The 115343-nt window shown below is 57.1% G+C and carries 102 protein-coding genes and 1 tRNA gene (1 of these 103 running past the window's edge); 24 read left to right on the top strand and 79 right to left on the bottom strand.

All coding sequences use genetic code 11. The annotated features are described in order from the left end of the window. On the top strand, nucleotides 1-2053 hold the 3' portion of the coding sequence (gene rcsD / locus OXR04_RS00515) for a phosphotransferase RcsD (RefSeq protein WP_009089070.1). It extends 605 nt beyond the left edge of the window; the window shows 2053 of its 2658 coding nt (coding positions 606-2658); the start codon falls outside the window, past its left edge; the stop codon is at nucleotides 2051-2053. Nucleotide 2054: 1 nt separating this feature from the next. After that, nucleotides 2055-2705 (top strand): response regulator transcription factor RcsB, encoded by a 651-nt coding sequence (gene rcsB / locus OXR04_RS00510; protein ID WP_009089068.1) that lies wholly within the window; start codon nucleotides 2055-2057, stop codon nucleotides 2703-2705. A gap of 43 nt (nucleotides 2706-2748) precedes the next feature. Here rcsB and rcsC read toward each other — a convergent pair whose 3' ends face one another. Both rcsC and gyrA read right to left on the bottom strand, forming a co-directional pair. Then, a complete protein-coding gene (gene rcsC, locus OXR04_RS00505) occupies nucleotides 2749-5601 on the bottom strand; it encodes a two-component system sensor histidine kinase RcsC (RefSeq protein ID WP_154927595.1) in 2853 nt (950 codons plus the stop codon). A gap of 926 nt (nucleotides 5602-6527) precedes the next feature. Beyond that, on the bottom strand, nucleotides 6528-9194 hold the full coding sequence (gene gyrA, locus OXR04_RS00500) for a DNA topoisomerase (ATP-hydrolyzing) subunit A (protein WP_111207499.1): 2667 nt from the start codon (nucleotides 9192-9194) through the stop codon (nucleotides 6528-6530). Between the two features lie 177 nt (nucleotides 9195-9371). On the opposite strand from gyrA, the gene ubiG reads away from it, so the two are divergent. The 4 genes from ubiG to yfaE all read left to right on the top strand — a co-directional run bounded on the left by ubiG (nucleotide 9372) and on the right by yfaE (nucleotide 14346). Further along, nucleotides 9372-10097, top strand: coding sequence for a bifunctional 2-polyprenyl-6-hydroxyphenol methylase/3-demethylubiquinol 3-O-methyltransferase UbiG (gene ubiG, locus OXR04_RS00495; RefSeq protein ID WP_009089062.1), 726 nt, complete (start codon nucleotides 9372-9374; stop codon nucleotides 10095-10097). 494 nt (nucleotides 10098-10591) lie between these two features. Continuing rightward, nucleotides 10592-12877 carry a class 1a ribonucleoside-diphosphate reductase subunit alpha gene (gene nrdA / locus OXR04_RS00490; protein WP_009089060.1) on the top strand — a complete coding sequence of 762 codons (2286 nt, stop codon included), beginning with the start codon at nucleotides 10592-10594 and terminating at the stop codon, nucleotides 12875-12877. A 75-nt stretch (nucleotides 12878-12952) separates the two neighbouring features. Continuing rightward, the gene (nrdB, locus tag OXR04_RS00485) at nucleotides 12953-14083 is read left to right on the top strand and encodes a class Ia ribonucleoside-diphosphate reductase subunit beta (protein ID WP_009089058.1); all 1131 of its coding nucleotides are present in this window, start codon (nucleotides 12953-12955) and stop codon (nucleotides 14081-14083) included. A gap of 2 nt (nucleotides 14084-14085) precedes the next feature. Beyond that, nucleotides 14086-14346: a class I ribonucleotide reductase maintenance protein YfaE gene (gene yfaE, locus OXR04_RS00480; RefSeq protein WP_009089055.1), complete on the top strand. Its 261-nt coding sequence runs from the start codon at nucleotides 14086-14088 to the stop codon at nucleotides 14344-14346. A 272-nt stretch (nucleotides 14347-14618) separates the two neighbouring features. Here the strand turns inward: yfaE and OXR04_RS00475 are convergent, their stop codons facing one another. Together OXR04_RS00475 and elaB are read right to left on the bottom strand one after the other, a co-directional pair. Then, nucleotides 14619-15815 (bottom strand): nicotinamide mononucleotide deamidase-related protein YfaY, encoded by a 1197-nt coding sequence (locus OXR04_RS00475; protein ID WP_267371813.1) that lies wholly within the window; start codon nucleotides 15813-15815, stop codon nucleotides 14619-14621. A 197-nt stretch (nucleotides 15816-16012) separates the two neighbouring features. Beyond that, nucleotides 16013-16324, bottom strand: a complete 312-nt coding sequence (gene elaB, locus OXR04_RS00470; protein ID WP_009089050.1) for a stress response protein ElaB — start codon at nucleotides 16322-16324, stop codon at nucleotides 16013-16015. A 334-nt stretch (nucleotides 16325-16658) separates the two neighbouring features. On the opposite strand from elaB, the gene OXR04_RS00465 reads away from it, so the two are divergent. Further along, entirely contained in the window at nucleotides 16659-18317 is a 1659-nt protein-coding gene (locus OXR04_RS00465; RefSeq protein WP_033736167.1) for a glucan biosynthesis protein, read from the top strand. Nucleotides 18318-18349: 32 nt separating this feature from the next. Here the strand turns inward: OXR04_RS00465 and OXR04_RS00460 are convergent, their stop codons facing one another. The 15 genes from OXR04_RS00460 to lrhA form a co-directional block, all read right to left on the bottom strand. After that, complete coding sequence (locus OXR04_RS00460) at nucleotides 18350-18808, bottom strand: GNAT family N-acetyltransferase (RefSeq protein ID WP_267371817.1); 459 nt, start codon at nucleotides 18806-18808, stop codon at nucleotides 18350-18352. A 127-nt stretch (nucleotides 18809-18935) separates the two neighbouring features. Continuing rightward, nucleotides 18936-20393 carry an NADH-quinone oxidoreductase subunit NuoN gene (gene nuoN, locus OXR04_RS00455; protein ID WP_046102270.1) on the bottom strand — a complete coding sequence of 486 codons (1458 nt, stop codon included), beginning with the start codon at nucleotides 20391-20393 and terminating at the stop codon, nucleotides 18936-18938. A 6-nt stretch (nucleotides 20394-20399) separates the two neighbouring features. Next, on the bottom strand, nucleotides 20400-21920 hold the full coding sequence (gene nuoM, locus OXR04_RS00450; protein ID WP_009089040.1) for an NADH-quinone oxidoreductase subunit M: 1521 nt from the start codon (nucleotides 21918-21920) through the stop codon (nucleotides 20400-20402). 207 nt (nucleotides 21921-22127) lie between these two features. Next, a complete protein-coding gene (nuoL, locus tag OXR04_RS00445) occupies nucleotides 22128-23963 on the bottom strand; it encodes an NADH-quinone oxidoreductase subunit L (RefSeq protein ID WP_009089038.1) in 1836 nt (611 codons plus the stop codon). Then, nucleotides 23960-24262: an NADH-quinone oxidoreductase subunit NuoK gene (nuoK, locus tag OXR04_RS00440; RefSeq protein ID WP_003854236.1), complete on the bottom strand. Its 303-nt coding sequence runs from the start codon at nucleotides 24260-24262 to the stop codon at nucleotides 23960-23962. The genes nuoL and nuoK overlap by 4 nt, the downstream gene beginning before the upstream one ends. Beyond that, on the bottom strand, nucleotides 24259-24810 hold the full coding sequence (gene nuoJ, locus OXR04_RS00435; RefSeq protein WP_267371832.1) for an NADH-quinone oxidoreductase subunit J: 552 nt from the start codon (nucleotides 24808-24810) through the stop codon (nucleotides 24259-24261). The genes nuoK and nuoJ overlap by 4 nt, the downstream gene beginning before the upstream one ends. Before the next feature lie 10 nt (nucleotides 24811-24820). Continuing rightward, nucleotides 24821-25363, bottom strand: coding sequence for an NADH-quinone oxidoreductase subunit NuoI (gene nuoI, locus OXR04_RS00430; RefSeq protein ID WP_009089021.1), 543 nt, complete (start codon nucleotides 25361-25363; stop codon nucleotides 24821-24823). An 11-nt stretch (nucleotides 25364-25374) separates the two neighbouring features. Further along, nucleotides 25375-26352 carry an NADH-quinone oxidoreductase subunit NuoH gene (nuoH, locus tag OXR04_RS00425; RefSeq protein WP_009089020.1) on the bottom strand — a complete coding sequence of 326 codons (978 nt, stop codon included), beginning with the start codon at nucleotides 26350-26352 and terminating at the stop codon, nucleotides 25375-25377. Next, the gene (nuoG, locus tag OXR04_RS00420; protein WP_167428753.1) at nucleotides 26349-29072 is read right to left on the bottom strand and encodes an NADH-quinone oxidoreductase subunit NuoG; all 2724 of its coding nucleotides are present in this window, start codon (nucleotides 29070-29072) and stop codon (nucleotides 26349-26351) included. The genes nuoH and nuoG overlap by 4 nt, the downstream gene beginning before the upstream one ends. Nucleotides 29073-29184: 112 nt before the next feature. Further along, nucleotides 29185-30525, bottom strand: coding sequence for an NADH-quinone oxidoreductase subunit NuoF (gene nuoF / locus OXR04_RS00415; RefSeq protein WP_181161926.1), 1341 nt, complete (start codon nucleotides 30523-30525; stop codon nucleotides 29185-29187). Nucleotides 30526-30527: 2 nt separating this feature from the next. Beyond that, nucleotides 30528-31043: an NADH-quinone oxidoreductase subunit NuoE gene (gene nuoE / locus OXR04_RS00410; protein WP_267371839.1), complete on the bottom strand. Its 516-nt coding sequence runs from the start codon at nucleotides 31041-31043 to the stop codon at nucleotides 30528-30530. Between the two features lie 2 nt (nucleotides 31044-31045). Continuing rightward, a complete protein-coding gene (gene nuoC / locus OXR04_RS00405) occupies nucleotides 31046-32845 on the bottom strand; it encodes an NADH-quinone oxidoreductase subunit C/D (protein ID WP_267371841.1) in 1800 nt (599 codons plus the stop codon). Nucleotides 32846-32958: 113 nt separating this feature from the next. Continuing rightward, a complete protein-coding gene (locus OXR04_RS00400; protein WP_009089012.1) occupies nucleotides 32959-33636 on the bottom strand; it encodes an NADH-quinone oxidoreductase subunit B in 678 nt (225 codons plus the stop codon). Nucleotides 33637-33651: 15 nt separating this feature from the next. Beyond that, nucleotides 33652-34095, bottom strand: a complete 444-nt coding sequence (locus OXR04_RS00395) for an NADH-quinone oxidoreductase subunit A (RefSeq protein WP_071987796.1) — start codon at nucleotides 34093-34095, stop codon at nucleotides 33652-33654. A 640-nt stretch (nucleotides 34096-34735) separates the two neighbouring features. Then, entirely contained in the window at nucleotides 34736-35659 is a 924-nt protein-coding gene (gene lrhA / locus OXR04_RS00390) for a transcriptional regulator LrhA (RefSeq protein ID WP_003854247.1), read from the bottom strand. A gap of 961 nt (nucleotides 35660-36620) precedes the next feature. On the opposite strand from lrhA, the gene OXR04_RS00385 reads away from it, so the two are divergent. Both OXR04_RS00385 and yfbR read left to right on the top strand, forming a co-directional pair. Beyond that, the gene (locus OXR04_RS00385; RefSeq protein ID WP_009089010.1) at nucleotides 36621-37838 is read left to right on the top strand and encodes a pyridoxal phosphate-dependent aminotransferase; all 1218 of its coding nucleotides are present in this window, start codon (nucleotides 36621-36623) and stop codon (nucleotides 37836-37838) included. Nucleotides 37839-37907: 69 nt separating this feature from the next. Beyond that, nucleotides 37908-38507 carry a 5'-deoxynucleotidase gene (yfbR, locus tag OXR04_RS00380; RefSeq protein WP_009089008.1) on the top strand — a complete coding sequence of 200 codons (600 nt, stop codon included), beginning with the start codon at nucleotides 37908-37910 and terminating at the stop codon, nucleotides 38505-38507. 29 nt (nucleotides 38508-38536) lie between these two features. Here yfbR and OXR04_RS00375 read toward each other — a convergent pair whose 3' ends face one another. The 3 genes from OXR04_RS00375 to yfbV form a co-directional block, all read right to left on the bottom strand. Continuing rightward, on the bottom strand, nucleotides 38537-39196 hold the full coding sequence (locus OXR04_RS00375) for a sugar phosphatase (protein ID WP_267371850.1): 660 nt from the start codon (nucleotides 39194-39196) through the stop codon (nucleotides 38537-38539). A 13-nt stretch (nucleotides 39197-39209) separates the two neighbouring features. Next, nucleotides 39210-39704 carry a YfbU family protein gene (locus OXR04_RS00370; RefSeq protein ID WP_111207512.1) on the bottom strand — a complete coding sequence of 165 codons (495 nt, stop codon included), beginning with the start codon at nucleotides 39702-39704 and terminating at the stop codon, nucleotides 39210-39212. 145 nt (nucleotides 39705-39849) lie between these two features. Beyond that, a complete protein-coding gene (gene yfbV, locus OXR04_RS00365) occupies nucleotides 39850-40302 on the bottom strand; it encodes a terminus macrodomain insulation protein YfbV (RefSeq protein WP_009089002.1) in 453 nt (150 codons plus the stop codon). Nucleotides 40303-40637: 335 nt separating this feature from the next. Here yfbV and ackA point away from each other — a divergent pair, with 335 nt between their 5' ends. Further along, a complete protein-coding gene (ackA, locus tag OXR04_RS00360; protein WP_046102274.1) occupies nucleotides 40638-41840 on the top strand; it encodes an acetate kinase in 1203 nt (400 codons plus the stop codon). An 85-nt stretch (nucleotides 41841-41925) separates the two neighbouring features. Then, nucleotides 41926-44055 carry a phosphate acetyltransferase gene (gene pta, locus OXR04_RS00355; RefSeq protein ID WP_033736164.1) on the top strand — a complete coding sequence of 710 codons (2130 nt, stop codon included), beginning with the start codon at nucleotides 41926-41928 and terminating at the stop codon, nucleotides 44053-44055. Between the two features lie 104 nt (nucleotides 44056-44159). On the opposite strand, the gene yfcD is transcribed toward pta, so the two are convergent. After that, complete coding sequence (yfcD, locus tag OXR04_RS00350) at nucleotides 44160-44684, bottom strand: NUDIX hydrolase YfcD (protein ID WP_009088996.1); 525 nt, start codon at nucleotides 44682-44684, stop codon at nucleotides 44160-44162. Between the two features lie 107 nt (nucleotides 44685-44791). After that, nucleotides 44792-45433, bottom strand: coding sequence for a glutathione transferase (yfcF, locus tag OXR04_RS00345; protein ID WP_111207513.1), 642 nt, complete (start codon nucleotides 45431-45433; stop codon nucleotides 44792-44794). A gap of 182 nt (nucleotides 45434-45615) precedes the next feature. Between yfcF and OXR04_RS00340 the strand changes: the two genes are divergently transcribed. Continuing rightward, the gene (locus tag OXR04_RS00340) at nucleotides 45616-46512 is read left to right on the top strand and encodes a TIGR01777 family oxidoreductase (protein WP_140029078.1); all 897 of its coding nucleotides are present in this window, start codon (nucleotides 45616-45618) and stop codon (nucleotides 46510-46512) included. Nucleotides 46513-46545: 33 nt separating this feature from the next. Here the strand turns inward: OXR04_RS00340 and OXR04_RS00335 are convergent, their stop codons facing one another. From OXR04_RS00335 to dalD, 3 genes are read right to left on the bottom strand one after another with little or no spacing between them, the layout of a single operon-like run. Further along, on the bottom strand, nucleotides 46546-47826 hold the full coding sequence (locus tag OXR04_RS00335) for an MFS transporter (RefSeq protein ID WP_267371857.1): 1281 nt from the start codon (nucleotides 47824-47826) through the stop codon (nucleotides 46546-46548). Between the two features lie 27 nt (nucleotides 47827-47853). Beyond that, nucleotides 47854-49323, bottom strand: coding sequence for a xylulokinase (xylB, locus tag OXR04_RS00330; protein ID WP_267371859.1), 1470 nt, complete (start codon nucleotides 49321-49323; stop codon nucleotides 47854-47856). Between the two features lie 2 nt (nucleotides 49324-49325). Next, entirely contained in the window at nucleotides 49326-50714 is a 1389-nt protein-coding gene (gene dalD, locus OXR04_RS00325) for a D-arabinitol 4-dehydrogenase (protein WP_267371861.1), read from the bottom strand. A gap of 194 nt (nucleotides 50715-50908) precedes the next feature. On the opposite strand from dalD, the gene OXR04_RS00320 reads away from it, so the two are divergent. After that, nucleotides 50909-51856, top strand: a complete 948-nt coding sequence (locus OXR04_RS00320) for a sugar-binding transcriptional regulator (protein ID WP_267371863.1) — start codon at nucleotides 50909-50911, stop codon at nucleotides 51854-51856. 73 nt (nucleotides 51857-51929) lie between these two features. Here OXR04_RS00320 and hisP read toward each other — a convergent pair whose 3' ends face one another. The 15 genes from hisP to OXR04_RS00245 form a co-directional block, all read right to left on the bottom strand. Next, nucleotides 51930-52703, bottom strand: coding sequence for a histidine ABC transporter ATP-binding protein HisP (gene hisP, locus OXR04_RS00315; RefSeq protein ID WP_009088986.1), 774 nt, complete (start codon nucleotides 52701-52703; stop codon nucleotides 51930-51932). An 8-nt stretch (nucleotides 52704-52711) separates the two neighbouring features. Beyond that, on the bottom strand, nucleotides 52712-53428 hold the full coding sequence (locus tag OXR04_RS00310; protein WP_009088985.1) for an ABC transporter permease: 717 nt from the start codon (nucleotides 53426-53428) through the stop codon (nucleotides 52712-52714). Beyond that, the gene (locus tag OXR04_RS00305; protein WP_009088984.1) at nucleotides 53421-54110 is read right to left on the bottom strand and encodes a histidine ABC transporter permease HisQ; all 690 of its coding nucleotides are present in this window, start codon (nucleotides 54108-54110) and stop codon (nucleotides 53421-53423) included. Before OXR04_RS00305 ends, OXR04_RS00310 begins: the two co-directional genes overlap by 8 nt. Nucleotides 54111-54277: 167 nt before the next feature. Further along, the gene (gene argT / locus OXR04_RS00300; RefSeq protein ID WP_009088983.1) at nucleotides 54278-55060 is read right to left on the bottom strand and encodes a lysine/arginine/ornithine ABC transporter substrate-binding protein ArgT; all 783 of its coding nucleotides are present in this window, start codon (nucleotides 55058-55060) and stop codon (nucleotides 54278-54280) included. A 260-nt stretch (nucleotides 55061-55320) separates the two neighbouring features. After that, nucleotides 55321-55890 (bottom strand): UbiX family flavin prenyltransferase, encoded by a 570-nt coding sequence (locus tag OXR04_RS00295; RefSeq protein WP_009088982.1) that lies wholly within the window; start codon nucleotides 55888-55890, stop codon nucleotides 55321-55323. 113 nt (nucleotides 55891-56003) lie between these two features. Next, entirely contained in the window at nucleotides 56004-57521 is a 1518-nt protein-coding gene (gene purF / locus OXR04_RS00290; RefSeq protein ID WP_009088981.1) for an amidophosphoribosyltransferase, read from the bottom strand. Between the two features lie 37 nt (nucleotides 57522-57558). Beyond that, nucleotides 57559-58044, bottom strand: a complete 486-nt coding sequence (gene cvpA / locus OXR04_RS00285) for a colicin V production protein (protein ID WP_009088980.1) — start codon at nucleotides 58042-58044, stop codon at nucleotides 57559-57561. 263 nt (nucleotides 58045-58307) lie between these two features. Continuing rightward, nucleotides 58308-59090: a cell division protein DedD gene (gene dedD / locus OXR04_RS00280; RefSeq protein ID WP_267371868.1), complete on the bottom strand. Its 783-nt coding sequence runs from the start codon at nucleotides 59088-59090 to the stop codon at nucleotides 58308-58310. Further along, nucleotides 59080-60348, bottom strand: coding sequence for a bifunctional tetrahydrofolate synthase/dihydrofolate synthase (gene folC / locus OXR04_RS00275; protein WP_267371869.1), 1269 nt, complete (start codon nucleotides 60346-60348; stop codon nucleotides 59080-59082). The genes dedD and folC overlap by 11 nt, the downstream gene beginning before the upstream one ends. Nucleotides 60349-60442: 94 nt before the next feature. Beyond that, on the bottom strand, nucleotides 60443-61357 hold the full coding sequence (gene accD, locus OXR04_RS00270; RefSeq protein ID WP_267371870.1) for an acetyl-CoA carboxylase, carboxyltransferase subunit beta: 915 nt from the start codon (nucleotides 61355-61357) through the stop codon (nucleotides 60443-60445). A 144-nt stretch (nucleotides 61358-61501) separates the two neighbouring features. Then, nucleotides 61502-62164 carry a DedA family protein gene (locus OXR04_RS00265; protein WP_009088975.1) on the bottom strand — a complete coding sequence of 221 codons (663 nt, stop codon included), beginning with the start codon at nucleotides 62162-62164 and terminating at the stop codon, nucleotides 61502-61504. A gap of 29 nt (nucleotides 62165-62193) precedes the next feature. After that, the gene (truA, locus tag OXR04_RS00260) at nucleotides 62194-62997 is read right to left on the bottom strand and encodes a tRNA pseudouridine(38-40) synthase TruA (protein ID WP_009088974.1); all 804 of its coding nucleotides are present in this window, start codon (nucleotides 62995-62997) and stop codon (nucleotides 62194-62196) included. Nucleotides 62998-62999: 2 nt separating this feature from the next. After that, nucleotides 63000-64007, bottom strand: a complete 1008-nt coding sequence (locus tag OXR04_RS00255; RefSeq protein ID WP_111207526.1) for an aspartate-semialdehyde dehydrogenase — start codon at nucleotides 64005-64007, stop codon at nucleotides 63000-63002. A gap of 131 nt (nucleotides 64008-64138) precedes the next feature. Further along, nucleotides 64139-65272: a 4-phosphoerythronate dehydrogenase PdxB gene (pdxB, locus tag OXR04_RS00250; protein WP_058956874.1), complete on the bottom strand. Its 1134-nt coding sequence runs from the start codon at nucleotides 65270-65272 to the stop codon at nucleotides 64139-64141. Nucleotides 65273-65327: 55 nt separating this feature from the next. Continuing rightward, the gene (locus OXR04_RS00245) at nucleotides 65328-66107 is read right to left on the bottom strand and encodes a helix-turn-helix transcriptional regulator (RefSeq protein WP_267371872.1); all 780 of its coding nucleotides are present in this window, start codon (nucleotides 66105-66107) and stop codon (nucleotides 65328-65330) included. Between the two features lie 96 nt (nucleotides 66108-66203). Here OXR04_RS00245 and OXR04_RS00240 point away from each other — a divergent pair, with 96 nt between their 5' ends. Continuing rightward, on the top strand, nucleotides 66204-67103 hold the full coding sequence (locus OXR04_RS00240; RefSeq protein ID WP_267371874.1) for a DMT family transporter: 900 nt from the start codon (nucleotides 66204-66206) through the stop codon (nucleotides 67101-67103). Here the strand turns inward: OXR04_RS00240 and OXR04_RS00235 are convergent. Both OXR04_RS00235 and tctD read right to left on the bottom strand, forming a co-directional pair. After that, nucleotides 67084-68472, bottom strand: coding sequence for a sensor histidine kinase (locus tag OXR04_RS00235; RefSeq protein WP_267371875.1), 1389 nt, complete (start codon nucleotides 68470-68472; stop codon nucleotides 67084-67086). The genes OXR04_RS00240 and OXR04_RS00235 overlap by 20 nt on opposite strands. Then, nucleotides 68463-69134, bottom strand: a complete 672-nt coding sequence (gene tctD / locus OXR04_RS00230; protein ID WP_046102287.1) for a transcriptional regulator TctD — start codon at nucleotides 69132-69134, stop codon at nucleotides 68463-68465. Before tctD ends, OXR04_RS00235 begins: the two co-directional genes overlap by 10 nt. A 120-nt stretch (nucleotides 69135-69254) precedes the next feature. On the opposite strand from tctD, the gene OXR04_RS00225 reads away from it, so the two are divergent. The 4 genes from OXR04_RS00225 to flk all read left to right on the top strand — a co-directional run bounded on the left by OXR04_RS00225 (nucleotide 69255) and on the right by flk (nucleotide 73357). After that, complete coding sequence (locus OXR04_RS00225) at nucleotides 69255-70235, top strand: tripartite tricarboxylate transporter substrate binding protein (protein ID WP_267371877.1); 981 nt, start codon at nucleotides 69255-69257, stop codon at nucleotides 70233-70235. A gap of 12 nt (nucleotides 70236-70247) precedes the next feature. Continuing rightward, entirely contained in the window at nucleotides 70248-70679 is a 432-nt protein-coding gene (locus OXR04_RS00220) for a tripartite tricarboxylate transporter TctB family protein (protein WP_267371916.1), read from the top strand. A 10-nt stretch (nucleotides 70680-70689) separates the two neighbouring features. After that, complete coding sequence (locus OXR04_RS00215; RefSeq protein WP_009088963.1) at nucleotides 70690-72195, top strand: tripartite tricarboxylate transporter permease; 1506 nt, start codon at nucleotides 70690-70692, stop codon at nucleotides 72193-72195. A gap of 112 nt (nucleotides 72196-72307) precedes the next feature. Beyond that, on the top strand, nucleotides 72308-73357 hold the full coding sequence (gene flk / locus OXR04_RS00210) for a flagella biosynthesis regulator Flk (protein WP_009088962.1): 1050 nt from the start codon (nucleotides 72308-72310) through the stop codon (nucleotides 73355-73357). A 1-nt stretch (nucleotide 73358) separates the two neighbouring features. Here flk and OXR04_RS00205 read toward each other — a convergent pair whose 3' ends face one another. Then, nucleotides 73359-73802: a rhodanese-like domain-containing protein gene (locus OXR04_RS00205; RefSeq protein WP_046102291.1), complete on the bottom strand. Its 444-nt coding sequence runs from the start codon at nucleotides 73800-73802 to the stop codon at nucleotides 73359-73361. Between the two features lie 87 nt (nucleotides 73803-73889). On the opposite strand from OXR04_RS00205, the gene OXR04_RS00200 reads away from it, so the two are divergent. Then, a complete protein-coding gene (locus tag OXR04_RS00200) occupies nucleotides 73890-75311 on the top strand; it encodes a PLP-dependent aminotransferase family protein (RefSeq protein WP_167431385.1) in 1422 nt (473 codons plus the stop codon). Between the two features lie 81 nt (nucleotides 75312-75392). Here OXR04_RS00200 and fabB read toward each other — a convergent pair whose 3' ends face one another. Then, nucleotides 75393-76613, bottom strand: coding sequence for a beta-ketoacyl-ACP synthase I (fabB, locus tag OXR04_RS00195; RefSeq protein WP_009088958.1), 1221 nt, complete (start codon nucleotides 76611-76613; stop codon nucleotides 75393-75395). Between the two features lie 154 nt (nucleotides 76614-76767). Here fabB and mnmC point away from each other — a divergent pair, with 154 nt between their 5' ends. Then, nucleotides 76768-78774 (top strand): bifunctional tRNA (5-methylaminomethyl-2-thiouridine)(34)-methyltransferase MnmD/FAD-dependent 5-carboxymethylaminomethyl-2-thiouridine(34) oxidoreductase MnmC, encoded by a 2007-nt coding sequence (mnmC, locus tag OXR04_RS00190; protein WP_267371881.1) that lies wholly within the window; start codon nucleotides 76768-76770, stop codon nucleotides 78772-78774. 37 nt (nucleotides 78775-78811) lie between these two features. Here mnmC and OXR04_RS00185 read toward each other — a convergent pair whose 3' ends face one another. From OXR04_RS00185 to prmB, 6 genes are read right to left on the bottom strand one after another with little or no spacing between them, the layout of a single operon-like run. Next, complete coding sequence (locus OXR04_RS00185; RefSeq protein ID WP_009088954.1) at nucleotides 78812-79096, bottom strand: YfcL family protein; 285 nt, start codon at nucleotides 79094-79096, stop codon at nucleotides 78812-78814. A gap of 32 nt (nucleotides 79097-79128) precedes the next feature. Continuing rightward, entirely contained in the window at nucleotides 79129-79674 is a 546-nt protein-coding gene (locus tag OXR04_RS00180; RefSeq protein ID WP_009088952.1) for an elongation factor P hydroxylase, read from the bottom strand. Between the two features lie 19 nt (nucleotides 79675-79693). After that, nucleotides 79694-80497 carry a sulfite exporter TauE/SafE family protein gene (locus OXR04_RS00175; RefSeq protein WP_009088951.1) on the bottom strand — a complete coding sequence of 268 codons (804 nt, stop codon included), beginning with the start codon at nucleotides 80495-80497 and terminating at the stop codon, nucleotides 79694-79696. An 8-nt stretch (nucleotides 80498-80505) separates the two neighbouring features. Beyond that, a complete protein-coding gene (gene mepA, locus OXR04_RS00170; protein WP_267371883.1) occupies nucleotides 80506-81330 on the bottom strand; it encodes a penicillin-insensitive murein endopeptidase in 825 nt (274 codons plus the stop codon). Between the two features lie 4 nt (nucleotides 81331-81334). Continuing rightward, entirely contained in the window at nucleotides 81335-82420 is a 1086-nt protein-coding gene (gene aroC / locus OXR04_RS00165) for a chorismate synthase (RefSeq protein ID WP_009088945.1), read from the bottom strand. A gap of 45 nt (nucleotides 82421-82465) precedes the next feature. Further along, nucleotides 82466-83398, bottom strand: a complete 933-nt coding sequence (gene prmB, locus OXR04_RS00160; RefSeq protein WP_009088944.1) for a 50S ribosomal protein L3 N(5)-glutamine methyltransferase — start codon at nucleotides 83396-83398, stop codon at nucleotides 82466-82468. Between the two features lie 159 nt (nucleotides 83399-83557). On the opposite strand from prmB, the gene smrB reads away from it, so the two are divergent. Further along, nucleotides 83558-84106 carry an endonuclease SmrB gene (gene smrB / locus OXR04_RS00155; RefSeq protein WP_009088943.1) on the top strand — a complete coding sequence of 183 codons (549 nt, stop codon included), beginning with the start codon at nucleotides 83558-83560 and terminating at the stop codon, nucleotides 84104-84106. A 28-nt stretch (nucleotides 84107-84134) separates the two neighbouring features. On the opposite strand, the gene sixA is transcribed toward smrB, so the two are convergent. From sixA to OXR04_RS00135, 4 genes are all read right to left on the bottom strand, one after another. After that, entirely contained in the window at nucleotides 84135-84617 is a 483-nt protein-coding gene (sixA, locus tag OXR04_RS00150) for a phosphohistidine phosphatase SixA (RefSeq protein WP_009088942.1), read from the bottom strand. A 200-nt stretch (nucleotides 84618-84817) separates the two neighbouring features. Continuing rightward, on the bottom strand, nucleotides 84818-86938 hold the full coding sequence (gene fadJ, locus OXR04_RS00145; protein ID WP_267371884.1) for a fatty acid oxidation complex subunit alpha FadJ: 2121 nt from the start codon (nucleotides 86936-86938) through the stop codon (nucleotides 84818-84820). Beyond that, a complete protein-coding gene (fadI, locus tag OXR04_RS00140) occupies nucleotides 86938-88248 on the bottom strand; it encodes an acetyl-CoA C-acyltransferase FadI (RefSeq protein WP_267371886.1) in 1311 nt (436 codons plus the stop codon). Before fadI ends, fadJ begins: the two co-directional genes overlap by 1 nt. A gap of 158 nt (nucleotides 88249-88406) precedes the next feature. Next, a complete protein-coding gene (locus OXR04_RS00135; RefSeq protein ID WP_009088938.1) occupies nucleotides 88407-88703 on the bottom strand; it encodes a YfcZ/YiiS family protein in 297 nt (98 codons plus the stop codon). A 358-nt stretch (nucleotides 88704-89061) separates the two neighbouring features. Between OXR04_RS00135 and fadL the strand changes: the two genes are divergently transcribed. After that, entirely contained in the window at nucleotides 89062-90345 is a 1284-nt protein-coding gene (gene fadL / locus OXR04_RS00130; RefSeq protein ID WP_009088934.1) for a long-chain fatty acid transporter FadL, read from the top strand. A 116-nt stretch (nucleotides 90346-90461) separates the two neighbouring features. On the opposite strand, the gene OXR04_RS00125 is transcribed toward fadL, so the two are convergent. The 12 genes from OXR04_RS00125 to ccmA all read right to left on the bottom strand — a co-directional run bounded on the left by OXR04_RS00125 (nucleotide 90462) and on the right by ccmA (nucleotide 100360). Further along, nucleotides 90462-90728, bottom strand: coding sequence for a hypothetical protein (locus tag OXR04_RS00125; protein ID WP_267371888.1), 267 nt, complete (start codon nucleotides 90726-90728; stop codon nucleotides 90462-90464). Further along, a complete protein-coding gene (locus OXR04_RS00120; protein ID WP_267371890.1) occupies nucleotides 90725-91675 on the bottom strand; it encodes a hypothetical protein in 951 nt (316 codons plus the stop codon). Before OXR04_RS00120 ends, OXR04_RS00125 begins: the two co-directional genes overlap by 4 nt. Nucleotides 91676-92497: 822 nt before the next feature. Beyond that, nucleotides 92498-93262 carry a phospholipid-binding lipoprotein MlaA gene (mlaA, locus tag OXR04_RS00115; protein ID WP_140923029.1) on the bottom strand — a complete coding sequence of 255 codons (765 nt, stop codon included), beginning with the start codon at nucleotides 93260-93262 and terminating at the stop codon, nucleotides 92498-92500. Nucleotides 93263-93411: 149 nt separating this feature from the next. After that, on the bottom strand, nucleotides 93412-94623 hold the full coding sequence (gene ccmI / locus OXR04_RS00110) for a c-type cytochrome biogenesis protein CcmI (protein WP_058956860.1): 1212 nt from the start codon (nucleotides 94621-94623) through the stop codon (nucleotides 93412-93414). After that, a complete protein-coding gene (locus tag OXR04_RS00105) occupies nucleotides 94620-95075 on the bottom strand; it encodes a cytochrome c-type biogenesis protein (protein WP_181405338.1) in 456 nt (151 codons plus the stop codon). The genes ccmI and OXR04_RS00105 overlap by 4 nt, the downstream gene beginning before the upstream one ends. Continuing rightward, on the bottom strand, nucleotides 95072-95629 hold the full coding sequence (locus OXR04_RS00100; RefSeq protein ID WP_009088927.1) for a DsbE family thiol:disulfide interchange protein: 558 nt from the start codon (nucleotides 95627-95629) through the stop codon (nucleotides 95072-95074). The genes OXR04_RS00105 and OXR04_RS00100 overlap by 4 nt, the downstream gene beginning before the upstream one ends. Next, nucleotides 95626-97584 carry a heme lyase CcmF/NrfE family subunit gene (locus OXR04_RS00095; RefSeq protein WP_267371892.1) on the bottom strand — a complete coding sequence of 653 codons (1959 nt, stop codon included), beginning with the start codon at nucleotides 97582-97584 and terminating at the stop codon, nucleotides 95626-95628. Before OXR04_RS00095 ends, OXR04_RS00100 begins: the two co-directional genes overlap by 4 nt. After that, the gene (gene ccmE, locus OXR04_RS00090; protein ID WP_009088922.1) at nucleotides 97581-98066 is read right to left on the bottom strand and encodes a cytochrome c maturation protein CcmE; all 486 of its coding nucleotides are present in this window, start codon (nucleotides 98064-98066) and stop codon (nucleotides 97581-97583) included. The genes OXR04_RS00095 and ccmE overlap by 4 nt, the downstream gene beginning before the upstream one ends. Beyond that, on the bottom strand, nucleotides 98063-98296 hold the full coding sequence (gene ccmD / locus OXR04_RS00085) for a heme exporter protein CcmD (protein ID WP_267371893.1): 234 nt from the start codon (nucleotides 98294-98296) through the stop codon (nucleotides 98063-98065). Before ccmD ends, ccmE begins: the two co-directional genes overlap by 4 nt. Further along, a complete protein-coding gene (locus OXR04_RS00080; protein WP_267371895.1) occupies nucleotides 98293-99033 on the bottom strand; it encodes a heme ABC transporter permease in 741 nt (246 codons plus the stop codon). Before OXR04_RS00080 ends, ccmD begins: the two co-directional genes overlap by 4 nt. Nucleotides 99034-99083: 50 nt before the next feature. Beyond that, complete coding sequence (ccmB, locus tag OXR04_RS00075) at nucleotides 99084-99743, bottom strand: heme exporter protein CcmB (RefSeq protein ID WP_009088919.1); 660 nt, start codon at nucleotides 99741-99743, stop codon at nucleotides 99084-99086. Further along, nucleotides 99743-100360, bottom strand: a complete 618-nt coding sequence (gene ccmA / locus OXR04_RS00070) for a cytochrome c biogenesis heme-transporting ATPase CcmA (RefSeq protein ID WP_009088917.1) — start codon at nucleotides 100358-100360, stop codon at nucleotides 99743-99745. Before ccmA ends, ccmB begins: the two co-directional genes overlap by 1 nt. 242 nt (nucleotides 100361-100602) lie before the next feature. Between ccmA and OXR04_RS00065 the strand changes: the two genes are divergently transcribed. Continuing rightward, the gene (locus tag OXR04_RS00065; protein ID WP_009088915.1) at nucleotides 100603-101550 is read left to right on the top strand and encodes a formate/nitrite transporter family protein; all 948 of its coding nucleotides are present in this window, start codon (nucleotides 100603-100605) and stop codon (nucleotides 101548-101550) included. 177 nt (nucleotides 101551-101727) lie between these two features. Beyond that, nucleotides 101728-101799: transfer RNA gene (locus OXR04_RS00060), tRNA-Arg, on the top strand. Between the two features lie 257 nt (nucleotides 101800-102056). Here the strand turns inward: OXR04_RS00060 and OXR04_RS00055 are convergent. The 11 genes from OXR04_RS00055 to OXR04_RS00005 all read right to left on the bottom strand — a co-directional run. Next, nucleotides 102057-103442, bottom strand: coding sequence for a VasL domain-containing protein (locus OXR04_RS00055; RefSeq protein ID WP_267371896.1), 1386 nt, complete (start codon nucleotides 103440-103442; stop codon nucleotides 102057-102059). A 116-nt stretch (nucleotides 103443-103558) separates the two neighbouring features. After that, complete coding sequence (locus OXR04_RS00050; RefSeq protein WP_346274701.1) at nucleotides 103559-103903, bottom strand: hypothetical protein; 345 nt, start codon at nucleotides 103901-103903, stop codon at nucleotides 103559-103561. A 140-nt stretch (nucleotides 103904-104043) separates the two neighbouring features. After that, the gene (gene tssE, locus OXR04_RS00045) at nucleotides 104044-104499 is read right to left on the bottom strand and encodes a type VI secretion system baseplate subunit TssE (RefSeq protein WP_267371899.1); all 456 of its coding nucleotides are present in this window, start codon (nucleotides 104497-104499) and stop codon (nucleotides 104044-104046) included. Then, the gene (gene tssJ / locus OXR04_RS00040; protein ID WP_267371901.1) at nucleotides 104499-105044 is read right to left on the bottom strand and encodes a type VI secretion system lipoprotein TssJ; all 546 of its coding nucleotides are present in this window, start codon (nucleotides 105042-105044) and stop codon (nucleotides 104499-104501) included. Before tssJ ends, tssE begins: the two co-directional genes overlap by 1 nt. Next, complete coding sequence (gene tssG / locus OXR04_RS00035; protein ID WP_140029104.1) at nucleotides 105022-106107, bottom strand: type VI secretion system baseplate subunit TssG; 1086 nt, start codon at nucleotides 106105-106107, stop codon at nucleotides 105022-105024. Before tssG ends, tssJ begins: the two co-directional genes overlap by 23 nt. Beyond that, nucleotides 106071-107825 carry a type VI secretion system baseplate subunit TssF gene (gene tssF / locus OXR04_RS00030; protein WP_267371902.1) on the bottom strand — a complete coding sequence of 585 codons (1755 nt, stop codon included), beginning with the start codon at nucleotides 107823-107825 and terminating at the stop codon, nucleotides 106071-106073. The genes tssG and tssF overlap by 37 nt, the downstream gene beginning before the upstream one ends. A gap of 42 nt (nucleotides 107826-107867) precedes the next feature. Further along, nucleotides 107868-109463, bottom strand: coding sequence for a type VI secretion system protein TssA (tssA, locus tag OXR04_RS00025; protein ID WP_267371904.1), 1596 nt, complete (start codon nucleotides 109461-109463; stop codon nucleotides 107868-107870). After that, on the bottom strand, nucleotides 109463-112927 hold the full coding sequence (locus tag OXR04_RS00020; protein WP_267371906.1) for an ImcF-related family protein: 3465 nt from the start codon (nucleotides 112925-112927) through the stop codon (nucleotides 109463-109465). The genes tssA and OXR04_RS00020 overlap by 1 nt, the downstream gene beginning before the upstream one ends. Further along, the gene (locus OXR04_RS00015) at nucleotides 112924-114045 is read right to left on the bottom strand and encodes a hypothetical protein (RefSeq protein WP_267371907.1); all 1122 of its coding nucleotides are present in this window, start codon (nucleotides 114043-114045) and stop codon (nucleotides 112924-112926) included. Before OXR04_RS00015 ends, OXR04_RS00020 begins: the two co-directional genes overlap by 4 nt. Nucleotides 114046-114049: 4 nt before the next feature. Beyond that, complete coding sequence (locus tag OXR04_RS00010; RefSeq protein ID WP_072052743.1) at nucleotides 114050-114310, bottom strand: PAAR domain-containing protein; 261 nt, start codon at nucleotides 114308-114310, stop codon at nucleotides 114050-114052. Between the two features lie 183 nt (nucleotides 114311-114493). Beyond that, on the bottom strand, nucleotides 114494-115343 hold an 850-nt coding region (locus OXR04_RS00005; RefSeq protein WP_267371908.1), incomplete at its 5' end, for a T6SS immunity protein Tli4 family protein.

The following is a 115343-nucleotide window of genomic DNA, read 5'->3' as shown; positions in this document are numbered from 1 at the left end:
GAACGATCACTACTTCACGCTGCGCACCACCTTTAATCAGCCGGGCCACCTGGCCACCGTGGTCGCCTTTGATCTGCCGGTGAACGATCTGGTGCCGCAGAATATGCCGCTGGAGAATTTCCAGCTGCGTCAGGACAGCTCACTGCCCTCTGCCAGCAGTGAACAGCAGGAGGTGGAAAATACACACATCTCGCTGGTTAATCCGAACGTCGAGATTGCCGCCACGCTGCCCAGCACCCCGCTGCAGCTGGTCTATCAGGTGCCGATTACCCGCCTGATCGTCGACACCCTGCATAACCTGCTCTGGCCGCTGCTGATCAACCTGCTGCTGTTCCTGCTGTCGCTGGGCGGTGTGATGCTGCTGCGTCAGCAGTCCCTGCGCCCCAGTGAGAACCAGAGCGCCGAACTCGACTCGCTTCGGGTGCTGAATGAGGAGATTGTGGGCAGCCTGCCGGTGGGCCTGCTGGTCTATGACTTTGCCAGCAACCGCACCCTGCTGAGCAACAAAATTGCAGAGCATCTTCTGCCGCACCTCAATCTGCAGAAGATTATTAATATGTCCGACCAGCATCAGGGCGTTCTGCAGGCTACCATCAATAACGAAGTGTATGAGATCCGCCACGCCCGTAGCGTGCTCTCACCCCATACCCAGCTGTTTATGATGCGTGACCAGGATCGCGAACTGCTGGTGAACAAGAAGCTGCAGAAAGCGCAGCAGGTGCTGGATCGCAACCATCAGATGCGGCAGCAGCTGCTGCACAATCTCGGTCATGCGCTGAATCAGCCGCTGGAGAAGATCGTGGCGCAGCTGGTGCAGCTCAGCCAGCGGGATGCCGATGAATCCGTGCTCGACCTGCTTGATGAAAGCCAGGGGCTGGCGCGGCTGGTGGATGATATTGTGCTGCTGAACCGGCTGGAGGCGCACGACTGGTCACCGGATGCCACCATCTTCAACCTGCAGGAACTGCTGGATGAGATCGCACTGGAAAGCCTGCCGCTGATGCGTCGCAAAGGGTTGTCACTGGTGGTGAATAACCATCTGGCCAATGATGAGATGCGCTTTGGCGACCGTCGCGCCCTGCGTAAGGTGCTGACCACCCTGATGCACTATGCGCTGACCACCACCCGCTGGGGAAAAATTACCCTGGAAGTTAAGGTTGCGAATAAACAGGCCGATAGACTCATCATCGAACTGGTTGATACCGGCGCGGGCCTGACCGTGGATGAGCTGGCGAATGTCGATTTCCCGTTCCTGGGCGACACCAGCCAGGATCGATATGGTCAGGCGTCAGGCATGGCCTTCTTCCTCTGCAAACAGCTCTGCAAGCAGATGGGGGGCAGTCTGGATATCGTCGCGAAAGCGGATATCGGCACCCGCTATAATATGCAGCTGCCGATGGCACTGGAGCAGAAGCAGGAAGAAGAAGAGGAAAAAATTCTGGATGGGGTCACCGCCCTGGTGGAGATCACCGTGGAGGACGTCCATAAAATCGTCTGCCGCCATCTGGAAAACTGGGGAGCGCGCTGTCTCACCCCGGACGAGCGTATTTCCGGACAGGATCACGACGTGCTGGTAACCGACGATCCGTCGAAGCTGAGCGGCTGGGCACTGCTGCTGGCGGAAGATGAGCTCGGTCATCATGCACTGAACGACCAGCAGTATCGGGTCAATTTCAATCTCAGTAATGCGCTGCTGGATGCATTGCTGGCCCTGATTGAGAAGCAACTGTCGCATGATGTGATGGATAATGACAGGGAAGACGACACAGCCACGCCATTGATGAGCGGCGGCTATTTCCAGCTGTTTACCGAGACAGTACCGGTTGATGTGAAGAGACTGTATACTGAGTCAGCAGAAAAGGACTACGACTCGCTTGCTCAGACAGCGCATCGCCTGAAGGGCGTGTTTGCCATGCTCAACCTGTCTCCCGGCAAACAGCTTTGTGAAGAGTTAGAACACCACATTAAAGCGTGTGACGATTCAAACATTACAAATACCACCAGTGATATTGACGCTTACGTCAATCAACTGCTGCAGCAAGGTAACCAATAAGATGAATAACTTAAATGTAATTATTGCCGATGACCATCCAATTGTCCTTTTCGGTATCCGAAAGTCTCTGGAACAAATTGAATGGGTCAACGTTGTAGGTGAGTTCGAAGACTCAACAGCACTGATCAACAATCTGTCCAAGCTGGATGCTAACGTCCTGATCACCGACCTCTCTATGCCTGGTGAGAAGTATGGCGACGGCATCACGCTGATTAAATACATCAAACGCCACTATCCGGATCTCTCCATTATTGTTCTGACGATGAACAATAACCCGGCGATCCTGAGCTCTGTGCTTGATCTCGACATCGAAGGCATCGTGCTGAAACAGGGCGCACCAACCGACCTGCCGAAAGCGCTGGCAGCCCTGCAGAAAGGCAAGAAATATACGCCGGAAAGCGTGGCAAAACTGCTGGAGAAAATCAGCGCGGGCGGTTACGGCGACAAGCGCCTGTCACCGAAAGAGAGCGAAGTGCTGCGTCTGTTCGCAGAAGGTTTCCTGGTGACAGAAATTGCCAAGAAACTGAACCGCAGTATTAAAACCATCAGCAGCCAGAAGAAATCAGCGATGATGAAACTGGGCGTGGATAACGATATTGCCCTGCTGAACTACCTCTCCTCTGTCAGCCAGACCCAGGTCGAAAGAGACTAATCGATCGCTGAGGCGGTGCAGCCTGCACCGCCTCCCCTCTGCCCTACTTCATGCGCGTTTTACGCACCCGCTCAGCATAGATTGCCAGCGTGCTTTTCAGCACATCTAACGTCACCGGTTTCGACAGGCAGTTATCCATGCCCGCGTCCATACAACGCTGCTTCTCTTCGGCCAGCGCATTTGCCGTGACGCCAATGACCGGGAAGAGATGCCCCAGCTGACGCAACCGCTGCGTCAGGCGATACCCATCCATGTTCGGCATGTTCACATCGGTCAGTACGATGTCGATCTCATTGCGGCTCAGCACGTTAAGCGCATCGACGCCATCCTGGGCGGTTTTCACCTGATACCCCAGCGTGCCAAGCTGTTCTGAAAGCAGCATGCGGTTAATCGGATGGTCATCGACGATCAGAACCATGATGTCATCGTTGTGAATCTTCTCTTCCACCGGGCCAGCCAGCAGCAGCGCATCTGCCGCGTCGTGGCCGAGCGAGATGCGATAGATACGCGCCAGCAGCGCCGGTACCTCATGCAGTGTGGCGGTCGAGTGAACCCAGCGTCCAGGCTGACGTTCACGCGGCATATCCACATGCGATCCATCAAAGGTGACCAGCGCCCGCAGCGGTAGATCGATCTCCAGCTCGTAATCGGTCATCACCACATCGTCGGGGCCCGGTTTGCCGTTATAATCCGCAACCTGAATCCCCTGCTGCTGCATCTGACGCGTGATAAACGCCGCCAGATAATCATTGCGCATCGCCAGCCAGATTTTCTTCTCCTGCAAATCCTCCAGCAGCATCAGCGACGGCTTCTGCCCTTTGTAGACGGGAATACGAACAATGAACTGACTGCCCATGCCCGGCTCTGAGTCGACCTCAATGTCGCCGTCCATCATATTGATCAGCTTTTCACAGATCGCCAGTCCCAGCCCGGTGCCCTGGAAATTGCGCTGCACGCCATTCCCGACCTGGAAGAAGGGATCGAACAGGCGCGGCAGCTCTTTCGCCGGAATTCCGACCCCGGTATCGCGCACCCGGAAGGCCAGATAGCCCTGCGAGACATAGGCGTGCAGGATAATACAGCCGGTGTGGGTGAACTTAATGGCGTTGTTCAGCAGGTTGGAGATCACCTGTTGCAGACGCAGCGGATCGCCATCCAGCACCTGCGGAACGTCATGTTCGATAAAGCAGTAGAGCGTCAGTCGCTTCTTCACCACCAGCGACAGATAGTTGCCGACGATGTGGGTCACGATTTCACGCGGTGCAAACGGACGCGGTTCGATCTTCAGCTGCTCTGACTCGATTTTAGAGAAGTCGAGGATATCGCTGATGATTTTCAGCAGCAGGCTGGAGGAGTTGTTCATCGCCGTCACCAGCGAGTCGATCCCGCTGGGCAGTTGCCGGGTCTGCAGCAGATCGAGGTTACCGATAATCCCATAGAGCGGCGTGCGCAGCTCATGGCTGACGGTGGCAAGGAACATCGACTTCGACTGGCTCGCCTGCTCTGCCGCATGGGCCATCTCCTGCAGCGACTGCTCCATGCGGACACGGGCCGACACGTCCACCAGTACACAAATCGCCACGTTTTCATTGCGATAGCGCGAATGGACAAAGCTGATCTGCAGGTTGGTGTTGCTGCCGGTGAGCACATCGACAAAGTTAACCTGCTGGCCGCCGATAATCTCATTCAGCCGCAGGCGATCTTCCTGGGTCAGCAGGGTCAGGTAATTGTGCGCCAGCTCGTTACTCAGAATATTGGTGCCGTCGCTGGTGCGTAAAATACAGATCCCCACCGGCGCCGAGGCCACAATCTTACGGTTGAACTGTTCATGCTCTTCCAGCCGGTGCGCATTCTCCTCGGCGGGCAGGAACATCCGGCGCTCAAACAGCCAGGCGAGCGTAAACAGAATGATGGCGCTGAACACATTGAGCAGCAGCGCATTAATGATCATCAGCTTCAGCTGATCCATCATCACGTCGGTGGGTATCGACCACACCACGTTGAGATCGGAAGGCGGCAGCGGCTTTTTCAGCACCAGCTGACGGTAACCATTCAGATAACCGAACCAGGTTTTGTCATCGGGCAGACTGTCGAGCGAGAAGCCCAATCCGCCCCGGCGCGAATTGAGCAGTGGACGATAATTTTCGTCGGTAATCGAGGCGATGATCGGCAGACTGCCCGGCTGAATAAACTCATCAAGGCGGATATTCTGTTCGACGCCCAGCAGCGCCTGCAACTTGTTGGCCACGTAGACCGGCACCACCATATAGAAGGTGCCGACACCCGGCTGAGCACTGCTGTTGATCCAGTACATCGGGTTGCGGCGCTCTTCTTCGTTGCTGTTACGGTAGCGCAGCACATTCTCACGCAGCGATTTCAGGCTGCGCTCCCGATCGGCGGTGCTGCTGCCAATCGTAAAGTCAGCCAGACACTGGCTTTCCCCTCCGATAAAGAACACCCGGTTCAGCTCATACGAGGAGGCGAAGTTGCTTTTCCAGTAGTTGATGTAATAACTGAGGGAGTCGAGCGAGTTGCGCCAGGTGTTGCTCATGGCGGTGCAGTCGCCATCGGAAAACAGCGGCGTAAACTGCGGCTGGGTCGTTTTACCCGGGATCATGCCGGTCAGCGCATCCATGCCGTTGCTGGCATTCGTCAGCCGGTTCTCCGTAATATATTTCAGCTCCCGCATCATGTCGGCGGAGTGCCGCACATACCACTGTATCGTGCCGTAGTTGCTGGCAAACTCCTGACGAACCTGCGTCTCTTTATTGTGCAGCACGCTGATGATGTAAAACGCGGTAAGAACAGCGCCCAGCGTCCAGATTAGCAGCGCCAGCGCGCGGAAAAGATAGCGCGAGATGCGAAGCGTAGTGCGGAAAGAGACAGGATATTTCAAAGGAAACTCGCAGTTGGCAAGGTTAGTCGCATCATCAATTTTTATTGCCCATACACTAGCTTCATCGGGCAAAAAAAGCCAGCCAGCGGAAGGCCCGGCAGGCAGTTTGGGACGCTTTTCGGACAGCTTTTGCCGCCACGCCTGACGTCCCCCATCCCCCGCCTGAAGCGAAACCGTTTTCCAGCCAGAAAGAGCTGAAGCAACACCCTATCCCGGCGAGAAAGGCCTTTCGATCGCAGCGGCCTCACCGCCACACCCACAAGAATCCGCATCCTCCAGTCCGCGCACTCACCCGCCTGAAGCGACACCTTATCCCGGCGAGAAAGGCCTGCCATGCCCGAAGAGCAAAGCGTCCACGCCAGGGATGGCGTGGCCGATCCGCTGGGATGCGGGAATCCTTTGCGATCGGGCATGGCGGGCCTTTCGATCGCAACGGCCTGAAGCGACACCATACCCCGCCGAGAAAAGCCTTTCGATCGCAGCGGCCTCACCGCCACACCCACAAGAATCCGCATCCTCCCGCCCGCGCACTCACCCGCCTGAAGCGACACCCTATCCGGCGAGAAAGGCCTGCCATGCCCGAAGAGCAAAGCGTCCACGCCAGGGATGGCGTGGCCGATCCGCAGGGATGCGGGAATCCTTTGCGATCGGGCATGGCGGGCCTTTCGATCGCAGCGGCCTGAAGCGACACCACATCCCGCCGAGAAAGGTCTGCCATGCCCGAAGAGCAAAGCGTCCACGGCAGGGATAGCGTGGCCGATCCGCTGGGATGCGGGAATCCTTTGCGATCGGGCATGGCGGGTCTTTCGATCGCAGCGGCCTCACCGCCGCCACAGGCTACCTTGCACACCGCATAAAAAAAACGGCAGGCCGGGTTTCCCCTGACCTGCCGTTTCTGCAACGAACCTCAGCTTATGCCAGACAACTTACTCGTCGTCTTCAGCCGCGTCGTCTTCGTCTTCCGCTTCCGGTGCAATCTCTTCATCGTCAGAATCCGCTTCAGGCGCGATATCATCCTCGCCTTCCGCCACGCTGCCGTCGATTGAATCCAGCTCTTCCTCTTCAACCGGCTCGGCGACACGCTGCAATCCGACCACATTCTCATCCTCTGCGGTGCGGATCAGAATCACACCCTGGGTATTACGACCCACGACGCTGACTTCTGAAACGCGGGTACGCACCAGCGTACCGGCATCGGTGATCATCATAATCTGATCGCTATCCACCACCTGAACAGCGCCAATCACCGGACCGTTACGATCGGTCACTTTGATTGAAATCACACCCTGCGTCGCACGCGACTTGGTCGGGTATTCGCTGTTGGCGGTACGCTTGCCGTAACCATTCTGCGTCACGGTAAGAATCGCACCCTCTTCACGCGGCACAATCAGAGAAACCACGCGATCGCCTTCGGCCAGCTTGATACCGCGAACACCTGACGCGGTTCGGCCCATGGCACGCACAGCGCTCTCGGCGAAGCGCACCACTTTACCGGCGGCGGAGAACAGCATCGCTTCGTCATTACCGTTGGTCAGCGCCACACCGATCAGCTCATCGTCGTCACGCAGATTCACGGCAATAATGCCGGCGCTGCGCGGACGGCTGAACTCTTTCAGCGCGGTCTTCTTCACGGTGCCCAGCGCGGTCGCCATAAAGATATTGAAGCCTTCGGTATACTCGCGAACCGGCAGAATCGCCGTAATACGCTCGTTCGCTTCCAGCGGCAGCAGGTTGACGATTGGACGTCCACGCGCTCCACGGCTCGCTTCCGGCAGCTGATAAACCTTCATCCAGTAGAGACGGCCACGGCTGGAGAAGCAGAGAATCGTATCGTGAGTATTAGCCACCAGCAGACGATCAATGAAGTCCTCTTCCTTGATGCGTGCCGCTGACTTGCCTTTACCACCACGACGCTGCGCTTCGTAGTCACTCAGCGGCTGATACTTCACATAGCCCTGATGCGACAACGTCACCACCACGTCTTCCTGATTGATCAGGTCTTCGATGTTGATGTCCGCGCTGTTCGCGGTAATCTCGGTGCGACGATCGTCACCAAACTGATCGCGCATCAGCTCCAGCTCTTCGCGGATCACTTCCATCAGACGCTCAGCGCTCGACAGAATCAGCAGCAACCCGGCGATCTGATCCAGCAGCGCTTTATACTCATCCAGCAGCTTCTCATGCTCAAGGCCGGTCAGTTTCTGCAGACGCAGATCCAGAATCGCCTGAGCCTGCTGCTCGGTCAGGTAGTACTGACCGTCGCGGATGCCAAACTGCGGCTCCAGCCACTCCGGACGGGCGGCGTCATCACCGGCACGCTCCAGCATCGCTGACACGTTACCGAGATCCCACGCCTGCGAAATCAGACCCGCTTTTGCTTCTGCCGGGGTTGGCGCACGGCGGATCAGCTCGATAATCGGATCGATATTCGCCAGCGCAATCGCCAGACCTTCAAGGATATGCGCACGGTCACGGGCTTTACGCAGTTCAAAAATGGTACGGCGCGTCACCACTTCACGACGATGGCGAACAAAGGCTTCCAGAATCTCCTTCAGCGCCATAATCTTCGGCTGACCCTGATGCAGGGCAACCATGTTGATACCAAACGAAGTCTGCAGCTGAGTCAGTGAATAGAGATTATTCAGCACCACTTCGCCGACCGCATCACGCTTAATCTCGATCACGATGCGCATGCCGTCTTTGTCAGACTCATCGCGCAGCGCGCTGATGCCCTCGACACGCTTCTCTTTCACCAGCTCTGCAATCTTCTCGATCAGGCGGGCTTTGTTGACCTGATAAGGCAGCTCGTGAATGACGATGGTCTCGCGGCCCGTTTTGGCATCCGCTTCCACTTCGCCACGCGCACGAATATAAATCTTACCGCGTCCGGTGCGGTACGCTTCTTCAATGCCACGGCGGCCATTGATGATGGCGGCGGTCGGGAAGTCAGGTCCCGGAATGTGCTCCATCAGCCCTTCAATGCTGATGTTCTCATCTTCAATGTAGGCCAGGCAGCCGTTAATCACTTCGCGCAGGTTATGCGGCGGAATATTGGTTGCCATCCCCACGGCGATACCGGAGGAACCGTTAACCAGCAGGTTAGGGATTTTGGTCGGCAGAACTTCAGGGATCTGCTCTGTGCCGTCATAGTTCGGCACAAAATCGACGGTCTCTTTTTCCAGGTCAGCTAACAGATCGTGGGCGATTTTTGACATGCGGACTTCGGTATAACGCATCGCCGCGGCGGAGTCGCCATCGATGGAGCCGAAGTTGCCTTGTCCGTCCACCAGCATGTAACGCAGGGAGAAAGGCTGGGCCATACGTACAATGGTGTCGTAAACGGCGGAATCACCATGCGGGTGATATTTACCGATAACGTCACCGACGACGCGGGCAGATTTTTTATAGGGTTTGTTCCAGTCGTTACCCAGTTCGCTCATCGCAAAGAGTACGCGACGATGCACCGGCTTCAGGCCGTCACGCACATCGGGTAAAGCTCGGCCAACGATGACCGACATGGCGTAATCGAGGTAAGAAGTCTTTAATTCTTCTTCGATATTGACCGGTGTAATTTCTCTCGCAAGGTCGCTCATGGAGCCGCTATCCCTCTACTTAATCCCGGATTTTAAAGGTGCGAAAGTATATCACACTGCAATGCTCTGGTGAACGTTAACCACCGATTTCACCCGCTTTTCCTTGTGCCTGAAAGGTGTGCCATCGGCGGTTAAGCGTTTATACTGTGGGGACATTTTGTCAGGAGTTACGATTCAATGAATGCACAACCGCAGAATCATCAGCAGAACGTCGATGCACAGGAAATTGCCAAGTTTGAGGCCGTTGCCTCGCGCTGGTGGGATCTGGAGGGTGAATTTAAACCGTTGCACCGCATTAACCCGCTGCGACTGGGCTATATCGCGGAGCACAGCAACGGTTTGTTTGGTAAAACCGTGCTCGACGTCGGCTGCGGCGGCGGCATTTTAGCCGAGAGCATGGCGCGCGAAGGTGCGGTAGTGACCGGGCTGGACATGGGAGCGGAACCTCTGGCGGTCGCACGTCTGCATGCCCTTGAGAGCGGCGTCACGCTGGACTACGTGCAGCAGACCGTAGAAGCGCATGCGGAAGAGAACGCCGGAAAATATGATGTGGTGACCTGCATGGAGATGCTGGAGCACGTTCCGGACCCGCGCTCGGTGGTGCACGCCTGTGCGCAGCTGGTTAAGCCGGGCGGCGAGGTCTTCTTCTCCACGCTGAATCGCAATCCCAAAGCCTGGCTGCTGGCGGTGTTTGGCGCAGAATATGTGCTGCGCATGGTGCCACGCGGCACCCATGACGTGAAAAAGTTTATCCGTCCCTCTGAGCTGCTCGGCTGGGTCGATGAAACCACTCTGCGTGAACGTCACATCATTGGCCTGCACTACAACCCGGTGACCAACCGCTTCAAACTGGCACCCGGCACCGACGTCAATTATATGGTGCACACCCACCGCGCCCGCTAAGTCTCCGGCCCGCCTCTTTCTCCGGCGGGCCTTCTCCCCGCTCAGACCGCCACGCCATTCTGATATCTGCCAGTCACTTAGCTCAGGCTGGCCCTGACAGATTTCACCTGCCCGCCCGCCTTTTCTGCCAGAGCCGCAGAGCGCTAGCGGCTTTTGCGCAATTTTCATCCCTTTTTCTGCGCACATCTGAGGATTGAATAAGAAATACGCGTCCGATCAAATTAACAAAAAAAAGTGTGATCGGGTTGACAGGGTGTCAGGCCTTATAAGGCGTGGGCTAAGAATTTTCGCCAGAATTACAACCCCTCCCGTCATCATTTTTTGCTCTTGTTAACCCGCCGCAAAATACTAAAATATGCCTCCATGTAGTTGCAGGTTTTCCCATCACCCCCTAGATGTTGTGTTTATCCACATATTATTCACAATGAATATGCTGTGTATAAACCGGGATTTCTTTTAATTTTTGGATACTCACGCAAAGGTAAAAACGCGACATGAACCAGAGTCTGCTCGTTACTAAACGCGATGGCCGCCAGGAGCGCATTGATCTCGACAAAATTCACCGTGTGCTGGACTGGGCAGCTGAAGGGCTGAACAACGTCTCAGTGTCACAGGTGGAGCTGCGTTCCCATATTCAGTTCTATGATGGCATCAGGACCTCTGACATTCATGAGACCATCATCAAGGCCGCAGCAGACCTCATCTCTCGCGATGCCCCTGACTATCAGTACCTGGCTGCCCGCCTGGCAATCTTCCACCTGCGCAAAAAGGCGTATGGTCAGTTTGAGCCACCAAAGCTCTATGACCAGGTCGTCAAAATGGTGGACCTCGGCAAATATGACCGCCACCTGCTGGAAGATTACAGCCCGGAAGAGTTTGCGCAGATGGACGAGTTCCTCGACCACTGGCGCGACATGAACTTCTCCTATGCTGCCGTAAAGCAGCTCGAAGGCAAATATCTGGTGCAGAACCGCGTCTCCGGTGAAATCTACGAGAGCGCGCAGTTCCTCTACATCCTGGTCGCCGCCTGCCTCTTCTCTGGCTATCCGCGCGACACCCGCATGGATTACATCAGACGTTTCTATGATGCGGTTTCGACCTTTAAGATCTCCCTGCCGACACCCATCATGTCGGGCGTGCGTACCCCGACGCGTCAGTTCAGCTCCTGTGTCCTGATCGAGTGCGGCGACAGCCTGGACTCAATCAACGCCACCTCCAGCGCGATCGTGAAATATGTCTCTCAGCGTGCCGGTATCGGCATCAACGCCGGTCGCATCCGTGCGCTGGGCAGCCCGATCCGCGGCGGTGAAGCGTTCCACACCGGCTGTATCCCGTTCTACAAACATTTCCAGACTGCGGTGAAGTCCTGTTCTCAGGGCGGCGTTCGCGGCGGTGCCGCCACGCTGTTCTACCCGATGTGGCACCTGGAAATCGAAAGTCTGCTGGTGCTGAAAAACAACCGTGGTGTTGAAGGCAACCGCGTGCGCCACATGGACTATGGCGTGCAGCTCAACAAACTGATGTACCAGCGCCTGCTGAAAGGGGAAGAGATTACCCTGTTCAGCCCGTCTGATGTCCCGGGTCTGTATGACGCCTTCTTCGCCGATCAGGATGAGTTTGAGCGCCTTTACACCAAATATGAGCAGGATCAGAGCATCCGCAAACAGCGTGTCAAAGCGGTCGATCTCTTCTCTCTGATGATGCAGGAACGCGCCTCAACCGGCCGTATCTACATTCAGAACGTCGACCACTGCAACACGCACAGCCCGTTTGACGCCAGCATCGCGCCGGTTCGCCAGTCTAACCTCTGCCTGGAGATCGCGCTGCCGACCAAGCCGCTGGAAGATGTGAACGACGAGAACGGTGAGATCGCCCTGTGTACGCTCTCTGCGTTCAACCTGGGTGCCATTGACAGCCTCGACGATCTGGAAGAGCTCGCGACCCTGGCGGTGCGTGCGCTTGACGCCCTGCTCGACTATCAGGATTACCCCATCCCGGCAGCGAAGCGTGGCGCGATGGGTCGTCGTACCCTGGGTATCGGCGTGATCAACTACGCTTACTACCTGGCGAAGCACGGTGTGCGCTACTCCGACGGCAGCGCCAATGGCCTGACGCACAAGACCTTTGAAGCCATTCAGTATTACCTGCTGAAAGCCTCAAACGCGCTGGCGAAAGAGCAAGGTGCCTGCCCGTGGTTCAACGAAACCACCTATGCGCAGGGCATCCTGCCTATCGACACCTACAAGAAAGATCTGGACGCGATCAGCAACGAACCGCTGCATCTCGACTGGGAAAGCCTGCGTGAAGAGATCAAAACTCACGGCCTGCGCAACTCGACGCTGTCAGCGCTGATGCCGTCTGAGACATCGTCGCAGATCTCCAATGCCACCAACGGCATTGAGCCGCCACGCGGTCACATCAGCATCAAAGCGTCGAAAGATGGCATCCTGCGTCAGGTGGTGCCGGAGTATGAGCGCCTGAAAGATCAGTATGAGCTGCTGTGGGAAATGCCGAACAACGATGGCTATCTGCAGCTGGTGGGTCTGATGCAGAAATTCATCGACCAGGCGATTTCGTCTAACACCAACTACGATCCATCCCGCTTTGCCAACGGTAAAGTGCCGATGAAGCAACTGCTGAAAGATCTGCTGACGGCGTACAAGTTCGGCGTGAAAACGCTCTACTATCAGAACACCCGTGACGGTGCGGAAGATGCTCAGGATGACCTGGCACCTTCTATCCAGGATGATGGCTGCGAGAGCGGCGCCTGTAAAATCTAATGGCCAGGCGGGAGATTCTCCCGCCTCATTCATTTCACGAGGCCACTTCGCTTCCTCTTTTTTTGGACAACTTTTATGGCTTACTCCACCTTCTCACAGAACAAAAATGATCAGCTGAAAGAGCCGATGTTTTTCGGTCAGTCGGTCAACGTGGCGCGCTTCGACCAGCAGAAATATGACATCTTTGAAAAGCTGATCGAAAAGCAGCTCTCTTTCTTCTGGCGTCCCGAAGAGGTCGACGTGTCCCGCGACCGTATCGACTATCAGGCGCTGCCGGAACATGAAAAGCATATCTTCATCAGCAACCTGAAGTATCAGACGCTGCTGGATTCGATTCAGGGCCGCAGCCCGAACGTCGCGCTGCTGCCACTGATCTCGATCCCTGAGCTGGAAACCTGGATCGAAACCTGGGCCTTCTCCGAGACGATTCACTCCCGTTCTTACACCCACATTATCCGTAATATCGTGAACGATCCGGCGCTGGTGTTTGATGATATCGTCACCAACGAGCAGATTCTGGCGCGCGCTCAGGATATCTCACGCTATTACGACGACCTGATTGAGATGACCAACTACTGGCATCAGCTGGGCGAAGGCACGCATCAGGTCAACGGCAAAACGGTTGTCGTCAGCCTGCGCGCCCTGAAGAAGCAGCTTTATATCTGTCTGATGAGCGTCAATGCGCTGGAAGCCATCCGTTTCTATGTCAGCTTCGCCTGTTCATTCGCCTTCGCAGAGCGTGAACTGATGGAAGGCAACGCCAAAATCATCAAGCTAATCGCCCGCGATGAAGCGCTGCACCTGACCGGCACCCAGCATATGCTGAACCTGCTGCGCAGCGGTGAAGACGATCCGGAGATGAAAGAGATTGCGGCAGAGTGCCGTGATGAGTGCTTCGAGCTGTTTAAGAAGGCCGCCGAGCAGGAGAAAGAGTGGGCAGACTATCTGTTCAGCGGCGGCTCAATGATCGGCCTGAACAAAGATATTCTCTGCCAGTACATTGAGTACATCACCAATATCCGTATGCAGGCGGTAGGCCTTGATTTGCCGTTCCAGACGCGGTCAAACCCGATTCCGTGGATCAACTCCTGGCTGGTGTCTGACAACGTTCAGGTTGCGCCGCAGGAAGTAGAAGTGAGCTCCTATCTGGTGGGTCAGATTGATTCTGAAGTGGGCGCTAACGACTTCGACGACTTCCAGCTGTAATCATGAGCCGCGACGTTGTTATTCTGCGCAGCTCCGGCACCCGGCTGGAATGCACGGACGAGCACACGAATCTGCTGACGCTGCTGGAAGCCAACAATCTCTGCGTGGAGTTCCAGTGCCGCGAAGGTTACTGCGGTTCCTGCCGGATGCGGCTACTGAAGGGTGAAGTGCACTACCCGCAGAAGCCGCTGGCCTTTGTGCAGCAGGATGAGATCCTGCCCTGCTGCTGCAAAGCCAAAGGCGAGATTGAGCTTGAGTTGTAACTGAGGTAGCTATCTCTCTGACTGCGACTCTGCCTGAATGCGGGTGAAACTCACCGCAATGGCTAAGTAAAAGCGCAGGGAACCCGGTCAGAAAAGGAAAGCGTCCCGCGCCATGGACGGCGCGGGCCGAGCAGTCAGGGATGACGCTGTTTGCGTCTTTCCGATCTGACCGGGTTCCCTGCGCAGGCTCGATCTGGCAGCCATCAGGGCTAATCTGGCCAGCAGCCAGAATAAAACGGGCGCCTCAGGCGCCCGTTTTATTTTCCCTGTTCTCACTGTCTGATAGTTTCAACCACATCAATCCAGCCGTGACCGGTGCTGACTTCGCTGCCGTGCAACCAGCGGCGCAGCATGTTCATCGCCATCATTGCCACCACCTTCTGCCGCGTCTCCAGGTTGTGACGGCCGGTGCTGAATTTTACCCGCTGTCCGACACTGCCTTCCGGAGTATACAGGGCAATCGCTATCTCTTCCTGATCCAGACTGCCGACAGAAAGCGCCAGCGCCGCCTGCTGCTGCGTGGCGAGCTGGCCGGTGCGGGCAACCTGCTGCTCAAGCGTCTCAGGGCGGGAAGGCAGAATGTCTGCACCGCGCAACGGCACACTGGCGGCAGCCAGTTGCCAGTAGAGCAGTCCGGCGGTGTACTGCTCACTGATCGCCAGCGCTGCACCGCGCTGCGTCAGTTCACGGGCCAGCAGGGCTGGTAAACCTTCGGTGCCTTCAAAAATGGTGCATTCCGCCAGCAGCAGCCGAACCTGCTGCCACGCCTGCTCCATCGCCACACGCTGACTTGCCGGGCCGGTGAGTTTGATCTCGATAATCGGCATGGAGGAGCGATAACCCATCACCACACCCTCGGGCAGCGGCAGCGACTCCAGTTCGGCGGCGATATCACTTTCGCCGCGACCAAAGGTTGTCAGTCGCAGACAAACCGGCGGCTCGGGCGGCGTAAACTTCGCCTTCAGGCGCGGAATGATCTGCTGCTCCACCATAACTTTAAACTCAGAGGGAACGCCGGGCGTGAAAAACATCCAGCAGCGATTGAGCTGCAGGGCAAAGCCACAGGCGGTGCCGACCGGATTATCAATCAGTTCTGCATTGGCCGGGATCTCGGCCTGCTTGCAATTACTCGCCGCCATCACCCGTCCCCGGCTGGCAAACCAGGCTTCCATCTGCTCCAGCCACCCCTGCTGCATCTCCAGTTCCACGCCACAGGCCTGAGCCGCGGCCAGCGCACTGAGATCGTCACTGGTCGGCCCCAGCCCGCCATTCACGATCAGCACATCCGCCTCGTGACTGCGCGCCTGCAGCGTCGCGATCAGCGAATCGAGAGAATCCCCGACCGTGGTGCGGCTGGTCATCGGCAGCCCGTGCTGAAATAGCACATCCGCCAGCCAGGCCGCGTTGGTATCGACGATTTGGCCGTGCAGCACCTCATCCCCGGTTGACAGCATCTCTACTCTGATCACGTCGCATTCTCCTTTTTAACGTTTGCTTTACTTTAGGAACTCCATCAGAGAAACACAATGCGCATTCCCCACTGAGAGCACAGGGCGCTTCAGGCCGGAAAGAGAAAAATGAGGGTTTGCGGAGGCGGGCCGTGCGTTCAGGAAAAACAAAAACGGCGGGTGAGACCCGCCGTTTGATGACTGTCAGGGCGTCGCGATTAACGACGCGCCAGCAGCAGCCCCAGGATCAGACCGGCGGTAGCGCCGATGCCAACACCCTGCCAGGGTTTTTCGTGCACGTAATCGTCGGCACGGTAAGCGGCCTGTTTTGCACGATAGTAGTAGCTATCGGACGCCTGGCTGACACGGGATTTCACATCGTGCAGCGCCTGTTCGGCTTTGCTTTTAAGCTCGATGTACTTCTGGTCAGCCGGATCACCGGATGCCTTCAGTACTTCTTCCAGCGTTTCCGTCAGTAACGCAATATCGTCATCGAGGCCCGTTTCGAATTGATTTGTCTGGTTTACCATCGTTTCCTCCGTGTGAATTGCAAAGCAGTTCATTAACTATAGCCACAATCTGACGCTCTGCCGATTTCCTGCGCCAGGAATCACCTGATTTTTCATTTGTTAACCGGGGCAGCGTCAGGCAGCGCGCCCTTCCCCGTGCAAAGATGCGTAAGACGCAGCGGCAGAGACGCAATTTCGCTTCGCTTCTTTGATTAATCTGATAAATTTTAACGGAACTGAATTTTCCAGTTACCCTGCTGTCGTACCCCTCTGTTGCCTGTGATTATCGGGCCATGAAAGTGCATTTTGCACGACAGTCACGACACCCTCGAACAGCTAAGGAATGATCTCTGGCATGAATCGAAGAATGTTTATGAAAGCGTCAATGGCCTTCTCCGCCGTCAGCGGCATGACCGGCCTGTCAACGCTGTTTGCGCAATCCGCCTGGGCAGAAGATGGCATTGCTGACGGAACCGCAGTACGCTTCGATTTCGACGTATTGAAGAAAAAAGCGGCCGCGCTGGCGAAGCAACCCTGGGGCGGCGCACCAGGCGCACTGCCGGAGACACTGGCAACGCTGACGCCGCAGGCGTACAACGAAATTCAGTATGACGCGAATCACTCGCTCTGGAACAACCTGCCCGACCGTCAGCTGGACGTGCAGTTCTTCCACGTCGGCATGGGCTTCAAGCGCCGCATCCGCATGTTCTCGGTTGACAGTGCCAGCCGCGAGGCGCGCGAAATCCACTTCCGTCCTGAACTGTTTAACTATAACGATGCGAAGGTCGATACAAAGCAGCTGGAGGGTAAAACCGACCTGGGCTTTGCCGGTTTCCGCGCCTTTAAGAAACCGGAACTGGCTCGCCGGGATATCGTCTCCTTCCTCGGCGCAAGCTACTTCCGTGCGGTTGACGATACTTACCAGTACGGCCTCTCGGCACGTGGCGTCGCGATCAACACCTTCAGCAACGGTCAGGAAGAGTTCCCCGATTTCACGGCCTTCTGGTTTGAAACGCCAAAGGCGGAAGATACCACCTTTACCTGCTACGCCCTGCTGGATGGCGCGAGCGTCACCGGTGCCTACAAGTTCATCATCCATTGCGAAGAGAAACGCGTGGTGATGGAGGTGGAAAACCACCTGTTTGCCCGCAAAGAGATCCGCCAGATTGGCATCTCGCCCATGACCAGCATGTTCAGCTGCGGCACGAATGAACGCCGCATGTGCAACACCTACCATCCGCAAATCCATGACTCCGATCGCCTGGCGATGTGGACCGGTAAAGGGGAATGGATTGCCCGTCCGCTGAACAATCCGCAGCGACTGCAGTTCAACGCCTACGAAGATGAGAATCCGCGTGGCTTTGGCCTGCTCCAGCTTAATCACGACTTTAAAGATTATCAGGATGTGATTGGCTGGTATGACAAGCGTCCGAGCCTGTGGGTGGAGCCGGTCGGCAAATGGGGCAAAGGTGCGATTAACCTGATGGAGATCCCGACGACCGGCGAAACGCTGGATAACGTGGTCTGCTTCTGGCAACCCGCAGAACCGGTCAAAGCGGGCAGCGAGCTGAACTTCTCCTACAAGCTCTACTGGAGTGGTCTGCCGCCGGTGCGCAGCGGTCTGGCGCGCGTTGACGCCACCCGCACCGGTATCGGCGGTTTCCCGGAAGGCTGGGCGCCTGGCGAACACTTCCCGGAAACCTGGTGCCGTCGCTTCGCCATTGATTTCATCGGGGGTGATTTGCAGGCTGCCGCGCCGAAAGGCATCGAGCCGGTCATTACCGTGTCATCCGGTAGCGTGAAACAGGTCGAGATTCTGTATGTCGATCCGCTGAAGGGTTATCGCATTCTGTTTGACTGGTATCCGAACAGCGACTCGACCGCGCCGGTCGAAATGCGCCTCTTCCTGCGCACCAAAGAGGAGACGCTGAGCGAAACCTGGCTCTATCAATACTTCCCGCCTGCGCCGGATCAGCGGAAATATGTCGATGACCGCCAGATGACGGTCGGCTGATGTAAACAGGCGAGGCTCCGGCCTCGCCTTTTTTATGGCGCGACCTTCCGCATATCGACGTGGGGGATCCCATCTTCCAGATAGACCTCCCCTGTCGCCACAAAACCATGCTGCCCGTAGAAGTTCTCCAGATGGGCCTGCGCAGAGAGAAACAGGTCGCGGCCCGGCCAGTGCTGCTGACAACGGCTGACCGCCTGCTCCATCAGACGACGTCCCAGCTGCGCACCGCGCACCCGATCGGACACGATCACCCGACCGATTTTTACCGGGCCAGAGGCCTCCTCCGGAGACAGCAGGCGCGCATAGGCCACCAGCTGGTCACCGGCCATCCCCAGCAGATGGCGGTTTTCTGCCTGTAAATCTCTGCCATCCACATCCAGATAGGCGCACTGCTGCTCCACCACAAAGACCTGACTGCGTAGCGCCAGCAGCGCATAGAGTTCGGAGGGTGTGAGTTCACGATGGTGTTTATCGAGCCAGCAAATATCCATGATTTCTCCTGAGAAGGCCGGATGGGTTATAGCGACGAGGTCATAACGTCGCGGTTTACAGATGACAGGTCAATGGCAGACAAAAAAATCAGGCCCGGAGGCCTGATTCATCAGAGCGTCATTCCGCTTACATTAGCGGCTGAGCCATCATCACCAGTCTGATTAATGGCTGCGGGTAGACCCCTAACAGCAGCACCAGAATGGCGGAGATCAGCACGACCACACCACCGGCGGTAAACGCCCAGTTAGCTGGCGTATCACGGGTGTGCAGCTCCGGCGGGCTGAGGTAAAGACTGACCGTGACGCGCAGATAGTAGTAAAGACCAATCGCACTGCCCGCCACCACGGCACCGGTCAGCCACCACAGGTGGGCACTGACGCCGGAAGCGATGACGTAGAATTTACCGATAAAGCCCAGCGTCATCGGGATACCCGCCAGCGACAGCATCATCACCGTCATGACCGCAGAGAGAATCGGACGATGCCAGAACAGGCCACGGTAGGAGTAGAGCGAGTCCGCATCCGGGCCACGATACGGGCTGGACATCAGACTGACCACACCAAACGCGCCCAGGCTGCTGAACAGGTAACCGGCCAGATAAACCCCGGACGTTTCCATCGACAGCTCATGATCTTTCACCGCAATCAGCGCCACCAGCAGATAACCCAGGTGGGCGATGGAAGAGTAACCCAGCAGACGCTTGATGTTGCTCTGCGAAATCGCCATCAGGTTACCGAACAGGATCGATACGAAGGCGATCAGGCCCAGTACCGTGCGAACGGCCTCGCTGTCGGTCACCGGCGCATACATGAAGAGACGCATGATGACACCGAAGATGGCGATCTTGCTGGCGGTTGCCAGGAAGGTCGACACCGGCGCGGGCGCACCCTGATAGACATCAGGCGTCCAGAGGTGGAACGGAACCAGCGAAAGTTTGAAGCCCAGACCGATGATCATCATGCCCAGCCCAACCAGCAGCAGGGGCTCCTGAATCATGCTGTCGGTCAGACTCTGACCCAGCGCAACGAAGCTCAGGTTGCCGGAGTCGGCGTAGATCAGCGCGATACCAAACAGCAGGAACGAGGAGGCCGCCGCGGAAAGAATGGTGTATTTCAGCGCCGCTTCCAGCGAACGTTTCTGGCGGAACGCATAGCCGATCAGACCAAACAGCGGCAGCGACAGCAGCTCAATCCCGATGAACAGCGCCGCCAGATGGTTGGCACTGGCCAGCACGATGCCACCCAGGGCCGCAATCAGCACCAGCAGGTAGAACTCATCTTTGTTGTCCGGGAAACCGGCCAGCCACGGATAGGCAAAGGTGCAGGTCGCCAGGCTCGCCAGCATCACCAGCGCGGTGTAGAACATCGAATAGCCATCGACACGCAGCAGCGGCGTGACATCCATTGCGCCGACCTGACCGACAAAATAGAGCGACAGCAGCGCCAGGTTCAGGCCAACGACCGTTAGCGTGGCGTTAACGAAGTGGTTGCGTCGCCAGGCAATGGACAGCATCACAACCACCACCGTCAATCCGACGATTAACAGCGGCAGCAACGCAATCAATTGGTGAGGAGTTATTGTCATGGCGAATTACGGCCTTGTAGTTGAAATTGAAGCGGTAAACCACTGCTGAATATTGCTCATGGCAGCGTGCGAAGTATCCAGAATCGGCTGTGGATAGACGCCCAGCAGCACCAGCAGCACCACCAGAACCCCGATGGTCATGAACTCACGCGGTGACATGCCTGGCAGCGGATCTTTTGATTTCGCTTCGCCGTAGTAGGCGCGCTGCATCATGACCAGCGAGTAAACGGAGGCGAACACCAGACCAAAGGTGGAGATGATGATAATCGTCGGCACCACCTGGAAACTGCCCGTCAGGATCATGAATTCGCCGACGAAGTTACCGGTACCCGGCATCCCCAGGTTGGCGACAGCAAAGAACAGCGACAGGCCCGGAATCCATTTGATGCGTGACCAGAGTCCGCCCATCTGACGCATATCACGGGTATGCAGACGCTCATACAGCTGACCACACAGGATGAAGAGCGCGGCAGCCGAGAGACCATGTGCAATCATCTGGATCACCGCACCCTGCAGCGCCAGCTGGCTGCCGGTGTAGATAGCAATCAGCACAAAGCCCATGTGTGAAATCGAGGTATAGGCAATCAGACGCTTGATATCGGTCTGCGAAAACGCCATCCAGGCACCGTAGAAGATCCCGATGATGCCCAGCCACATAGCAACAGGCGCAAACTCTGCCGAGGCGTTCGGGAACAGCGGCAGGCTGAAACGCAGTAAGCCATACGCTGCGGTTTTCAGCAGGATGCCCGCCAGGTCAACAGAACCCGCCGTCGGCGCCTGACTGTGCGCGTCCGGCAGCCAGCCGTGCAGCGGCACCACCGGCATTTTCACCGCGAAAGCGATAAAGAAGCCCAGCATCAGCAGATATTCAACACCATGTGTCATCGGCGTCTGCAGCAGCTGCTCATAGTTGAACGTCCAGACGCCGGTTGCGTTGAAGTGGACAAACACCAGTCCCAGAATCGCAATCAGCATAACCAGACCTGACGCCTGGGTGTAGATGAAGAACTTGGTTGCAGCGGTAATACGGGTTTTGCCGTCGGAGGCTTTATGACCCCAGAGCGCGATGAGGAAGTACATCGGCACCAGCATCATTTCCCAGAAGAAGAAGAACAGGAACATATCGATGGAGAGGAACACACCGATGACGCCGCCCAGGATCCACATCAGGTTGAGGTGGAAGAAGCCCTGATACTTTTCAATCTCATTCCAGGAACAGAGCACCGCCATCAGACCGAGCAGACCGGTCAGCACCACCATCAGCAGCGACAGACCGTCGATAGCTAAATGGAAGCTGATGCCGAAGCGTGGGATCCACGGAACGGAGAAACTTGACTGCCACTGCGGAATGCCCGCTGCCTGCGTCAGTGAATAGCCTCCCTGCAACCAGAGTTGCAGTGAAAGCGCCAACGTCAGCCCCATGGTGATCAGCGCGATCCAGCGTGGCACCTTCGCGCCGAGGCGCTCGGTCAGCCAGCAGATCAGACCGCCGACGAAGGGTATGATAATTAGCCAAGGTAATAACACGGCACACTTCCCTTTTATGACCTTTTCTGAGCTATCTTACTTGCCATTTTCATTCCCGGCAGTGCTCGCAATCCTCACATACTTCAGTATGCTCCGGTTGCTGTGCGCTGGCGGTAATGAAACTGGCTGCGACGATAACGCTCATTACTCAGGTAATTTTTGACATTCTTAATTGGGGTGAGGTAACTCACCCCCGCTCATCAATCTTTACATCACCAGCAGCAGAGCCAGCACCAGCACGGCACCCACGCTCATTGACGCAACGTACCAGCGCAGGTAGCCATTCTCACTGACGACCAGGCCTTTGTTGGCAATACGTGACAGCAGTGCAGGCAGGTTCATCAGGCCATTCAGTGGGTCGCGCTTCAGCAGCCACGCAATACCCAGGTAAGGTTTGACGAACACTTTATCGTAGAGCCAGTCGAAGCCCCAGGCGGCAAACCACCAGGTGCCGAAGAAACGGCCAGGTGCACTGTTTGCAATCCGGGTGACCAGTTCACGTTTGCCCAGCCACAGCGCGGCAGCGATCAAAATGCCGACAATCGCGACAACGCCTGAGGTGATTTCCAGCCCCACTTTGCCCGCTTCGCCGAACTCACTGGCTGGCAGGACACCCGCCAGCGGTGGCGTGATCAGCGCACCAATAAAGGTGGAGAGCAGCAGCAGCACAATCAGCGGCAGATGATGGGTAATCCCCTTACCGGCATGCGCATGAATTTTCTCTTCGCCGTGGAACACGATAAAGATCATGCGGAAGGTATAGATTGAGGTCAGGAATGCCCCGACCAGTCCGGCCACCATCAGATTGATGTGACCGTTAGCCAGTGCGCCAAACAGGATCTCATCTTTACTGTAGAAGCCCGCGGTGACCAGCGGCAGGGCCGCCAGGGCCGCGCCACCCACCAGGAAGCAGGTGTAGACCAGCGGAATACTTTTACGCAGGCCGCCCATTTTGAAGATGTTCTGCTCATGATGGCAGGCCAGAATGACCGAACCAGAAGAGAGGAACAGTAACGCTTTAAAGAAGGCGTGCGTCATCAGATGGAAAATCGCCGCATCCCACGCCTGAACACCGAGTGCCAGGAACATGTAGCCAATCTGGCTCATGGTGGAGTAAGCGAGCACGCGTTTGATATCGGTCTGTACCAGCGCAGCAAAGCCCGCCAGTACCAGGGTAATCGCCCCGACAATCCCTACCAGATGCAGCACTTCCGGCGTCAGCAGGAACAGACCGTGGCTACGGGCAATCAGGTAGACGCCCGCGGTGACCATGGTCGCGGCGTGGATCAGTGCTGAAACCGGTGTCGGACCGGCCATGGCGTCTGCCAGCCAGGTCTGCAACGGCAGCTGAGCCGATTTACCGACCGCGCCACCCAGCAGCATCAGGGTTGCCCACTGCAGCATATGGTTGTCTGCGGCAAAGTGCGCCGGTGCCAGCGCCATCATCTCACGGAAGTTCAGCGTGCCCAGCTCGTTGTAGAGGATGAACAGGCCGAATGCCAGGAAGACGTCGCCCACGCGGGTGATGATGAACGCTTTCATCGCCGCTTTGCCATTTTCCGGATTGCTGTAGTAGAAACCGATCAGCAGATAGGAGCAGAGCCCTACCCCTTCCCAGCCCAGATACATCAGCATCAGGTTATCGGCCAGCACCAAAACCACCATGCTGGCGATAAACAGGTTGGTGTAGGCGAAGAAGCGGGAGTAGCCCTCTTCACCCCGCATGTACCAGGAGGCGAACATGTGAATGAAGAAACCCACACCGGTTACCACAGACAGCATCGTCAGCGACAGGCCATCCAGCGCCAGGTTCACCTTCATGTCGAAGTTGCCGACATGCATCCAGGTCCAGAGCGACTGGGTATAAGCCTGCTGACCGTTTGCGAAGAAGTCGAAACCGATCATCGCTGTGGTCAGGGCCGCCAGGCCTACCGATCCCATACCAATCGTGGCCGACAGGTTCTCTGACCAGCGACCGCGGGAAAACGCTAACAGCAGAAAGCCGATTAGCGGAAACAAGACAGTTAAATAGAGAAGATTCATCCGCGCATCTCGCTCACAGTATCAATGTTCAGCGTCTGACGACGACGATAGAGCTGAAGCAGCAGCGCCAGACCAATACTGGCTTCCGCTGCCGCCAGGCTGATGGCCAGGATATACATCACCTGTCCGTCGGCCTGACCCCAATAGCTCCCGGCAACCACCAGGGCTAACGCGGCGGCGTTGATCATGATTTCCAGGCCGATCAGCATAAACAGCAGATTGCGGCGGATAACCAGCGACGTGAGTCCAAGGACAAACAGCACGGCAGCCAGAATCAATCCATGTTGTAACGGGATCATGCGCTCTCCTTTTTCGCCGGTGCGGCGTCAGCAGGACGGTTGCTCAGGACTTCACCCTGGCGCTCTTCACGACCGATATGGAAGGCCACGACCAGACCGGCCAGCAGCAGCATCGACGCCAGCTCTACCGCGAGGACGTACGGACCAAACAGGCTGATACCGACCGCTTTAGCGTCGATAATCGTGCCGTCAATACCCTGGTCATTGGCGGTCAGGATGGCGTAGACCATCACCACCAGCAGCAGCAGCGACACCAGGCCCGGACCGATCCAGAGTGAGGGGCTGAGCCACTCGCGCTCCTGTTTCTGCGTCTGTTTGCCCAGGTTCAGCATCATCACGACGAAGACGAACAGCACCATGATCGCGCCGGCATAGACGATGATCTCCAGCGCACCCGCGAAATAGGCTCCCATTGAGAAGAAGACGCCGGCGATCGATAACAGCGAAACGATCAGGTACAGCAACGCATGTACCGGATTGGTGTGGGTAATGACGCGCAACGTCGTCAGCACCGCCACCAGTCCGCAAAGATAAAACGCAAATTCCATGCCTTGCTCCTTAAGGTAATAAGCCTTTGACGTCGATTGGCTTCGCTTCGTTTTCCGCTTCGCCCTTATCTTTACCGTCAATCGCCATACCTGCCATGCGGTAGAAGTTGTACTCCGGATATTTACCCGGTCCCGAAATCAGCAGATCGTCCTTCTCATACACCAGATCCTGACGCTTAAACTCGCCCAGTTCAAAATCGGGCGTCAGCTGAATCGCGGTGGTCGGACAGGCTTCTTCACACATGCCGCAGAAGATGCAGCGTGAGAAGTTGATGCGGAAGAACTCCGGATACCAGCGGCCATCTTTGGTTTCCGCTTTCTGCAGCGAAATACAGCCCACCGGACAGGCAACCGCACACAGGTTACAGGCCACGCAACGCTCTGCCCCATCCGGATCGCGCGTTAACACGATACGGCCGCGATAGCGAGGTGGCAGATAAACCGGCTCTTCCGGGTACATCTGCGTTTCACGTTTGGCAAAGGCGTGCAGCCCTATCAGCCAGATACTGCGAACTGTCGTGCCAAAACCGACGACAATATCTTTCAAAGTCATTTGTTAACCCCTTACGACGCTGTGTAGAGAATCACTGCGGCAGTCGCCAGCAGGTTCAGCAGCGTCAACGGCAGACACACTTTCCAGCCGAATGACAGCACCTGGTCGTAGCGTGGACGCGGAAGCGCGGCGCGGATCAGGATGAACATCATCATAAAGAACGCCGTTTTCAGGGCGAACCAGATGAACGGCGGCAGGAAGGGTCCATGCCAGCCACCAAAGAACAGCGTAACGATCAGGGCGGAGACCGTGGTAATCGCCACATATTCGCCGACGAAGAACAGGCCGAACTTCATCCCGGCGTATTCGATGTGATAACCGTCAGCCAGTTCCTGTTCCGCTTCTGGCTGGTCAAAGGGATGACGGTGACACACCGCGACACCTGCAATACAGAAGGTCACAAAACCGAAGAACTGCGGGATGATGTTCCAGAGATGCGTCTGGCTGTTAACGATGTCGTTCATATTGAACGAGCCCGCCTGCGCCACTACGCCCATCAGCGACAGCCCCAGAAAAACTTCATAGCTCAGGGTCTGCGCCGAGGCGCGCATCGCACCCAGCAGCGAGTATTTGTTGTTACTCGACCAGCCGGCAAACAGCACCGCATAGACCGCCAGACCTGCCATCATCAGGAAGAAGAGCAGACCGATGTTCAGGTCGGTCACCATCCAGGTCGGTGAAACCGGCACGATAGCAAAGGCCAGCAGCAACGAAACAAAGGCGATAACCGGTGCCAGAGTAAAGATAAAGCGGTCGGTAAACGGCGGGACCCAGTCCTCTTTAAAGAACATTTTGATCATGTCCGCCACCAGCTGCAATGACCCGCCCCAGCCTACACGGTTCGGTCCGTAACGGTTCTGAAACAGGCCGAGCAGACGACGCTCGGCGAAGCTCATGAACGCGCCGCAGGCCACGACCACCAGCAGAATGACGATGGCTTTAACAATGGCCAGCAGAATGTCGATAACGTCCGGTGTTAACCAGCTCATTGCGCCGCCTCCTGCAGAGTGTCGATTTTACCGTTCGCCAGGAACGGCGGAACGCCTGGCATGCCCAGCGGCAGACCAATCTGTCCCGCCTGCAGTGACGCCGAGAAACGTACCGGCAGACGCACGGTCTCACCGGCACAGCTGAACTCGACGGCTGCGCCATCGTTGACGCCCAGCTTCGCCGCATCGTCCGGGTTGATCACCAGAGCAGGCTGCGCCATACGCTGCTGGAAAACCGGGGAACGCTGCGACATCTCCTCACTACCAAACAGCTGGTAGCACGGCGCCACACGCCACTGCCCTTCACTGACAAAGGCCTGAGGGACACGGGTAAACCAGGGTAACTGACCGGCGCTGGCTTCAAACAGGCGCACGCCCGGATCGCCATGACGCAGTTTGCCGCCCACTTCGGCCTGGAATTTGTTCCACGCCTGAGGGGAGTTCCAGCCTGGTGCCCAGGCAAACGGGATCTGAGAACGCGGGGCCGACGGCTGGTTGTTCCCTTCCATCGAGAAGGCAAACATCGTGTCCTGATCCTGCGGCTGACGCGGTTCGTGGACGCTGATGTTGGCGCGTGCGGCGGTACGACCACTCGCACGGATCGGCGAACGTGACAGTTTCTGGCCCCGGATACGGAAGCTGGCGTCAGGCGCCGCCTCTTTAATGCCGGCCAGTTGCGGCAGACGGGTAACCACGGCATCGATAACGTGATCGAGCTGGGTCCAGTCCACGTGACGGCTTTCCAGGGTGCTGTGCAGCGAGTGCAGCCAGCGCCAGCTCTCCAGCATCACGACGCTGTTGTCGTAATAAGCGGGATCGTAAACCTGGAAGAAACGCTGCGCGCGGCCTTCATGGTTAACAGAGGTGCCATCGCTTTCGGCGAAGCTTGCGGTCGATAAGACCAGACCCGCCTTCTCCACGGTCGCGGTGCGCTGATGATCCACCACGATCACGTTCGTGGTCTGAGCCAGCGCAGCATCCACCAGCGCTTTGGGCGCATGGCGATAGAGATCGTTTTCCAGCACCACCAGCGCGTCGGCTTCACCGCCTGACAGCTGCTCCAGCGCGTGCTCCAGTGGATTGCCGCCGATCAGGCCAAGTCCGACACTGTTGGCGTGGCCGGCCAGCAAGGTAATGCCGACATCGGCGCCACGAGCCTTCAGGGCTTTGGCGACGTTTGCGGCGGCTTCAATCATGGCGCTGCTGCCGGAATGGGTACCGGAGATGATTAATGGCTTTTTCGCGCCCGCCAGTGCCTGAACCACCACATCCATTCTGGCGCTGAGTGCGCTGTCGAAATCGGTCACCGCAGGCGCGGATTCATCCAGCGCACTGGCGATGGCGAAACCGAGACGCGCCTGATCGTCAACCGGCGCACGATAGCTCCATGCGGCGATATCATCCAGACGGGTTTCATCAACGTGGGTGACAAACAGCGGATGTTTCGCATGCTGACCGATGTTCAGGATCGCGGCGATCTGCCAGTCTGCCACCTTCTGTGCCGCGGCCATATCACGCGCTTTGCCTTTCACCGCCTGACGGACGGAGAGCGCCACACGTGCGCCGACCTGGGTCAGATCTTCACCCAGCACCAGCACCGCATCATAGCTTTCAATCTCACGCAGCGAAGGGGTATAAATCCCCCCCTCACGCAGCACTTTCAGCATCAGTTCAAGCCGGGCCTGCTCAGCTGCCGGTATACCGGTTGAGAAGTTCTCCGCCCCGACCAGTTCACGCAGGGCAAAGTTACTTTCAACGCTGGCGCGCGGTGAGCCGATACCGATCACTTTCTTCGCCTGGCGCAGCAAATCAGCCCCGGCGTTGACCGCCTGCTCGGCGTTCAGCGTCACCCAGTCGTTGCCACGCAGCAGCATCGGCTGACGCGGACGATCTTTACGGTTCACATAGCCATAGCCAAAGCGGCCACGGTCACAGAGGAAGTAGTGGTTAACGGTGCCGTTGTAACGGTTTTCGATACGGCGCAACTCACCATAACGTTCACCCGGGCTGGTGTTACAGCCCACGCTGCACTGCTGGCAGATGCTCGGCGCGAACTGCATATCCCATTTACGGTTATAGCGTTCGGAGTGCGTTTTGTCGGTGAACACGCCGGTCGGGCAGATTTCGACCAGGTTACCGGAGAATTCGCTTTCCAGCGTGCCATCCTCCGGGCGACCGAAGTAGACGTTGTCATGTGCGCCGTAGACGCCCAGATCTTTGCCATCGGCATAATCTTTGTAGTAACGCACGCAGCGATAGCAGGCGATACAGCGGTTCATCTCGTGCGAGATGAAGGGGCCGAGATCCTGATTACGGTGGGTGCGCTTGGTAAAGCGATAGCGGCGGAAGCTGTGGCCGGTCATCACTGTCATATCCTGCAGGTGACAGTTACCGCCCTCTTCACACACCGGACAGTCGTGTGGGTGGTTGGTCATCAGCCACTCCACCACGCTTTCGCGGAACTCTTTCGCTTCGCCATCGTCGATGGAGATAAATGTGCCGTCAGAGGCCGGCGTCATGCAGGACATGACGAGACGACCACGGGTATCTTCGGCATTCTGGAATTGCTTTACCGCACACTGGCGGCAGGCCCCGACGCTTCCCAGCGCCGGATGCCAGCAAAAGTAAGGAATATCAAGGCCCAGAGAGAGACACGCCTGTAGCAGGTTGTCCGCTCCGTTCACATCATACTCTTTACCGTCTACATGAATTGTAGCCATAGTGACATGCTTCCGTAAGGCTCGTCAGAGACGAGCGTTAATCATATTCTTGCCCCGACGCACGACATTGTCGGGGCGGCGGCACCAGGCCTGTTCCGTGTGCGGCGGCGAATTACCAGCGCGCTTTCAGCAGGTTTGGCTGGATCCCGCCAATGGAGCGGGTATTGCCAAAGACCTGCGGCGCCATGCCGGCTTCAAACTCTTCACGGAAATATTTAATCGCACTCTGCAGCGGCTCGACCGCGCCCGGGGCATGCGCACAGAAGGTTTTACCCGGACCGAGCTGACGGCAGAGTTGCAGCAGGGTTTCGATATCCCCTGGCTGCCCCTGCTTCTGCTCCAGCGCGCGCAGAATTTTTACGCTCCACGGCAGACCGTCACGGCACGGCGTACACCAGCCGCACGACTCACGGGCAAAGAACTCTTCCAGGTTACGAACCAGCGAGACCATATTGATTTCGTGGTCGACGGCCATCGCCAGGGCGGTGCCCAGTCGGCTGCCTGCTTTACCGATGCTGGCAAATTCCATCGGCAGATCCAGATGCTGGTCTGTCAGGAAGTCGGTGCCTGCGCCACCGGGCTGCCAGGCTTTGAACTTCAGTCCGTCGCGCATGCCGCCCGCGTAATCTTCAAGGATTTCACGCGCGGTAATGCCAAATGGCAGTTCCCAGACGCCAGGATTTTTAACCCGCCCGGAGAAGCCCATCATTTTGGTACCGGCATCTTCACTTTTTGAGATGCTCTTGTACCACTCCACGCCGTTGGCCAGGATCGCCGGGACGTTAGAGAGGGTTTCCACGTTGTTCACGCAGGTCGGCTTGCCCCACGCACCGGCACTCGCCGGGAAGGGCGGTTTGGAACGCGGGTTAGCACGGCGGCCTTCCAGGGAGTTAATCAGCGCCGTCTCTTCGCCGCAGATATAACGTCCTGCGCCGGTGTGGACGATCAGCTCAAAGTCGAAGCCCGTGCCAAGAATATTTTTGCCGAGAAAGCCCGCTTCGGTCGCTTCGGCAATCGCGCGGCGCAGATGCACCGCCGCTTCAATATATTCACCACGCAGGAAGATATAGCCACGGTAAGCCTTGAGAGCGAAGGCGCTGATCAGCATCCCCTCGACCAGCTGGTGCGGCATCTGCTCCATCAGCAGGCGGTCTTTATAGGTGCCCGGCTCCATCTCATCGGCGTTACACAGCAGGTAACGGATGTTCATCGACTCATCTTTCGGCATCAGGCTCCACTTCAGCCCGGTCGAGAAGCCTGCACCGCCGCGCCCTTTCAGGCCGGAATCTTTGACTGCCGCGACGATCTCATCCTGCGACATGGTTTTCAGCGCTTTTTCCGCACCGGCATAGCCGTTTTTACTGCGGTATTCGTCCAGCCAGACCGGCTGCTTGTCGTCGCGCATCCGCCAGGTCAGCGGGTGAGTTTCAGCAGTACGAATGATCTGTTTGATTGTCATTGATACTGCTCCAGCAAAGAGGGAATGCCTTCCGGCGTCAGATGAACATGGGTATCTTCGTCCACCATCATGGTCGGCCCTTTATCGCAGTTCCCCAGGCAGCAGGTCGGCAGCAGCGTAAAGCGGCCATCAGCCGTGGTCTGGCCCGGTTTGATATTCAGCTGCTGCTCCAGTGCGGCCTGGATGCCCTGATAGCCAGTGATGTGACAGACCACGCTGTCGCAGTAACGGATCACATGACGCCCCACCGGCTGACGGAAGATCTGGCTGTAGAATGTCGCCACACCCTCAACATCACTCGCCGGAATCCCGAGGACGTCGGCGATCGCGTTGATGGCACCATCCGGTACCCAGCCACGCTGTTTCTGCACGATCTTCAGCGCTTCAATGGAGGCTGCACGCGCATCTTCATAGTGGTGTTTTTCGTGCTCAATGGCGTGCTGCTCTTCCGCGCTCAGCACGAAGACCTCATCAGGGTCGATCGTTTTAATGGCAATGTGTTGATCGTGCATAATTAGCGGTCCACGTCTGACATAACAAAATCGATACTGCCCAGGTAGACGATCAGGTCGGATACCAGGCTGCCACGGATTACCGAAGGAATCTGCTGCAGATGCGGGAAGCTCGGCGTACGCACACGGGTGCGGTAGCTCATGGTGCTGCCGTCGCTGGTCAGGTAGTAGCTGTTGATCCCTTTCGTCGCTTCAATCATCTGGAAAGATTCATTGGCTGGCATCACCGGCCCCCACGACACCTGCAGGAAGTGTGTGATCAGCGTTTCGATGTGCTGCAGCGTGCGCTCTTTCGGTGGCGGCGTGGTCAGCGGGTGATCCGCTTTGAACGGTCCCTCTGGCATGTTGTTGAGGCACTGCTCAAGGATGCGCAGCGACTGCCACATCTCTTCCATCTTCAGCTGGACACGGCTGTAAGCATCGCTGACGCCGGAGCCGACCGGGATCTCAAAATCGAAGTTTTCGTAGCCAGAGTAAGGACGCCATTTGCGCACATCAAAGTCGAGACCGGTGGCACGCAGACCGGCACCGGTGGTGCCCCATGCCAGCGCCTCTTCCATGTTGTAAGCGGCCACGCCTTTGGAACGGCCAACCAGCACGCTGTTGCGCAGTGCGGCTTTGTCATACTCCTTCAGGCGCTTCGGCATCCAGTCCAGGAAGTCACGCAGCAGACGTTCCCAGCCGCGCGGCAGATCGTGGGCAACCCCGCCGATGCGGAACCAGGCCGGGTGCATACGGAAGCCGGTAATGGCTTCAACCACGTCATAAATTTTCTGGCGATCGGTAAAGGCGAAGAACACCGGTGTCATTGCACCGACGTCCTGAATAAAGGTCGAGATATAGAGAAGATGACTGTTGATGCGGAACAGCTCAGAGAGCATCACGCGGATCACGTTTACGCGATCGGGCACCACGATCCCGGCCAGTTTCTCAACGGCCAGCACATACGGCATTTCATTGACGCAGCCGCCCAGGTATTCGATACGGTCAGTGTAGGGAATGTAGCTGTGCCACGACTGACGCTCGCCCATCTTTTCGGCACCACGATGGTGATAGCCGATGTCAGGTACGCAGTCGACAATCTCCTCGCCATCCAGCTGCAGGATGATGCGGAACGCACCGTGCGCTGACGGGTGGTTAGGCCCAAGGTTGAGGAACATAAAATCTTCGTTGGTGGTGCTGCGCTTCATGCCCCAGTCTTCAGGCTTAAAGGTCAGCGCCTCCATCTCTAAATCTTCTTTCTGCTTCGTCAGCGTGAAAGGATCGAACTCCGTGGCGCGCGCCGGATAATCTTTGCGCAGCGGATGGCCTTCCCACGTAGGTGGCATCATGATGCGCGTCAGATGCGGGTGCCCATCAAAGGTGACGCCAAACATCTCCCAGGTTTCACGCTCATACCAGTTGGCATTCGGGAAAAGCCGGGTAAGCGTCGGCAGATGCATATCGTTTTCAGATAAGGCCACCTTGAGCATGATGTCACGATTGCGTTCAATCGACAGCAGGTGGTAGAAAACGGAGAAATCCGCAGCAGGGAGGCCTGCACGGTGGGCACGTAAACGCTCATCCACACCATGCAGGTCATACAGCATGACGTAAGGCTTCGGCAATTTACGCAGGAACTCGGTAATTTCCAGTATCTGTTCACGCTTTACCCAGACAACCGGAATACCGGTACGGGTAGGCTGAACAGTGAAGGCGTCCGGCCCAAAACGGTTACGCAACTCGCCGATCACCGGATCGTCCAGGTGATCACGGGTTTGCCATAGCGGCTGAGCGAGATCTTGCGTGGTCAAATCTGTCATACGTTACTCACCATTCCGGCCTGATCTCAGGCACTCAAATGAAGGCGTCAGGATGGGGCCATGCATTAAATTGTGATGTTCTGCTGCAGGCGCGATTTTCCATCCGTACGGTTTTAGACTTCGTCCGGGCTGCGCAGGTTAGTGACGGCGATGCGCTCGCCGCGCTTTCTTTCCCGCTCGGATTGCATGTTGGCGCGATAAACGCCCTGATCGCCGACAACCCATGAGAGAGGACGGCGCTCTTTACCGATCGACTCCTGCAGCAGCAGCAGTGCCTGCATATAGGCTTCAGGACGAGGCGGGCAGCCAGGAATGTACACATCAACCGGCAGGAACTTATCCACGCCCTGCACAACGGAATAGATGTCATACATGCCGCCGGAGTTGGCACAGGCACCCATGGAAATGACCCATTTTGGCTCCAGCATCTGATCGTACAAACGCTGAATGACCGGGGCCATTTTGGTGAAGGGGGTGCCGGCAATGACCATAAAGTCAGCCTGACGTGGCGAGGCACGCATCACTTCCGCGCCGAAACGGGCCACATCGTGCACGGCCGTGAACGACGTTGTCATCTCTACATAACAGCAGGAGAGACCAAAGTTGTAGGGCCAGAGGGAGTTTTTACGTCCCCAGTTCACCATGTCATGCAGGGCATTTTCGAGTTTGCCCATGTAGACGCTGCGATGAACGTGCTGCTCCAGCGGATCGCTGACGATTTCCTGCTTTTGCAGAGGATAACGGTCGTTCTCACCACCGTTCGGGTCTATGCGGGTGAGCGTATAGTCCATCTTATTGCCTCTCTTTTACTGCTTGTGAGGTTTGGTGTGGCTGACCGTAGTGGTTTTCACCACTACGCGACGGCGGGCAGGCGCCCAGTCCAGCGCGCCGATGCGCACCAGATAGACCAGCCCCGCCAGGAGCACCAAAATGAAAATTGCGGCTTCCGCAAAGCCGATCCATCCGCTTTCACGGATTGAGGTCGCCCATGCGTATAAAAAGAGGGCTTCGACGTCGAAAATGACGAAAAACATCGCAACCAGATAAAATTTCGCCGAGAGGCGGATATGGGTATCACCAACGGATTCGATGCCCGATTCGAATGGCGTGTCTTTGTAGCGGGCGCGTGCTTTGCCGCCGAGCAGCCATCCTCCGGTCAGCATGAAAGCACACAGGCCAAAGGCAATAACGATAAATACGATAAACGCCCAGTGCTGAGCGATGATTTCGGTGGTAGTTGACATACTCATTGCTTACTCATCAAAAGTGGCGCTGGCATCCTGCACGCGTTTCCCGCAGCAAACTGACCACATCGATTCAAGGGAAGGGTAAAAACCTTTTAAACGTCGCTGTTATTTGTCAATAAGCAGCAATTTTATGGGGTTTTTTACTCCTTTCTATAACCTTTTGTCAACTTTGACAAAAGTATCCAAACATTATTTCACACCTGCATCATATTATTAACAAATGATGCCCCGCTTTCCAGCTAAATCGCTTCAGTCTGTAGGGTTAATTTTAGTGTAGCGGGTATTCACACGCATGGATCGTGCATTTAACAATCATATTTTGACAGGTCTCACGCTGTTTTCCTTCCCCTTACCAGGGGTATTTTCTTGATCAGGAACACAGTTTTGCCCTTTTTGCCGCAATTTTATCCACCTCAAATGAGACATCATGGAACAAAATAGCGGGTTTATGACTGGCAGGTTTCAGTAGAGAGCGGTGTGAGACCGAACAGGATGTGAATCAGCGGGACAGGACGTGTGCGGATGGGCGTCTGAAGTGCATCAGACAAAAAAAAGCCTCTCGTCCGGTTCGGAAATCGAGAGGCGATTTATAAGCGTCTATTAAGACAGTCACGCTGGTATGGAGTGCAATACGTAAGCGAAACTACTCTTCGTCATCCAGCAACAATGCACCATCGGGATTATTGCTCAGATTGTAGGGATCGTTGGTGGACTGCATGGCATTGAAGATCGCCAGTGCCAGTTCGTTATCGCTATCCGGATTGCGGCACAGCAGGTATTGCGTATCCGGCAGCACCGGCAGCCCTTCCGCCGCACCCATCACACGCAGTTCCGGACTCATCATCTCAACCGGACGGGCTGTCACACCCAGACCCGCTTTTACCGCGGCGCGTACGGCAGCCAGGGTTGAAGCGACATAGGAGATCCGCCACGGAATACCGGCTTCGTTAAGATGGTCGATGGCCATATCACGATAAGGACTTGGCTCATCCAGCAGCACCAGTGGAATGGCTTCACCCCGCTGGAAGATATAATCCGCAGCGCAGTACCATAAAGTCGGTGATGTCCGCAGCACCTGATAGGTGAAATTACCCGGGCTGGAGGTCGTCACAACCAGGTCCACTTCACCCTGGTTGAGCATTTCCATCATGAAAGGGTTACGTTTAACCCGCACATCGATAGCCAGCTTCGGATACACCGAGGTCACACGGTTCAGCAGGAATGGCAGGATCGTGTCTGAGGTGTCATCAGAGGCACCGATAGTCAGTACGCCCTGAATGTTGCTGTACATCAGTGAGGTGCAGGCTTCGTCATTAAAACGCAGAATTTTTCTGGCATAGCCCAGAAGCTGAATTCCATGCTCTGTTAACAGTTTGTTACGTCCATGTCTGGCAAACAGCTCTTTACCTACCAATTGTTCCAGACGTTGCATCTGCTGACTGACTGCTGACTGGGTTCTGCAGACCGCTGCAGCGGCGGCTGCAAAGGTATTCAAATCCGCAACGGCAACGAAAGTTCTCAGCAGATCGAGGTCGAGATTCAGTATCGGACGATTTGCATTAGTCATGTTTTTTTCTTCACTTATAAGATTTTACGAACTACTACCCTGGTGTTATTACAAGCTTATCAAAGTGATAAGCAGTAATGGTGCTTAATGACAGTCCTGTGTGAAGACTGGCACAAAAAATCTCTTGTGCGGATTCCGCACGGCTCACTCACCTGATAGGTCATACGCTGTCGTGAAAAAGACCACGTCTGAACCGAAAGCGCGGGGCGCGCGAATGCAGGAAGCTGCGTCATAATCGTGATCCTGCCGAAAAGAACCGGACAGGACGAAATTCACACTTTACGGGCTGGCGGGACAAAGCGGTAAAGTGCATTAAATAATAAATTATACTTAATCATTTTTGACTTCAAAATGGAAATGATTTTGTGAAAACCGCTGTAAATTTTGCGGCAAAGGCATTTCCAGACCCTTATGCCACATTATTGATCACTTTTTAAGCCTTCATCGCTCTGAAATTTAGTGAGAAACTGTTAACTGCTGCCCACAATAGTTCAATCTGATGCCTCTTTTACCCTCTGCTTTTGGACCTTTTCCGGCGATCACAACACCTTAAACCGGATACTCTTAAGCAGCGTTAAGGCGTAAGTATTAACGAGGCCGCAAAATCGTCCACAAAATGAGCATTCATAAAATATCCTTTAACTATTTCTCCTGGGGTATATTTCCGCGGCGGAAAAATGACCGCTTCAGATTATTTACGGTCCGCTTTGAGAAAACGCGCACCGCAGCCCTGCCCCTGCCACGCTATTCATCAGTTTAAAAACCTGACCTTATCCTTATTTATGGTTTTAATGACCAGCTAAAGCCGTGGTAAATAATTTTTACGCTATGCGCCGGGCAAAAAGGTGTTGAACCCGCCAAAACCGGACGGCACCCTTCTTTTGTTATCCTGAGGAGAGTACATTGTGCTGGTTTGATTTCTGTGGCAGCCAAAAGGATTCTGCCCATTAAGGCGGTAACAATGACTTTTCAAATTGATAAATCCGGTAAACTCGACAATGTCTGTTACGACATCCGTGGTCCGGTACTGAAAGAGGCAAAACGCCTCGAAGAAGAAGGCAACAAAGTTCTTAAGCTGAACATCGGCAACCCGGCGCCTTTCGGCTTTGAAGCGCCGGACGAGATTCTGGTCGATGTGATTCGTAATCTTCCCAGCGCCCAGGGCTATTGCGACTCTAAGGGCCTCTACTCTGCCCGCAAAGCGATCATGCAGCACTACCAGGCGCGCGACATGCGCGACGTCACGGTAGAAGATATCTACATTGGCAACGGTGTGTCAGAACTGATCGTGCAGGCGATGCAGGCGTTACTGAACAGCGGTGACGAAATGCTGGTCCCGGCTCCCGACTATCCGTTATGGACGGCGGCCGTCTCTCTCTCCAGCGGGAAAGCGGTGCACTATCTTTGTGATGAGTCCGCAGGCTGGTTCCCCGACCTGGATGACATCCGCAGCAAGATTACGCCCCGCACCCGCGGCATCGTCATTATCAACCCGAATAACCCGACCGGCGCGGTCTACAGCAAAGAGCTGCTGCTGGAAGTGGTTGAGATTGCCCGTCAGCATAACCTGATCATTTTTGCCGACGAGATCTACGACAAGATCCTCTATGATGAGGCACAGCATCACAGCATCGCCGCGCTGGCACCGGATCTGCTGACCGTGACCTTTAACGGCCTCTCCAAAACCTATCGCGTGGCCGGTTTCCGTCAGGGCTGGATGGTGCTTAACGGGCCGAAGAAACATGCTAAAGGCTACATCGAAGGGCTGGAGATGCTCGCGTCTATGCGTCTCTGTGCTAACGTGCCGGCCCAGCATGCGATTCAGACGGCACTGGGCGGTTACCAGAGCATCAGCGAATTTATCATGCCTGGCGGACGTCTCTACGAGCAGCGTCAGCGCGCCTGGGAACTGATTAACGATATTCCGGGCGTCAGCTGTGTGAAGCCACAGGGCGCGCTCTATATGTTTCCGAAAATCGATGCTAAAAAATTCAACATCTTCGACGATCAGAAGATGGTGCTGGATTTCCTGCTGCAGGAGAAAGTCCTGCTGGTTCAGGGCAGCGCATTTAACTGGCCCTCGCCCGATCACCTGCGCATCGTCACGCTGCCGCGCGTGGACGATCTGGAAATGGCCATCAATAAATTTGGCCGTTTCCTGCAAGGCTATCGTCAGTAATCCCGCCCGCGTATACTGAAGCTATTTGGGGAGAGCCTGTCTCTCCCCTGCCGGCTAACAGGAACGCGCATGACTCAAAGTCACTTCTTCGCCCATCTCTCCCGTCTCAAGCTGATCAATCGCTGGCCGCTGATGCGCAACGTGCGCACCGAAAACGTGTCTGAACACAGCCTGCAGGTTGCCATGGTGGCGCACGCCCTGGCCGTGATCAAAAACCTTAAGTTCGGCGGATCGCTGAATGCCGATCGCATCGCCATGCTGGCGCTCTATCACGATGCCAGCGAAGTGCTGACCGGCGACCTGCCCACACCGGTCAAGTATTACAACGCGCAGATCGCGCATGAATATAAAAAAATCGAGAAAATTGCGCAGCAGAAGCTGATTGAGATGTTGCCGGAAGAGTTTCAGGCGATCTATCGCCCGTTAATCGATGAGCATCTGCACAGTGAAGAGGAGCAGGCCGTCGTCAAGCAGGCCGATGCGCTCTGCGCCTATGTTAAGTGTCTTGAGGAACTCTCTGCCGGGAACAATGAGTTTTTACTGGCGAAAGCGCGACTGGAGACAACGCTGGCGCAACGGCGTTCGCCTGAGATGGATTATTTCGTTGAGGTCTTTATTCCGAGCTTCAGCCTGTCGCTGGATGAAATCTCGCAGGATACGCCACTCTGAGCCCGGCGGCGTGGCCGCCGGCCCCTTCCTTACGCCTGCTGGCTGAAGGTGAAACTGCCGTCAGCTTCCCGGATCACGTCCAGTGATGCCAGTGAGCTGAGGCGAAGCGCCACCTCATCCAGCCGGGGGGTGTCCGCCGGAGCATTAATGGCGATCACCGCGCAGCCTGCGTTTAGTCCGGATACGATGCCGGCGGGGGCATCCTCTGCCACCACACAGGCTGCGGCGTCTAAGCCCAGTTTCTCCGCCCCGAGCAGATAGGGATCGGGTTCCGGTTTACCTTTTGCCACCTGCTCCGCAGTAATAAACACCGCAGGTTTCGGCAAGCCTGCGGCTTTATGTCGGGCATGCGCAACCGGCACCGAACCGGAGGTGACAATGGCCCAGGGGATCTGCAGCGCGTTCAGCCTTTCCAGCAGCACTCTGGCACCCGGCAGCGCCTGCACGCCATCGGTGTCTGCCGCTTCCGCCTGCTCCAGCGCCACAAACTCCGCCTGAATCGCCTCTTCCGGCTGGCCTGCCATAAAATGACGCAGAGAAGTAATGGCCTGTTTGCCATGAATGAAATCGAGGATCTCATCGGCGGCAATACCATGACGCGCACCCCACTGGCTCCAGGCGCGTTCTACGGCGGGCAGCGAATCGACCAGCGTGCCGTCCAAATCAAAAAGAAAACCTCTGTAGGTCACGCGCTTCTCCTCATCATGCATTAATAACCTGTGCAATCTCGTTGGCACTCAAATGGTACTGGCGCGGACAAGTCTGCCATAAAGCCAGCATGCGTTGATACTTTTCCCACATCGGGGTCTGCGCGTTAAAGCCGTGGGTGCCGGAATCGAAGTGGGTGTAGCGCCCTTCCGTGTTGACCATGAAGCGCACATATCCCAGCAGGCGGGCTTCTGTCGCGGCATCAAAACCGAGAAAAGCGAGACGGCGCTCATCCGTCTGACTTTTCTCTTTAAGGTTTGACCAGGAGACGTGCAGCGCGTGATGCATTTCCATAATGTCGATCACCGTCCGGCAGGTTGCTTCGCTGAGTTCGCCGAACTCTTTATCCAGCTCCCGCATCTGCAGTGCATAACCGCGCTCAACGATGGTCTGGTAACGGCGAAAACGTTCAGCATTTTCCGGCTCCAGCATCGCCATGATTTTGTACTGGTTGGTAAGAATTAAACGCTGTGCATGGGTCATTTCCATCATTCGCTCCCGGTCGGCGACCGCTCAGTTAATCGACAAGGAGGAAATGATTGCATAGCGTTAGCGATACGGAAATCGCCGTATCGCCTTTCTTTGATTTGGTTGCGGGTTAGCGGTAATTAAATTACCGCCCGCCTGAAGAGGGTCAGAGATCGTCGAGGAACGTGCGGTCAAGCTGTTTAAACGCGCGTTTCAGCAGGTCGGCCAGCGCCTGATAGGTCGGTTTGCCTTCTACCGGCGCGATAGCCTGTCCCGCCTCTTCCAGGCGGGCGCGGACTTCATGAAACCAGCTCAGCAGCGTCGGCGGCAGCGGCGTGACAGAACGCTTACCGAGCCACCATAACCCCTGCATCGGCAGGCTGCAGGCAAACAGCGCCGTCGCCACGGCCGGGCCAAGCTGGCCACCCATCGCGATCTGCCAGGTCAGGGTAAAAATCGCCAGGGGAGGCATAAAGCGAATGGCAAAACGCGTCACGGATGAAACACGGTTTTCCGGAAACACGGGGGCCAGGCGCTTATCAGCAGGCCAGGTCTTCATGTAGTGCTGACCGCGCTGAAACATCTGAAACCAATTGGTACTGCCAGATTCATTCGCCATGGCTCACCTCAACTAATCCTGCAAACATTAAAAAAAAGTTATAACCACACAACTTTACGTGACATCCTTCAATTTTTTTTGTCTTTAAAGATGACTCCAGCTATTCTGACGCCGTTTCAACACCTTTCCGGGCGCGGGATGCCGTTGGGAAGAGGCTTGAGCCATGTTTCGACAAGGCGATCTTCAAATTTTTGCGTAAGATTACCGAAATTTTTTGCGGAAATGCAGATTTCTGTCTACCGCATGATGTTTGTCATTAATCTACCAGCTTTCATGGGCTACGCTGTTAGTCTGATTGCGTTTTATTTAGCCACTCTCAAAAAATAGGTACTTCCATGTCGAGTAAGTTAGTTCTGGTTCTGAACTGTGGCAGCTCTTCCCTTAAGTTTGCCATCCTCAACCCTGCCAGCGGCGAAGAGTTCCTGTCGGGCCTGGCAGAATGTTTCCACCTTCCAGAAGCACGTATTAAATGGAAACTGGACGGCGAAAAACAGGAAGCGCCTCTCGGTGCCGGTGCAGCGCATAGCGAAGCGCTGAACTTCATCGTTAAATCCATTCTGGCACAAAAACCAGAGCTTTCGGCACAAATTGCTGCAATCGGTCATCGTATTGTTCATGGCGGCGAAAAGCTGACTCAGTCCGTTATCATCTCTGAAGAGGTGATTCAGGGCATCAAAGACGCCTCCTCCTTTGCCCCGCTGCATAACCCGGCTCATCTGATCGGGATTGATGAAGCGATGAAAAACTTCCCGCACCTGTCAGATAAGAATGTCGCCGTATTCGACACCGCTTTCCATCAGACAATGCCGGAAGAGTCTTACCTCTACGCCCTGCCCTACAAATTGTATAAAGAGCACGGCGTGCGTCGCTACGGCGCGCATGGCACCAGCCACTTCTATGTGACACACGAAGCGGCCAGCATGCTCAATAAACCGCTTGAATCACTGAACATCATCACCTGCCATCTTGGTAACGGCGGTTCTGTCTCTGCCATCCGTAATGGCGAGTGCGTCGATACCTCCATGGGGCTGACCCCACTGGAAGGGCTGGTGATGGGCACCCGCAGTGGCGACATCGACCCGGCGATTGTTTTCTTCCTGCACGACACCCTGGGCATGAGCGTTGACGCCATCAATAAACTGCTGACCAAAGAGTCTGGCCTGTTAGGTCTGACCGAAGTCACCAGCGACTGCCGCTACGTGGAAGATAATTACGCGACGAAAGAAGATGCGAAACGTGCGATGGATGTGTTCTGCCACCGCCTGGCGAAATATATCGGCAGCTACACGGCGCTGATGGACGGTCGCCTTGATGCCGTGGTCTTTACCGGCGGCATCGGTGAGAACGCGGCGATGGTGCGTGAACTTTCACTGAAAAAACTGGCGCTGCTGGGCTTTGAGGTTGATCATGATCGCAACCTTGCAGCGCGCTTCGGTAAGTCTGGCTACATCAATAAAGAAGGCACCCGTCCGGCCCTGGTGATTCCGACCAACGAAGAGCTGGTCATCGCCCAGGACGCCGCGCGTCTGACTGCATAACCCCTTCTCTCCGTCAGCTCAGGCTGACGGAGTTGTTTTTGACACCCTGCCATTACTGAGAGGTTCAAACGTGTCACGTACAATTATGCTCATTCCGACCGGCACCAGCGTCGGCCTGACCAGCGTCAGCCTCGGCGTTATCCGCGCCATGGAGCGCAAAGGCGTCCGCCTCAGCGTCTTTAAGCCGATTGCGCAGCCGCGTGCCGGCGGCGATACCCCGGATCAAACCACCACCATCATTCGCAAGAACTCCTCGATTCCTGCCGCCGAACCGCTGCAGATGTCCCGTGTGGAATCACTGCTGGGATCGAACCAGCAGGATGTGCTGATGGAGGAGATCATCTCCCGCTATCACGCCAACACGCAGGATGCGGAAGTGGTGCTGGTTGAAGGTCTGGTGCCGACCCGTAAGCATCAGTTCGCCAACGCACTGAACTATGAAATTGCCAAAACGCTGAATGCCGAGATCGTCTTTGTGATGGCGCTGGGTAATGACTCACCGGCTCAGCTGAAAGAGCGCATTGAGCTGACCCAGAGCAGCTTCGGCGGTCAGAAGAATAAAAACATCACGGGCGTGATCATCAATAAACTGAACGCGCCGGTTGACGATCAGGGACGTACCCGCCCTGACCTGTCAGAGATCTTCGATGATTCGTCGAAAGCCAGCATCGCCAATATCGATCCTAAGCAGCTCTTCTCAGACAGCCCGCTGCCGGTTCTGGGCTGCGTGCCGTGGAGCTTTGATCTGATTGCGACCCGCGCGATCGACATGTGCCGCCACCTGGGTGCGCGCATCATCAACGAAGGTGAGATTCAGACCCGCCGGGTGAAATCGGTAACCTTCTGCGCCCGCAGTATCCCGCACATGCTGGAACATTTCCGCCCTGGCTCTCTGCTGGTCACCTCCGCAGACCGCCCGGATGTTCTGGTTGCCGCCTGTCTGGCCGCCATGAACGGCATCGAGATCGGCGCTATCCTGCTGACCGGAAACTACGAGATTGACGATCGCATCGCCCGTCTTTGCGACCGCGCCTTCCAGACCGGCCTGCCGGTGTTTATGGTGAAAACCAACACCTGGCAGACCTCCCTGAGCCTGCAGAGCTTCAACCTTGAAGTCCCGGCTGATGACACCCAGCGCATTGAGAAAGTGCAGGAGTATGTTGCCAGCTACATCAACGCTGACTGGATTGAGTCGCTGACCGCCACGTCAGAACGCAGCCGTCGCCTGTCGCCACCGGCCTTCCGCTATCAGCTGACCGAGCTGGCGCGTAAAGCGGGCAAACGCGTCGTTCTGCCAGAGGGCGATGAGCCGCGCACCGTTAAAGCGGCCGCTATCTGTGCTGAACGCGGTATCGCCACCTGCGTGCTGTTAGGCAACCCGGATGAGATCCAGCGTGTTGCGGCGGCTCAGGGGGTTGAGCTGGGCAAAGGGGTTGAGATCGTTGACCCGGAACAGGTTCGTGAAAACTATGTGCCGCGCCTGGTTGAGCTGCGCAAGAACAAAGGTATGACCGAAGTTGTCGCGCAGGAGCAGCTGGAAGATAACGTGGTGCTGGGCACCATGATGCTGGAGAGCGGTGAAGTGGATGGTCTGGTATCCGGTGCGGTTCATACCACCGCCAACACCATTCGTCCGCCACTGCAGCTGATCAAAACCGCGCCGAACAGCTCACTGGTTTCATCGGTGTTCTTTATGCTGCTGCCTGAGCAGGTGCTGGTTTACGGTGACTGCGCGATTAACCCGGACCCTACCGCTGAGCAGCTGGCCGAAATCGCGATTCAGTCCGCCGATTCTGCCAAAGCCTTTGGTATCGACCCGCGTGTGGCGATGATCTCCTACTCCACCGGCACCTCCGGTGCAGGTAGCGACGTGGAAAAAGTGCGTGAAGCCACACGGATTGCGCAGGAAAAACGTCCTGATCTGGTGATCGATGGTCCGCTGCAGTATGACGCCGCCATCATGGAAGATGTGGCAAAATCAAAAGCGCCCAACTCACAGGTTGCGGGTCGCGCCACCGTGTTTATCTTCCCGGATCTCAACACCGGTAACACCACCTACAAAGCGGTTCAGCGTTCCGCCGATCTGATCTCGATCGGGCCGATGCTGCAGGGGATGCGTAAGCCGGTCAATGACCTGTCGCGCGGCGCGCTGGTCGACGACATCGTCTACACCATCGCGCTGACCGCCATTCAGTCGCAGCAGGCTGAAGGCTAAGCGCCAGGTGAGAACAGAAAAGGCATGCCCCGGGGCATGCCTTTTTTTTAATCCGCAAACGTGCGATTCGGCGCTGCCCGTTGAGGCAAGGCGCCGGAAGCGTCTCAGTCGCGGCTATCGCCGTTACGACTCATCCACAGCGACAGCGCTTTCAGCGAATCGTCAGTAAACTCATCGCAGCGGGCGGTGATCTCGTCGGGCGTCATCCAGAAAATCTCATCGACTTCGGACTCCTGCATCGCGAAAGGCCCGTGGGACACGCAACTGAACAGGCCACCCCAGACGCGGCAGTGCTGATCTTCAAAGTAGAATTTGCCATGCTCAGCAAAAGGCACGGCGGCAATGCCCAGTTCCTCTTCAGCTTCACGACGCGCAGACTCCAGCATATCCTCACCGCTCTGTACCACGCCACCCGCCGTTGCGTCGAGTTTGCCCGGCATGAAATCTTTTGTTTCCGTGCGACGCTGAACCAGAATCTTGCCCATACCGTCATGAACCACGATATAGGTGGCGCGGTGACGCAGGCACTGAGCGCGCATCTGCGCACGTGTCGCCTGAGCAACGACTTCATTCTCTTCGCTTACAATATCGACCCACTCGATGCCGTCACCCGCAGTTTGATCCACCATCCGTAACCCTTTCCTGTTTGGCGTGCCCAGATGCACGCAGTTTGCCACTTGTTATTTTAATGTGGCGTAAGGTAATCACTTCCGTCAGCCTGAGCAAGCCCTGACAGTTATCGATTTTTACCACTTTCTGCTAACCACAGCTGGACTGAGGCTCGCTGCCATTGAAATTCAGCATAGTGCTGCAAACGTGTCGGTAAGGGATCGCCATGCAATACCAGCCGGTTGAGCATCACCGCCAGATCGGTATCCGCGATGGACCATTCGCCAAACAGGTTCTGCTGCCCTTCCGGCAGCAGACGCTCGACGGCTGCAATCAGTTTAGTGACCGCCTGCTGTGCTGACGCCGTCAGTGGCGCAAAACGTTCACCGGCAAACAGCACTTCCGTCGGGCGCTCCTGGCGGATCCACATAAAGTCACTGCGCAGCCAGGCCTGAATCTCTCTGGCGCGGGCGCGCTTCTCGCGGTCATGGGGATAGAGCCGCTCAAATTCAGGCGCCGGAAAACGCTCTTCCAGATATTCGCTGATGGCGGAAGACTCGCTCAGCAGAAAGCTGTCAATCTGCAGCGTTGGCACACGGCAGGTCAGTGACAGCGCCCGATAGGCCTCCGCATATTGCTGATTCTGCGATAAATCGACGCGTTTCAGCTGAAAAGGCACCCCTTTTTCGGTAAGAGCAACATAGGCAGACATGGCATAAGGACTGAAAAATGATGAATCTGACCACAGGACAATGGGCGGATAATTCATCGGTTACCTCGATTGGCTGTCAGGGTTGCATCATGTTTACCGACTTTTTTTTGTGAAGGCAACGCTGAGCTGCTCCGACCTCTCACGCCGGAATAACAAAGCGCGACGCGAGGCACTTCAGAGTGGCTCCGCTCTTCTATGCTGAAAGGAGCAGATAACAAAAACACAAAGGGAGCCGCAACATGCACATTCTTATTACCGGTGGCACGGGACTGATTGGGCGTCATCTGATTCCACGGCTGCAACAGCTGGGGCATCAGATCAGTGTCGTGACGCGGGATATCGTCAGCGCACGCGAAAAACTGGGCGAGAGCGTGGCGCTCTGGTCAGGTCTGGCGCAGCAGACAAACCTCAATAACATTGATGCCGTGATTAACCTGGCGGGCGAACCCATTGCCGATAAACGCTGGACAGAGCCCCATAAACAGCAGCTCTGCGAAAGCCGCTGGCAGATCACCGAGCAGATTGCCTCACTGATTAATGCCAGCGCAACGCCACCCGCCGTCCTGATTTCCGGTTCGGCAACCGGCTTCTATGGCAATACCGGCGATCTGGTGCTGACTGAAGAGGATGAGGGCCATGATGAGTTTACCCATCAGCTCTGCGCCCGCTGGGAGCAGCTGGCGCTCAGCGCCGCGAGTGAGCGTACCCGCGTCTGCCTGATACGCACCGGCGTGGTGCTGGCTCGTGAAGGCGGCGCACTCAGTAAAATGAAACTGCCGTTTAAGTTTGGCGCGGGCGGGCCGATCGGCAGTGGCAAACAGTATATGCCGTGGATCCATATCGATGACATGGTCAACGCGATTCTCTGGCTGCTGGATCATGAGGATCTGCACGGCCCGTTCAACATGGTGGCTCCTTACGCGGTGCGCAATGAGCAGTTTGCTGCCACGCTGGGGCGGGTGATGCATCGTCCGGCCTTTATGCGCACGCCCGCCAGCGCCATTAAGCTGATGATGGGGGAGTCGTCGGTGCTGGTGCTGGGCGGTCAGCATGTGCTGCCGAAGCGGCTGGAAGCCTCTGGTTTCGGCTTCCGTTGGTACGATTTGCAGGAAGCCTTGCAGGATGTCGCAGGATAACCCTGCAGCGGCCCAGGGCCGCCGCAGGGGTAATCAGCTTTGCTGTCCGGCGACCCGCGACTGCATCGCCTTCTCTTCCCGCGTGTGCCCTGGTTGTGGCACGCGGATAATGAAGGTCAGCACGCCAGCGAACACATACAGCGCGGTGTAGGCCCATACCACTCCGACGATGTCGAAGAATGGCAGCATGACAGAGGCGATAGCCGGTGCCACAAAGTTACTGAGTCCCGCGGAGAGATTGTAAATCGAGACCGCTGCCCCTTTGTGATGCGGCTCCAGCGTCGGAAAGACGGCGGTCATCGGCACAAACGCGGCGACAAAGATCCCCAGCATGACCGCAGGAATTAATGCCACCCAGAAATTATGTCCTGCATACAGCGGCAGGTAATAGAAGGTCAGGCTGGAGATAGCCATTCCCAGGCAACCAAACCAGCGTACCTGACGGATCCAGCCCAGCTTCTCACCGGTGAGGCCCCAGAAGATATTCGTAAAGATGGTAACAAAGAAGAACACCGCCCAGATCTGCAGCCATTCAGAGATGGTAAAGCCGAGACGATCGACAAACAGCAGTGGCATGATAATGGCGAAACCAAACAGCGACAGCGTGTTGATGATGCGAATCAGGCAGGCATAAAAGACATGCTGATTGGTGAACAGGATGGTCACGGCACGCGACATCTCTGTCATCTTGTCACGCATCGGCAGATTCACGCGGGAACGATCTACCGGCACGTTGCGCAGGCTGAACCAGGCAAGAATCCCGCCACAGGCTACCCAGATGATGGCCAGCCACAGCGTTCCGGTCTCCCCCAGCATCGGAATGGTCAGACTGGGCAGATAGCTGCCCACCACGCCAATGCCGATTGAATACATCGCCCAGAACCAGCCGGTCGCCGCCGCCAGTTTCTCGCGCGGTAAGACCTGCACCAGCATCATCATGAAAGAGTAGATAAACAGCGGATAAGCCAGCCCGCGAATGCCGTAAAACAGCACCATGAGGGGATAGTTACGCAGCCCAAGCCCAAGTGACATAAACAGGGCATGCATGACGATCCACAGCACAAAGCCAATCATCATCGCGCGCTGCGGCGTGATCAGCTCGGCGACCACACCCGATGCCCAGGCTGCCAGCGCGGCTGCCAGACCATAGAAGGTGAACACGACGGCAGACTGCGCGGGCGAAAAGCCCATATCGGTAATATGGCGCGACAGAAACGCCATTTCAAAGCCATCACCCGCCATAAAGATGGCGATAGCGAGGAAGCCCCAGAACATCTTTTTCGGTAAGCCAAACCAGTATTCGTTCGATTGCATCACAATCACCTTCTGTTTGGTTAGTCGTCAGGCAGGCAGCAGGTTACGCACCTGTTGCTGCTGGATGTAGAGTTCCCGGAACAGACGCAGCCGCTGTTGCAGCACGGCTGCGCGAGCGTCGTCCGGTTGATAGCGCGCCTGGACTGGCGGCTTCAGACACACCTCATGCTCAGCACCGCCATCAGCCAGCCACGCCAGACGTGCCGCCCCCAGCGCGCCAGAGGCGCTGGCCGGGTGGGTAACAACCGGCAGTTGCAGCACATCGGCAATCAATTGCGCCCACAGCGTGCTGCGCGCGCCTCCACCGGTGAGGCTGTATTGCTGAATGGGGTGACGGGCCTCGCCGAGCGCCTCTGCCCCATCAGCCAGTCCGAATGCCACGCCTTCAATCACCGCATAGCCCAGCAGGGCGCGCGGCGTTTCATGGCGCAGATTGAAGAAAGCGCCAGAGGCGTCAGGATCGTTGTGAGGGGTGCGCTCCCCGGAGAGATAGGGCAGAAAAATCGGGGCACTGCGCAGCTGTTCATCACTGAGCTGAGCCATCTCCTCCATCAGCTGGCTTTCACTCACTGACAGCAGATTGCACAGCCAGCGCAGACAACTGGCGGCGCTGAGCATCACACTCATCTGATGCCAGCGGCCCGGCAGCGCATGGCAAAAGGCGTGCACCCCGGATTGCGGGTCCGCCTGTAAGCGGTCATTGACGACAAAAATCACCCCGGACGTCCCCAGTGAGATAAAAGCATCCCCGGCGTTCACCGCGCCTACCCCGACGGCCGACGCGGCATTGTCCCCGCCGCCGCCTGCAATCGTGACTGAGGTGGATAAGCCCCACTCGCTCGCCAGTGTCGGCTGCAGATGTCCACTTACTGCACTGCCCTCCACCAGTTCAGGCATGGCGGCACGCGTCAGTCCGGTGATGGCCAGCAGTTCGTCCGACCAGTCACGCCGGGAGACGTCGAGCCACAGCGTTCCGGCAGCATCCGAAGGCTCAGTGACAAAGCGCCCGGTCAGACGCCAGCGCAGGTAATCTTTCGGCAGCAACACCTTATCGATACGGCTGAAGATCTCTGGCTCATGTTCCGCAACCCAGCAGAGCTTTGGTGCAGTGAAGCCAGGCATAATCATATTGCCGCTGATCGCTATCATCCGGGGATGCTGCTTCGCCAACCTTTCACACTGTGGTGCGCTGCGCGTGTCGTTCCACAGGATACATGGACGCAGCACCCTGCCTCCGGCATCCAGCAGCACGGCCCCGTGCATCTGACCGGACAATCCTATCGCGCGAATCTCAGCCCATGCCTGAGGAGAGTGATGACGCAATCCCGCCAGAACCTCACAGCAGGCTTGCCACCAGCGTTCAGGTTCCTGTTCTGCCCAGTGAGGATGCGGACGCTGCACGCTGAGCGTGGCGTGCTGAGACGCCACAATCTCACCCTGCGTGTTCACGATCAGCGCTTTAAGCTCTGAGGTACCGATATCAATACCGAGATACATGATTACACCGCCGCCAGTTCAGGCTGCTTCAGCCACTGCTGCAGATTCGCCACCTGGCGCGTCACCAGCTCATGAAACGCCTTATCGGACGCCAGTTCCGCAAACAGCGCGCGATCGCTCAGGAACGCACGGAGCGGATCGGCGCTGGCGAACTGTTTACGCAGCGTTTCGGCCTGAAGCGCACCATCCTGATAGGGATAGGGTAAGTCGTCACTGGCCCAGCGCTGCATAAACAGGAAGAAGAGTGCCGGGATCACCGCCGTTGCGGTCGGCTGCACGCCGCGCTGGTAACACGCCTGCAGGGTTGGCGTCACCATGCCGGGAATTTTGGACAAGCCATCGGCACCGACGCGCTGATTGGTGTCCTGAATATAGGGATTACTGAAGCGGGCCAGCACCACATCGCGATAATCCGCCAGATCGAGCGGGCTGGGTGACAGTGAGGGAATGACATCCTGGGTCACGTAGTCGTGCGCCAGTTGATAGATGGCCGGATGACGGGTGCTCTCATCGATATAGTTCAGCCCAATCAGCGTGCCCGCCCAGGCGATCGCGGCATGGGTCGCATTAAGGATGCGAATTTTCGCCTCTTCCCACGGCAGCACCGATTCCACCAGCTCAACGCCCACCTTTTCCAGTGCCGGGCGTCCGGCAATGAAATCATCCTCAATGACCCACTGAATAAAAGATTCGGCCATCACTGCGGCACCCTCCTCCCTGCCGGTCGCTGCCTGCACGCGTTCGGCCACCTGCGGGGTGGGTCGCGGGGTGATGCGATCGACCATGGTATTCGGTGAGCGGGTCTGTCTACGCACCCAGTCGGCCAGCGCGGTATCGCCTTTGGCCGTCAGAAACGCCAGGAAGGCGTCACGAAAACGCTCGCCATTGTGGCGCAGATTATCGCAGTTCAGCAGCGTGACCGGTGCCCCGCCCCCGGCAACCCGCTGTGTCAGAATGCGGCTGAGTGCGCCGTAGAGGGTGCGGATATCGCCACCCAGATCGGCCTTCACGTCCGCCTGAGTGAGATCCAGCGTAAACGCGGGCGTCAGGTAGTAGCCCGCTTCTGTCACGGTGAAGCTAATCACACGCGTTTCCGCACGGGCGCCCTGCTCAATCAGCGCGCTGATGTCGCTATCCCAGGGCAAAATTTTGCGCAGCGACGTGATGGTTTCATAGTCGCGCTCACCTTCGGGCGTTACGGTTTCCAGCACATATTCGCCCTGCTGCCGCGCGAGCTGATCAAGCAGCGGCGCGGCGTCCTGACGGATATTACCCAGCGCGATGCCCCAGCTTTCGTCGCCCTGCTTACGCAGCTGATGCAGATACCACGCCTGATGTGCCCGATGAAAAGATCCTGCGCCGATATGCATCCACACGGATTGATTGGTCATAATCGCCTCAATTAAACATTTGCCACAGTGAGGGGCATTTGCCCGATAGTCGTTAGCATAGTGTTCATTACGCGAATCCTTCTGCGAGCTCTGTCACAAATAATACTTTTGCTCTTTTGTTGGGCTTTTGCCCGGTTAGCGCTTTTTGCCCGGCTCGCGTTAAGATGTCTCCCTGAATTCGACGGAACAGCGTGATGAGCAGAGAAGAGAAAAAGCAGGAGCTGGCCGCGCGTGCCGCATGGATGTATTACGTTGCGGGCGTGACACAGCAGGAGATTGCGCAGGCACTGGGATTGTCGCGCCAGGTGGCGCAGCGTCTGGTATCCAGTGCTCGTGAAATGGGCATGGTGAACGTAAAAATCGATCATCCCATCACGCACTGTCTGCAGCTGGCGCGTGAGGTCCAGGGGAAGTTTGGTCTGGAACTCTGTCGCGTCGTGCCCTCGGCCAGTCTGAACGAGGATGCCATTCAGCAAATGCTGGCCGTCGAAGGGGCGGCGGTAATGGCACAGTTCATCAGTGAGGAAGCGCCACAGGTCTTTGGCATTGGTTCCGGTAAAACCTTACGCTCGATCATCGACGCGTTGCCTTGGGTGGATCGCCCGCAGCATCATTGCGTTTCGATGATTGGCGCCATCGCGCGGGATGATTCCGGGACACGTTATGATGTCCCGCTGAAGATGGCTGAAAAGATGCAGGGTAAGTATTTCTTTATTCCGGCCCCCCTCTACGCCGACACGCCTGAAGATAAAGCGATGTGGGTGCAGCATAAGGTCTACCAGCGTGTCACCGAACGCGCCTTACGGGCAGACGTAGCCTTTGTCGGGATTGGCGAAGTGATGCCAGGCTGTCCGCTGAACGCCGAGGGATTTATTACCGATGCGCAGGTTGAGGCGCTGAATGCGCGTGGCGTCGCGGGCGAGATGCTCGGTCACTTTTTCAATCAGGAGGGTGAACGCGTGTGGGGGGAAACGGATGAACTCCTGACCAGCGTGCATCTGGAAAGCCAGACACAGCGCAAAATCATTGGCTTTGCCGGTAGCGAACGCAAGTATCCGGCGATCCGGGCCGCCTTACAGGGCGGCTGGGTATCGGGTCTGGTGACCGACGAGGACACGGCGCTGAAGTTACTGCAGACGTGACGCAGCGGGCAGGCAGGCGCAGGGCACGTCACGCCGATGCCCTGCTTCCCGCACCTGTCCGCCCCGCTAATCGTTACTTCAGCGATCCCTTGAGGAACTGCTGCAGTCGCGGGCTTTTCGGGTTACCGAACAGCTCCGCAGGCGCTCCCTGCTCTTCGATTTTGCCCTGATGCAGGAATATGACGTGGCTGGAAACGTGGCGGGCGAACTCCATCTCATGGGTAACGACGACCATGGTTTTTCCCTCCTCAGCCAGCTTCTGCATGATGCGCAGCACTTCGCCTACCAGCTCCGGATCGAGCGCCGAGGTCGGCTCATCAAACAGTAACACTTCCGGCTCCATGGCCAGCGCACGCGCAATCGAGACACGCTGCTGCTGGCCACCCGAGAGATGAACCGGATACTTCGCCTGTGCCCGAGCGTCAATGCCGACTTTATCGAGATAGCGGATCGCCCGTTCACGCGCTTCCGCCTTGCTCAGTCCCAGCACCTGAATCGGCGCTTCCATCACGTTTTCCAGTACCGTCATGTGGCTCCAGAGATTGAAGTGCTGGAACACCATGGTCAGGCTGGTGCGCAATGCGCGCAGCTGCTCTTTATCAGCCACTTTCAGCTGACCATCTTTGTCACGGACTAAGTTGATCTGCTGGTTGTTGACGACGATGCTGCCTTCACTTGGTTTTTCGAGAAAGTTGATGCAGCGTAAAAAGGTACTTTTCCCTGAACCGGACGATCCTATGATACTGATCACATCGCCCGCTTTAGCAGTTAACGAGACCCCTTTCAGCACTTCATGTTCACCGTAACGTTTATGCAATTCGGTGACGCTTAATTTATTGTCAGCCATAGTTCTACTCAATGCGATGAAGAGGGTTTCACGTGGGCCAGCCAGCGGCGTTCCGCCAGGCGGAACAGGCTGATCAACACGTAAGAGATAATCAGGTATAACACCGCCGCCAGGCCGAAGGCGGTGAACGGCTGATAGGTCGCGGAGTTAATATCCCGCGCGATTTTCAGCAGATCCGGCACCGTCGCGGTGAAGGCCAGCGCCGTGGAGTGCAGCATCAGAATCACTTCGTTGCTGTAGGCTGGCAGCGCCGTACGCAGCGCCGATGGCAGAATGATGCAGCGATAGAGTTTAAAGGTCGAAAAGCCATATGCCCGCGCCGCCTCAATCTCCCCGTGCGGCACCGAACGAATGGCCCCGGCAAAGATCTCCGTAGTGTAGGCGCAGGTATTAAGCGTAAAGGCGAGTAACGTACAGTTCAGGCCACTGCGGAAAAAGGCATTCAGCAGCTCCGTGCCTTTCACAATCTCCAGCGTGTACATCCCGGAGTAAAACACCAGCAGCTGCACGTAGAGCGGCGTGCCACGGAAGACGTAGGTAAAGAGCCAGACCGGAAAACTGATAAAGCGATTAGGGGAAACCCGCGCAATCGCCAGCAGAATAGCCAGGCATCCGCCAATGGCGACCGAGAGGATCAGCAGCCAGAGCGTGATCGCCACGCCGGTAAAGCGATAACCGTCTGTCCAGAGCAGCGATTTCCAGTATTCCTGAATAATATCAATCATAAGTCGCCCTCTTCACGCCTACCGTATAACGCCGGTTCAGCCACCACAGCACGCCATTCGACAGCGTGGTGAACAGCAGGTAAATCACGCCCGCCACGATGGCGAAATAGAACGGCTGCCAGGTGCTTTTTCCGGCCAGCTGCGTCGCCTTGACGACATCTTCCAGTCCGAGCAGCGAGACCAGCGCGGTGGCTTTCAGGATCACCTGCCAGTTGTTACCGATGCCGGGCAGCGCATAGCGCATCATGGCCGGGAACAGAATGCGGCGAAACACCTGCGCGCCGGTAAAACCAAACGCGGTGGCCGCTTCAATCTGCCCTTTCGGCACCGCCATAAAGGCACCCCGGAACGTTTCAGTAAAGTAGGCACCATAGATAAAGCCGAGCGTGATGATACCGGCGACCATCGGGTCGATATCAAACTGCGCCATGCCCAGCGCATCGGTGATCTGGTTGAGGACAATCTGCAGACCGTAGAAGATCAGCAGCATTAATACGAGGTCGGGCACGCCACGGATCAGCGTGGTGTAGCCTTCAAAAATCATCGCCAGAGGCCGGCTGCGCGACAGTTTCGCGCCTGCGCCGATCAGCCCCAGCAGCACTGCCAGCACGACGGAAGTGAGCGCCAGTTCCAGCGTTACCAGTGTGCCCCTGAGAATTACATCAGAATAGCCATACAGCATCGAAAGGGTCCTGTCGTGGGGTGAAAACAAAACGCTGCCCGCCAGACATCGACGGGCAGTTTAGCTTTATCACTCTGGCGTCTCTGCCATCCGCCCCCGGGGCACAGCGGCGTTAAGCCGTCCGTTCCGGCGGGCTTCAGCATCCAGAGGATAAAGCGACAGGATGGTTAGTCGCCGTACACATTGAAATCGAAGTATTTCTTCGCAATCTTGTCGTAGGTGCCATCTTTACGCATATCAGTAAAGGCTTTGTCGATAGCGGCCTTCAGCTCGCTGTCATCTTTACGCAGCCCCATGCCTGTTCCGACACCAAAGATTTTGTCATCTTTCACCGCCGGACCGGCAAACGCGTAGTTCTTGCCCACCGGCTGCTTCAGGAAGCCTTCGCTGGCCTGGACTTCATCCTGGAAAGCGGCATCAATACGGCCCGCATTCAGATCCTGATAGACCAGATCCTGGTTCGCATAAGGCGTAATCGTCACCCCTTTTGGCCGCCAGTTCTCATTGGCATAGGTTTCCTGCGTGGTGCCCTGCAGCAGACCGATGTTTTTGCCTTTCAGCGATTCAATCGTCGGCTCGATTTTTGATCCCTTCGGTGCCACTAAACGTGCGTTGGCGGCGTAGAGTTTTTCTGAGAAGGCGATCTCTTCCTGACGTTTTGCTGTGATGGAGAGTGAGGAGATGATGGCATCAATTTTCTTCGCTTTCAGTGAAGGGATCAGCGCATCGAAATCACTTTCGACATAGGTACATTGGGTATGGATACGTTTGCAGATTTCGTTAGCGAGGTCGATATCGAAGCCCACTAACTTGCCTTGCGCGTTTTTCGACTCAAACGGTGGGTAAGTTGGATCTGTACCGATGCGGATTGACCCTGGAACCGCCGCAAAGACGCTGGCAGCACTGGATAAGCCCAGCATCAGGGAAAGAGCCAGAACACGCTTTTTCATAGATTACCCTCAAGTGAAGTGCTTTTTGTTATGTGGTTCGTGATGTGAATGCGCTAATTAATCTGCATGTTTCATGCCAGATCTGCAAGTTATCCACGCAGTTAGCGTGACGCCAGTGCGGTGAAAACCGCCTGTTTATAGGGGGGAATATAGCAGTGAAGTAAAAGAGAAAAAGCGATGATGTTAACTTTTGGTGCGTCAAATGCACGAAGAGTGATCCGGGGCGCGCTTATGCACTAATTAAGTGCGCCCGCGGAACTTTATGCACCCTGCCAGCGCATAAACAGATCTTCCGGCAGGTCGATATCAAACTGATCGATAACGCGATTAACGGTCTGGTCGATGATCTGCCCGATGGTATCAGGACGGTGATAGAACGCCGGGACGGGCGGCATAATGATAGCCCCCAGTTCGGCTGCCGTGGTCATCATGCGCAGATGACCGACATGCAGCGGGGTCTCGCGCACGCACAACACCAGTTTACGCTGCTCTTTTAACACCACGTCCGCTGCCCGGGTCAGCAGGGAGTCACTGTAGCTGTGAACGATGCCCGACAGGGTTTTCATCGAGCAGGGTAAAATCGCCATGCCCAGCGTTTTAAACGACCCGGAGGAGATATTCGCGGCAATATCGCGCACATCGTGAACCACATCGGCCAGCGCCTGTACGTCGCGAACCGAGTAGTCGCTCTCCAGTCCCAGCGTCTGTCGCGCCGCCTGACTCATGACCAGATGCGTTTCCACCTCTTCCACCTGCTGCAACACCTGCAGCATGCGCACGCCGTAGATAACCCCGCTTGCGCCAGAGATGCCAATGATGAGTCGTTTCATAGTCCAACCTTGTCTCCGCTAATGCACCATCATAACGCGGCCGGACGATTTCTGAAAACAAACAAGGCGGGATTGCTCCCGCCCTGTTCTGTGCTGTCCGCCTGTCGGGGATATCAGCCTTCGTTGTGCAGCTCGAGATTCTCGACTTCGTTCTGGCGCTGAAGCGCTTTCGCGTCATCATTACGCAGCGACTCAAGATACTCCAGATACTGCTGATCGACATCTTTGGTCACGTAGACGCCGTTGAAAACCGAACATTCAAACTGGGTAATATCCGGATTCTCTTCACGCACCGCTTCGATCAGATCGTTAAGATCCTGGAAAATCAGCGCATCCGCTTTGATCAGCTGGCGGATCTCTTCCACTTCGCGGCCATGGGCAATCAGCTCCGTGGCGCTCGGCATATCGATGCCGTAGACGTTCGGGAAGCGTATTTCCGGGGCCGCTGACGCCAGGTAAACCCGTTTTGCGCCCGCTTCACGCGCCATCTCAATGATCTGCTCGGAAGTGGTGCCACGCACAATGGAGTCATCCACCAGCAGCACGTTTTTATCACGGAATTCCGCGCGGTTCGCGTTGAGCTTACGACGTACTGCGCTGCGACGTAACTGCTGGCCCGGCATGATAAAGGTGCGGCCGACGTAGCGGTTCTTGACGAAGCCCTGGCGATAGGGTTTATCGAGAATACGCGCAATCTCCAGCGCGATATCGGTTGAGGTTTCCGGGATTGGAATCACCACGTCGATATCGAGATCTTCCCACTCGCGGGCAATTTTTTCGCCCAGCTTGGTGCCCATACGGACACGGGCGCTGTAGACCGAAATCTTGTCGAGGAACGAGTCGGGACGTGCAAAATAGACATACTCGAACAGGCACGGATTGCTTTTCGGGTTTTCAGCACACTGACGGGTCGACAGCTGGCCCTCTTCAGTGACATAAACCGCTTCACCCGGTGCCACGTCACGGATGAACTCAAAGCCCAGCGTATCAAGCGCCACGCTCTCTGAGGCAACCATATATTCGGTACGGCCGTCAGCGATGACGCGCTTGCCGAGGACCAGCGGACGAATGCCGTTAGGATCGCGGAAGGCGACCATGCCGTGTCCGATAATCATCGCCACGACGGCGTAAGCGCCGCGCACCTGCTGATGCAGGGCTGCAACCGCAGAAAAAATGTTGTCAGCTTCCAGCGGATCGTTCTGGAAGCGATCCAGTTCCTGCGCAAAGATGTTCAGCAGGATTTCAGAATCTGACGTGGTGTTAACGTGACGGCGACCCTTTTCGAACAGATGCTTACGCAGTTCATGGGCGTTGGTCAGATTACCGTTGTGCGCCAGAGTGATGCCATAGGGCGAGTTGACGTAGAAAGGCTGCGCTTCAGAGGCACTGGAGCTTCCCGCCGTAGGATAACGCGCGTGACCAATGCCCATGTTGCCCTGCAGACGCTGCATGTGACGTGCTTCGAAAACGTCGCTGACCAGGCCGTTTGCCTTTCGCAGGCGAAAACATTTCAGCGCATCGATAGTACAAATGCCTGCGGCATCCTGCCCGCGGTGCTGGAGCACCGTTAACGCGTCATAGATCGACTGGTTGACCGGCATGAAACCGGTGATACCGACAATACCGCACATGTTGTCATTTCCTCATTAAGCCGCACTCCCGGTCACATCACCGGGGTAAAAAACTCGACGTGCTTTTCAGGTAATCAAAAAACCACCTGATGATATAACTGAACTCGGGAATGAGTTGAGACTGTTGCCAGTCCGGACTTTTGGAAAAGCCAGTGAATGTATCAAGGAAGAACAGCAAAGCGGCCACAATCAGCACACCACGCAACGCCCCGAAACAGACTCCCAACACCCGGTCGGTTCCCGACAGGCCGGTTTTTTCCACCAGCGTGCCGATAACGTAGTTCACTATGGCCCCGACTATCAGGGTTGCCACAAACAGCACACCGATGGCGATACCGTTACGAACCAGTTCGTCGTCAAAACCTGTAAACCAGACTGCAAGGTAGGCGTAGTAATGACTGGCGACAAAAAACGCGCATCCCCAGGTAACAAGAGATAAGGCTTCCCGGACAAACCCACGAATCAGGCTGACCAGAGCCGAAAAACCAACTACCGCAATAATGACGTAATCAATCCAGATCATGAACTCTTCCAGCGCCAGTGCAATTGCACCCCTGCATCCAGTTCGGGGCGCATTCTAACAGAAAAAGAAAACGTTTGCGTAGCGGTTTTCCTTTTCTGCATCCATAAAAAAGGCGATAAAAAAATTCGCTATCGCCCGGGTGATTCTCAGCCGTTCATGCCGTTGAAAATCGTCACTTTTTCCGTCACGCTGCGCTATAAATGAACGCGTCAGCCGATAAAAGACGCTGCCTGTTACTGCTATCGGCAGCGCCAATCGCCTGATTAACGGGCACTGTAGGGTTTCACCACACCGCCCAGTCCGGAGATGTTTTTCAGCTCGCCCACTGCGCTCTGCATTTTGGCTTTAGAGGCGTCCGGCCCGACATAAATTCGGGTAATCTGCCCCTGCACCGGCGTTGACGGCACGGTAAAGGCGCGATAGCCCGAGAGCCGAAGCTGTGCCACGATCTCGTTCACTTTGCTGGCATTTTTCAGCGCGCCCAGCTGCACCACGTACGCCTGCCCTGCCGGCGCGGTGGTCTCTGCCGCTTTCGGCGCCGTCTCTTCCTTCGGCTGCTCAACCGCTTTAGGCTGTTCAGCCGGCTTCGGCTTCGGCTGCTCTGCCACTTTCGGCTTCGGCTGTTCCACGGGCTTCGGCTTAGGCTGCTCGGTTACTCTGGCTTTCTGCTGCTCGGTGACCTTCGGCTTCGTGACCGTCTGCGCAGGCGCAGACTGATGAACCGGTGGCGGCGAGACCACAACCGGATCGCTCTCCTCTTCCGGCTGGGTGCGGCCCTGTTCTGCCGTCACATTGGTTTTACCGCTGCCGTTACTGCTGCTCACCGCATTGCCCGCCCCTTCCGGCGGCTGTGACGGCAGCGACTGCGTGACCGGCGGCACCATTTCGCTGTCCTGCTGGTCGTCCGGTTTTGGCACCAGCGGAATCGCGGCGAACTCCTCTTTATAATGCTTTTTCTGACCATCCAGCAGCCCTGGCAGGACAATCACGCCAACGGCGACCAGAATAATCGTGCCGACTAAACGGTTCTGAAACTTACTTGCCACGTCCTTTCTCCGTTTCAATCGATTCCATGACCTGCGCCACGGTGTGGAATGACCCACAAACCAGCACAACGTCCTGCGGCGCGGCCTGCTGACGCGCCTGCTGCCAGGCGAGTTCAACCGAGCTGAACGCCTCGCCCTGCGGCAGGCTGCTCAGCAGCTGCTCCGCCGTGGCACCGCGCGGGCCATCGAGTGGCGCGCAGTACCAGGCATCCACCACCGGAGCCAGCGCCGCCAGCGTTCCGGCGATATCTTTATCATGCAGCATACCCACAACCGCGTGCACTTTGCCGCGTGCCGGCAGGGTGGCCAGGCGTGAAGCCAGATAGCCCGCCGCATGCGGGTTGTGCGCCACGTCCAGAATCACACGCGGGGATTCACTGATGGTCTGAAAACGTCCTGGCAGCATCGCCAGCGGCAGGATGGCGCGAATCTGCGCCTCGCTGACCGCCAGCCCGGACATGCGCAGTGCCACCAGTGCCGTCGCCGCGTTGGGCAGCGGCACCTGCGGCAGGGGCAAATCGTTCAGTTCACCGGCCGCATCCCGCAGCGACCAGCTTTCCGCCTGCGCATGAAAGGACCATTCACGGTCGCGCTGCATCAGCTTAGCGCCCTTTTCCTGCGCCACCACGGCGATACTCTGCGGCATTTCCGGCTCACCGACCACTGCCGGTTTGCCTGCCCGGAACACACCCGCTTTTTCCCGCCCGATGCTTTCGCGATCCGGGCCAAGCCAGTCGGTATGATCCAGAGCAATGCTGGTGACGACGGCGACATCAGCATCAACGATATTGGTGGCGTCCAGTCGTCCGCCGAGGCCCACCTCGAGGATCACCACATCCAGCTTCGCCTGGCGAAACAGATTGAGCGCGGAGAGCGTGCCAAATTCAAAATAGGTCAGTGAAATGTCTGCCCGTCCCGCTTCAATCTCCGCAAAGCTGGCGCAGTGCTGCGCTTCGCTCAGCTCCTCTCCCTGAACCCGGACGCGCTCGGTGTAGCGCACCAGATGGGGTGAGCTGTAGACGCCAACCCGATAGCCTGCGGCCATCAGCAGGGTTTCCAGCGTGCGGCAGGTGGTGCCTTTGCCGTTGGTACCGGCGACGGTAAAAACAAAGGGGGCGGGTTTCAGCAGGTCGAGACGTTGTGCCACCTGGCGAATGCGATCCAGACCCAGTTCGATCGCCTGGGTATGCAGGTGCTCAAGATAATAAAGCCACGTGGCCAAAGGCGACGTGGCTTGAGGAAGGTGAAGATTGTCCATATGTCCCGTTTTGCTTATTGATACCCGGCAGACTGCTGCTGCGGTATACGGTGCATTGGTAAGAGGCGCGGTGGACGCGCCTCTCTATCTCCTGTCAGGCCTCGTTGCTTTCCGATTCAGTCGGCGCAGGGGCGGACTGTTCACCGTCATGCAGCGGTGCCGACAGGTTCATCATTTTTGCCAGCAGGCTTGCCAGTTTGTAGCGCATTTCCGGACGGCGGATGATCATGTCGATCGCGCCCTTTTCAATCAGAAACTCACTGCGCTGGAAGCCTGGCGGCAGTTTTTCACGCACGGTCTGTTCGATAACGCGTGGGCCGGCAAAGCCGATCAGCGCTTTCGGTTCCGCCACGTTGAGGTCACCCAGCATGGCAAAACTGGCGGAAACACCGCCCATGGTCGGGTCAGTGAGCACGGAAATGTAAGGCAGACCGCGCTCCTGCATTTTCGCCAGCGCCGCACTGGTCTTCGCCATCTGCATCAGCGACATCAGCGCTTCCTGCATACGCGCGCCGCCACTGGCGGAGAAGCAGATCAGCGGACAGTTATCTTCTAACGCCTGCTCAACCGCACGGACAAAACGCGCGCCGACCACAGAGCCCATTGAACCGCCCATAAAGGCAAATTCAAAGGCGGCCGTAACAACCGGCATGCCGTGCAGCTGACCTTTCATCACGATCAATGCATCTTTTTCGCCGGTGTCTTTCTGGGCGGCGACCAGACGATCTTTGTACTTCTTGGAGTCGCGGAACTTGAGCAGATCTTTCGGCTCGAGTTCACTGCCAAGCTCAACCATGGTGCCCTGGTCGAGGAAACTGCCGAGACGCTCACGGGCGTGCATACGCATGTGATGGTCACACTTCGGGCAGACCTCGAGATTACGCTCCAGCTCGGCGCGGTAGAGAACCTGGCCACAGCTGTCACACTTGGTCCAGACCCCTTCCGGGATACTGGCTTTGCGCGCAGGCGTCGTGGTGCTTTTATTAAGAATTCGTTCAATCCAGCTCATTGATGACCTTTCTGTTTAAAACTGACCTGGTCCAGTCGTCTTGATACTGCTGAAAACCGCTTCAGCAGACGGTAAATGTCGCTCATTAAACCACAACCTGTTCAGACTGTGGATAAAAATCTGGTCTTACCCCTGAGCAAAGTCTCAGGGCAGCTTCTGCTGTTTAGCCTGACGGCGATGACGCCAGACTTCGATAACGCCCGGCAGGACGGAGACCAGGATAATGCCCACAATCAACAGCTTCAGGTTTTCCTGCACCACCGGCAGATCGCCAAACAGGTAGCCCGCATAGGAGAAGAGCAGGACCCATAACAGCGCACCGGTGACGTTGAACAGCGCGAAGTGGCGATAGGACATATGGCCCATACCGGCGACAAACGGCGCAAACGTGCGGACAATCGGCACAAAGCGCGCCAGGATGATGGTTTTTCCGCCGTGACGGGCATAAAACGCATGGGTTTTATCCAGATAGCTGCGGCGGAAAATCTTCGAGTCCGGGTTACTGAACAACCGTTCGCCAAACAGCCGGCCAATGGTGTAGTTCACCGCATCGCCCAGAATCGCGGCGGTCACTAACAGCGCCACCATCAGATGCACATTCAGATCGTTCCCCGGCAGGGCTGCCAGCGCGCCTGCGACAAACAGCAGGGAGTCGCCCGGCAGGAAGGGCGTCACCACCAGTCCGGTTTCGCAGAACAAAATCAGGAACAAAATCGCGTAAATCCAGACGCCGTACTGAGCAACCAGCTCGGCAAGGTGCACATCAATGTGCAGAATAAAATCAACCAGAAAATGGAGGAACTCCATAGCGTGCCCTTTAATGTCCTGAAAGTGAATTAATCCGCGAGGAACAGGGGTCCCATCGGCGGCTGTGGTAACGCAAAGTGGGATGGATAATCCACCGCCACCAGATACAACCCTTCTGCCCGGGCTGTAGCGGCCGCTAACGTCCGATCTTTCGCCGCCAGCAGCGTTGCCATCCATGACTCCGGCTTGTTGCCGCAGCCTATCTCCATCAGGCTGCCCACGATATTGCGCACCATGTGATGCACAAAGGCGTTGGCTTTGATATCCACAATCACGTAAGGGCCCTGACGCGTCACGTTGAGGTGAATCACGTTGCGCCACGGCGTACGCGACTGACACTGCACCGCGCGGAATGAGGTGAAATCATTCTCGCCCAGCAGGCATTGCCCGGCGCGCTGCATCTTTTCCGCATCCAGAGGATGGTAAAAGTGCGTCACGCCCTGCGCCAGCACCGCCGGACGCAGACGCTGATTGTAGATCAGGTAGCGATAGCGGCGGGCGGTGGCGCTGAAGCGGGCATGGAAATCTTCCGGCACCGCTTTCACCCAGCGAACGGCTATGTCCGGCGGCAGATTAGCGTTGACGCCCAGCGTCCAGGCGCCGTCAGGCCGCTGCGCCGTGGTGTCGAAATGGACCACCTGCCCGGTGCCGTGCACGCCGGCATCTGTCCGGCCGGCACAAAAGATGCTGACCGGATGATCGGCGACTTTCGACAGCGCACGCTCAACCTTCTCCTGCACGCTGCGGACTTCATTCTGGCGCTGCCAGCCGTAGTAACGGCTGCCGTCATACTCAATGCCGAGCGCCAGTTTTTGCATCTGACCTTCGGACATGGTTACAGGTACTCCTGAACCAGTTTCTCTGCGGTTTTCACCGCCATCAGCGCGCCGCCGAAACGGATGTTGTCCGCCACGGACCAGAACTGCAGCAGCTCCGGGATGCCGTAATCGTTGCGCACAGCGCCGATGCTGAGCTCGCCGTTGCCTGATGCATCCGTAACCGGCGTCGGCACCTCATCTTCTTCACTGAGACGAATGTCAGACGCCAGCGCCAGTTCGGCACGCGCTTCCTCAGCCGAGAGCGGACGCAGGTTTTCAATGTGCACGATCTGCGCATTTCCGTAGAAGACCGGCGCCTGAACGCTGCTGACCGCAATCGGCAGGCCTTCGTCCTGCAGCACTTTACGCACCTGCTCAACCACCCGGCGCTCACTCTCAACGCTGCCTTCCGCATCCGCCTGTTGCGGCATCAGGTTAAACGCCAGCTGACGACCAAAATGGTGATCGTCGGCCGGGATGCCATTCAGCAGGCGGGCACTTTCACCGGCCAGCGCATCGACCGCCACTTTGCCGTAGCTGGAGACCGAGATCAGATTGGTCACCTGCAGGCGGCTCAGTCCGGCCGCATCGAGCAGCGGTTTAATCGCGGTCAGCAGCTGGCTGACCAGATTATCCGCCACGCTGATGATATTGCGATTACGGTAATCTGCCAGCACGTGCGGGTTCACATCCGGTACCACCAGCGGCACATCCGGCTCCAGCGCAAACAGCTCGCTGCTGTCGATGACCAGACACCCGGCGTTGGCCGCTTCCTCCGCAAAACGGGCTGAGGCGTCACGCCCCGCGACGAAAAAGGCCAGCTGCGCCTGCGACCAGTCGAACGTCTCAGCATTTTCGACCCGCAACGTGCGGCCCTCGAAACGTTTGTTTTCGCCCGCGCTATTTTCGCTGGCCAGCAGATACAATTCACCAACCGGGAACTGGCGTTCCGCCAGCAGTTCCAGTACAGCGTTCCCTACTGCGCCTGTCGCGCCCAGTAGCGCAATATTCCAGCCGTCAGACATGTTGGTTTACTCCAGACAATGACATAAAAACAGAAGGCGGTGATATTCACCGCCCAGGGATTCAGATTTATCCCCCTCCTTAACCAGCACGCGGCAGCGCCGCCTGCGTTCACTGCAGCATCGCGCGCCGGTTACGCCGGAGAGTGGATTGCGTTAAAGCCCAGCTGATTCAGCATCTCAGCCGTGGTGGCGTCATTACACTTCACCCGCAGCGATGACCACTCACGGCGCTCCAGATATTGCTTACGCAGGCGATCAAATTCGCCGGGCTGCGCCGCCACTTTTCGCAGGGGGGCATCATCGCGGCGCACATCATACACCAGATGCGCCAGGCGTTTCAGCGTTGGCTGATCCAGCGGACCATTCAGGGTGATTTCACTGAATTCCGGCTCCGGCAGCAGGGTGCTGAGCGGTACCTGCTGCGGCTGACCGATAAAGTCACACCAGGCTTCGAACACCTGGGTCGTGCCGCGAGCCTTGCCTTCCAGCGTGTAGCCTGCAATGTGTGGCGTGGCGATGTCGACCCTGTCCAGCAGCGCCAGAGAGAGATCCGGCTCCGGCTCCCAGACATCCAGCACCACGCTAAGGTCGTGCCGCATTTTCAGCACCTCCAGCAGCGCGACGTTGTCGACCACCGGGCCGCGACAGGCGTTAATCAGAATGGTGTTGGGCTTCAGCGCCATCAGCAGCGCGGCATCGGCCAGGTGCCAGCTCTTATAAGGCCCCTCTTTGAACAGCGGCGTGTGGAAAGTCAGGATATCGGCCTGCGCGGTCACCGCCTCCAGCGACAGGAAATCCCCTTCGTCACCGCGATCGGCGCGCGGCGGATCGCACAGCAGGGTTTTGATGCCCCAGGCTTCCAGGCGCTTCTGCAGCCGTCCACCGACGTTGCCGACACCCACGATGCCGACCGTGCGATCGCGCAGCTGGAAACCATCACGTTCCGCCAGCAGCAGCAGCGCGGAGAAAACGTACTCCACTACCGCAATGGCGTTGCAGCCGGGCGCCGCAGAAAACGCAATGCCGGCCTGCTGCAGCCAGGCCTCGTCGATATGATCGGTGCCCGCCGTGGCGGTGCCGACAAATTTCACCGGCTTGCCCGCCAGCAGCGCCTCATTCACCTGCGTCACTGAGCGCACCATCAGCCCGCTGGCATCGGCCAGTTCATCCACCGGCAGCGGACGTCCCGGCACCGCGACCACGTCGCCGGTCCGGCTGAACAACTCACGGGCATAAGGCATATTTTCATCGACCAGAATTTTCACCACGGCTTTCCTGTCTGTTGCATGAGAGGCAATTATTCTGGCACAAAGCACCGCGTTAGCCTAACCGGGTGCGGTAGCGCTCTGGCGTGGTGCCCGCCTGCTGCTGAAACATCACAATCAGCGCCGAGGCGGAACTGTATCCCAGCTCATGGGCGATACTCTGCACGCTTTCGCCCTGCTCCAGCAGCACGATGGCGCGCAGAAAGCGCAGCCGCTGCCGCCATTCACCAAACGTCATGTGAAGCTGCTGCTGGCAGCGCCGCGCCAGTGTCCGTTCGGTGGTAAAGACCCGCGCCGCCCAGCCTGCCAGGGTGGTGTTATCTCCCGGGCAGGCTTCAAGGGCATGGAGCACCGGCGCGAGGAATTTATCCTGAGAGGTGGGCAGATAACTCTCCTGCACCTCCGCCAGCAGCAGGCGATCGCGCAGTACCTCACACAGCCGCCACTGCGCTTCGGTTTGGGGCTGTTCAAGCTGTTGATCGGCAAAGGTATCCAGGATGGCGTATGCAATCGCGTCGATTCGCATCAGGCAGGCCTGCTGCGGCAGACCAGCGCAAAGCGGGGCCGCCAGATTAAAGGTGCGGAACTGCGCCTGACGATGGTTATAACTGCTGTGCTGCTGCCCCGGCGGGATCCAGACCGGCATGTCAGCCGGGGTCAGCAGGCGTTCACCCTCTACCTGCATCTCCAGCACGTAACTCTTTACCAGAATCAGCTGGCCCCAGGCATGGGCATGCGGCAGATATTCCGTGCGGGCATTGGCCTGTTCATAGCGCATAAAGTAGCGCAGCTGCGAGACGTCAGCGGGCGGCTGGTAAGTCACTTTCAGAGTCATTCTGTCCGCTCTGTTAAAATTTTTGTCCGATATTAACTATCTGGATAAAACCGGACAAGCGTACACTGCGTCGCATTATGATTCAGGAGAGTCCGTATGTTTTTTCTCTATCCGCTCGGTGCGGTGATGATCTGGTCGATCAACGCGATCGTCAGCAAACTGTCGGCCAGCGCGATCGATCCGGCAGCCATCTCATTCTATCGCTGGCTGCTGGCGCTGCTGGTGCTGACGCCGTTTGTGCTGCCCGGTGTGTGGCGCGCCCGTCAGGCGATTAAGCCCCATCTCTGGCGGCTGGCGATACTCGGTCTGCTTGGCATGGTGCTCTACCAGAGCCTCGCCTATTACGCGGCGCACAGTGTCAGCGCTCTCTTTATGGGGATCATCGGCGCGCTGATCCCGCTGCTTACCGTCCTGCTGAGCGTGGTGATCCTGCGTATTGCGCCGACATCCGGCATCCTGTTCGGCAGCATCCTCTCCTTTGGCGGTCTGGTGTGGCTGGTCAGTGAGGGCAACGTGCTGCAGTTGCTGCATCACGGACTGGGTAAAGGGGAGCTGATGATGCTGGCGGCTTCCACCGCCTATGCCCTTTATGGCGTGCTGACTAAGCGCTGGGCGCTGCCGCTGCCCATCTGGCACAGCCTCTATGTGCAGATTCTGGCAGGTGTCCTGATGTTGCTGCCCGGCTTTCTGCTGACACCTGATGTCTCGCTTGACCGGCATAACCTGCCGCTGGTGATGTTTGCTGGCCTGTTCGCCTCCCTTATCGCGCCATTTTTGTGGATCCACGGTGTACAGCGCCTCGGCGCGAGCACCACCAGCATCTTTATGAATCTGACGCCGCTGTTCACGGCGCTTATCGCCGTGCTGTTCCTTCATGAGCAGCTGCACAGCTATCACTGGATCGGCGGGGGGCTGACGCTGGGCGGGGTGATCCTGGCGCAGCGACTGCGCACGCCCTTAACCCGGTACAAATCGGCTAACCTGCGTGAGCTTTAAATAATATGGTCACCCGCAGTCCGCCCAGGAGCGGACTGCGATCCAGGTGCATGGTTGCCCCATGCCAGGCACAGATATCCTGCACCAGTGCGAGACCGATACCGGCTCCCGGCTGGATACCGACATTGTCCAGCCGCTGAAAAGGCTGTAACGCCTTCAGCTGCTCCGCCCCCTCAATGCCCGGCCCGCTGTCCTCAATTTCAAGGCCCCCCACAATCACCCGCGCGGTGACAATGCCGTGACAGGGGGTATATTTAATCGCATTGTCCAGCAGGTTGGCGCACAGTTCGCCAATCAGCACGCCATCGCCCCTGACCAGACAGCTCTCTTCCCCTTCGAAGCCCAGATCGATCTGCCGGGTACGGGCCGCCATATAGCGGCTGAAACAGGCATCGCGCACGATAGCCGCTAAATCAACCCGCGCCATCGGTTTATCCTCGCCATGACGTGCTTTGATACGGGCTAACTGTAACAGCCGATCGGTCAGAATAATGGTCTCATCCAGTGTATGACGCATCCCGAGCAGACTCTCCTGCCAGGCTTCAGGACGCTCACTGCTGAGCGCGACGCTGACCTGCGTTTTGAGGATGGTCAGCGGTGTGCGCAGCTGATGTGCCGCGTCAGCACTGAAACGATCCTGGCGCGCCAGCAGTCCCCGCAGTCGGGCAAGATAGCGGTTAAAGGCGATGATAAGCGGTTGCAGTTCTGACCACGGCAAGGAGGGAAGAGGCGTTAATTCGCCACCGTCGCGCTGCAACACGATGCGCGACAGCCGCCGTAGCGGGCGCAAAACCCGACGCAGCATCAGGCTGGCCAGCAGCAGTGTCATCAGAACCAGTCCGCTCTGGCTGATCAGCGCAGTTTGCATTAACTGGCGGGCAAACTCCTGACGTGAGTTGATGGTTTCCGCCACCAGCACCAGCGCCATGCCATCCACTCCCGCTTCGCTCACTGGCTGCCATAATGCCGCAACGCGAATCCGATGCTGGTGATAGCGTCCATCATAAAAATGCACCAGTGCGGGATAAGCGTTCGACATTTTGCTGGTAATGGGTATGAGCGGCAGATCGTTATAGCCCGATAACGTTTTTCCCTGCGGTGAAATCACCTGATAAAAGAGCTGATCGTTCATGTTGCGTTCGAAGCTGTCGAGCACAACCCACGGCACATCAACCTCCAGATGCTGTTCCCGCACCACCAGCCGCTCTGCCACCGTTCGCGCTGACGCCAGCAGCGAGCGGTCATAAGCCTGATTAGCGGCCGCCAGCCCGCTCTGATAGTGGGTATAGACTGAGAGCGCCCAGAGCAGTAAAAGTGGCAGGCCAAACCATGCCAGCAGCTCACCCCGCAACGAATGAATCAGCCGCATGAGAGCGTTTCCAGGCTGTAACCCAGCCCGCGCAGGGTCACGATCGCCACGTTGCTGCCTGCCAGCTTTTTACGCACCCGATGTACATAGAGCTCGATACTCTCCGGGCTGGCTTCATCTGACAGGGTAAAGGTCTGCTCGTACAGTGACTGACGCGAAACCGGCCTGCCCTGCCGCTGCATGAGTGTCGTCAGGATGCTTGCTTCCCGCGGCGTCAGCGCCAGGGGTCTGTCTGCCAGCAGAAAATAGCCTTCGCCATCCAGCACCAGCTGACCCAGTGACTGGTTTTGCGATGTCTGACTCTGACTGCGTCGCAGCAGCGCCCGTAACCGCGCTTCGAGTTCATCCATTTCAAAGGGTTTCGTCAGGTAGTCATCTGCCCCCAGGTTCAGACCCCGTACACGATCGTCCAGCGCACTGCGTGCAGTCAGTAGCAATACCGGCACACTTTGTCCGCGTCGCCGCAACCGTGCCAGCACCTCCAGTCCATCCATGCGTGGCAGTGAAATATCGAGCACGACCAGTGCATAGGCTTCACATTGCAAAGCATGGTCGGCCGCCATTCCATCCGCGACCCGGTCGACGGCGAACCCTTTTTGGGTGAGAGCTTTTTCCAGCCAGCGTGCCAGGTCTTCCGTATCTTCAACCAGTAAGAGACGCATATCACATCCTGCTATTAAATCCGCGCACTGAAAGGTAAATGAAAGGTAACTGTTTTAACAATTCGGTAACGCTGATGTTTCAGCGGCAATCACACTCTGGAAGAATGAATGGAGCATAAGATGAAAAAAATCATCCATACCGCCCTTGCCACTACCCTGCTGTCGCTGATGGCAACCCCCCTCGTTGCCGCCGGGGAGCCCGGTCGCACCGAATGTATCGCGCCAGCTAAACCGGGTGGCGGGTTCGATCTCACCTGCAAGCTATTGCAGGTCTCTCTTCAGGAAACCGGACAAATTAAGACGCCGATGCGTGTCACCTACATGCCCGGCGGTGTCGGCGCGGTGGCCTACAACGCGATTATTGCCCAGCGGCCGGCTGAAGCGGGCACCGTTGTCGCCTTCTCTGGCGGCTCACTGCTGAACCTTTCACAGGGTAAGTTTGGTCGTTATACCGTGGACGACGTTAAGTGGCTGGCGGCAGTGGGTACCGATTACGGCATGGTGGCCGTTCGTGAGGATGCACCGTGGAAAACGTTAGGTGAGCTGATGACGGCGATGAAAGCCGATCCGACCAAAGTGGTGGTCGGTGCCGGTGCGTCAATAGGCAGTCAGGACTGGATGAAAACGGCGTTGCTGGCGCGCGAAGCGGGAATCGATCCACGCAAAATGCGTTATGTCGCCTTTGAAGGCGGCGGTGAGCCGGTAACCGCCCTGCTCGGAAACCATATTCAGGTGGTCTCAGGTGATATGAGTGAGATGGTGCCGCATCTGCAGGGCGGCAAAATGCGGGTGCTGGCCGTGATGTCCGATCAGCGTCTGCCGGGTCAGCTGGCCGGGGTACCCACGGCAAAAGAGCAGGGTTTCAATATCGTCTGGCCGATTATTCGTGGCTTTTACCTCGGTCCAAAAGTCAGTGATGCGGATTATCAGTGGTGGGAACAGGCCTTTAAAAAAATGGCTGAGACGCCGGAGTTCAAAAAGCAGCGTGATCTGCGCGGACTGTTCGAATTTAACCTGACAGGCCAGGCGCTCGACAGCTACGTGAAGAAGCAGGTGGCGGATTACCGTGAGCAGGCCAAATCCTTTGGTCTGGCCAAATAACGGGAGCAGATGATGAGCGATCGCATTTTTGCCAGCCTGTGGCTGGCGCTCTGCCTTGGCGGCATGGTGATGGCCTGGCAAATTCAGAGTGAATACAGCTACGAACCCGTGGGGCCGCGTCCTTTCCCGATGGGGATCCTTGGCCTGATGGCCATCTGCGCCCTGTTGATGCTCTTTCGGAAACCGGACACCATTCAGTGGCCCGCAGCGGGCACGCTGAAACGACTGTTAGCGCTGGCGCTGATGATGATGCTCTATGGCTGGCTGTTTGAGACGCTGGGCTTTGCCATCTGCACGACGCTGCTGACCTTTGGCATCGGCCTGCTGTTTGGGGCGCGCTGGTGGGCCGCCGCGCTGGCCGGGCTGGTGATGGGCACCTCGCTGTTTTACACCTTTGACCGTCTGCTGGAAGTCACCCTTCCGGTCGGCAGCTGGCTGAGTTAAGGAGAGCATCATGGATACCTGGTCCTTTTTAATGCAGGGCTTTGCCGTCGCCATGACGCCAGAGAATCTGCTGATCGCCCTGATCGGCTGCTTTATCGGCACCATTGTTGGCCTGCTGCCTGGCCTGGGGCCAATAAATGGCGTGGCCATTCTGATGCCGCTGGCTTTTGCGCTGCACCTGCCGGCCGAGTCGGCGCTGATTCTGCTGGCCACGGTTTATATCGGCTGTGAGTATGGCGGGCGCATCTCCTCCATTCTGCTCAACGTCCCGGGCGATGCCGGCGCAATCATGACCGCGCTGGATGGGTATCCGATGGCGCAGCAGGGCAAAGCGGGCGTCGCGCTCTCTATTTCGGCGGTCAGCTCGTTTGTTGGCTCCACGATTGCTATTGTTGGCATTATTCTCTTCGCCCCGCTGCTGGCCAGCTGGTCACTGGCGTTTGGACCGGCAGAGTACTTTGCCCTGATGGTGTTTGCTATCGCCTGCCTGGGCAGCATGATGAGCCACAATCCGCTGAAATCTTTTCTTTCGGCGCTCATTGGACTGGGCATGGCCACGGTCGGGGTGGATGCCAATACCGGCGTCTATCGCTTCACGTTTGACAGCGTTCATCTCTCTGACGGCATTCAGTTTGTGGTCGTTGTCATTGGTCTGTTCTCGGTCAGTGAAATTTTGCTGATGCTCGAGTCGACCAGTAGCGGCCAGAAAGCGGTGCGGGCAAGCGGCCGCATGATGTTCAACATGAAGGAGGCGGCGATGGCCACAGGCGCGACGCTACGCTCCTCTTTTCTGGGGTTCTTTGTCGGCGTTCTGCCTGGTGCCGGAGCGACCATTGCCAGCGCTATCGCCTACATGACGGAGAAAAAAATCAGCGGCAGTGAGCAGTTCGGTAAAGGGGATATTCGCGGTGTGGCCGCACCGGAAGCGGCAAACAATGCCTCAGCCTGTGGCTCCTTTATCCCGATGCTGACGCTGGGTATCCCCGGCTCCGGCACCACAGCGGTGATGGTCGGCGCTTTAACGCTCTATAACATCACGCCAGGTCCGGCGATGTTTGTTGAGCAGCCAGATATCGTCTGGGGTCTGATCGCGGCACTGCTGATTGGCAACGTTATGCTGCTGGTGATGAACATTCCGATGATCAATGTTTTCGCCCGAATGCTGAGCATTCCGCTCTGGTTCCTGGTGCCGGCCATTGCCGCCATCTCCGCAGTGGGCGTCTATGCCGTGCACAGCACCACCTTCGATTTGCTCCTGATGGTCGGCCTGGGAATCTTTGGTTATATTCTGCGCAAGATGGACTTTCCGATGTCGCCGCTGATTCTGGGCTTTGTGCTGGGTGAGATGCTGGAGCAGAACCTGCGTCGTGCCCTCTCAATCAGTAACGGTAACCTGGTTATTCTTTGGGAAAGTCCTATCTGCAAAGTGCTGCTGGTGCTGGCGATTTCGGTGCTGGTTCTGCCACCGATCTGGAAACGCTGGCGTCGCTATCGCCTCAGACTGGCTGAAGAGTAAATCTCACCCTGAACTGTGCGTCCCCCGTGGGATTTCGCGGGGGCTTTTGCTATCATGGCCTATTCTTTTTCCGGCGCACCCGACGCTGTTCTGTTTTCCCAAGGAATCCGCCATGCAACCTCTCAGCGGCCCCGGTGTGCCGGTCGGCGATCGTTCATCTCTTAATCCGCAAACCGGCGTAACACGTCACGGTTCTGTGGCGGGTGAACAACCCCTCTCTCCGGCTCAGCGCACGACATTAGAACGCCTGATCGTGCGTATCTTATCGCTCAGCAATCTGAAGGCACCTGAACTCTGGGCGGGCGTCCGGCATGAGGTGGGCGTGAAGAGTGAGGCGGAGCTGCAGTCGCGTCACTTTCCGGCTGCGGAGCAGTATCTGAATGGTCGTCTGACTCAGGCGCAGAATGGCCATGCTACGCGTCAGTTGATGACTCAGCTCACAGAACTGCTGCCGAAGGGCAATAACCGTCAGGCGGTGAGTGACTTTATCCGCCAGCAGTTTGGTCAGACCGTTCTGAGTTCGCTGAGCCAGGACCAGCTGCGTCAGGTGCTGACGATGCTGCAGAACGGGCAGATGGCGATCCCGCAGCCGCAGCAGAGCCGCGTCAGCGATCGGACCCTGCTCCCGGCGGAGCATCAGACGCTCAATCAGCAGGTGGTCCGTCTGGCCGCCGCCACCGGAGAACCGACCGGCAAACTCTGGACGGCGGCGCTGAAACTGGTCGGACTGACCAGCGGCGATCCCATCCCCTCGCGCCACTTCCCGCTGCTCACCCAGTATCTGCAGGTACGTCAGACGCTGAGTCAGCACAGCGCACCCACCTTACAGCTGCTGGAAGCCTCGCTGAAACAGCCGCTGGATCAGCACGAGCGGCATAGCCTGGAGGAGTACAGCCAGCAGCGTTTTCAGGCCACACCGCAGACGGTGCTAACCGTGACGCAGACGCAGGATCTGCTGAACTTCCTGTTCAGCCGTCGCGCCGATCGTGCCGAGAAAGTTCACGAACAGCCGCTGGCCGCCAGTGAGATTAAACCGCAGCCGATCTGGTCGCCCTTTGTCGCCTCGCTGCCGTCACCGCTGCAGCCCCTGGCGCAGCGTCCCCTGCTGGGTCTGTTTGTTGCGCTGGTGGTGATCACCCTTCTGCTCTGGCTGGTGCTTTAGGTCAGCAGCCACAGGATGCATCGGGTGCGGTGACGGGCCATTCGCCCGGCGCCTCCCCCCAGGTCAGCGGATGACCTTCCCGTTTCCAGAAATCCAGCCCGCCAGTCAGCTCCTTCACCTGAAATCCCAGTTCCGCCAGCTTCAGAGCCGCTTTCGTCGAGCCGTTACAGCCGATGCCGTCGCAATAGGTAACATAAACGCGGTCGCGGTCGAGCGGCTCGCAGCTGGAAGCATTGATCTCACGGTGGGGAAAATTAATCGCGCCGCTGATATGGCCGGCGCGATAAGCCGCCGGTGCGCGCGCATCGATCACCTGAATGCCAGGCAGATTCCGGGCCAGATCCTCCGCCAGATCCCAGGCGTCTGTGTAATAAGCGAGTTTTGCCTGCAGATAGTCGAGGCTTTGCTGCGGCGTGGCGGCGGGAAAATGTAATACAGATGACATCGCGATTCTCCTGTTGAAGTGAGTGTGCAGTTTACGGCAGAGTGGACTGCCTGCTGATACCCATTTTGCGCCAGGAATAAGACCCATATGAGTTCTCCGCTGTTGCAGCTTTTCCAGCATCAGGCCAGCGGCGGCGTGCGTGAGCGCCTCTGCACCACCCTGCGGCTGGCCATTAACCGGCATCATCTGCACGCCGGTCAGCAGCTGCCCTCCAGTCGCCAGCTGGCGCAGGATCTCCGGATTTCACGCGTCACGGTGGAAGCCGCCTATGGTCAGCTTGAGAGCGAAGGCTATCTGCGACGCGAGATCGGTCGCGGAACGTTTGTGGCCATCACGATTCCCGCAGGCACCGCTTCAGCGGCACGCGTTCAGCCCGCGCGTTTCTCAGCGCGGGGGCAGCAGGTGCTGGCAACCGGAGGCTGTCAGGATCCCCCGTTTCCTCACGCCTTTGCCGCCGGTTCCCCGGAATTACGCGCTTTCCCCCATGACAGCTGGCGACGCCTGAGCAGCAGCGTGCAGCGTTCGCTGGGCAGCGCCGCCATGGGATATGGCGATCCCTGCGGCTACCTGCCGCTGCGCAGTGCGATTGCTGACTATCTGGCGCTCTCGCGAGGTATGCAGTGCCAGCCGGAGCAGGTGATTATCCTGACCAGTTCGCAACAGGCGTTACAGCTGCTGGCGATGATGTTCGTCGATCCCGGAGATGATGTGTGGATAGAGGAGCCAGGCTATCCCGGCGCACGAAACGCGCTGCTCGCCGCAGGCGCAAAGGTGCACGGGATAACCGTCGATGCCGAAGGCGCAGTGCCGGGTCACGGCAGTGCAAAGCTGATGTATCTGACCCCTTCACACCACTATCCGACCGGGGTAACGCTGAGCCTGCCCCGCCGTCTCGCCTGGCTCGCCTGGGCGCAGCGCAACCAAAGCTGGCTGATTGAAGATGACTACGACAGTGAGTTTCATTATGACGAGCGCCCGATTCCTGCGCTGCAGGGACTGGACCGTCATCAGCGGGTCATTACGCTCGGCACCTTTTCGAAATCGCTGTTCCCTTCACTGCGTCTGGCGTGGATGGTGGTGCCTCCCGCGCTGATTGCCCCTCTGGGCCAGGCTCGCAGCGTGCTGGATGGACACAGCGCCCTGCTGCCCCAGGCGATTACCGCGGCTTTTCTGCAGCAGGGACATTTTGCCACTCATCTGCGGCTGATGCGTCAGCTCTACCATAGCCGTCGCGATCGATTGCTGGAGCAGATTGCGCAGCGCCTCTCACCGTGGATCACGCCCATCGCCAGTGGTGGCGGACTCCAGCTGACGGTGACAGTGGAACAGGATGAAGCGCGCTTAACCGCGCTCGCGGCACAACAGGGGTTGCTGTTGCCTCGTCTCAGCCCGCTCTATGCCGGCTCCGCGTCTCAGCAGGGCTGGATACTCGGCTTCGCCGCGCTGACGCCTGATGAGATTGTGGCAGGGTGCGATAAACTGCTGAGGCTGCTGCAGCGGGAGGGATAAATCTGGCCGGCTTTGGTTTACAGCAAGCCAGAAAACAAAAGGGCCGGCAAAGCCGGCCCTTCAGCGTGCTGACGTAAAAGATTACGCCTGATATTTACGCATGGTCAGCGTGGCGTTGGTGCCACCGAAACCAAAGCTGTTGGACATCACGGTCGTCAGCTCTTTTTCCATCGGCTCAGTCACGATGTTCATGCCGGTGGCAGCTGCATCCAGTGAGTTGATGTTGATGCTTGGCGCGATAAAGCCATGCTCCAGCATCAGCAGCGAGTAAATCGCTTCCTGCACGCCAGCCGCACCCAGTGAGTGACCGGTCATTGCTTTGGTTGCTGAAATGTAAGGGGTTTTCTCGCCAAACACTTCACGAATCGCACCCAGCTCTTTCACGTCGCCCACTGGCGTAGAGGTACCGTGGCTGTTCAGATAGTCGATTGGCGTGTCGACGCCGTTCATTGCCATCTTCATGCAGCGCACCGCACCTTCGCCTGAAGGCGCAACCATGTCTGCACCGTCAGAGGTCGCACCGTAGCCAACGATTTCGGCATAGATGTGTGCACCGCGAGCCAGCGCATGCTCCAGCTCTTCAACCACCACCATGCCACCGCCACCGGCGATAACAAAACCGTCGCGCTCGTTGTCATAGGTGCGTGACGCTTTTTCTGGTGTGTCGTTGTAACGGGTAGAGAGCGCGCCCATGGCGTCGAACTCACAGGCCATTTCCCAGCAGAGCTCTTCGCCGCCGCCGGCAAAAACGATATCCTGTTTGCCCAGCTGAATCTGCTCAACGGCGTTACCGATACAGTGCGCAGAGGTGGCACAGGCGGAGCTGATCGAGTAGTTTACGCCATGAATTTTGAATGGCGTGGCGAGACAGGCAGAGACGCCAGAAGCCATCGCCTTGGTGACCACGTAAGGGCCAACCGCTTTCAGGCCGCGTGGGCTGCGCATTGCATCAGCACCAAAGACCTGGAAGCGCGGGGAACCACCGCCTGAACCTGCAATCAGACCTACACGCGGGTTGCTCTGATACATTTCATCAGTCAGGCCGGAATCTTTAATCGCTTCTTCCATGGAGAGATAAGCATAGATGGACGCATCACTCATAAAGCGCACAACTTTGCGATCGATGAGGCCGGTGGTATCTAATTTGACGTTACCCCAGACGTGACTACGCATGCCGGAATCTTTCATCTCTTCAGAAAAGGTGATGCCAGAGCGTCCTTCACGCAGAGATGACAGCACTTCCTGCTGGTTATTACCAATACTGGAAACGATCCCTAAGCCAGTAATCACAGCACGTTTCATTCAATCTTCCTCATCCACTTCTTCGTAATTGGCATGCACTCTAGCGTACACTTGTACGCCGAACAAGTCCGATCAGCTATTTCCTTTTGTAAATTTGCGTCATGTGACCTGGGTCGTTAAAATCGCGCCACTGCCTGAAAAACGAGCCTTTCCCGTGAAATTAACCCCGGTTAAACATGCGCAGCTAAACTGGAATGAACAGGGTACACCTGTTTCCCGAGCGTTTGGCGACGTCTATTTCTCTAACGACAACGGTCTGGAAGAGACACGCTATGTGTTCCTTGGCGGCAACGGTTTCCCGCAGCGTTTTGCGGCGCATCCGCGCGATCTCCTGATCGTGGCGGAAAGCGGGTTTGGTACCGGCCTGAATTTTCTTACTCTGTGGCAGGCCTTCGACGCCTTTCAGCGTGAGCAGCCTGGTGCGACAGTAAAACGTCTGCATTTCATTAGCTTTGAGAAATTTCCGTTAACCCGCGCGGATCTGATCGCGGCGCATCAGCACTGGCCCGAACTTGCCCCCTGGGCAGAAGCGCTGCAGGCTCAGTGGCCGGCTGCCCTGCCCGGCTGCCAGCGACTGCTGTTTGACGGCGGACGCATCACGCTGGATCTGTGGCTGGGTGATATCAACCAGCTGATGGAAAAGGTGGATGAGAGCCTGCATCGTCAGGTCGATGCCTGGTTCCTCGATGGCTTCGCGCCCGCAAAGAATCCCGATATGTGGACGCCCGCGCTGTTCAGCATGATGTCGAAGCTGGCGCGTCCACAGGGGACTTTCGCGACTTTTACTGCTGCAGGGTTTGTGCGGCGCGGTCTGCAGGAGGCGGGATTTGACGTCACCCGCCGCAAAGGATTTGGCCCGAAACGCGAAATGCTGTGCGGCAGCCTGCAGGATGCGCCTCTGCTCCCCGGCACGCAGCCCTGGTATCATCGCCATCCGGCGGCGCAGCAGGAGGTCGCCCTGATTGGCGGCGGCGTGGCCAGCGCGACCCTGGCGCTGGCGCTGCTGCGCCGAGGCTGGCGGGTAACGCTCTACTGCGCCGATGAGGCACCCGCGCTGGGTGCCTCCGGTAACCGGCAGGGCGCACTCTATCCGCTGCTCAATCAGCATGATCCGGCCCTCGCCACCTTCTTCCCGGCGGCATTCAGCTTTGCCCGGCGACTCTACGACCAGAGCGGGGTCACCTTTGAGCATGAGTGGAGTGGCGTGCTGCAACTGGGCTGGGATGAAAAGAGCCGCAAAAAGATCGAACAGATGCTGGCGATGGATCTGCCTGAAACCCTCGCCTGCGGCGTCGATGTCGCAGAGGCGGAAAACCGGGCGAAGGTAGCGCTGGGCTGCGGCGGCATTTTCTATCCGGAGGGCGGCTGGCTCTCACCGGCTGAGCTGACCACCGCGCTGCTCGCCCATGGCGAGACACAGGGCTTACGCATTCACTGGCTGCACCGGGTAAGCGGGCTTTCTCAACAGGAGGATGGCTGGACGCTGACCTTCAGCGACCGCCCGGCGGTTCACCATTCTGCGGTGGTCCTGGCAAACGGTCACGCGATCGCCGACTTTGCGCAAAGCGCCCCGCTGCCAGCCTACCCGGTAGCGGGTCAGGTGAGCCATGTTCCCGCCACGCCTGCCCTCAGCGCGCTGCAGACCGTGCTCTGTTACGACGGCTATCTGACGCCGGTCAGCACCCAGTTTGGTACCCACTGTATCGGTGCCAGCTACCATCGTGGTGAAACCGCAACGCATTATCGCGAGGCGGATCAGCAGGAGAATCGCCTTCGCCTGCTGCACTGTCTGCCTGACAGCCGCTGGGCGGAAACGGTGGATGTCAGTGAGGGAGAAGCCAGAATGGGCGTGCGCTGCGCCACGCGCGATCACCTGCCGATGGTAGGCGGCGTGCCCGATTATGCCGCGACGCTGGCACAGTATGCGGATTTACCGGCCCGGCTTGCGGCAGGCAGTCAGATTGGTGACGCGCCCGATCTGACGGGGCTTTATCTGTTTGGTGCGCTGGGTTCGCGCGGCTTATGCAGCGCACCGCTGGCAGCCGAGGTGCTGGCCGCCCAGCTGGCAGGTGAGCCACAGCCGCTGGATGCGACCACGCTGGCAGCACTCAATCCGAATCGCTACTGGGTCAGGAAACTGCTGAAGGGAAAAGCGGTATAAAGCGGGTCTGCAGGGCGGCGCTTACCGCCCTGTCATATCATGCGGAGAGCTGGCGCGCCTGAACAAACAGGTTGTCCCACATGCCGACCACCAGCGCCTGGTCGCGCGGTGAGAGTTCGCCTGCGGCAATGGCGTTCTGCAGGCTGCGGGTCACCTGAACCTGCAGCGCTTCTGGCGTATGCTCATCCAGCTGCTCCACTTCAGCGACCGCCAGGGTCAGATGCCCGCGCAGATAACCGCTGGCGAACAGTTCATCGTCACTGGCATGCTCGACCATGTCGTCAATCAGGGCCAGGATACGCGCTTCAAATTCTGCGATCATCTCAATTCCTCTTTTGATAATGTCATCCTGCATCACAGATCGTCCGGCCAGGGAAACTGCGCCGCTGTTAATGAAGGCCTGCCATAAAATTCCGCCAGGGCGGTAATAAAACGCGCGGGACGCGCGGGAATACCCGCCGTCAGATAGCTCATGACCTGAGCATGTACCTTACGCTGAAACGCAATGCGATCCGGCTCACAATCTCCGTCGAGATTGTCACAACTGACGTTGAAGGGAAAGCCCGCCGCCATACAAAACATCCACTCCAGCGCCTGTGGCTTCACTTCAACGGCTTCAAACTGGCTCTGGGTCAGCGCATCGCGGCCATCCGGGCAGTACCAGTAGCCAAAATCGACCAGTTTGCGGCGTGCCTCACCGGCGATGCACCAGTGAGAGATCTCATGCAGGGCGCTGGCGTAAAAGCCGTGGGCAAAAACCACCCGGTTCCACGGCGACTCTGCATCAGCAGGAAGATAGATCGGTTCATCGTCGCCTTTAATCAGGCGTGTCTGAAATTCATCGCTGAAGCAGCGATCGAACAGCGTAATCAGCTGTTCATAATGATGGGTCGGGTTCATGACGTTATCACGTAAAAAGTTACGATTGCAGTGTGGAGAGCCACGCCATCACGGCGCTGCCATGGCTGTCCCACAGGAGTTTTATGCTCATTACGGCAGAGACAATCACCACCATCGGGCGGATCAGTTTCTGCCCGCGGCTCAGCACCAGCCGGGCGCCCAGACGCGCGCCGCAGAACGCGCCGAGCATCATAATCAGGCCGGTTCCCCACACCACTTTGCCGCCGAACATAAAGAACAGCAGACTGCCCACGTTAGAGGTGAAGTTGAGAACTTTGGCATGGGCTGTCGCCTTCGCCAGGTTGTAACCGCAGAGCGTGACGAAGGCCAGCGCGTAGAAAGAGCCCGCGCCCGGCCCGAAAAATCCGTCATAGAAGCCCACGGCACCGCCTCCGACCAGCGCATAGGCGAGGCCGTGCAGGCGACGCGCCCGGTCTTCTTCACCGAGACGCGGCATCAGCAGAAACCACAAGCCAATCGCGATCAAAAACAGCGGCAGCATCTGACGCAGAAAGTCCGCCTGCAGGCGCTGGATCAGCACCGCGCCCAGCACGGACCCCAGCAGCGTCATGGCGATATTCAGCCACTGCTCACTCAGATTAACTGCGCCGCGTCGCACAAAGTAGAGGCTGGCGGAGAACGACCCGCCGACCGATTGCAGTTTATTGGTCGCCAGCGCCTGAGCCGGTGAGAGACCCGCCGCCAGCAGCGACGGTACCGTCAGTAACCCCCCGCCACCCGCAATCGAGTCAATAAAACCGGCGAGCATGGCAATCAGAAACAGCAGCCCGACCAGCAGCGGACTGACCACGAACCACTCCATGGAATCCCTTACAGTAGATGTTTATCCAGCAGAGCCTGACAGGCAGGCGGTAACGGCGGCGGTTCACGTTTCACCGGCGCGCCCGATCCGGGCTGCTTCGGCAGGAACCAGCTCTGCAGCTCTGCGCCACAGCCATCGCCCGGAGGCGGTGGCGGCTGATCTTCACAGCCGATACTGCCGGTCGGGCAGCGCAGCCGCACATGCATATGCGCCCGATGCGCGAACCAGGGGCGCACTTTGCGCAGCCAGTCACGATCGGCACCGGCATCCGCACAAAGCTGCTTTTTAATCGCCGGGTTAACGAAGATGCGCGTGACATCATCATCTTTCGCCGCCAGTTTAATCAGGCTGTCGATTTCCGGCTGCCAGTGGCGCGCAATCACGTTTTTATCGCCCGGCCCGACCAGATCCAGCGGCTGCGGCTTCAGCAGCTGCTGCGCGGTCCAGCGGGTTTTCGGCAGTTGCAGCCAGATATCGACATCCAGCCCGGTCTGATGGCTGGCGTGACCGCTGCTGAAACGTCCGCCAGCCGCCATGCCCATATCCCCAATCAGTACATTGCCCAGCTGCAGGTTGTGCACGCGGGTCGTCAGCCGCTGAATAAACGCAATCAGATCGGGATGACCGAAATAACGACGCTGATCCTGACGCATCACCTGGTAGTCGGGTGAATTGAGCGGCAGTGCCCGGGCGCCAATAATACAGCCATTCGCAAAGCCGCCGATGGACTGCGGTGCGCCGCTGATCGGCTGCTGAATACGCTGCCACGGCGTCGCCGCCAGGCTGGAGGCGCTGAACAACAGCGCGCTCAGAGTAAGCAGAAATGCCTTCATGCCATCACCAGCGCGGCACGGTGCTGTTAACGTCACCGTTCTGCGCCCGCTGGCGCAGCAGATGATCCATCAGGACGATCGCCATCATCGCCTCGGCGATCGGCACGGCGCGGATCCCGACGCAGGGATCGTGGCGGCCTTTGGTGATCATCTCCACCTCTTCACCGTCGCGGGTAATGGTTTTACCCGGCACGGTGATGCTGGAGGTCGGTTTCATTGCGAGGTTGGCGCTGATGGTCTGGCCGCTGCTGATGCCGCCCAGAATGCCGCCGGCGTGGTTACTCTGGAAACCATCGTGACGGATTTCATCCCGATGCTGGCTGCCGCGCTGGCTGACCACCGCGAAGCCGTCACCGATCTCCACCCCTTTCACCGCGTTGATGCTCATCAGCGCGTGCGCCAGGTCGGCATCCAGACGGTCAAAGACCGGCTCACCCAGGCCAGGCGGCACGTTGTCAGCCATGACCGTGACTTTAGCCCCGATGGAGTCGCCCTCTTTTTTCAGGCCGCGCATCAGTTCATCCAGCGCCTCCAGCTTCTCCGCATCCGGGCAGAAGAAGGGATTCTCTTCCACGATGCTCCAGTCTTTCAGCTCACAGGCGATATCCCCGATCTGCGCCAGATAGCCGCGCACCACCACACCATGTTTCATCTGCAGATACTTCTTCGCTATCGCACCGGCGGCCACGCGCATCGCGGTTTCACGCGCCGAAGAGCGGCCACCGCCACGGTAGTCGCGCTGACCATACTTCTGCTCGTAGGTGTAATCGGCATGGCCGGGACGGAAGAGATCTTTGATCGCGCCATAATCCTGCGACCGCTGATCGGTGTTCTCAATCAGCAGGCCAATAGACGTGCCGGTGGTCACACCCTCAAACACACCGGACAAAATTTTCACCTGATCCGGCTCGCGACGCTGCGTGGTATAGCGCGAGGTGCCAGGACGACGACGGTCGAGGTCATGCTGGATATCCGCTTCGGTCAGAGGGATGCCCGGTGGCACCCCATCAACGATGCAGCCCAGCGCAAGACCATGGGACTCGCCAAAGGTAGTTACTCGAAAAAATTGTCCGATGCTGTTTCCGGCCATGCTGTTTCCTTGTCAGGGTTCGGCGGGCGAGGCTTCGCCCCACTTTTAGTCTTTGTAAAAAGAGAAATGGTGTTGTGCGTCGACGATCTGCTGGCGCGTCAGCGTAAAGACACCGTCACCGCCGTTGTCAAATTCCAGCCAGGTAAAGGGCACATCGGGATACTGCTCGATCATATGCACCATGCTGTTACCGACTTCGCAGACCAGAACGCCCTGCTCGCTGAGATAGTCAGGCGCGCAGGCCAGAATGCGGCGCACCAGCTTCAGACCATCGCTGCCCGCCGCCAGACCCAGCTCCGGTTCGTGGCGATACTCATTGGGCAGATCGTCCATATCTTCCGCATCCACATAAGGCGGGTTAGTGACGATCAGGTCATATTTCAGCGGCGGCAGTTCGCGGAACAGGTCGGCACGAATCGGCGTGACCTGATTGATCAGGCCATGTTCTTCAATATTCTGCTCGGCCACCGCCAGCGCGCCGGTCGAGATATCGACGGCGTCAACCTCCGCTTCCGGGAAGGCGTAAGCACAGGCAATCGCGATGCAGCCGCTGCCGGTGCACATATCCAGAATATGCGCGGGTGGCGTGCTGATAAGACCGGCAAAGCGGTTCTCAATCAGTTCGCCAATCGGTGAACGCGGCACCAGCACGCGCTCATCAACAAAGAATTCGTGACCGCAGAACCAGGCTTTGTTGGTCAGGTAGGCGACCGGAATACGCTCGTTAACGCGACGAATGACGCGCTCGACAATCAGAAGACGCTCGCTGGCGGTCAGACGCGCGTTGCGCATATCTTCCGGAATATCCAGCGGCAGCCAGAGAGACGGCAGGACCAGTTGAACGGCTTCGTCCCAGGGATTGTCTGTGCCATGTCCGTACCAGATTCCGGCAGCGGAAAAGCGGCTTACCGCCCAGCGCAGCATGTCCTGAATGGTGTGCAGTTCGTTCACTGCCTCATCGACGAAAATTTTGTCCACGTAGCCCTCCGCAGGCCTTTTGCTAAATCGGCCGATAGTGTGCCATGAAGCCGGGGAGAATTCAGCGCAGCGAGGTGAAAAAGCTGACAATTAATGACACTTAACGGTAAGGTATCGGCTCTGCTGTGTGACAGCCTTTTCTGATAAGACTGACCTGCCATGAGTAAAAAAACACCGCTAAGCCCGGATGATGAGGCGCTGTTTCGCCAGTTAATGACGGGGACACGTCAGTTAAAACAGGACACTTATGTCCATAAAGCGCCGGTAAAAACCCGCGAGATTCCGGTAAAACGTCTGCTTTCCGAGCAGGCGGACAACAGCCATTACTTTTCGGATGAGTTTCAGCCCCTGCTCTCGACCGAAGGGGCTACCCGTTACGTGCGCGCCGATGTCAGCCATTTTGAGCTGAAAAAACTGCGCCGGGGTGACTATACCCCGGAGATTTTTCTCGACCTGCACGGCTTAACGCAGATGCAGGCCAAGCAGGAGCTGGGCGCACTGATCGCCGCCTGCCGCCGTGAACATCTGTTCTGCGCCAGCGTCATGACCGGACATGGAAAACATATTCTGAAGCAGCAGACGCCGCTGTGGCTGGCCCAGCATCCGTGGGTCATGGCGTTTCATCAGGCGCCGAAAATGTTCGGCGGTGATGCTGCGCTGCTGGTGCTGATTGAGATTGAGGAGTGGCAACCGCCTGAGTTGCCCTGACAGGGCCGGTGTCATCGGCCCCTCGTCGTCAGATGGCTTTCGCCAGCTTCTTCGGACTGACCTGCCACAGCAGTTTACCGGCACTCTCTGCCGGATCGAACTCGACGCAGGCAATGGCGGAAGTGGCAAACATCGGTGGGGTTTCCTGCGGGCAGAGTTCGGAAACCAGATAGCCCACCAGGGGCAGATGGGAGATGACCAGCGCCGATTTCACCCCTTCGTTTGCCAGCGCCTGCAGATAGCAGCCGACCAGGCCCGGATCGCCACCCGGCGTTAACTCCGGTAACACATCCTGGCCTTCCGGCAGGGGATAGGCTTCACGCACGGTAGCGAGCGTCTGCTGCGCGCGTAGATAGGGACTGACCAGGACACGCTCGATGTCCGGCGTCTGGCTGTTAAGCCAGTGGGCCATCTGACGCGATTCATCACAGCCACATAAGGTTAAAGGCCTGACTGAATCACTTGCTGCTTCCAGAGCCGCATCGCCGTGACGCATGATAAAAACTTGCATAAAGCACCGCTGTTGTTTGTCGATATCGCCCGACGCGACGCGTCAGACTCTTCACTCTGCGAATGAACGCTGTGTTTTACCCTAATGGCTTCAGTATAGTCAACCGGTTGTTTATTAAATAAGCACTTCTCAGATTCATGCTGCGCCGCACACGCGGGCGGCGCTTTTCTAACCCGCTGAATCGGAGCCGTTATTCCATTTCACAGAGAAATGTAAAATTTCGTCTGTTCCGCAGCCGCCTGAATCAGCGCCTCACAGGGGGCAAATCGCTCACCGTGCTGCTGCGCGAGACGGTTCAGCCGGCTGACCATTTCCGCCGCACCCAGTTTATCCATGTAGTGGAACGGCCCGCCCAGGAAAGGCGGAAAGCCGATGCCAAACACCGTCCCCACATCGCCGTCCCGGGCGCTGCGAATCACCTGCTCATCGAGACAACGGGCGGCTTCATTCAGCATCATCATCACACAGCGTTCTGCAATCTGTGCCCCACTCTGCCTGGCCTGCGGCGTGACCTTCAGCAGGCTGTAAAGCGAGGCGTCCGGTTTTTTACGCTGCCAGCGCGGCAGGTCATAACGATAGAAACCCCGGCCATTTTTACGGCCCTTACGGCCATCCCTGATCACCGCATCAAACGCGGCGGGTGCGGCAAAGCGTTCACCATAGGCCTGATGCAGGATGGGGCTGATTTTGCTGCCGACATCGATGCCGACCTCATCAAGCAGCTGAAGCGGACCAACCGGAAAACCAAACCTCACCAGCGCCCGATCAATGTGTTCAATTGGCTCCCCCTCCAGCAGACAGCGCATCGCTTCATTTATATAGGGGGTCAGGATGCGGTTGACATAGAAACCCGGCTTGTCTGCGACGACGATCGGCGTCTTGCCCTGACTGCGTGCCAGTGCCACAACGGTAACCAGCGTCGAGGCCGAAGTATTCAGATGCGGGATCACCTCAACCAGCGGCATTTTTTCCACCGGACTGAAATAGTGCAGCCCGATGACATTCTCAGGACGCTGCGCCCCGGCGGCGATATCCGCAATCGGCAGCGAAGAGGTGTTGGAAGCAAACAGGGTATGCGGCTGACAGTGTGCCTCGACGTCGTGCACCATCTGCTGCTTCAGGGCAAGATCTTCGAACACCGCTTCGATCACCACGTCGCGCTGCGAGAACCCCTGATAATCGATGCCGCCTGTGATGCGCGCCATCTGCTGCTGGCGCGCTGCCGGGGTCAGCTGACGACGACGGACCTTTTTGCTGAGCAGGTCCCAGCTGGTTTTTAATGCATGGCTGACGCCTTCCAGGCTGATATCTTTGATGCGCACCGGTAACCCGGCGTTGATCGCGGTGACGCTGGCAATGCCGCCGCCCATTAGTCCGCCGCCCAGCACCGCAACACGCTTGACGGTCGCGGGTTCAGCTTCACCGCCCCGCTCCTTTTTCATCGCCGTGGTGGCAAAGAAGAGTCCGCGCAGCGCAACGGACTCCGGCGTCATCGCCAGTTCGCCAAAGGCGCGCGCCTCCGCATCATGGCCGGCGCGGCTGCCCTGCTCCAGCCCGATGCGCACCACCTCAATCAGCCGTCTGGCGGCCGGATAGTTATCCTGCGTTTTCGCCGCGGTCTGGCGTTTCGCCAGCGCAAACAGCGCCTGGCGGGCGACCGGACCATGCAGCAGCCGATCGCGCAGCGGCAGGACGCGTCCGCTGACTTTGCCCTTTTTCACCCGCGCAATTGCGGTCTCCAGCAGGATCGGGCGGGGAACCGCATCATCGACGACACCGAGCTTTCGCGCCTGCTTCGCGCGCAGACTTTTGCCGGTCAGCATCAGCGGCAGCGCCTGCTGAACGCCGATTAAACGCGGCAGCCGCTGCGTCCCGCCAGAGCCAGGCAGCAGGCCGAGCTGTATTTCCGGCAAGCCGAGGCGGGTTTTATCATCCAGCGAGCAGATGCGCGCATCGCAGGCCAGCGCCAGTTCCAGTCCACCGCCCAGACAGGCCCCGTGAATGGCCGCCACCACCGGAAAAGGCAGCGCGTCGATCATCGCCATCACTTCCTGGCCCTGCTTCGCCAGCGCTTCAGCTTCCTGCGCACTCTGGCAGCGGTCAATCATGCTGATGTCCGCGCCCGCGATAAAATTGTCCGTTTTGCCGGAGATCAGGACCAGTCCCGCCAGCTGCGGATCGCGTCGCGCTTCCGCAATGATGGCGGCAATCTGGCCAGCAAATTCCGCTTTCAGGGTGTTCATCTTCTCGCCAGGGACATCAATCGTGATAATGCCGACGTGATCCTGTCGCATCGTCAGCTGAAAGGCATTCTGCTCCATTATTCGGCCTCCAGAACCATTGCCGCACCCAGACCACCCGCCGCGCAGGCGGTGACCAGTCCCAGCCCGCCACCACGGCGGCGCAGTTCATTAAGCGTCTGGGTAATCATACGCGCGCCCGTGGCGGCAAAAGGATGACCATAGGCGATGGAACCGCCCAGCACGTTAAAACGCTCTTCGTTGACCTCACCCAGCGCATGCGGCCGGTTCAGCACCTCACGGGCGAAACGCTCGTCACGAAACAGCTGCAGATTGCTCAGCGTCTGGGCCGCGAACGCCTCATGCATATCTATCAGCGTCAGATCGGCCAGGCTCACCCCGGCACGATCCAGCGCCAGCGGCGAAGCATAGGCTGGCCCCAGCAGCATGTCCTGCTGGACATCAATGGCGGTAAACGCGTAGCTGCGCAGGTAGCCCAGCGGCGTGACGCCCAGTTCCCGGGCGCGCCCTTCCCGCATCAGAATGAGGGCTGCCGCGCCATCCGTCAGCGGCGTGCTGTTGGCGGCGGTAACGCTGCCGTGCTGGCGGTCAAAGGCGGGACGCAGTCGGGCGTAATCCTCTGCTTTAGCGTTCATCCGCACGTTATTGTCCTGATCGATTGCGGTTTTCCATGGGGGTACAAAGGCTGCCATGACTTCCTGTTTCAGTACCCCGGATTGCCAGGCTCTGGCGGCATGCTGATGGGAGCGGAGCGCCAGCGCATCCTGGGCCTCACGGGTGATACCGTAGCTTTTCGCCATCTGCTCGGCCGTGTCCCCCATCCGCAGGCCGGTCGAGTACTCCGCCACCGCAGGCGGCACCGGCAGCAGGTCGCGCGGACGCAGCCGTTTAAGGATATGCAGTTTCTGCCCCAGGCTGCGGGCCTTGTTGAGATCCACCAGCGCGCGGGCCAGCGTTTTAGTGACCCCAATCGGCAGCACTGACGAGGAGTCTGCCCCGCCGGCAATAGCGGCAGAAACCGTACCCGCCATCAGGCTCTCTGCCACATTCGCCACCGCCTGAAAACTGGTGGCGCAGGCACGGCTGACGCTATAGGCGTCGGTATTCACATTCAGCCCGCTGCTTAAGACAATTTCACGCGCAATGTTTGGCGCTTCCGGCATCTGTACCACCTGACCAAATACCAGCAGCTCAATCACGTCTGCCGGTAACTCACTGCGCACCATTAATTCGCTGACCACCATCCGTCCCAGCTCGATGGCGGGAATGCCATGAAAGCCGGTCGCCTGGCGTAAGAAAGGGGTTCGTAACCCGTGGGTAATTGCGATGCGTTCGCCATCACGCGTCAGCAGCGGCTGCGCTTTGCTCATTGTTCTCACCTGTAGCCGGGACTGTGGCATCATTGCCTGAAGAGGTCTGACCTGATCAGTGTTAACCACAAGCGGGTGAGCCGCCAATAGCAGAAAGGAAAAAGTGCGAAGGGAAACACGAAATTGAAAAACGCCGCGCTGAGGCGGCGTAAGAGGCCTTAACGCAGGCCGAGCTGGAAAATCAGGGTTTCAGCCTGGCAGCTGAAGGTGAAATCGATATCCAGCTGCACGCCCTGATCGACATCGCTGAACCGGACGTCAATCACACAGGGTTCCGATTCCACCTGACGGGCACGCTCAGTCAGCCGGGCGGCTTTGGCTTCCGCATCCTGTCGCTGCGGGAACCACTCTGACCAGCTGGCGGTGCAGTCGGTATTATCCATTACGGTGCCGACATCAACGCAGCAGCAGGCAGCGGTTTCGGTCGCACTGCATTTTTTAATGGCATCAGTCATCTTTATCTCCTGCCCCGGCTTCGGGTGAGTTAAGCGATTTTATGGCCGGAATTTTACCCGCTTGCGATAAGATGCGCCACGCGACTGTGGCTAAGTGACGAATATCACAATAAAAATTGATCCAGAACAAACTGGAATCGGTATGCTGTCTTCACCAGGGTGCTTTTTGTTATGCAGATCGAATTTTAAGCGATCAACTCTGAAATATTTTAAAAACAATATTGCAACTTGCACACAGGTCGGACCTATACTCTCCGCACTGGTCTGATATGTGCGTTTACCGTCAGTCCCTACAATCCGCCGTCCTTTGTTACGCGACGTTATAGCGTTAAATAATAATTCACATGAGGTTGTGGTCATGAACCATAAGAACCTGTTCGCAAAGTCAGCCGTGGCGGCTGCAGTGGCGCTTGTCTCTTCACACGTTTACGCAGCTGGGTTTCAGTTAAATGAGTTCTCTACGATTGGTTTAGGCCGCGCCTACTCAGGCGAAGGGGCAATGGGTGATACGGCGGCATCCGCCAGCCGTAACCCGGCAACGATGGCGTTAATGGATCGTCCGGAGTTTTCCATCGGTGCGGTTTATATTGACCCGGATGTGGATATCACGGGCCGGAGTCCGACGGGTCGCAGTCTGGATGCCAGCAATATCGCCCCGAATCAGTGGATACCCAATATTCATTACGTTCAGCCCATCAACGATCAGTGGTGGATTGGCGCATCGGCAACCTCCAACTATGGCTTAGCAACAGAGTTCAATAATGGTTACACCGCTGGCGGCTACGGCGGTAAAACGGACCTGATGACCGGCAACTTAAACCTCAGCACCGCTTACCGGTTCAATGAGCACTTCAGCGTGGGCGTCGGTTTTGATGCGGTTTATGCCAAAGCGAAAATTGAACGCTATGCCGGTGAATCAGGCGCGAGACTGGGCGTACCGGCTGATACGCAGGTTGCCCATCTGAAAGGCGACGAGTGGGGCTACGGCTGGAATGCCGGTATCCTGTATGAAGTGGATGAAAACAACCGCTTCGGCTTCAGCTATCGTTCAGAGGTAAAGATCGACTTTGATGGCGATTACAAAAGTAATCTGCCCTCCCGTCTGAATGCGGTCAACAACCCGGAAGTGTCAGGCGTGCCTTTTGGTACCAACGGCACGACCGTTCCGGGCGCGTTAACCCTGAATCTGCCGGAGATGTGGGAAGTGTCGGGCTGGCATAAAGTGGCTCCGCAGTGGGCGGTTCACTACAGCATGGCGTACACCAGCTGGAGTCAGTTCCAGGAGCTGAAAGCCACCGGTTCTCAGGGCCAGACGCTGTTCTATAAAGATGAAAGCTTCCACGATGCCTACCGTATCGCGCTGGGCACCACCTATTTCTACGACAGCAACTGGACGTTCCGCACCGGTATCGCATTTGATGACAGCCCGGTGCCAGCCGATAAACGCTCTATCTCCATCCCGGATCAGGATCGTTTATGGCTGAGTGCGGGTACCTCGTACGCCTTCAATGATAACGCCTCAGTCGATCTGGGCATCTCCTATATGCACGGACAGAAAGTGACGGTGAAAGAGGGTCCCTATACCTTTAACTCAGAAGGCAAGGCCTGGCTTTACGGCGCGAACTTTAACTACAAGTTCTGATCGGCGGGTGGGATTCAAAAAGGCGACTCGGATGAGTCGCCTTCAGACTGCTGACCTATTCCAACTGATGCCCTGCAGGCGCGGGGGTACACGCACACAACAGAAGATTAAGGGTGTCAGATACCCTTGTTAAAACCTCTGTTACCGAACTGATGCCCGAAGCATTTGCCGGTGTTCACATCGACGTAAATATTCACGGGAGTAGAGGTCTCGATTTCCATCCATGATTTGTTTTCCGCATCTTCGCTCGATGTTTCGACGATATAGCATTCAACGCCATCAAAAGAAGACGTTTTAATGAAAGTGAATCTCTCACTCCATCCCAGTTTATGTCGGAATGCGTAGTCGCGTGCGGCATCCTTTGCATCTTCTGCGTTGATCATTGCTGAATTCCATAATAGACATTGTACATTGTCCCGCCGACAACAACCGGCCCCAGAAGCACGCCAGCTGCTTCATGTCGCAGAGCGGTAAAGGTGATCTCATAGTTGTTGGTCAACGGGAATTTGAAACCGTCAATAACGTAACGGGGTGACATCCCTTTCGCTCTCATTAACCCAACCAGCTCTGCAAATGCCTCTTCCAGATACCGTAAGATATATGATTTATGATAGGCGCTAACATGCATGAAAGCTCTAAGCTCGCGAAGCAGATAAAACTTCGGCGCAATGGATGAATGCACCCGCTCATGATATAGGGTCGCCAGAACATCCTCAGCAGCCTGTTCTGCTGTTTTTACCGTACGGTCGTAGGCACGGCCAATGGTAATGTCACCCCACATGTTAGTTGAGCCTAATCCGGCGCTTTGCTTATCAGTAAAGCGAATTTTAGGGCGATACCGCCAGGATGGAGAACTGTTCCGGGGGCCATTCATTGCGCGTCCCACTGATGCGCTGTATCTGGGCATACGAATATTTCGGTATGAATGCCTGAAGGCGTCACGAGGGTTCTTTTTCAGTAAAATCGCCATCACAGTATCGACGCCAATTAGGGTGATGGCTGCAGCTAAACAGGCTGCTGCTTCATCCAGATCACTTTCAGTTCTGGCGCTGTATGTGGTCTTAACGAATTCATAGAGTTTTTTTGAAGCCTCAACAGCCACACCACCAACGGCAACCCACCCCGCCACTATCAGAATAAGATCAGCTAACTCTCCTATGCCAAAAAAGTGTGCGCCTGCCCAAACCCCCGTAATCGCTGCCATTGTAGCCAGAGCTGATGGAGTTAGCATTGCCAGCAATTGTTCACCAACATCACCCGGCAGTAGTTTTGCCGCCTTGATTATGGCAAGTTCAAGTTTCTGCTGCATATCCATATTTGAGACATTCATCTAATCACCTTCGAGGGCTATTTAGCTCCATGTAGTTCAGGAATATATTACTCCTGACTCGTTAGTGAAATAAGAAATGACAGTCAGACCTGTTGCCTTCAAAAATGCGATATTCCGGGATCTGACGAAATATCCTGACGGCCTGATCGGTGTGATTATCGAGGATGCCTTTTATCACAGACTCAGGTAAGTACTGGCTCTGCCTGCCGGTTTACGGGCAGCCCTGCCATAGATAGTCACAATCCCACTCTTTAAGCCTGCCAGTACAGCAGTTTTTAATGGAATCCTTCTTCATCACGCCGGCGTCGGTAATTGGCAAAATGAGTATCATATGACTTACTGTTGATCCGGGTTTTACATGCGACTATGACAGCCGGAGGCTGCTTATCACTCACTACCGCCTGGCAGTGAATTCAGGATAAGTAGCGGTTTATTCCCGCTCACGAGGGGAACACTCTAAAAATATCCCGCTGATTACACAGCGTTTTTCACATCAGAATTTTCCGCCGAATTTTACACCCGGATCTGCCTCATATAAACAGTCATTCTCTGACACCAGATTTGTTTAAAACAGGCTCATAACGGAAGGCAGGAAGCTAATAGCAGACCTGGACAGGAAAAAGACAGGGCGTGACGGATCAGGTCAGAAGTAAGGACAGAGGAGAAAAACCGGCCCGAAGCAAAAACGAGGCAAACCGAACAGTCTGAGAAAGGCATAAAACGCTTATTTACGCTGACCCGGTCTTGAAGCAGACCGGGTCAGGCGCAGTCAACAAACTCAGAACAGTTTATGTGACACGGCTTCTTGAGGATCTCATAACGTTACTGCGCGTCGATATCCTTCAGGTCATCCTGAATCGCAGCGGCGTTTGGATTCTCTTCCGGCTTGAGTTTGCCGCCACGCGCCAGGAAGTCGTGACGCTGGAAGTAGGCGTTACGGATAAAGGCGTACGGATCGCTCTGCTGCTTCAGGATCGCATCGGAATCCAGCAGTTGCGCGCGGGTCTCAATCCCCTCCAGCGTCCACTTACCAATCGACATCGGCCAGGTCAGCCAGCCGAGGATCGGATAGAGGGTATCAACGTAGTCACCGCCATCCTGCCGTATAGTGAAGCTGCCGTAAGCCGGCAGCTCAACGTAAGGACCATAGCCGACACCATAGTGGCCCAGCGTGGTGCCGAAACGGTGCGGCTGTTCACGCGCCAGTTCCGGATTGGCTTTACCGGCGACGTCAATGAAACCACCCAGACCCAGCACACTGTTCAGGAAGAAACGGGTGAAGTGGATACCCGCATCGCGTCCGTCACCAACCAGAATGGCGTTAACCATGCTGGCGGGCTCTTCCAGGTTGCCGAGGAAATTGCTCAGGCCGGTTCGTGCAGGCACCGGCACATAGTCGCGCCAGGCGACAGCGACCGGACGCAGCACATAGGGATCCAGCACATTGTAGTTAAAGTTAAACATCGTGCGGTTAAAGCCTTCGAACGGATCGCTGCGCTGCGCAGGATCGCTATTTGCCGGCTTTGAACTGGCACAACCTACCAGAAGGACGCTGGCCACAGCCAGGCTGGTCAGGCGATAATTCATTCCAATCTCCCTGTGCGGATGAAAAAGGGCTACCCATCGTTCAGGCACAGCCCGGCGTCGAATCGGCTTACCCGATGAGCATAGCTGACTTTATGCCAGAGGCAGCAGGCAATGGCACGCAGCGACCTGAACAGGATCGTTGATGACGTTCAGGGAAGCTGCTGATTAATCTCTACCACGATCGGCTGATGACCATCCCAGGGCGTCACGGCGCTCTCACCCAGCCAGTCACCCGGCTGCGGGGTGGCGCTGCCGTCGCGGGAGATACGCACCCGAACCGCGACCTGATGCTGCGCCGACAGCAGGCGATCCGGCATCATGGCATTGCTGTCATCCAGCGTCAGCGACAGCGGGAAGTGGCTCAGCGGCATGCGCTTCACCGCCACCGGCACCGGTGACGTCCCGTCAGAAACCGAAATATACAACACTCCGTCCTGCGGTAACATTTTTTCTGCCTGCGGGGTCAGCCGCACGGTCAGCGCCAGCTGACGGCTCTGCTCTCCGGCATCACTTCTCGCCTGCTCAATGCTGCGGGCGATCATCGCGCGTCGTGTGTCACCGGCAGGCAGCACGTTCAGCAGGGCCTGCCAGGCTTCAATCGCCTGATCGTACTGCTGCTGGCCGTAGGCGTTAAATGCCAGCAGACCAAGCGTACGCGGGTTTTGCGGCTCCGCTTTCAGCAGGGCGCGCAGCAGCAGTGACGCCTGACGGTTATCCTGCGGATCGGGAGAGCGCGTCAGCACCTCTGCATAATCCTGCTTCAGCGTCATATCGTTGGGTGAGAGCTGTAACGCATGCTCAAACGCCTGACTGGCGATATCAGCCTGATTCAGCACCATGCCAAGCCGCCCCAGCATGGTCCAGTCGGCCAGATTATCCGGTTCCGTTTGCAGGGCGGTACGCAATCCGAGCTCTAAACGTGCCAGCTCCTCCATGCTGAGCGGTCTGGCGCCGGGGTCCATCAGCCGCGCACGCAGCGCAGGGTACGCCTGCTGCACCTGCATCCAGCCGGTGTACTGCGTCAGTCCACCGGTTTTCAGATAGGTTCCCAGCGATACCCCAATCAGCACGAGCAGGCCCGGCAGCAGAATCCAGCGGCTGCTGCTGTGGGACGGGAGGCTCTGCGCCGGCGGAATATCGGCCAGCAGCGTCTGCTGTAACTCGCGCTCCATTACTGGGCGCTCAGCAACAACGCCCTGCTCTTCATCCTGCGCCAGCTCATCGATCCGCTGATGGTAAAAGCGCTGATTGAGGCGATCGCGGTCGCCCGGGCTGGCCTGACGCTGCCGCCAGCCTGCGGCCAGGAACAGCGTGCAGGCCGCCAGCAGTAACAGAAAAAGGGTAATCCAGAATGCACTCATGACGGCTTCCTGTCTGACTTCAGTAAGGCATCGAGACGCTGTTGCTCAGCGTCATCCAGCGCACTGTGGGTGTGACGCCGACGGCTGCGCAGAATAATCACCGCGCCACCCAGCAGCACAAACAGCGCCGGGCCAGCCCACAGGATCAGCGTTGACGGGGTCAGCGGTGGCGAATAAGAGACGAAGTTGCCGTAGCGCGCCACCATGTAATCAATGATCTGCTGGCGGCTCTGCCCCTGCTTCATCAGCTCATAAACTTTCAGCCGCATGTCGGCGGCAATCATGGCATTCGAGTCGGCGATGCTGTTGTTCTGACATTTCGGACAGCGCAGTGATGCGGTGAGGTCACGGTATTGCGCCTCCTGAGCCGGAGAGTCAAATTGCAGTGTGTCGATGGTCGCCCACAGATTGATGCTGAACAGCAGGCCACAGATCAGTAACAGCGATCTCATGATCCCGCCTCCGCACTGTATTTCATCCACAACGGTTTCACTTCCTGCTCCCAGACGCGCGCGTTGAGATCGCCGGCGTGGCGATAGCGGATAATCCCTTTACCGTCGATCAGAAAAGTTTCCGGTGCGCCATAGACGCCGAGGTCGAGTCCCAGCATGCCGCTGCCATCGTAAAGACTCAGGGCGTACGGATTGCCCAGCGTGTTCAGCCAGTTAACCGCCTTATGGCGATCGTCTTTATAGTTCAGGCCGACCACCCGAATGCCCTGCTCCGCCAGCGTATTCAGATAGTGATGTTCGGCGCGGCAGGTCGGACACCAGGTTGCCCAGACGTTCAGCAGTATCGGCCTGCCATCGGTCAGCACGCGCTGGTCGTAGGTTTTGCCGGGCTGGTCGAGCGCTTCCAGCCGGAACAGCGGCACCGGTTTACCGATCAGCGCCGATTCAAGACGGGTCGGATCGTCGCCATCCGCATTGCGGGTCAGCTGCCACAGCAGCGCCGCTGCCAGCAGCAGAAACAGCACCAGCGGGATAAACAGGATTTTCTTGTTCATGCGCGCTCCTCACGTGCGGCTTTTTTGCGCGAGCGATAGCGGGGATCCCACAGGCAGAACAGGCCCCCCAGCGCCATCAGTACGCCGCCAGCCCAGATCCAGCGGACAAAGGGTTTGTAGTAGATACGCACCGCCCAGCCGCCATCCTCCAGCTCCTCGCCCAGCGCTGCATAGAGATCGCGGCTGAAACCCCCATCAATCGCCGCTTCGGTCATCATGGTTCGGGCCGCGGTATAGAAGCGTTTTTCCGCCTGCAGCGTCGCTTCCGGTTTCCCGTTGCGCGTGACATCGATAATCCCCATGCCCCCGCTGTAGTTAGGCCCCTGCAGGTTCTGCACGCCACGGAAGACAAAGTGATAGTGATGGATGTCCACGCTATCCCCCGCCCGCATCCGCACGTCGCGCTCCACGCTGTACTGCGTGCTGAAGGCGATACCGATCACCGTGACCCCGACGCCAAGGTGACCCAGCACCATGCCCCAGTGACTGCGGGAAAGGTGACGCAGCCCGGTCAGAAACGGATGGCGATGCGTGGCGCGTTCGTGCAGTTCCAGCAGCGTCAGCACAATGATCCAGAGGGACATCAGTAAGCCCACCACGGTCATCGCCGCAATGCGATCCTGCAGCCACCAGGGAATCATCATCGAACAGGCCAGGGTAACGAGCAGCGCCAGCGCCAGTCGTTTGGCCAGTTTCTGCGGTTCATCGCGCCGCCAGCGTACCAGCGGCCCGATCCCCATCAGCAGCGCAAACGGCGCCATCAGCCAGCTGAACATCGTATTGAAGAACGGCTCACCCACTGAAATGCTGCCCAGTCCCAGCTGCTTGTGCACCAGCGGCAACAGCGTGCCGAGCAGTACCACCAGCATGGCCGCAATCAGCAGCACATTGTTGCCCAGCAGAAAGGATTCCCGTGACCAGGTTTCGTTCTGTACCCGGCTCCGCACCTGCCCCCCTTTGATCGCATAGAGCAGCAGCGAACTGCCGATGACAATCACCAGAAACGCGAGGATAAACATGCCGCGCGCCGGATCGGAAGCGAACGAGTGGACCGACACCAGCACGCCGGAGCGCACCAGGAACGTACCGAGCAGGCTGAGCGAAAAGGCGGTGATCGCCAGCAGCACGGTCCAGGCCTTAAAGGTGCCACGCTTTTCGGTGACGGCCAGCGAGTGGATCAGCGCCGTGCCCGCCAGCCACGGCATGAACGAGGCGTTCTCTACCGGATCCCAGAACCACCAGCCGCCCCAGCCCAGTTCGTAATAGGCCCAGGCCGAGCCCAGCACAATCCCGATAGTCAGGAAGACCCAGGCCGCGGTGGTCCAGGGACGCGACCAGCGCGCCCACGCGGTATCGAGCCGTCCGGCCATCAGCGAAGCGATGGCAAACGCAAAGGCCACCGAGAATCCGACATAACCCATGTAGAGCAGCGGCGGATGGAAGATCAGGCCGATATCCTGCAGCATCGGGTTCAGGTCGTGCCCGTCTACAGGGAAATCGGGCAGCGTGCGGGCAAACGGATTCGACGTCAGCAGGATAAACAGCAGGAAGCCGAGATTGATCATCCCCATGACCGCCAGTACGCGCGCCAGCGCGTCCTGTGGCATACCGCGACTGAAGATCGCCACGGCTAAGGTCCAGGTGCTGAGCAGCAACACCCACAGCAGCAGCGATCCCTCATGCGCCCCCCAGGTGGCGGCAATGCGGTAGTAGATCGGCAGCAGGCTGTTGGAGTTGGTGACAACATAGGCCACGGTAAAATCGTTGCAGATAAAAGCCCAGACCAGCAGCATAAAGGCCGCAGCGATGCAGACAAACAGCCCGCAGGCCAGCGGGCGCGCCATCGCCATCAGCCGCGCATCCTGACGAATTGCGCCCCAGAGCGGATAGCTGCTGAGCAGCAGCGCAAGCCCCAGCGCCAGACAAAGCAGAAAAGTCCCGGTTTCCGGCATCATGATGATTTATTTCCCGCCTGATACTGTGACTGCGGGCCGTTGTGATTGCTCTTCATCGCGTCTTCTATCTCCGGCGGCGTATATTTCTCATCGTGTTTGGCCAGCACTTCTCTGGCAACGATCTGGTTACCGTCCGCCAGCACGCCCTGCGCCACGACGCCCTGCCCTTCCCGGAACAGATCCGGCAGGATGCCTTCAAAACTGACGCTGACGACGCCGCGCGCATCATAAAGTTTGAACGTTACCGCCAGGCTGTTCGGGTCCCGATGCACGCTGCCGGGCATCACCATGCCACCGACGCGCAGCCGCTGGCCCGCCTCCGGCTTCTCATGCGCCTCGCCTTTGCCATAGAGGATTTCACCCGGGGTATAAAACAGATCGATGTTTGAGCGCAGCGCATACATCACCAGCGCGGTGGCCAGGCCCAGGCCAAGCAGAATCGCAACGGCCGCACAGAGGCGATTGCGTCGACGGCTATTCACACACTCTCTCCTGCCGCTTCAACCGCGGCTTTTCTGGATTTCGCTGCCCGGATGCGACGTTCACGCGCATCACGCTGGCGGATCTCCGCCAGCAGGCGGCGGCGCAGTAACAGGGTATGCAGCGTCAGTCCCGCCAGCGGAAGCAGCGTGCAGGCCACCGCCAGCCAGACGTAAAAGGCGTAGCCGCCCATGGCAAAAAAGGCGTGCCAGGAGGAAAAGGCCGGCGTCATTTCTGCTCTCCCCGTTTTGCGACGTCAAGTGCCCAGGGGCGATGGCGTTCCGTTAACAGAATCAGGTTGCGCAGCCGCATCAGCGTCAGCGTGATAAACAGCAGCAGATAACCGAGGATGGCCCAGCGCAACGGCGTTCGCATCACCGGCGCAATCGCCTGCTGAAGGATGCCAGACGAGCCCTGATGCAGGGTATTCCACCACTGCACCGAGAAGTGGATGATGGGCAGGTTGACCACGCCGACCAGAATCAGGATGCCGGCGGCCCGGCCTGCGGTGCGGCGGTCATCGAACGCGTGCCAGAGTGCAATCACGCCCATATAGAGGAAAAGTAACACCAGCTCCGAGGTGAGGCGTGCATCCCAGATCCACCAGGTTCCCCACATCGGTTTGCCCCACGCGGAACCGGTGACCAGCGCAATAAAGGTAAAGACCGCGCCCACGGGTGCCATGGCGGCGGCAACCAGATCGGCCATTTTCATCTGCCACACCAGACCGGTAAACGCCGCGACGGCCATGGCGGCATAGATGCCCATCGACCACATGGCAGCGGGCACATGGATATACATGATGCGAAAACTGTCGCCCTGCTGATAGTCAGCGGGAGCAAATCCAAATCCCCAGATCCAGCCCAGCAGTAATGTCGCCACGCCTGCTATCGCAAACCAGGGCACCAGGCGCCCCGAAAGCTGATAGAGCCGTTCGGGCCGGGCCAGCTGATGTAACGCTTTCCACATATCAAATGCTCACATTAACGATAAAAAAGGCCGCGTCTTTTTATGCGCGGTTACTGCAACGTAATCCGTAACGCCGCCGCCGTGGCAAACGGCGAGAGCGTGGCGCTGCCTGCCAGCATCGCGCCAAGAATCGCCAGATAGCCACCCATCGGCAGGCCCTGACTGGCGGCTTCCATCGCTGCACTGGCGAAGATCAACACCGGAATCGCCAGCGGCAACACCAGCAGGCTGAGCAATACCCCGCCCCGGCGTAATCCCACCGTCAGCCCGACGCCGATGGCACCGAGAAAACTCAGGGTGGGCGTGCCGAGCAGCAGCGTCAGGGCCATCGCCCGCCAGCCATTGAAATCCAGCGACAGCAGCAGCGCCGCCAGCGGCGACAGGATAATCAGCGGCAGACCGGTGATCAGCCAGTGCGCCACGACTTTGCCGATGACCGTCACCGGCAGCGGCGAAGGCAACAGCAGAAGCTGCTCCAGCGAACCGTCGCTGAAATCGTCGCGAAACAGGCGCTCAAGCGCCAGCAGCGACGCCAGCAGCGCCGCCACCCAGGCGACACCCGGCGCAATGCGCGCCAGCTGCTGCGGATCAGGTCCGATGCCCAGCGGAAACAGGGTAATCACAATCAGGAAAAACCACAGCGGATTGACCACATCAGCGCCGCCGCGAAAGGCGATACGCAATTCACGCTGAATCAGGCGAAACAGCATCAGCTTGCCTCCGCATCGCCAAGGCGAATTTTACGCACCCGCGCGGCCGCAGCGGGTAGATCCTGGTGGGTTGTCAGGATTACGGCGCCCCCGTTATCGGCATGGGCGGCAAATCTGGCCATTAATTTTTCAACCCCCGCTTTGTCGATGGCGGTCAGCGGCTCATCCAGGATCCAGACACGGGCCTGGCTGAGCCAGAGGCGCGCCAGCGCGACGCGACGTTGCTGACCCGCCGACAACCGGCTTACCGGCACCTCTTCGTCACCCGTGAGGTCGACACTGTCAAGCGCAGCAAAAATCTGCGCGTCACTGCAGTCAGGGTGGTAGAACCGCAGATTTTCCAGCGGGGTGAGGACGCCTTTAACGCCGGGATGATGGCCCAGATAAAGCATCGCCTGATGCCAGGCGTCGCGCTGCCGCAGGATCGGCTGCTGCTGCCAGCGTATCTCACCCTGCTCAGGACGGCTCAGCCCTGCCAGCAGTCGCAGTAGCGAGGTTTTACCGGCACCGTTGGGGCCTTCAATCTGCACAATGTCACCGGCAGAGACGCGAAATGAGAGCTGCTGAAACAGCGCGCGTTCATCGTATGCACAAGTGAGCGTAATGATTTCCAACATCGAGGGGGGAATCGCACCAGCTAAAAGTGGCCGGGATATTACCACAATGTTGCTAAGGGCCGAAGTCTGAGCCGCTGCTCAGGCGCGCTGTCAGGGGGTTATTCGTGCGGTCTGGCGCTGAGTCTGAATAAAAATGCAGGTATGAAAAAGCTTGTTACGCTTATTCGCATCGCTCGTTACATAATTGGCAAATAAAAAACAGCTACGCTTATTACGCCACAGCACTATCACCAGGAGAAAATATGAAGCCTTCATCAGGTAATGAACAGGGTCCTAACGACGTCGATAGCGAAGAGAAGGACAAGGGCACTGACATCGAAGTCGATGAGGAGGCATTACCCTCCCGCGCCGCGGCGATCCATGAAGAGATCCGTCAGGATGGGGAGAAAGAGCTGGAGCGTGACGGGATGGCCCTGCTCTGGTCAGCCATTGCCGCAGGCCTCTCCATGAGTGCCTCACTGATGGCGAAGGGGATATTTAAGGTCCACCTTGATGGCGTGCCGGGTGCATTTCTGCTGGAAAATCTCGGCTACACCTTTGGCTTTGTCATCGTCATTATGGCGCGCCAGCAGTTATTTACCGAAAACACCGTCACGGCAGTGCTGCCGGTCATGCACAAACCGACCTGGGGTAATGGCGGTCTGCTGTTACGGTTATGGGGTATTGTCCTGCTGGGTAACCTGATCGGTACGGCACTGGGTGCGCTGGCCTTTAACGAGATGCCCATTTTTGACGAGGCGACCCGTCAGGCCTTTACCGACATCAGCATGAAAGTGATGGAGAACTCGCCCGGCTCGATGTTTGCCAACGCCGTCATTTCCGGCTGGATTATCGCCACCATGGTCTGGATGTTCCCCTCTGCGGGCGGGGCCAAACTGGTGGTCATTGTCATGATGACCTGGCTGGTTGCGCTGGGCGATCTGGCGCATATTGTGGTGGGATCGGTGGAGGTGCTCTATCTGGTCTTCAATGGCAGCATCAGCTGGCATGAGTTCCTCTGGCCGTTTGCCCTGCCTACCCTGCTCGGCAACATCACCGGCGGCACCCTGATTTTTGCGCTGATCAGTCACGCACAGATCCGTAATGACATGAGTGAAGCGGCGGTCGCCAAAGCGAAGGCGGAAAAGCGCAGGCAGGAGAAGCGTCGTGAGCGTGAAGAGCGCGGAGAAAAAGAGGAAGGTGCTGAATAACTGTCGTCAGGTAAAAAAGTGCAGCGCAGAAGGATTTGCGCTGCACGTGTTATCTGGCCCCTGCATGAAAAAAGTGGTCTCAAAAGAGAGGCTGAACAGCGACATTGCTGACGTAATGAGCAAACGCGCGGCGACCTGATGAATCTCATCGCCTGTTTCGCTATACTGCGTGCCGCTGTCCCCTTAGTTAAATGGATATAACGAGCCCCTCCTAAGGGCTAGTTGCAGGTTCGATTCCTGCAGGGGACAATATCTGCCCTCCCTTTTACACCTGCCCGCATTAAAAACCTGCTTTTTACCGGCGCGATAAATCCTCACTGGTTAACCTGATCAGAGTGCTGTCCATGACGTTTCGTCACGCAACGAGTCTGACCCGGTAATACGATTTCCGGAATGTCACTCGGGCAGGCATTGAGCAAAGTCTGCAGAACATTCATCCGCGCTGACTGCATCGCGGTCGCCATGCTTATAGCGGACTTAATCACAGCGCATTTCCGCGCCTGCGACTACTCTGCGGCATTCTGTTTTATTTCAGCATAGCTGGCTGTTAACTGTTTCAGATGCATCTCCAGCTGCGTGCGGGCTGCCGCAGGCAAAGGGGCACCAGCCGGTTGTTGAGACAATACGCGCAGTTGTTCTTCAGCGGGTATCGATTTGTTAAATGAGTGCATTGCAGTAAAAACGATGGATTTCAGCTCACTCACCGTGATGTATTTGCCTTTCTGCTGATCCAGCCCGTTCAGCCTGTTGCTCAGATTTTTTAGCGTTGTCATTCCCTGATCCCAGCCATTGCGCTGTTCTGGCGACAACACGGCCGCGTTAAGGTTTTGCTGCCACTGATCTGCCAGGGATTTGCCCTGCTCCGGCCACAGCGCCTGAGCCTGCTCTGTGAGTGTCCGGCTGTAGGCGATACTCCTGTCAGGAGGCAATCTGTCCAGTCGGGCAATCTGCTGCTCCGTTTGTGTAATGAGAGACTGGGGTAGCGGTGATTGCCGACGTAACCGATCCAGATCTTCCGGCGCAAGCGGTGAAGGTAGCGGTGCCAGCGATGCGGCAAACCGGACCTTCAGGGGGTCGGACCGGTTCAGAGAATGCCATGCCCACCCTGCCGCCATGCATATTATCAGCATGGCGCACATCCCGGCAGCAAAGAATATCCATCTGTTAACCGGGACGGGCGCAGCAGCCAGCACGTCCACGTTCGGCTGCGGTTCCGATTGCGCGACATATATCCACTTCACTGCCCTGCCCTGAGCATCATCAGACCGGCAACCGGCAGGCTCCTTTGAGGCGGCTGTCGCCTCCTTCATCACGGTGGCAGGCAAGACGATATCTGGCTGAGTGTCCGGCGCGGTGCAGGCCGTGCCATCACTATTTTCCAGCCGGACAGCACTCATGTGCATCTGAGTACGCAACGTATCGAGCTGACTCAGATGCTTAAGCTCCAGACGCTGCAGTACCTCTCCCAGTCCGGTAAGCAGTTGCTCCGCCCGGTAGAGCTGGCTGAGGTCGCTGTAATTTAACGGGAGTGAGCGCATTCGTTGCTGCAAACGGTGACTCAGACTGCTGAGGATTTCCATACGGGCATGGACTGGCTGAGGCCACAGCGCCCCCCACTGATGTCTGACAAGGGCCTCGATTATCGTCAGTCCTTCATTAAGCCCGAATAAGCCAGCCAGTTGCGCACGCGCAAGCGTATACCAGGCTGCCGTTTGCAATTCCACGCCGTTCTGCTCAAACAGTGAAAGGCAGAGCTTTTCAACATACTGCCAGTTCACATCCGGGCGCGCCGGATGTGTCAGCTTACCGAGTTCATCACGCAGGGCGCTGTAATCCGGCAGCGTGCGCGGGTCACCGCCGGTTTTGATTTTTCGCGGGGAAGTGTCATTCATGACCAGTTGTCCATTGGGTAGATCTGAAGGGATGAAAGATGTTCGTTTAAATGGCAGGGAGGATTTCAGGCAATTAACAGGTTTAAAAATCACGCACTCTTTTACAGCCTCAGACGCTACTGCAGGAGCGCAATAATCAGGCTAAAAAATGTGCTCTCGTTAAACCCCTGCCCGGAACGGGAGAGATCACCAGACGGAGCAAAGGTCCAGTCGTTCACCGAAACTGACCGCATGAATAGTCGTCCCAATGGCGTCACCTGCACGCCATCCCGGAAGGTCACCTCCACGCATCCTGTTACGCCCTGACCGTACAGGAATACCGGCACAAAGTTTACAGACCGGTTGTCGATATGGAGGACGATACTGGCAATCTCAAACGCTCCGCTGTCGGCCAGCAGGTCCGTGACGGACACGGACTGCGTTTCAACATGCAGGCCGGTATCTGTCAGCCATATATCCATCTGCTCCTGAAGCTGTGTCATTCGCAGGCGGAATGCCGCTATATCAGCCTGCGTTTTACAGGTAAATGAGACCGGGTCACGTTGCCTGTCCTGCAGTTTTTTGAGGAACTGTGTTTTTAGAGACATGGTGCTTTCTGGCCTCAGATCCGGGTTGTGGTGTCGAGATAGTGCTGTTGTTTCAGATGCCTTAACAGCACCCGCCCATCGGGCATAAACTCAGTTCCGTAGCGGACAAGTCCGACGCCTTTCAGCTCTGCATCAATGGCATAGCGCAGTTCGCCGGGCACGTGCTGCTCAAGCAGAACAACGTCTATCTTTTTCAGGCGGGGCTCATATCTGAGCAGCAGCGTCGAAAGCGTGCCCATCAGTTCATGAGCAGTACCTGGCATGCCCTGCAGGATTCGGGTCATATCCGGCAGGCCGTAGTCGGGCAGATGCGCCAGCGTACCGGCACGGCAGTTGAGGATACGCTGCATATTGTCCAGTACGGACAGAATCAGCTGGTTCTCCTCGCTGACCTGATGGAGATCGAGGCCGCCGGTGAAGTTGCCCGTCAGCATTTCATACAGTGAAGGCGTATTGTTTCCCTGTGGCATCAGTCATCCCTGAGCAGTTTTAGCGTCAGATGGTTGTTACCGGCTTCAAGAATGCGCGGCTTATCCGGGTCAAGATCTTCGCGCTTAATCACCAGCTTCCAGTTGTTGTTAACCCTGTCCGGGTGGCGGAAGAGCCCAGCCACCGCGACAAACTGTGCATCGGCCTCCATCGGCATATTCAGGTCCGCATCACCGCCCGGCTTCAAAACCACATCACGGCTCGCCAGCAGGTCAGCTTTCAGAATGGTTTCCCCCTCTTTCAGCAACTGCTGGTAGACCGTTTTGTCGAAAGTTTTGCGATCTTTCAGCTGCCAGACACGAATAATCACCGGCTCAGACAGCGAATTACTCTCGCGGGAGTCGGTGTTAAGCGCCTCACGGGCAGTGAAATCCAGGTGCAGCACCTTAATCTTTTTGTAGAACACCGCGTTAAATGCTGATTTGGTGCCATCGCTAATGCCCTGCGTCACCCCGCAGCCCGCCAGACTGAATGTCAGCAGGGGTAACAGCCAGCGCGCGGTCTTAGTTAAACTTGTACGTAACACGTCGGTTTCCTTGTTGTGGTGTGGCGGGCTTCATGCCGGTGTAATAGCCCAGTTCTGTCGTAAAAGTCTGCGGGATATCGTCCGGGAGGGCTTCGTCTTCCGCGCCCAGCACGCCATTCATCCCGAGCCAGAAGGGCCCTTCGCCGAGCGGCGGCGCGGCCAGCAGTCGGGTTCGGGTGGTCAGGGTGATTTTTGCCTTAAAACGCCAGCCAAGGTAGACACGCAGCATCACCAGAAAGTCCTGATACAGCAGACCGTCCGGTTTCCAGCCCTGCGACTCCTGTTCGTTTTCGGTGGACAGGGCAATCAGCAGCTGGCTGCTGGCATCCATCGCCTCGTCACCCAGCGGCGTGTTGCCATCCAGCAGAAAATCGTCGTCTCCGTAAAAACCTAATGGCTGACTGATTTCCACCGGACGCAGGCAATATGGGCTGACCCTGACGGTGGTATCCGGGGCAAGCAGCGTCACCAGCGCCTGTATTCCCTCCTGAGTTTTTCCCGGCTGGCGAAGTACACCAAGCAGCGCCAGAAAGCGCGACACCGGCGTGGCAATATGCTTTGCCGTCCCGGGAATACCCAGCCCCACCAGGCCAAGCAGCGACTGTGAAATCGCATCAGTACCGCCTGGTTCAAAGGTGGCCGGATACGAGTACTTACGCCAGATGCGATAAAATTGCGTCAGGATGCGGTGGCTGAAGATATCCAGAAAGCCCTGCAGCGCCTCATGCCCTTCCCGGCACTGGGCGATGTCATCAAGATAGGCGGTCGGCAGCGGCGAATCCACGCCATACATGCCCATAAACGTGGTGCGAATGAGCGGTGGTTTGCTGCCATTCTCTTCGTCATACCCGACGGCTTTGAGTTCGCCAGCCGGAAAGCCCATTCCGGGATGCGGCGCAAAGCGCACCGGATCGTCAGAAGGATGGCTGGTTGAGCCTATCAGCGGCCTGCCCGGGTTCTGCTTCTCCAGTAGCTGGCAGAAACGGTAAAAGTTTATCCGGTTAAGGTCAGCCTCCAGCCGTGGGGTCAGCCGGGAATACGGCGGTTGTGCTTCTCTTCCCATTCCAGACGCTCTCCGGTCGGTTGCAGGATAATAATCAGGCGGTTGAACAGATAGATATCGGTATACAGCGCGAAGAAGCGACTCAGCATCTCACCAAACAGGCAGATGTCACCGCGCCCGGCAAAGCCGTGGCTGTCGAGCGTCACGTCAATCTGCACGCCGCGCACCAGGTAGCCCTGTTCGAAGCGCTCCGTTTCGCTATGCTTCACGTCGATAATCGCCTCCAGACGACGGCGGTTCATCTCACTGTCCGTCCACTCATACAGCGCCAGGGTGCCGCGCAGCACGTCGGCATTATCCATCATCGACAGGAAGCCGCTGCCAAGGTGGCTAAGCACGCGCCAGTGGAAGCGATCCTGATCCGGTGGGTAACAGGGTAATGTCGGTGCACACAGGTTGCGGACGGCAATACTGGCTGAGGTGGTTTTCATCACCGTATCCAGCACGGTGCTTTGTAGCGCGCGGCGTGGTAACTGGCCGTTGGTACCGGTCAGCGTCAGAGACAGGCTTTCATTTTCCGGAACGGTATGGTTATCAAAGGCTTCGCCACCGAGGACAAGCCAGGTGTTATGCAGCCCGGACGGGCCACGTCGCACGCGGGTGTGGTAATAATATTCCGGCGCCTCATGACGCATCATGCCGCCTTTATGACGGAAGCTTGAGAACGGCACGTAAGTATGCTGGCTTGATGACATCACAGAATCCACCGCGTATATCTCGGTATGGCCATCCTGAACGCGCATCGGGCGCAGCATATATTCGGTCTGCAGGGAGTTGACCGTCAGTGGGTCAGATTCCAGCGGAAACAGGTTGATCACCGGCACACAGTTCAGGCGCAGATGCTTTTCGGTAAAGCTGAAGTCATGCTCCCAGCGCTCCGTCAGCACCACGTCGATTTCAAACCAGGAGAGCTCAGCCGGAAAGACGACAGTTTCCATCCCACGCAGGCCCGCAAACATGAACTTCTCGCGGAAGGTGAAATACTCCAGCAGCAGCTGATAGCCGCTAAAACTGCTGCTCCCCTTCGGCCACAGGTCGTCATCATCGCCAAAGCCCAGTGCAGCGAAATAGCCGTCCAGCGGTTTTCTGTCCACATCGCCTGGCATGCGCAACCACAAATGCGCCATGTTCATGGTAAAAGCTTCATGCATGGCGCAGGCCAGCGGCGCGTCGGCATTAAAATAGAACGGGATTTGAGTGAGATCGACACGACGCCAGTCGGCAAGGTGGCTGCAGTTAAAGCGCAGGCTGATAACCGAACGTCCGTCAGAGTCAGTCGACAGGCGGGCGTGCTCAAGCGACAGTGGCTGTAGGGTGATCGCTTTGGTGGTGGTATAGCGGCAACGCGTGCCCTTCTCACCGATCGGCCTTGAGTTCACCTCAAAGCCTTTGACGATTCGCATCGGTTCTTTCATTTCGCGCCAGTCAGGGGTGAATTCCACCACCGACATCGACGGAATGGTGCGCAGGTAATGCGGCCAAAGCAGGCTGACCAGGCCTTCGGTCAGTTCAGGCAGGTCGTCATCGAGCTTCTCCCGCAGGCGGCCCATCAGGAAAGCAAAGCCTTCGAACAGGCGCTCCACAAACGGGTCACGTGCTGCTGCCTTGTCGAGATTAAGCATTGCTGCCTGCTCGGGATGCGCACGGGCAAACTCTTCACCGGCTTCCAGCAGGTAGCGCATTTCAGCGTCATAATAACGCAGGGTTAAATCATCCATAAAAACCTGAATAAGTGTGAATTAAAGGTATGCGAGGGATTTTTACCCGCAAAGCACTGCACTGCTGGCTGGATCGAGCGCAATCAGCCCTGCAAGAAGCTGGTCCATCTCTGGCTGTAACCGTGATTTATCGGTTTCACTGCGTGTGGCTTTCATGCGCAGAAGTCTGAGGCGGCGTGATTTCACTTCAAACAGCAGTGCCGGCGTCCACTGCGTGAGGGTAATGGACTGTGCGGCACTATCGAGCTCACCCAGCAGATGCAGGGCCAGTTCATTTTTGCCCTTCTGCTCTGCTACGCGGGCCATCAACAGACGCAGCAACCATTTGTCTTTTGTGGTGTCAGTGCCCGGGCGGGTCTGCAGCCAGTGAAGTGTGGCATCCAGACCGTCACTATCCGCTTTTTCCAGCGCTTCCGGCTCGAGAGACAGAATATCGTTATCTGTCTCACCAACGCTGACCGGCTCATTCCGCCAGCCGGACATATCGTCCAGTACGCTCTGGTTTATCCAGTTCAGCGTCACTTCATCAGCAAACGGCGTTCCGTCATTAAAGGCCAGGGTTTCAAGCCCGGTAAGGCGGCGCAGCAACCCTTTCAGGTCTGCGGTGATGATGTCGGCCAGTACATCCTGCCCTGATTTCATCAGGGCCTGGTGGATATACCACTGTAAATCCAGCCAGAGGTGATTGGCACCGCGCGAGAAGGTATTGTCCGCCTGTTCCAGAATCTCCAGCCAGCTCTGCTGGAGATATAGCCGTTTGAGCATGGCCCGCTGGTCAGCCCGTGGCGGTTCGATGCGCGTTTTCCCCTCAGCATCCGGAGCCGGAATAGTGTTCAGCGTGTCATGACGCAGACTCTTCATCAGCCGATGCGCCGCAAGCCAGCCACCGGGCTGTTCACGCAGATACCCTGTCAGGATGCGCGCCTGAGCCAGTAAATCCTGACCAGAGGTAATGCGGCTCAGTATCGGCGCGTCAGGCTCTGTCGCGTGTAAGGTCTGTGACTGACTCTTGTTACTGACATTCTGAGGTACCACGGCATCCACACCCCCGGCCTTCATCAGGCGGGATTCCAGCGCGCTGTAGAGAACATTCAGCGCCGGCCGTGACGCCTCCGGCTCTCTCTCCAGGCTGTCAGCAATGAGCAACAGCGCCCCGGCGGTACGCTGTGCATCCTCGCGGACGACCTCCGGATACAATGACAGACTGTCCAGAACACGGGTGCCGCCGAGCCATTCGAGCGCGGCCCTGCGGCTGCGATCCCGCTGCGGGTGAAGCTGCATGCCGAAGCGCTGCAGTAATCCCGCCAGCAGTTCAAGCCCTTCGGCAAAGCCAGCCTCGCCATACTGGTGCAGGCGCGCCCAGCAGTAATACGTCGCCACCCGAATATCTTTCGCCCCGGTGATCAGTAACTTTTCGGCAAGCGTACATATCAGCCCGGTATCGATCCCGGTGAGCTTATTGACCTCTTCGCGGATACGCTGAAAATCATCATCATATCCCGGGTCTTCACCGGTCAGACTGCTGCCACTTACCGGCGCAAGCCAGGGCTGCCAGTTTTTTGTGCGTGCCTGTGCCTGTTGACGCAGCTGCATGTCGTCAGCCTGACAGGCCACGACCAGATTCTGCAGTGTGCTCATTATTCGACTCCATCCATGTCACTGTTTCCGGTACTGGCCATCAGCGCCTGCGCGGTGGCCGCACTGTCAACACTGAATATCTGGTCGGGCAGCGTGAAACCGCGAAGGTCCAGCAGTGCCAGCGGACCTTTGCCGAGTTGTGAGCGCAGCACCCACTGCAGAGTGCGACTGTCCGGGGCGGTAAAGCTCATCATCCACTGGCTGCGGTCAAGCTGCCGGCGTTTGCCCTGCTCCAGCCAGCGAATAAAGCCCCAGGTCCCGCTGTAATCCCCGAACAGGCGCGCACCGGCGTTGACCGTAGTCCAGGTCAGCATCGTCCCCGGCCTGTAAGTCTCTCCCGGCCAGCGGAAACTCTGCCAGTCGGCCATCTGGTTGAAGTAATGCAGCTTTTGCCCATCAATGGTCAACTGCGTCTCCACCACCTGCGGTACAGGACGCGCCTGCAGCTCAAAGCTGATGCCCTGGCTGCCATCGGTAAACAGAATGTCCGACAGCTGGCTCAGCTGGTTAACCGCACGCAGGAAGGCCGGGTTAAAGCTCAGGCCCTGGCTGTTAATCTTATCCGGCACCCACTGGCTGCCCTCTTTGTGCAGCACACCGCTGAGCTCCGTCGTCAGGAAGCGCTCAATACGTCCGCTATCCTTACGCACGAATTCAGCCAGCATCGGCAGGGAGGCATCACTCTTACTCGCAGTAAACGGGAAGCGCCCGTCAAAGGCGGTGCGCCAGTTTGCGACAACGGAACGACTCCACTTATCGTTCAGGCTGGCTGCTGAGGGCTGAAGCACGGTCTCCCAGGCCTGGGTCAGCGGCTGCACAAACATCGTGTTGCCAAACCCACTCCACTCTTCACCCAGGCTGGCGGAAATCAGGCTGCCATACTGTTGGGTGTCAGTAAGATCCACGCTTTTACCCTGAAATACCGTCTGCGCCAGGGTCTGCATCATCTCCAGCGGATCAGAGGCGCTGGCCACCTGTTGCAGACGCAGACGCACGCGGGTAATGCGGGTCAGCCAGGTCTGCAGGCTCAGGGAGTTGTCAGCGGACATGACGTTGCTGCTTTTGTTTTTACCCAGCAGCTGAAGCAGCGGGCCAAAGGTTTCATCCAGCGGCCCCTGCGGGCCTGCCGCCGACTGGTCAATCGCCGGTTTATCTTTGCCGCCCACCAGCTCTTTAGCCGACTGGATGATCGAGTCCGACAGACCTTCGCGTTGCTGACCGGTCTGTCCCTGCCAGGCGAGCGTATTCATCAGGGCAATCAGTGGCGACTGACGGACATCACTCATCAGCGTCAGCTGGTCGGTGACGTCGGCGATATTGTTTGCCGGGTTCCAGTGCAGACTGTTAAGAAAACTCAGCCAGCGACCAGCAAAGTCGGTGAAGTACCTTTGCGCCAGACGGGCTTTCAGGGCTTCCGGCGACAGATCGGCTGAGACTGACTTATGGGAATCACTCAGCACCCAGTCGATTTCATCCCGGCGGGAATTTGCCGCTTTTTCGATAGCGGGCTGAATGCCCCCCTCCCAGGCCTGGCGCGTGAACATGCCCGGCACCACATCTTCAGTCGTGAACAGACGACGGGCATCGGTACCGCCGGTCATGTCCTCCAGAGAGAGATCGGCGAAGTTACGCCGCACGGATTTGAGCATGTTCTGGTACAGCGTGCTTTCAGCATTACGCCGTCCAATCTGCTGCAACAGGACCTGGCGGCTCTGGCTCACCAGCTGCGCATCCGGCGTGATTTTCCACTGTGGCTGCTCTGGCAGTTCGGAGATATAGAACGCCCACAAATCCGGCGACAGGCTTTGCCACAGGCCGGCTGAAATACCCATCCGCGTCGGCTGCACGGTTTTCATAGCCTGCGCATAAAAGGCACCATCGGCTTTATCCGGACGAGCCATCATCAGCCAGGCTTTAAGCTGGTCATAACCCGGTTTAGCCAGCGCAGCGCGCTGGTCACTGTTGGGAGCTGAATTTGCCAGCGCACTGAGTTTCTGCATCAGCGCCTGATTCGCCGGGTCGCGTATCAGGCGGTTGTTTGCCACGCCGTACCAGGGCAGCATCGCGTCAAGCAGCTGCGGGTTATGGTCCAGACCAAAGCGCTGATACCAGGGCGCACCGTCTTCAATACGGTGCTTCAGGCGGCCGGCTTCATTACGCAACGTATGCAGGGCCGTGAGCTGGTCATCCGAAACAGAGGGATGTTCTGCCAGGGCATGCGCCTGCCCGGCAACAGAAACGATCTGCTGACGGTTGACCGCGAAAGACAGCAGCGTTCCTGCGCCCCAGATACCGATGAGGGCCATCAGCGTCCAGGCAAGTGTCTGTTCCCACGCCATACCGACGCGGCGGCCACGAACACGGACGCAGTCATCCACGATGCCCTGCCAGGTTACTGGCAGGCTCAGGGCGTGGCGCTGTGATTCGGGGACATATTTCTCAGCGTCGGCAGGTGCAGCACCGGCTGTTTCGCCTGCGATAGCGGCGAGTTTATTCTCCGGCAGGCTGAACATCAGACCACGCAGCGGAATGCGCTGCTGGGAGGCTGCCAGCCATGGCACCAGCTGCTGAGCCCAGCGGGCGATACCGCCGTTTTTGAGGTGCTGGCCCAGTCGCAGCAGAAAGTCGTGGCTGTTGTTCTCAGCGACCTGACTCATTCCCCGGGTTCGCAGGGTTGGCAGCATCCGTTCAAGCTGGCGGGTAATGTCGTCAGGCTGGGCGCGCAGCGGGAAAGTAGCCCCAACCGTCTGTTCAGTGCGTTTTGCCTGCGACCAGGTGCTGTCGCACAACTGCCATAAATAAACCGGGGCGGAATAACGCAACAGTTCGCTGATTTTTTCCAGACCGCGTAGATCGTTGTCGCTGATTTGTGGGGTCAGATTAAGCGACTGCGGCATGACACGGACAATACCGTCCAGTGGACGCCCGCGGCGCAGTTTACGCAGCGCGATGTATTTTTCATTGTCTGGCTCAGCAATCAGACTGCCGCCATAAATCAGCACGGTACGGTTGCCTTCAAGCCACTGCTCCTGTTGCAGGCCGGGCACCAGTTGTTCGATTGCCGCCTCATCGCCGGTGACCAGCAGCAGGCGGACTTTACGACGCCAAAGGACGCTATAACGAACCTTAAGCTGCTGTTTTAAATCACTATAATCTCTGATGGTTGTGATCACATCAGGGATTGTTTTAGTTTCAGCATGCGAGGGTTCCGGTGGTAAATAAATGAGCTGTTTTTTTCTTTGCTCCCATCGCCAATAAAGAGGAGAGCAAACAGTACCTAAGAATAAAAAACCAAATACACCCCCCCACACCGACCAGATTTGGCGATGTGTCAATCCATATTTAAGCAAGACATCCTGATTAATAAAAAGTAAAAACGCTGTTATACCAGCAAGACCAACAATTAAAACAAGATACCCCCAAAGTCCATAACGTACCGGCTGTAATTCCTTTTCCTGGGTCATAAATAAAGTTCTCGCGTAATCAAACAAAGCAGTCTGGACTGAGGTGATGCCTGAACAATTAACAATTGATTAGCTTCAGTTTTTTGAGCCGCGTCAACCAACAATGCGAGTGAGACAGGGAATACCATTTCACCCGGAGGACCAAAAGAAAAATCAATTAAATAAAAAGGGTGTTTCGCTGGAAGTTTCCACTGACAGCGGTCAGCATACTGGATTATTTTTGAAGTAACTTCAGCAGGGATTCCAGACAGCCAGACATGGCATAAATCACTCTTATCAATTCGATTGTATTCAAAAAGCATTTCTAAATCTTTTTCAATATTGTCATATTCAACAGGCATAACACGGCCCAATCCGGCAAGAACCGGCAAAGCATGTCGACTGGAAAAAATGGAGGATGATATAAGCTGAGCAGAGACCATTTCGCTGGTTTGCTTTGGGAAACCTGTCAACCAGCACTGTAAGCTAAGAACTAATATCAAACCATCAGAATTAACGTTGTCGTGGAGTTCTTTAATACACTCAACGGAACAATTTACTTCAGGAATTAGATCCCACTGTGACAGAATAATCTGGCTTACATCCTTTTTGTCCCAACCGGATGGTTGTAATACATAAATGGTATGCAGATATTTCCGATAACCAGGATACTGTTGCTCAAGCTGTTTGTCGATCATATCAGACAAAACACGAAGGGAGCCCCAGGTATGTGACAAAGGCCTGGCTTTATCCGGATATGCTGGAACATCAGACAGTGGCCCAAGAAAACTCGCGGCCCCTTTTTCCTCAGGAGTAAGGAGCACATTTCCAACCACTGACAACTGCTGTCTGCTCCAGTGCTGCCATAAAGTCTTAGTTCTATCAGTTTCCTCTTTCCAGGCAGAATAAGCGATTCTTGACTGCTCATAACGATTTAGCACTGCACCAAAAAGACATAACCATATGAAAAACGCCGGGAGCAGCAGGAGTAACGCGACTTTCTTATATGCCTCTGCTCCCCATAAAGAAAAACCCAAAACAGAAAAAACCATTAACATAGAAATCAGAACAATTCCCCATCGCTTATATGACAAGCTGGCAATTGTACTTTTTTCGGGCACTTTGGGGATAGACCACATAATATTAAGACTCAACTGTATTTTCGATGTGAGAACTAATGACCCTGCACCCACAGGCACAAATGCAGTTATTAACAACAACGTTTAACCCATTTTCTGATGCTCCCGGATCGCCTTCTTTTATCGGATTAACTCCGTGTTCTGGACAAGAAACTAAATCACCGACCAGAGCAACCTGAACACCATTGATAAACATTGTCGACGACGCGGTTATAACCTTTCCACCATGAGTGGTATTATCCCCCAGGCAAACAATTCCAGGCATATCATCCTCTTTTCAAAAATTAGATTACGTCAGTATGAAGGTTTGCGAGTAAGACAGCATCCCAATTAATCATTACTAATATTTTTTAATTTCAAATAGCTTTTGTAAAGCGTAACGCCCCAGCCACGGGACTCTCTGGTGGAAATCCTCTGCCGTCCAGAACGTCGTAAAGTACCTTTTCCTTCATTTATAGCGCAGTGAATTCACCAGCCTGTCCCAGATGTCAATCATCTGCGCTTCGCTGTAGCGCGTTTTTTTGTACTCACTAGTGAGTCCAATACTGAATTTAGGCTTTTCTGCTGTGGCATTACGTTCATTAGCTTTAAAATCAAAGTCATAAAACGTATTCTTCTCATCTTTCCCCGTTACCGTATCTCTGAGGGTTTGAGTACCGCCAAACAGCCATGATTCCGCCGGAATGCCGTGCGGTGAAAGTGCCACTTTTTTTATGGTGTACTGATTTGATTTTTTAAGCGCCTCATTAATTTGTGCACTACGGTTAAACAGGGTGTCATCAGAACCAGGATATTTATTATTTGTATACACACCCAGAATAAAGTCTTCATTTTCATACTGGTAAGTGATTTTTTCAACATGCTGATTACCATCATCCCGGATGAAACCATTTGGGATACACACGCCTTCAGCCGACGGAATACTCTCATCTTTTCTGCCGCTAAGCCGTGATATCAGAGACTGCATGGCTGCCAGTTTGGCTGATTTCTCATTCATTTGAGCCTCAGTAAAACCAGCCTTGATATATATTTTTTTCCTTTCTCTATATTTAGAACTGGATAAATCAAGAATTTCCGTCGTGATGATAAAAGCGGTCATATTGATAAACACATGTGCCTCTAACACTCTTCCCAGATCGTCTTCCCCTGAAATATTTCTGTCAAAAATAATTCCCTTACCGTCAGGCAAGTCAATTTTTTCTTTTATAAAGGGAGCATCTTTCGGATCGTTTTCAGGTTTATTGATGGCGTCACGCAGTTCCTGCTCTCTTAACTGCACCCGCTGTTTAAATGCGGGT

It is taken from the genome of Pantoea sp. GM_Pan_3 (assembly GCF_026541045.1).
GTDB lineage: Bacteria > Pseudomonadota > Gammaproteobacteria > Enterobacterales > Enterobacteriaceae > Pantoea > Pantoea anthophila.
This window is presented reverse-complemented; position numbering and strand designations above follow the sequence as displayed.

Coding starts and splice junctions, on each gene's coding strand:
- flk (WP_009088962.1), top strand. CDS start 72,308: ATGCAACCTCTCAGCGGCCCCGGTGTGCCGGTCGGCGATCGTTCATCT.
- pta (WP_033736164.1), top strand. CDS start 41,926: ATGCTCATTCCGACCGGCACCAGCGTCGGCCTGACCAGCGTCAGCCTC.
- yfcD (WP_009088996.1), bottom strand. CDS start 44,684: ATGGTGGATCAAACTGCGGGTGACGGCATCGAGTGGGTCGATATTGTA.
- OXR04_RS00385 (WP_009089010.1), top strand. CDS start 36,621: ATGACTTTTCAAATTGATAAATCCGGTAAACTCGACAATGTCTGTTAC.
- OXR04_RS00100 (WP_009088927.1), bottom strand. CDS start 95,629: ATGAACAAGAAAATCCTGTTTATCCCGCTGGTGCTGTTTCTGCTGCTG.
- lrhA (WP_003854247.1), bottom strand. CDS start 35,659: ATGACTAATGCAAATCGTCCGATACTGAATCTCGACCTCGATCTGCTG.
- OXR04_RS00465 (WP_033736167.1), top strand. CDS start 16,659: ATGAATCGAAGAATGTTTATGAAAGCGTCAATGGCCTTCTCCGCCGTC.
- truA (WP_009088974.1), bottom strand. CDS start 62,997: ATGTCCGAAGGTCAGATGCAAAAACTGGCGCTCGGCATTGAGTATGAC.
- OXR04_RS00400 (WP_009089012.1), bottom strand. CDS start 33,636: ATGGACTATACGCTCACCCGCATAGACCCGAACGGTGGTGAGAACGAC.
- OXR04_RS00235 (WP_267371875.1), bottom strand. CDS start 68,472: ATGCGGCTGATTCATTCGTTGCGGGGTGAGCTGCTGGCATGGTTTGGC.
- tssG (WP_140029104.1), bottom strand. CDS start 106,107: ATGGGAAGAGAAGCACAACCGCCGTATTCCCGGCTGACCCCACGGCTG.
- OXR04_RS00220 (WP_267371916.1), top strand. CDS start 70,248: ATGAGCGATCGCATTTTTGCCAGCCTGTGGCTGGCGCTCTGCCTTGGC.
- ccmD (WP_267371893.1), bottom strand. CDS start 98,296: ATGACGCCGGCCTTTTCCTCCTGGCACGCCTTTTTTGCCATGGGCGGC.
- OXR04_RS00320 (WP_267371863.1), top strand. CDS start 50,909: ATGAGCAGAGAAGAGAAAAAGCAGGAGCTGGCCGCGCGTGCCGCATGG.
- purF (WP_009088981.1), bottom strand. CDS start 57,521: ATGTGCGGTATTGTCGGTATCACCGGTTTCATGCCGGTCAACCAGTCG.
- tssF (WP_267371902.1), bottom strand. CDS start 107,825: ATGGATGATTTAACCCTGCGTTATTATGACGCTGAAATGCGCTACCTG.
- yfaE (WP_009089055.1), top strand. CDS start 14,086: ATGAGCCGCGACGTTGTTATTCTGCGCAGCTCCGGCACCCGGCTGGAA.
- elaB (WP_009089050.1), bottom strand. CDS start 16,324: ATGGTAAACCAGACAAATCAATTCGAAACGGGCCTCGATGACGATATT.
- accD (WP_267371870.1), bottom strand. CDS start 61,357: ATGAGCTGGATTGAACGAATTCTTAATAAAAGCACCACGACGCCTGCG.
- OXR04_RS00340 (WP_140029078.1), top strand. CDS start 45,616: ATGCACATTCTTATTACCGGTGGCACGGGACTGATTGGGCGTCATCTG.
- OXR04_RS00105 (WP_181405338.1), bottom strand. CDS start 95,075: ATGAGATCGCTGTTACTGATCTGTGGCCTGCTGTTCAGCATCAATCTG.
- nuoK (WP_003854236.1), bottom strand. CDS start 24,262: ATGATCCCGTTACAACATGGATTGATTCTGGCTGCCGTGCTGTTTGTC.
- OXR04_RS00120 (WP_267371890.1), bottom strand. CDS start 91,675: ATGAATGTCTCAAATATGGATATGCAGCAGAAACTTGAACTTGCCATA.
- yfcF (WP_111207513.1), bottom strand. CDS start 45,433: ATGAATTATCCGCCCATTGTCCTGTGGTCAGATTCATCATTTTTCAGT.
- smrB (WP_009088943.1), top strand. CDS start 83,558: ATGAGTAAAAAAACACCGCTAAGCCCGGATGATGAGGCGCTGTTTCGC.
- OXR04_RS00370 (WP_111207512.1), bottom strand. CDS start 39,704: ATGGAAATGACCCATGCACAGCGTTTAATTCTTACCAACCAGTACAAA.
- yfbR (WP_009089008.1), top strand. CDS start 37,908: ATGACTCAAAGTCACTTCTTCGCCCATCTCTCCCGTCTCAAGCTGATC.
- nuoC (WP_267371841.1), bottom strand. CDS start 32,845: ATGACAGATTTGACCACGCAAGATCTCGCTCAGCCGCTATGGCAAACC.
- OXR04_RS00065 (WP_009088915.1), top strand. CDS start 100,603: ATGAAGCCTTCATCAGGTAATGAACAGGGTCCTAACGACGTCGATAGC.
- ccmB (WP_009088919.1), bottom strand. CDS start 99,743: ATGCTGTTTCGCCTGATTCAGCGTGAATTGCGTATCGCCTTTCGCGGC.
- fadI (WP_267371886.1), bottom strand. CDS start 88,248: ATGAGCAAAGCGCAGCCGCTGCTGACGCGTGATGGCGAACGCATCGCA.
- ubiG (WP_009089062.1), top strand. CDS start 9,372: ATGAATGCACAACCGCAGAATCATCAGCAGAACGTCGATGCACAGGAA.
- OXR04_RS00265 (WP_009088975.1), bottom strand. CDS start 62,164: ATGGAGTTCCTCCATTTTCTGGTTGATTTTATTCTGCACATTGATGTG.
- sixA (WP_009088942.1), bottom strand. CDS start 84,617: ATGCAAGTTTTTATCATGCGTCACGGCGATGCGGCTCTGGAAGCAGCA.
- nuoN (WP_046102270.1), bottom strand. CDS start 20,393: ATGACAATAACTCCTCACCAATTGATTGCGTTGCTGCCGCTGTTAATC.
- tssE (WP_267371899.1), bottom strand. CDS start 104,499: ATGCCACAGGGAAACAATACGCCTTCACTGTATGAAATGCTGACGGGC.
- nuoI (WP_009089021.1), bottom strand. CDS start 25,363: ATGACTTTGAAAGATATTGTCGTCGGTTTTGGCACGACAGTTCGCAGT.
- argT (WP_009088983.1), bottom strand. CDS start 55,060: ATGAAAAAGCGTGTTCTGGCTCTTTCCCTGATGCTGGGCTTATCCAGT.
- cvpA (WP_009088980.1), bottom strand. CDS start 58,044: ATGATCTGGATTGATTACGTCATTATTGCGGTAGTTGGTTTTTCGGCT.
- rcsB (WP_009089068.1), top strand. CDS start 2,055: ATGAATAACTTAAATGTAATTATTGCCGATGACCATCCAATTGTCCTT.
- OXR04_RS00015 (WP_267371907.1), bottom strand. CDS start 114,045: ATGTGGTCTATCCCCAAAGTGCCCGAAAAAAGTACAATTGCCAGCTTG.
- OXR04_RS00205 (WP_046102291.1), bottom strand. CDS start 73,802: ATGTCATCTGTATTACATTTTCCCGCCGCCACGCCGCAGCAAAGCCTC.
- mlaA (WP_140923029.1), bottom strand. CDS start 93,262: ATGAATTATCGCCTGACCAGCCTGGCTGTGGCCAGCGTCCTTCTGGTA.
- OXR04_RS00245 (WP_267371872.1), bottom strand. CDS start 66,107: ATGACTCTGAAAGTGACTTACCAGCCGCCCGCTGACGTCTCGCAGCTG.
- aroC (WP_009088945.1), bottom strand. CDS start 82,420: ATGGCCGGAAACAGCATCGGACAATTTTTTCGAGTAACTACCTTTGGC.
- OXR04_RS00180 (WP_009088952.1), bottom strand. CDS start 79,674: ATGAACCCGACCCATCATTATGAACAGCTGATTACGCTGTTCGATCGC.
- OXR04_RS00305 (WP_009088984.1), bottom strand. CDS start 54,110: ATGCTGTATGGCTATTCTGATGTAATTCTCAGGGGCACACTGGTAACG.
- OXR04_RS00055 (WP_267371896.1), bottom strand. CDS start 103,442: ATGAATGACACTTCCCCGCGAAAAATCAAAACCGGCGGTGACCCGCGC.
- OXR04_RS00395 (WP_071987796.1), bottom strand. CDS start 34,095: ATGAGTATGTCAACTACCACCGAAATCATCGCTCAGCACTGGGCGTTT.
- nuoL (WP_009089038.1), bottom strand. CDS start 23,963: ATGAATCTTCTCTATTTAACTGTCTTGTTTCCGCTAATCGGCTTTCTG.
- OXR04_RS00460 (WP_267371817.1), bottom strand. CDS start 18,808: ATGGATATTTGCTGGCTCGATAAACACCATCGTGAACTCACACCCTCC.
- OXR04_RS00020 (WP_267371906.1), bottom strand. CDS start 112,927: ATGACCCAGGAAAAGGAATTACAGCCGGTACGTTATGGACTTTGGGGG.
- OXR04_RS00335 (WP_267371857.1), bottom strand. CDS start 47,826: ATGCAATCGAACGAATACTGGTTTGGCTTACCGAAAAAGATGTTCTGG.
- ccmI (WP_058956860.1), bottom strand. CDS start 94,623: ATGAGTGCATTCTGGATTACCCTTTTTCTGTTACTGCTGGCGGCCTGC.
- ccmA (WP_009088917.1), bottom strand. CDS start 100,360: ATGTTGGAAATCATTACGCTCACTTGTGCATACGATGAACGCGCGCTG.
- tctD (WP_046102287.1), bottom strand. CDS start 69,134: ATGCGTCTCTTACTGGTTGAAGATACGGAAGACCTGGCACGCTGGCTG.
- yfbV (WP_009089002.1), bottom strand. CDS start 40,302: ATGGCGAATGAATCTGGCAGTACCAATTGGTTTCAGATGTTTCAGCGC.
- OXR04_RS00185 (WP_009088954.1), bottom strand. CDS start 79,096: ATGATCGCAGAATTTGAAGCGCGTATCCTGGCCCTGATTGACGACATG.
- nuoE (WP_267371839.1), bottom strand. CDS start 31,043: ATGCACGATCAACACATTGCCATTAAAACGATCGACCCTGATGAGGTC.
- OXR04_RS00215 (WP_009088963.1), top strand. CDS start 70,690: ATGGATACCTGGTCCTTTTTAATGCAGGGCTTTGCCGTCGCCATGACG.
- OXR04_RS00135 (WP_009088938.1), bottom strand. CDS start 88,703: ATGACTGATGCCATTAAAAAATGCAGTGCGACCGAAACCGCTGCCTGC.
- hisP (WP_009088986.1), bottom strand. CDS start 52,703: ATGGCTGACAATAAATTAAGCGTCACCGAATTGCATAAACGTTACGGT.
- OXR04_RS00175 (WP_009088951.1), bottom strand. CDS start 80,497: ATGGAGTGGTTCGTGGTCAGTCCGCTGCTGGTCGGGCTGCTGTTTCTG.
- OXR04_RS00095 (WP_267371892.1), bottom strand. CDS start 97,584: ATGATGCCGGAAACCGGGACTTTTCTGCTTTGTCTGGCGCTGGGGCTT.
- OXR04_RS00295 (WP_009088982.1), bottom strand. CDS start 55,890: ATGAAACGACTCATCATTGGCATCTCTGGCGCAAGCGGGGTTATCTAC.
- OXR04_RS00125 (WP_267371888.1), bottom strand. CDS start 90,728: ATGATCAACGCAGAAGATGCAAAGGATGCCGCACGCGACTACGCATTC.
- OXR04_RS00310 (WP_009088985.1), bottom strand. CDS start 53,428: ATGATTGATATTATTCAGGAATACTGGAAATCGCTGCTCTGGACAGAC.
- fabB (WP_009088958.1), bottom strand. CDS start 76,613: ATGAAACGTGCTGTGATTACTGGCTTAGGGATCGTTTCCAGTATTGGT.
- gyrA (WP_111207499.1), bottom strand. CDS start 9,194: ATGAGCGACCTTGCGAGAGAAATTACACCGGTCAATATCGAAGAAGAA.
- fadL (WP_009088934.1), top strand. CDS start 89,062: ATGAACCATAAGAACCTGTTCGCAAAGTCAGCCGTGGCGGCTGCAGTG.
- OXR04_RS00255 (WP_111207526.1), bottom strand. CDS start 64,007: ATGTCTGACGGCTGGAATATTGCGCTACTGGGCGCGACAGGCGCAGTA.
- OXR04_RS00200 (WP_167431385.1), top strand. CDS start 73,890: ATGAGTTCTCCGCTGTTGCAGCTTTTCCAGCATCAGGCCAGCGGCGGC.
- mepA (WP_267371883.1), bottom strand. CDS start 81,330: ATGAAGGCATTTCTGCTTACTCTGAGCGCGCTGTTGTTCAGCGCCTCC.
- ackA (WP_046102274.1), top strand. CDS start 40,638: ATGTCGAGTAAGTTAGTTCTGGTTCTGAACTGTGGCAGCTCTTCCCTT.
- OXR04_RS00050 (WP_346274701.1), bottom strand. CDS start 103,903: ATGGATATATGGCTGACAGATACCGGCCTGCATGTTGAAACGCAGTCC.
- OXR04_RS00080 (WP_267371895.1), bottom strand. CDS start 99,033: ATGTGGAAAGCGTTACATCAGCTGGCCCGGCCCGAACGGCTCTATCAG.
- OXR04_RS00240 (WP_267371874.1), top strand. CDS start 66,204: ATGTTTTTTCTCTATCCGCTCGGTGCGGTGATGATCTGGTCGATCAAC.
- fadJ (WP_267371884.1), bottom strand. CDS start 86,938: ATGGAGCAGAATGCCTTTCAGCTGACGATGCGACAGGATCACGTCGGC.
- nuoJ (WP_267371832.1), bottom strand. CDS start 24,810: ATGGAATTTGCGTTTTATCTTTGCGGACTGGTGGCGGTGCTGACGACG.
- tssA (WP_267371904.1), bottom strand. CDS start 109,463: ATGAGCACACTGCAGAATCTGGTCGTGGCCTGTCAGGCTGACGACATG.
- OXR04_RS00010 (WP_072052743.1), bottom strand. CDS start 114,310: ATGCCTGGAATTGTTTGCCTGGGGGATAATACCACTCATGGTGGAAAG.
- nuoG (WP_167428753.1), bottom strand. CDS start 29,072: ATGGCTACAATTCATGTAGACGGTAAAGAGTATGATGTGAACGGAGCG.
- dalD (WP_267371861.1), bottom strand. CDS start 50,714: ATGACCAATCAATCCGTGTGGATGCATATCGGCGCAGGATCTTTTCAT.
- nrdB (WP_009089058.1), top strand. CDS start 12,953: ATGGCTTACTCCACCTTCTCACAGAACAAAAATGATCAGCTGAAAGAG.
- nrdA (WP_009089060.1), top strand. CDS start 10,592: ATGAACCAGAGTCTGCTCGTTACTAAACGCGATGGCCGCCAGGAGCGC.
- folC (WP_267371869.1), bottom strand. CDS start 60,348: ATGGACAATCTTCACCTTCCTCAAGCCACGTCGCCTTTGGCCACGTGG.
- OXR04_RS00225 (WP_267371877.1), top strand. CDS start 69,255: ATGAAAAAAATCATCCATACCGCCCTTGCCACTACCCTGCTGTCGCTG.
- xylB (WP_267371859.1), bottom strand. CDS start 49,323: ATGTATCTCGGTATTGATATCGGTACCTCAGAGCTTAAAGCGCTGATC.
- nuoH (WP_009089020.1), bottom strand. CDS start 26,352: ATGAGCTGGTTAACACCGGACGTTATCGACATTCTGCTGGCCATTGTT.